Genomic DNA, 115343 nt, shown 5'->3' with positions numbered 1-115343 from the left:
CCGTTTCGGCTTTCATATTGTCTTCCTCCCCACATTGGAAGCGATTACAAAAGATCACTTCCTGAATTCATGTCTTCATTGTGGAGGATAAACGAATGACTGGCTATCATCTCGTTTTAGCCTTTTGTTTTTCCTTATGTAGCAAGGGTTTAGCTCATTCCCCCCATAGAATCTGACAATGCAATGAACTGCTTTCAACCTCCATATTCCTGTCTTAACTTCATGGATAAATGCGGTCTTCTCCCTGCATCTGGACATGAAAAAGCCTGCCTGCCATGGCAGGCAGAGCAGGTTTGTTTTATCGCTGCTGCTCCCGGTACTTGCCGGGGGTTGTTCCTGTGATTTTGCGAAACGTACGGATAAATGCGGTTGGATTGGTGTAGTTTAATTTCTCAGCAATCTCCGATATTTTAAGATTGGTTGTTTGCAGCCAGGTCTTCGCTTTTTCCATACGATACTCTGCGAGATACTCCGTAAAATTGACTCCCGCTTCCTTCTTGAATACCCGACTTAGGTAGACAGGGTGAAAATTAAGCTCAGCGGCACAGGCTTCCAGCGACAATTCACGATCATAACGTTCCTCGATCAAACGAATCATACGTCTCGCAATATTCATGTATTGGGATTCTTCCTGCTCTCGCCAGAAACGGATGACGGGCAGGAACAGCCGCTTGCGGAACCAATTGGTCATTTCGTCCAATGTGGACAACTTCAGCAAATGTGACATGGATGCTTTTTCACCCAGTACTTCGGCTACATCTCCGCCTTGCTCCTGCACAAGCTGATATACACGAGACAATAACTGAACCATAATGACGGGATATTCACTGAAATGAAGCTTCTTGTCTGCAAGCAGCCCCAAATATTGCTTAAAGTAGGTGTCCGTCTTCTCTTCATCTCCCTGCTTGAGCGCAGAAGCGAGCTGATCCTCGATCATACGTAACTGGGTATATAACGCGGCCTCCATCTGACCACGCGGCTGAATATCTTCGTAATGCAAAATAATACGGCTGCCCAGACTTACCCGGCCCTGCAGAGCCTCTCGGCTCTCTTGAACCGCTCTTGGCGTATCGCCGATACAAGCGTAGGAACGACTGATACCGATACTTACGGGCAGATTCAGATAAGTCACGACACGTTCGCGAATCCAGTCTGCCTGGGTATGCATCCATTCCTTCAGCTTCACCTCATCCGTGAGTTCGGAGGCAAGTACGGTGACCTGAGCATCATCCAGCATGACCGGGGTGAACCGAACTGCCGAAGGAAGGAGCTCACCTACCATATTGTTCACAGCAAACAGCAGCAGATCGCGATCCTGTTCCTCATATCGTGTCCCTTCCAACGTATCGATCTGGAGCATGAGTACACCAAGACTTGCCCATCCTGTCGGGAAATCGTACATTTCTCCCTGATATCTGAAATCTTCTTCCGAGATTTTGCCTGTCAGCAGTTTGGTCATAAAAAACTCCTGGAGGTGCACATGCTGCCCCTTCATCTGCTCACGCATCGTTTTCTCCGAGCTGAACAAGGTTGACAATTGCTCCTCAATATAGATAAATTCATCCTGTCGGCGTCCTGACGGAGCAACTGGGGAATCCAACCCCTTCGTAAATTGCAGCAGTCTGGAGATCGGTGAATACATCCGCCGACTGCCGTATATGGCGACCAATCCCGTTACACATAACATGACCAGTGTAGCAACACCGGTAACCAATGCAATTTTCTGTGACTGGGCCGTGATCTGTCCAAGAGATACAACGGACACGTATAACCAGCCATTGAGTGGAGATTGCCTATAGCTAACCGCCACTTGGTTACCTTCCACCTCTGCATTGAAGAAACCTTCTGGCTCCCCCGCCGTTTGCACCATTTCATGAATTTCCTTATTCAGCACGTCATATTTCTCGCCTTGCTGCATATCGTTCAGAAAATACTTCTGCTCCCGATCCAGAACGTACATATCTCCAGAATTCGTATTTCGGCTCAAAAACGTACTCAGTTCCGTATCGGCGATATCAATCACAAGAAATCCCTTTGGTTTCACATTGGTTGGTATCATCGGAATTTTGAATACCATACTGACCACATTATCCGATGATATAAGGGCAGGTGCCTGTTCGGGTGTCAGTTCACCCATGCCAGCTGAAACGGGTACACTTTCTTTGGCTGAACTGGCATTCTGAGTAACCCAGAACAGGCTGTTAGTGTAGGTCAGATAAGAACCAATCCGGTCCCGAATGCTGAAATCATCCAATTTGCCAAAAGAACGCATCGAAACAACCCAATCTTCGTCCAGATTAACCAGATAGGCTTGGTCAATGTTCGTAACCGCTTGCAAGTTGTTAAAGCCTGACGTCAGGTCACGAATCTCTTGAAATTCGCTGCTGTCCAGCGGTTTCTTCATCGCTTGAAGTACCAAGGGCGAATTGACATACTGGATGGATGATAATTGCAGGCTGCGCAGAACTTGTTCTACCCGCATTTGGGTCTGATGCAATATCTGAAGGTTGCTTTCACGTACTTTCTGTTCAATGTCACGTGATGCAATCGTATACGAGACCGAACCAATAACAATGACTGGAAGGGCTCCGAGGATCAGGGTAAAGCAGAGCAAACGCAGTAAATACTTAGGCAAGAAGAGCATCCTCCTTTATACGTATGTTTATTAAATTAAATCGCTTTCATTGGATTATTTTACTATTGTTATTTTAAAACCCATTCTTATTCAAGTCCACTCATTTATTCTAAAGGTTGACTTCAAACCAATTTCCAGTTTATATTGGTTGCATATTCCTCAATCAAAGGAGAGATTTTTAATGTCGGTGAATGTTCTTAACTAACCAAGTTTCATATTCAGGAGTTTGGCCTTTCATTGCGCTTGTGCCCATATGGCATACGTGTATTTCATGATGCGCCAGATCCCTGTACTTAGTTAAGAACAGCGGATATCATAAATCGCCTCCGGGATTGTAATTGTCCGGGTCTATTTCCGCGCTGAGTTCAGCGCGGATTTTTTATTATAGACCTGTAAGTGGACTTTGCTTTCCCATATGTTTAGGGCGGAGAATGACGTTTGTTCATTCTCCGCCCTTTTTGCGTTTTCCAGGAATATGTTTCGCATGCCAACTGCAATCCCAATTCAAATTCAAGGAGAGATTACGCATGAATGAGAACACATTAAACAGTCTGGGTTATCCACAAATTCAAAAAAACGTTGCAGACTGCGCCCTGTCTTATCTGGGCAAACGTTATGCCAGAGAACTGAAACCGATGGTAGATGCTCACCTGATCCAGATTCGCCTGGAAGAAACAGCAGAAGCTGCTGCATTGATTCGTTTTGGCGCCAGTATCCCCCTCCCTTCACTGGACGGAATGGAGACCATTATGGATCTGCTTGGCACCGGTTATCTATTCAGTGAGCGTGACTTCAGTCATCTCGCTCAGTTCCTGCGGAGCTGTGCACAGCTTATGAAATACATGGAGGGCAAATCCGGGGCCGCTCCCACCGTCAGTCGTTATGCAGCATCCATGATTCTGATCGAACCTTTGCTGAGTGAGATCGAGCGTTGCATCCATAGTGGACGCATTCAGGATCAAGCAAGCAAGGAGCTAACTCGTATTCGCAAAAAAATGACCGTGAATGAGGAACGTATGAAACGAAAGCTTGATTCTCTGGTGAGTAAACATCGTTCCATTATGCAGGAGCATGTCATCAGCCAACGTGGAGGAAGAACCGTTCTGCCCATTAAGAAAGAGTTCCGTAAACAGGTGAAAGGCAATGTACTGGATGAATCCGGGAGCGGGCAAACCGTATATATCGAACCTGTTGAATTAGTAAGTTTACAGATGGAATTGGCCGCTCTACAAGCGGAGGAGTCTAGAGAGGAGATGAGAATTCTCGGTGATTTAACCTCCCTGGCCGAATCGTATAACCGTGAAATCGCCCTGAACACCGAAACGGTAGGTGTATTGGACTTCCTCTTTGCCAAAGCCAAATATGCGGCCACCATGGATGGACGTACCGTTCGAGTCAATACTCAGGGCCACATCAGCCTTCAACGTGCACGTCATCCGTTCATGGGTTCTTCCATGGTTCCCCTTGATTTTGCAATCGGCAGAACGTACTCGTCGCTCATTATTACTGGCCCGAATACCGGAGGGAAAACAGTCGCACTCAAAACACTTGGTTTACTAACCCTGATGATGCAATCCGGTTTGCTTATTCCGGTAGAGGAAGGTGGCGAGATGGCTGTTTATACCGAGGTAGCGGTTGATATTGGTGACGGGCAGAGTTTGGAACAAGCGCTCAGTACATTCTCAGCACATATTCGCAATATGATTGGCATACTGGAACAGGCCAATACATCAACTCTGGTGCTCATTGATGAGATGGCCTCCGGCACAGATCCCGGTGAAGGTGTTGGACTATCTATCGCCATGCTGGAGGAGCTGCACAGCCGCGGAGCAACCGTTGTGGCGACAACGCATTTTGGTGAAATCAAACATTTTGCTGCGGCCACGCCAGGATTCGAAAATGCTCGTATGGAATTTGACACTGTTTCTCTCCAGCCGCTGTATCGATTGCGTATCGGAGAAGCTGGTGAGAGCTATGCTTATTCCATCGCATTAAAGCTGGGCATGCCACAGCGAATTATCGAGCGATCCAAGTCCCTGTCGGATCAAAGTATTTCGAGAGATCGTACATTGGTGTTCACGTCACCTCCTTTGGAAACTCCGACCATGACGCCTGATCGTTCCGTTACAGAATCAGACGACCCAGCAGAGTTGACCAGGCGGAATACGTCTAAGCAATCAAAGGATTCCGTCAGTCTCCACAAAAGGACAACAACCAGAGCGTCTGATTCTCCAGCTCCTCCCAAACCTTTTTGCAAAGGAGATCGGGTATATGCAGCCTATCTTAATCAGTCGGGCATCGTCTGTGATGTGGAGGATAGCCGTGGAAATATCGGGGTCATGTTACGTGGACGCAAAGTAAAAATCCATAAGAAACGCCTGACCCTGCATATATCTGCCAATGAGCTTTATCCGGGTGACGATTATGACTTGGACATTGTGCTGGAAACAAAGGAAAATCGAAAGAAACGTAAGTTGATGGGACGCAAACATGTGGAAGGCCTACAGATCGAATTACCGCCTGAAGAATAGTCGATGGGAGAAACAGCTGTGGTGAACTGGAAGTCATATATACAGAGTGAAATCCATAATCACCGGCACATTTCTGTTATACTGGGACCAGTATGTTTAACTTCAGCTCGTAGCTATTCCACAGGGAGGGAAGAACTGTATGTCTGCAGAACAAGACGATCAAGAGCACAACCATATCGATGTTCTTGTCTGCCCATTATGCGGGGAAGCTAATCGCTGTTCCTATGCCGCAGGACATCCTCATTCGGAATGCTGGTGTAACCGGGCTACTTTCCCCGAAGGTATATTTGACCGCATTCCGCCAGAGCAGCGCCGAAAATCGTGCATATGTCAACGCTGTTTGGATGACTATGCCGATAAACTCCAACCAAAAGAAGAGCCACACAGTTAACAACTGTATGGCTCTTCTTCTATTATGCCTCATCTATAATGTTAGCTGGCTACCACTGTTCTTACATTTGGTTATACTGGGCAACAGCCTGTTCAAGCACCGGATGATGCTCATCCATGGACGTATACTGGTGGAGGGTTGCTGTAATTCCCTTCTCGCGGATCATGTTCTGCAGTTCAACTGCTTCCGGATCATCGGAGACATCGAACTTGCAGGCTGCTGCCATACCCATAGCCAGATAGGTCGTTTCAGTTCCATCCTTATAGGCCTGAAGGGCCGGGCGAACCAGACGATCATTCGGAGACAACTTGCGCAGCGGGGAACGACCAACACGAGTAACCTCATCGGTAAGATACGGGTTGACAAACCGTCCCAATATTTTGACAATATACTGCTCATGCTCGTCAGGATTAAATCCAAAGCGCTTCACCAGAACTTTTCCAGTTTCCTGCAAAGCACCGTAGACAATCGATTTCACCTTCTCGTCGGCAATAGCCGTCTGAATCGTGTCATACCCGTGCACATTACCGATATATGCTGCAACGCAGTGTCCTGTATTAACCGTGAACAGCTTCCGTTCAATATACGGCTCCAGATCATCGACATATACAATGCCCTCAACCGGTTTGAATGCAGGAGCCATCTGGGAACGATCCACCACCCACTCGTAAAAAGGCTCCACCTGTACATGCAACGGGTCTTCATGATGCTGAATAGGCACAATCCGGTCTACGGCCGAGTCTGGAAAATAGACATACTGATCTGCAAGGGAACGTACCTTTTCATCAAGCAGAGCATATACATGCTCTTTCAATTGTGTACTGGCTCCAATGGCGTTCTCGCAAGCGATAATGTGAAGCGGGTTTTGAGCAGGACCGGAATTCAGTCTTTTCTCAAGTCCCTTTGCAATCCCTGGGGCAATATGTTTCAGCACACCCACACCCACTGCGGTTGTAATCAGATCAGCTTCCACAACGGTTTGGGCTACCGTCTCCAGTTGGGTTCCATCGATTGCATTTACGCCTGTGACGGTCTCCTGATCCTTGCTCTCGTTAGCCAGTTCCACCGTATATTGCCCCCGTTGCTGAAGAGCGGTTACCAGGGTCTGATTCACGTCGGAGAAAACCACCTCATACCCTGCGCGGGACAGAATCAAGCCGATAAATCCGCGACCAATGTTACCTGCGCCAAAGTGTAGGGCCTTCATAGCTCCATTTCACTTTCCAGAATAGCGATTACTTCTTCGGCTGTTTTCGCCAGACGCAGGGCCTCCATATTCTCATCCTCAGCACAGATCACCGCAATGCTAGTCAAGATCTCCATATGTTCCCCGCCTTGAGCTGCGATACCAATGACCATATAAGCCTTTTCTTCGCCAAAATCAACACCCTGTGGATACTGAATGACAGAGATACCTGTGGATAAAATGAAAGCTTTGGATTCCTTCGTACCGTGCGGGATCGCAAGTCCGTTCCCTACATAGGTCGAGACAATCTCTTCTCGTTCAATCATCTTCTCAATGTAATCAGCGGTAATATGTCCCGCATCCTTCAGAATCTGCCCTGCCATACGAATCGCTTCGTATTTGTCCTGAGCCGTCGCATTCATGATGACTTTATCTGTTGTTAACATACTCATAATGGTTGACCTCCAATTTCGGTTTTACTGCGATAAAATCCAACAAGTTCCTGGGACAGGTAATGAATGAGTTCATCCCTGATTCCCTTTTCCAGTAATGTAATCATTTCTTCCTGTAATAACAGTGCGCTGATCTCACTGAGAACCTCCAGGCTTTCCTTGGATAATTCTCTGGGACCGAGCATCAAGAGGACATGGGTAACTCCTGCCGGATCATCCGGCGTACGAAGGAGTGGCTCAGTGAGCTGAAACAAGCTGATGGACGGCCTGTAGATCCCCTCACTGCGTGTATGAAACAGCGCAAGTCTTGTACCGGGAATCTTCTGACTCCCCACTGCCTCACGTGCCTCCAACCGTTTCGCGACCTCCTCCGGTTCCTTCAACACACCAGATCCATGGAGTACATTACACATCGCGTATACGGTCTTATAGAATCCGATATCCTGATTATCCAGCGGATACACCTGAAACTTGCCAATGATTCGGACGATTTCAACTAAAATAGCTTCCATTCCATCAGGGTCCGAGTAACGACTTGTCGTCTGAACCTCTGTTTCATGCGGCTTGTTATGCTGTCGTTGTAACGTTGTTGTCCGGATAAAATGACGCAGACGTTCACTCTCTTCTGCCGTAAGCAGTGGACTCACTTTGTAATACTGGTGCTCCTCCATCGGCAGATCGACAGTGGATAAGACCAGATCATATTGATCTGTAGGTATCCGGGCAGCTTCATACCAGGACACACTATCCATGATCCGAATCTCGGGAATCTCCTTGGACAATCGGCTGGAAAGCATGCGTGATGATCCAATTCCGCTTGTACACACGATGATCGCCCGGATCTCCCGTTTCAATGCACGTAACCTCTCGATGGAAGCCCCAAAATGCATGACCAGGAAACCAATTTCCTCATCCGGAACGTCTGTACCTGGCCAAGCTTGATGCACGGATTGTTTGACCTCTTCGAAGAGGGAGTCATAATCCTTGCGAATCTGCTGCAGTAACGGATTACGAATCATCTGTTGCCCTTCAATTCGCTCCATAACAGGTTGCATATGACCAAGCAGACCTTCACGAAGCAAACGATCCTCATGAAAGACATAATGCGTTCTAGCTTGCATCTGATCAATCAGAGAATGTACCCTGTCCAGTAAAATCAAGTCGTCTATTGGCAACAGCCTCGAAGAGTGAATTCGCTGCTCTGTCTCAAGTAATAGTCTATGAAAATAAGCTTGTTCATCTTGGGAGAATGTCAGCCCCAGCTGGGTGGATAACACACCACACAAGCGGGAAGCCATATAAGGTGGAACCTTCATCTCATCCTGCTCTGCGACTTCATCTCCCTTGTTCTCCAGGGGAGGTATGCGGCCAATGCCAATGCCTTTACGAATACGTACTACCGCGACGGATAATTGAATCAGCAGCTTCATGTATTGCCGTTCCGGGATGTTCTCCAGCCATTCGATGTCTGGTTGCCATAACGCATTTTCGATCGTAAGCACATCACCATGTCCGATCATATCCAGCAATTTTTGGTTTACGATGGAGCCGCCTTGTTCAGGTTGTCTTCCGAACAGGTCGGACTCATCCAGAAATTCCAGAGCAAGTGCAGCTATGGCTGTGCGATGAATCGTCTCACTCCCGTTAATCTTGACGCCATATCCACGTCTACGAACCAGCTTTAGTCCCGCCTGACGAATCCGTGACTCCAGATCGTCCAGATCAGTGGTTACGGTGGATACGGTCACTTTAAGATCCGAAGCCAAGGCGAGTAACTTTACAGGCTCTGGTTCATCCAGCAGGATGCAAAGCATGAAGAGCTTACGCTCTTCTGGCGTAAACTCTACATATTCTTTACCCTCTAGTTGCTGGCGCAATACAGCCAGATCATCGGAACTGGCATCGATTCGAATACCGGTTCCCGATTTTTTTTCCAGCCTCATGCCCAAAGGTTCAAGCCATTGTTCAATCATTTGCAGCTCCCGGTGAACTGTTCGGGTACTGACCTTTACTTCAACGGCGATTTCGCCGGCAGTGACTTCATGTGGATGCTCCAGCAGAAACTCCACGATTTCACGTTGTCTTTTGGTAATACTCATATCTCAGCCTCCGGCTCAGGGAAAACGAATGCGTGCAATTACTTTAGACGTTCAACGAGCGCATCGTATTCCGGGCTTTTTAGGAAGTTGTCGATGGATATATGTTCTGCGTTCGGAGCAACAGAGCGGGCACGATCGGTTAATATTTGTTGTGTGATGACCACATCTGCATCCGGCGGGATATCACTGATAGCCGTATTGGTTACCGTAACGTCAATCCCCTCTGCCTTCATCTTCTTGCGTAGAATGGAAGCGCCCATGGCACTCGAACCCATGCCTGCATCACAGGAGAAGACAATTTTCTTCACGTCTGTTTTGACTGTAGAAGAAGCCATATCTGCGGCTCTGTCTGCTTCACGCTGATTAGCCGTAATGCCAGCGTTTGGCACGGTTCCTTGACTCTTCATGTCTTTCATCCGACTGGATGCGGACTCCAGATCTTCGTCCTTTTGTTTACCTGTTTTCAGCAACACTGCTGCAACCAGGAAGGAAACGACTGCTGCTACAAGCACCCCTGCAAGCATCGGCAGGTATCCACCTTTTGGTGTTAAGAGGAAATACGCGATAATACTACCCGGTGATGGTGCTGAAACAAGTCCTGCTCCAGTGAGCATGAATGTTAATGTACCTGCGACGCCACCCGCAATTGCGGCAAGAATCAGAATCAGTCTCATCAGAATGTAAGGGAAGTAGATCTCATGAATTCCCCCGAAGAAATGAATGATAACGGCACCCGGCGCAGAAGATTTGGCCATTCCGCGTCCGAAGAAACAGTAAGCAAGCAAGATACCAAGTCCCGGACCCGGGTTCGATTCAAGCATGTATAGAACAGATTGTCCTAATTCTCTTGCCTGATCGGTTGCAATCGGGGTCAGAATACCGTGGTTGATTGCATTGTTCAGGAACAATACTTTACCTGGTTCGATAATCAGGTTGACCAGCGGTAGCAAGCCCAGATTCATCAGACCTTGCACCCCGGCAGACAATACTTTGCTAATTGCTTCTACAGCTGGCCCAATACCCAGTAGAGCAAAAATCCCCAAGATCCCGCCAATAATACCGGCTGAGAAGTTATTAACCAACATTTCGAATCCGGCTCTAACTTTACCTTCAATGGATTTATCGAACTTTTTGATGATCCATGCTGCCAGTGGTCCGGCAATCATGGCACCGAGGAACATCGGAATATCACTACCCACGATGACCCCAATGGTCATAATGGCACCCACGACACCACCACGCTGACCATGCACCATCGTACCCCCGGTGTAACCAATCAACAGTGGCAGCAAATATTTGATCATCGGATCGACTAGCTGTTCAAGTGTCTCATTAGGGAACCAGCCTGTTTTAATAAACATAGCCGTAATTAATCCCCAGGCGATAAATGCACCCATATTCGGCATGACCATACCGCTCAGGAATCGGCCAAAACGCTGCACACCTACCCGTAGCCCACCTTTGGAATTGGACGATTGGTCCAAATTACTCATTGTATTATCCTCCTCGGATCAAGTGATTATGATTTATGAAAGGGGTATCATTTCTCCCCTGCTGTAATCCTAAGCGAGAATGCTCTCCTGTTCAATGAAATGAAAGCGTACTTTCGTCATGAACAATGATGACAACATTAGGTTATGTAATCGTTTCAATCGATGCATAATGGCTGAACTCATTGGTACACAAGGCTTTTCCTGCCTATGACTTTTGTCATTTCCAGAATCATTTTCTAACCTATAGCTTGGTCCAATCAGGTGATTTACATCCCCAATCTGCCTCGATCCCTATTCAAAACCATTCCTGGAAAGCACAAAAAACCTGTGCAAGCATCCGGCTCACACAGGTCGAAACAATATGAAGCTTATTTCATTTTGTTATAAAATATATGTTAATAAGTACAAGTTCGTTGTTGATACTAGTTTTCCGTATGCTTACGATACGCATCTGCATTCATCAATGTAGACAATGCTGCTGTCAGATCTCCTTCAACACGAATCTCAATCATCCAGCCTTCCTCGTAAGGAGAGCTGTTCACAAGTTCAGGTGAGTCCTGCAACGAATCATTGACTGCAATAATTGAACCTGTGACGGGAGAGAACAAGTCCGAAACCGTTTTGACCGATTCGATCGTTCCAATGCTGTCCTCTGCTTTTACATTGGTTTCAAGGTCAGGCAATTCCACAAACACAATGTCACCCAGCTGATGCTGCGCGAACTCGGTAATGCCAATACGTACAGTATCCTCCCCTACGGTTTGAACCCATTCGTGCTCTTCACTGTACAGGAAATCACTTTTCAATTCGCTCATCGATATCCGCCTCGCTTTTCATTAAATGAGTGCATGCGTTCTTTGACCTTAACCTTTTTCCCAGAACATAGCGTATGATATTTATGAATCAAATGTCAAGATACCTCACAATTTATTTGCTGATCACCTCTAAATCCTGTAACCGGATTACACTCTTTCTTCATATACTGGTGAATATTAGAATAGTAAGCGCACTCTTTATAAATACACGAACAATAACATTAAAATGATATTAAATATTCGGTTTTTATTCATTATCAATGATATCGTTCTTGACATCGGTAGTGGATTCACGTTTTAATGAGAGGAGTAAATGTGTTTATTGGACTATGTTATACCCGCGGATGAATGTAAAGGGAGAGATTACCCGTGACACCCGATTCGGGATGTACATGAGGTAACGCCGAAGGAGTAAACCACCGATAAGCGGGGGTGAATCTCTCAGGCAAAAGGACTTTTACAGGACGCAACTCTGGAGAGCATCTATTCGCCCTGTGCGGGCGTTATGATCACCCAAGGGGAAACCTGCTGCACAACTGCAGCGGGGTAACTCTCAGGTACAAGGGACAGAGCCTTAGAATACAGCGTGCTACTTGGCATGCCGATTCTTTGGCCTGTCCTTTTCCTTTTTCCCAAAAACGAAAAACAGGATGTCGAACGGCGCTGCCATAGCTGCCTTACCATACTTATGTGATGAAAATATCTAGCTGAAAAATTTAAAAACACCCTGCTTCATTGATCCACGATTATATTTCCGGCCGGTTGACGGTCCATGATGAGGTGATTTGATGTCCGATTTGCTTAGAACACCACTCTTCCCACTATATCAGCAATACGAAGGCGTACGGTGCATTGATTTTGGAGGCTGGGAGCTTCCGGTGCAATTTAGCGGAATTCAGAAAGAACATGAAGCGGTGCGTGAGCGTGCTGGACTATTCGATGTATCCCATATGGGCGAATTCACAGTACAGGGTGAGCAGGCTGAAGTTTTTTTGCAACAAATGACGACCAATGATGTGACCACGCTGGTTCCCGGTCAAGCCCAGTACACCCTGATGTGTTATCCAGATGGCGGTGTGGTGGACGATCTGCTCGTGTATAAGCTGGAAGATCAGCATTATATGCTCGTAGTTAACGCCTCCAACATCGACAAGGATTGGGCATGGCTGCAAGAGCACCTGATCCCCGGCGTAAGCATGACCAACGATTCGGAGCAGACGGCGCTGCTGGCCTTGCAAGGTCCACTGGCTGTAGACATTATCGGGAAAGTTACAGATACGGATGTAAGCTCGATTGAACCGTTTCGTTTTGTCCCGGATGCTGAAGTATGCGGAGTAAAATTACTGTTGTCCCGTACCGGTTATACAGGTGAAGATGGCTTTGAACTATATGTTCCTGCGGATCAGGCCGCTATGGTCTGGAATGGATTAATGCAGGCTGGAGAAGAGCACGGGCTGGTTCCGGCTGGACTTGGTGCAAGGGATACGCTGCGTTTTGAAGCCAAGCTGCCTCTGTATGGGCAGGAATTATCTGCAACGATCTCTCCGCTAGAAGCTGGCGTTGGTATGTTTGTGAAACTGAATGCTGGACCTTTTATCGGACACGAAGCCTTGTTACAGCAAAAAAATGACGGGCCCGCCCGTAAACTGGTCGGCATCGAAGTGCTGGAGCGCGGCATTCCTCGCCCCCACTATCCGATTTACGCCGAAGGCGTACAGATCGGTGAAGTGACAACAGGCACGCAATCACCTACATTGAAGCGTAATCTGGGGCTTGCCCTCATCGACAGCAAATACGCTGCGCTGGAAACCCCGCTTGAGATTGAGATCCGAGGGAAGAAACTGAAAGCCGAGGTCGTGAAGACCCCTTTTCATAAACGGACACGTACGTCAAAGACACTTACTCAAGGAGCTGATCAAGCATGAGCAAGCACCGTTATATTCCCATGACTGAGCAAGATCAGAATGCCATGCTCGCAACCATCGGTGTGGATACGCTGGAGGAACTGTTTCAGGACATTCCAAAAGAGATTCGTTATCAGGGCGAGCTGCCCGTATCCTCCAAACTTGATGAATATGCGCTGACACGTCATATGTCCAAACAAGCCGGCGCCAACGCCAATTTCGAAACACACGCCAGCTTTCTCGGCGCAGGTATATATGATCATCATGTTCCTTCCGTCATCAATCATGTCATTTCCCGTTCCGAGTTTTACACTGCCTACACACCTTATCAGCCTGAGATCAGCCAAGGTGAACTACAGGCCATTTTCGAATTTCAATCCTACATCTGTGAATTAACCGGTATGGCTGTAGCCAATGCCAGTATGTATGACGGTGCAACAGCTTTTGCGGAAGCAGGTAATCTGGCCGCAGCAGCAACACGTCGCAAACAACTTATCGTATCCCGTACTGTTCATCCGGAAGCCCGTCAGGTATTGCAGGCATATGCGCACGGACTCCGTCTGGAGATTGTCGAGATTGGTTATAAGGATGGCGTCACTGATTGGGATGCCTTGCAAGCAGCCATATCGGACGATACCGCTGCTGTCATGATCCAGAGTCCGAACTTCTTTGGTGCCGTGGAAAATGTGAAGCAGGCTGCCAACCTCGTGCATGCGCACAAGGGCCTACTCGTTGTAAGTGCCAACCCGCTATCGCTGGGTCTGCTGGAAGCCCCAGGCAAGCTGGGTGCCGACATCGTTGTAGGTGATGCGCAGCCCCTTGGCATCGCCGCTTCACTCGGCGGCCCGACATGCGGATATTTCGCCGTATCCCAGCCTCATATGCGCCGAATTCCTGGCCGAATTGTAGGCCAGACCAAGGATCGCAACGGAAAACGTGGATTTGTACTCACACTGCAAGCACGTGAACAGCATATCCGCCGCGAAAAGGCGACATCCAACATCTGTTCCAACCAAGCTTTGCTTGCACTCAGCGCATCTGTGTATATGTCCATCATGGGTAAACAGGGTATGATCGATGTCGCGGATCTGAATTTGCAAAAGAGTCATTACACCCTGAATACATTAACTGCAATTCCTGGAGTTAGCCTTACTTTTAATGCACCAACATTTAATGAGTTTGTTATTAAACTTCCTGAAGGAACCGACGTGGATGCCCTTCAGTTGAAATTGCTGGATGCAGGCTTTATTGGTGGTTACGGACTCGGACGTGATTATCCGGAGCTTGCCGGACATATGCTGATTGCTGTTACCGAACGGCGCACTAAGGAAGAGATTGACGAATTCGCACGAGCATTGGAGGGATCCCTGTGACTCAGGAAACGACGACGACAACGACAACATCGGTACAAGGACAATCGGAAACAGGTACCTCTGTTTCCAACTCGGTTCAACCTGAGACGGATACAACATTTAGTGCACAGACCTTATCTCCTGCTCCGGAACAATCATTGATTTTTGAACTCAGCAGCCCTGGACGTGTCGCTTATTCCCTGCCAGAATGTGACGTTCCTCGTCTCGCTGCCGATACGTTGATTCCCCGGGAAATGCTCCGTTCAGAAGTAGCGGCACTGCCGGAAGTGTTCGAGGTAGATGTTATTCGACACTATACTGCTTTGTCCCGCCGCAACTTCGGCGTAGATAACGGATTCTATCCACTGGGCTCTTGTACAATGAAATACAATCCCAAGATTAATGAGGATGTTGCACGTTATAATGGATTCGCCAAAATCCATCCGTACCAGCATGAATCCAGCATTCAAGGTGCTCTTGAACTGTTATATACGTTGCAAAACGACCTTGCAGGTCTGACAGGAATGGACGCTGTGACCCTGCAACCAGCCGCTGGTGCCCATGGCGAATGGACTGGACTTATGATGATTCGTGCCTACCACGAAGGTCGTGGCGAACAACGTACCAAAGTCATCGTGCCCGATTCTTCGCATGGTACCAACCCGGCAAGTGCAACCGTTGCAGGGTTTGAAACTGTAACGATTCCATCCCGTGCAGATGGACTGGTCGATCTGGATGCACTCCGTGCAGCCGTTGGTACGGATACAGCAGCATTGATGCTGACAAACCCGAATACACTTGGTTTGTTCGAGAAAGACATTCAGGAGATTGCATCCATCGTACACCAGGCTGGTGGTTTGCTATATTACGATGGCGCGAACTCCAATGCCATTATGGGCATTACTCGTCCGGGTGATATGGGCTTTGACGTAGTGCATCTGAACTTGCACAAAACGATGAGTACGCCTCATGGCGGTGGTGGACCTGGCGCCGGACCAGTCGGCGTGAAGAGCCGTTTAATCCCGTTCCTGCCTAAACCGATGGTGATCAAAAATGATGATGGCGTGTATGCACTGGACCGCGAAGGCGATCAATCCATTGGACGGGTTAAAGCGTATTATGGCAACTTCGGTATTCTGGTACGTGCCTATGCCTACATTCGCACCTATGGACCGGAAGGGTTGCGCCGTGTATCTGAGTGTGCGGTACTGAATGCCAACTATATGATGGCTCGTCTCGCACCTTACTACGAGATTCCGTATCCAGGGGTATGCAAACATGAATTCGTCATGTCTGGTCGGGGATTGAAGCAATATGGTGTGCGTACACTGGATGTTGCCAAACGATTACTTGATTTTGGATATCACCCGCCTACGGTATACTTCCCGCTCAACGTTGAAGAATGCATCATGATCGAGCCGACGGAAACCGAAAGCAAAGAAACACTGGATGGGTTTATTGATACGATGATTCGGATTGTCAAAGAAGCGGAAGAGACACCTGAATTGGTACTCAACGCACCTTATGGCACACCGGTGACTCGTCTGGATGAGACCACTGCTGCCCGCAAACCTGTACTGAACTGCGCTTGCAGTTAAACCAAGTAATAACCTGTATACTTAGTACTCCTACAATATCCCTTCCTGAACATACCATTCGTATCCGTACGGTATCCGCCTGGTGGGTGAAATGATTACGAAGTACAGGGAACATTTACATTAGCTATCCGTTTTTAAAAATAACAGCCACGCAGAAGCGCGGCTGTTATTTTTTCTTCTCCGATTAGTCCCCTATTACTGTCCTGTATTCTTTCAGTCTAAGACTTCCAATTGGCCCGTTCCTTCTTCCCCAAACGCGGACAAGTGTAACAATAGGATCGACCTTGCCGTAGATATTGAAGACAACATACATTTTTGATCGCAAGTCTCTTCGATGGTTCCAGGGGATGATTAATCATGCGAGTTCTGACACATAGCGGATTCTTTCCCAGCCCAAACACATTAGGAGTCAGCACATTTTGCATAACATGTTCAACAGCAGTTAACTTGCGCATGACAGCTTCTTCGTGCTGAAATGCTTCACAGATGTTCTCCCTGTAGTTTTCCAAAGCCGTTGGCAACTGCCCCCACAACATGCTGACATGCAACCCCGAAACGTAGGACAAACACTCTATTAAAGGACGTGCAGTCAGACTGTAGAAACGGTTGAATTCTGCTTCAATCCAGACGCTTCTTCCTTCCGAATCATTCGGAGCGAGGTCAACCTCCAGTTTTTCAAGTTGAAAAGTAATTCGCGTATATCCCATTTCCTGCATCAAATGTACATTGAGATTGGCAAGCGAAAGATTGGGAGCTGCATCATACACCGTGACGATATACTGCAGTGCAGCTGCTACACTTCCAAACCAACTGGTGAAATAGGCTGCGGCGACCGTTTGGTCATGCCCCTCGATTAACTGTTGGTAGGTGGACAAGAAGCTGCTCATTTCCTCCCAGTCCAGAATAGAATCTCCATATAAGGATGCCACGGGCACACCATGCAGTTTGTCTACAAGATTAAAGTGGACCCTCAGTTCCTCACGTATCCCCTCGCGCATCATTGACCGAACAAACGAGTCAGGTCATCCAGCATGGAAGTCGCCGCATTAGGTCCGTAACCACCAAACCATGAATCCGACGCCACCTGGAATACCTGATTATTCTTCACGGCCTTCATATTTTTCCAAATTCCAAGACTCTCCAGATTATTATAGATTTCGTCATTATCATTGATCAGGACGATGTAATCCGGATTAATCTCTGGCAGTTTTTCATTCGATAGCACCTCATACCGACTTTCTGCACTTGTCTCCGGGAAAACATCCGGTCTGGAGAAGCCAAAATCGTCGTAAAGCCATCTATAATCCATATCTCCGTAGTAACGAACATCATTTCTGATACGCAATACCATCAGTGTCTTACCTTCCGCTTTGGCGTGTACGTTCTGGATCGCCTCCGCTTTCTCTTTTTCATAGGCAGTGATTACTTCCTCAGCTTTATCGTTCAGACCAAACGAAGCAGCAGTTGCGCGAAATGCCGTCTGCCAGTCAGGTGCTACATACCCATTCTCCAGCATCGCCGTTGGAGCAATCTTGGCGTAACTCTCGTACTGCTCTTCGCTGTTCGTATCCGTCACAATTAGATCTGGCCCAAGAGATAGCAATTTCTCGGCACTAACTTTACCTTGTTCACCAATGATCTCCACATTATTCAAGAAAGGTTTCAAATATAACGGGAAATCTTCGTTTTGTGACTTCACCGTGGCTTTCGGTGTCATACCAAGCGCGATCAGGTGATCCGTCAAATATGTCACTGTTGAAGCGATATTCACCGGTTCTTGAGATAACGTCTGCTCTCCGGTTGTATCCTTAAATGTAAAAGTAGCATCTTTAGTATCATTAGATGCAGATTGTTCCTGTGGCGCTGGTTCCTCGGCAGACACACCTGGTTTGTTTTCGTTGCCACAGGCCACGATCAGAACTAGCATTGCAAGCAAAACTGCGGTTATAGTGAAATAGCGTTGATTCTGTCTTTTCATTTTCTACAAATCCCCTTATTCATTGGTTATTCTTTTCTTATTTTCATGACGCGTGTACTCGTAATCCAGCCCTTTTCATTTCTCATATTCACAAAGAACGAAACAGCATGCTTTGGAAGACGTATCATTGCTTTGTTGTTTATTGCATCCAACGATGCGGGGATCGTCTCCCATTTGGTAATCCTCCAATCCCTATCGTCCTTACACCAATACAACGTAGCTTCCAGAATCGGAACGGATGAGGCATAATGTACGCTGAACCAATCACCCTCGAACTGTTCTCCACGTATCTCAGTAAGTGCCGGCCCCCCCTTAGCGATACTATCAGCAAATGCATAGACCTCACTGCATGTCCATGCATCCTTGTATGAATGCCCAAGACCCGGATGAAGACTTAATCTGCTATGTCTGTTAATCGGGTAACAGTTGAGATGCTCTTCATAGGACTTGTTGAAAATGGATAGCGGAAAATGTGTATCATTACTCCCGTTAAGCCACAACATCGGTAGTCGACTCCCGGAGAGGTAAGTAGAGGGATCCCATAATAAACGAATACGTTCAGCATCTACCTCCGGCATAGAAGCAAAGCCCATTCCATAATAGGAACCTGGTTCATATAAATACCCACATCCATAAACAGGCATGGCAAAAGAAAGTCTAGTATCCAGTCCTGCTACCAAACTTGTGATGATCCCTCCCCAGGAAATTCCGGTTATGCCTACTCGATGTTTATCCACCCCTTTGAAGGAGCCGAGAAGTGAATGGGCCTTTATTACGGCAGCTACCGCATGATACATCCATTGGTCCTCTACAGGCTGCTCGTAATCGGCAAATACACCTTGCTTCACTGGTCCGCTCCATGGATGTGAAGGCCATTCCATTCGTTCTGTGTGTTCCTCATCCCCGTATGGAACATGTCCTTCCAGATCCATGGCAATCGCAGCATACCCCCTTGCCATCCATTCTTTCACCCAGCTCTTATATGCTGTGCCAGCTCCACCATGGACCAATATAAGAGCTGGCACTTCCTCGTCCGGAGAGATTGAGTCCGGGATTCCATAGTAGGCAAATATGCGAGTAGCACGTCCTTTGTATGAAACACCCTCATAGAATAAGGAATTAACTCCGGTATGTAGATCTTCGGAGAGTTGGAATCGTTCAGGTACTTCGTATAATTGCTCCAGATTCCAAGGCGGCTTTCCAGAAATGGAACAGTCACCTCCTTGAATTGATAATGATTTTCTTTCTCAATGATTATCATATCATTCAATGCTCCGTCCAAACATGGATATTTAAACGGATTGAACTGGACTTTGGTCAGCCAAATAACCGCATAAAGTAAGAAAGTGCCCGATCATGCGACCAAGCTGAATACTCGAATAATTTTTCGGTTCCCACCTCATACACATGCTCATGTCTCACCGCTGCCAAACGTTGCCACTGTTCACTGATCTGAAGTGCCCTCCATTCCTTGGCTGCCTGCTCTGTGGAATCCACCATGATAACGAGGATGTCTGCATCGTAGTTTTCCAGTGCTTCTTTCGTCACTGATTCAAAAACAGTGATCTCGTCGAGACGATGTGTAGCCGTCAGTCCAAAATCATTATAGAGGACCGCGCCAGCATTACGTTTTCCATAAATCCGGTACTCCGTATCAGTAATTCGCCATATATTTACGGTAGCTCCACCAATTTTACGTCTAACTTTGTGATAGACTGTCTCTGCTTTTCTGTCGTATTCTGCCAGCCATCCCTCAGCCTCTTCTCGTTGCTCCATCACTTCTGCAATGGTTCGCAGCTGTTGTCGCCAGTCCGCCGATAACCACGGGATGGGGACCGTAGGCGCAATATGCTCCAGCTCTTTTCGTGCCTGTTCTGCCAAACTGTCAGTGCAAAAAATAAGGTTAGGCTCCGCCACACGTAATCTTTCCACATTTTCTTGCCAAATTGCCCCCTCCCCAAGCTCATAAGAGTGCAGCCGGGTCATGCGATTGTATAACTCGTGATTGGGATAAAAAGCCGCCGCCTTTGGAAGCAGACCAAGCGCCAGTAAACTACCCGAGATCGGATCAGATACACTTGCGATGCTGTATCTACGGCTTTTGACAAAAGCGATTGGTGAAAGGCCCATCTTCTGTTTGAATCTCCTGCTAAAATAAAATTCATCTTCGTAGCCGACACGAACTGCGGTCTCTTTTACACCGTCACCTGATAAAAGCAGTTCTCTTGCACGTTTCATTCTGATGTCCATCAGATACGTTGTAGGCGTCTTTCCTATATAATGTTGAAATGCCCACGAAAAATATCCCGGGCTCAGTCCAGCCAGCTTGGCCAGTTCATTACGCTTCAGTTCATGCTCCAGATGCTCACTCATAAATTCGGATACGCGTGTAATGGCAGCAGCCGTAGTTTCTATGCTCTGTGATTTTACTTCGGCTTGAACAAGCGAAGACATCAGACCATATAATTCGGCCTGTCTGCTGAATTGATCCTCTTCGCCAGCAGCGTTAGATTGAATCAATCGACTGCATGAGATGGCGAGTTGTTGTTGGTCTTTGCACCAGAATAAGCCTCTCATACAATCTTTGCTTGTGATTACTTTTTGTTCCCCGACAATCTCGTATATTTCAAACCGGATCAAAAAGCCTGTTAACACTTGCTCATCAGCCATCAGCCTGAACCCATCCCCTGAAGGAAGTAAATAAACTTCTCCTTGGTTTAGTGGCGAAATGTGTTCATTGGTGAGTAGCGTTCCCGTGCCGCCCATACACAGGATAGCCGTGTGTTCACCTGCAACGGGATGAACAGATTCTCCATTCCGGGACACTTCAAACGTATCGATACTGCTATATTTAAGCAATTGAACTGCCTTCTTCTCATTGCCTTTCATCGCAACCCTACTTTCCCCACAGCATGATATGTATTTTAATTATGGTTATCTACCTTAATGATAATGATTTTCACTCAATATACAAACTGGAAAATCTAGCTTATCTGGAGAAAAGAAGAAACACTCAAAACAAAAAAAGCCAGTACCCGCTGTAACAGCGGATACCGGCAAAATCGCTGCATGAATGCAGCTCATTATCGGAAAAAGAAAAACCTCAAATCCGGAGGAAACCCCGGCAAAATTACGCTTGAATGCTTTGAACCAATTCAACGACTTGTTCAGCCGTTTGCATATCCAGAGCTTTAGCAGCCAGTTCCTGCATATCCGCACGGGACAGCTTGGTGATCTGACTACGGGCTGGCAGAATGGAGGTTGCGCTCATGCTGAACTCATCCAATCCAAGACCGAGCAGCAATGGAATTGCTGTTTCGTCTCCTGCCATCTCACCGCACATGCCAACCCATTTGCCTTCACGATGTGCTGCATCGATAACCATTTTAACCAAACGCAAAATGGCCGGGTTGTAAGGTTGGTACAGATACGATACGCGTTCGTTCATACGGTCTGCAGCCATAGTGTATTGAATCAGATCGTTCGTTCCGATACTGAAGAAATCCACTTCTTTGGCAAACTGATCCGCGAGAACTGCAGTCGAAGGAATTTCGACCATGATTCCGAGCTGAATGCTGTCAGAAACAGCAATACCTTCAGCAACCAGCTTCTCTTTCTCTTCGAGCAAGACAGCTTTTGCTTCACGGAATTCACCCAGTGTTGCGATCATTGGGAACATGACACGCAGGTTTCCATGTACACTTGCACGCAGCAATGCACGCAATTGTGTACGGAAGATATCCAGACGGTCCAGACACAGACGAACTGCGCGGAAGCCGAGGAATGGGTTCATTTCTTTTGGCAGATCCAGGTATGGAAGCTCTTTGTCTCCACCGATGTCGAGGGTACGAACAACGACAGGTTTGCCTTCCATTTTTTCCAGTACCGCTTTGTATGCATTGTACTGAATGTCTTCGGAAGGAAGCTTGTCTCTGCCCATGTACAAGAACTCGGTACGGTACAGGCCTACAGCCTCGCCGCCATTCTCCAGAACACCCGTTACATCATTTGGTGTACCGATATTGGCTGCAAGTTCAACATGAACGTTGTCCACGGTTACCGTTGGCTCATCACGCAGTTTTCTCCACTCTGCACGTTGTGCATCATACTGTTCCTGTTTGGCACGGTATTCAGCAATAACTTCATCAGTAGGGTTAACCAGTACGTGACCATCCAGACCGTCAACAATGATCATATCGCCTTGTTTCGCTTGAGCCAAGATGTCCTTGGTTCCAACAACAGCTGGAATTTCAAGAGAGCGAGCCATGATCGCTGAGTGAGAAGTACGTCCACCAATGTTGGTTGCGAAACCTTTAACAAATTGGCGATTCAATTGAGCCGTATCGGAAGGCGTCAGATCCTCCGCAAGCACGATCACTTCTTCATTGATCTCAGCCGGACTCATAAAGTCGATACCAAGCAAGTGATTTAGCACACGTTTGGTAACGTCACGCATATCTGCTGCACGTTCCTGCAGGTATGCACTCTTCATGTTCTCAAACATGGAGATAAATTGCGATGCCGTTTCGTTCAAAGCATATTCTGCATTGATCATGTCATCTGCAATTCTAGCTTTAACCGGATCAATCAATTCCGGGTCATTCAGAATGAGCAAATGCGAAGCAAAAATCTCAGCTTTTTTCTCGCCAAGCTCTTGTAAAGTACGCTCTTTGATCGCCTCAAGCTCAGCCTGGGACTTGCCCAGAGCTGAGTCGAGTTTTGCGATCTCTGCGTCAACGTCGTTAATTTGGCGTTTTTCTACAGAGTAGTCAGGATGCTCCAAGATAAACGCCTTGGCGATAGCAATACCCGCCGAAGCCGCGATCCCGGAGACATTAAGCATTAATTTCGCCCAACCCTTCGTTAACCATAACGTCAGTCAAAGCTTGAAGAGCTTCAGCTTCGCCTTCGCCTTCAACGATAATGCTGATTGTATCGCCTTGTTCCAATCCGAGGGAAAGAACACCCAGAATGGATTTCAATGTTACTTTTTTACCGTTAGCTTCTGCAAAGGATTCTGCACCTTTGAATTTGTTTGCTGTATTAACCAGGGCTGTCGCCGGACGTGCGTGGATACCATCTTCGTCTGTTATTCTGAATGTTTGTTGCATTACAATCATCTCACTTTCAGTAGTTTGGTTTAGGCATTGCATATATTTACACTTGCTTGCCATCGTCTTAACACTTCTTATTTTATCTCAATGATTGGCTGATCGCCAACTTTGAGCACTCCACTCTTCTTCAGGGTTACCGTGGAGCCCTCTGGCAGGTTGGTGAAAATAACTGGCGAAATGATGGATGGAGCGTTTGCTTTCACATACTCCAGATCCACTTCCATAATCGGCTGACCCGCCGATACCAGATCACCTTCCTGTACCAGTACGTTAAAGCCTTGACCCTTCAGCTTCACCGTATTGACACCTATATGAACAAGCACTTCCTTGCCTCCGTCGGACATGATGCCCACGGCATGTTTGCTTGGAAATACATTAAACACTTTACCATACACAGGAGAAGTTATTGTACCATCATGTGGCAAAATTGCGAATCCATCACCTGTCATTTTTTCAGCAAAGACTGGATCAGGTACATTCGTAATGTCCATCAACTCACCATTGACTGGCATGACGATGTCCTCAGCAACGATACGCTCGCCTTGCTCACCTTGTGCCTTCTCCTCTTCTGGAGTTGGTTTGGCTGCTACTGGCGTTGGTGCTGGTGTTCGTCCTGCAATAATATCCTGCATTTGAGATTTGATCGTGTCGGAACGTGTTCCGAAGATGGCTTGAACATTATTACCCACTTCAAGCACACCAGATGCACCCAATTGTTTCAAACGATCTTTTTTCACATTGGATTTCTCATTAACTTCAATCCGCAAACGAGTAATACAAGCGTCCAGATGTTTGATATTTTCCTTGCCACCGAAAGCTTCGAGAATATTATGGGGCAGATCATCCGTTGAACCGGAGCCTCCACCAGATTCGGTTTCAGGCGTTGCATCTTCACGTCCTGGTGTTTTGAGATTAAATTTGCGGATGATAAACCGGAAACCGAAGTAATAGATTACCGCAAGAATCAATCCGACAATAATAACGTCCCACCATGGTGTACGGTTTGGAATAATACCAAAGATCAGGAAGTCAATGAACCCACCGGAGAAGGTCATACCGATCTTTACACCCAGAATTTGCATGGTCATGAAAGACAAACCTGCAAAGATACAGTGTACCGCAAACAGGATTGGTGCTACAAACAGGAACGAGAATTCAAGTGGTTCTGTGATACCTGTCAGGAACGAGGTCAGCGCAGCTGAACCCATGATACCTGCAACATACTTTTTGTGTTCCGGTCTTGCTTCATGGTACATCGCAAGTGCGGCAGCTGGCAAACCAAACATCATGAACGGGAATTTACCAACTTGGAATGTTCCCGCTGTGAGGTTAACACCATCACGCAATTGATTGAAGAAGATTTGCTGGTCACCACGGATGACATCTCCAGCTTTGTTCACATACTCACCGAATTCAAACCAGAATGGGGAGTAGAAAATGTGGTGAAGACCAAACGGAATTAATGACCGTTCCACGACACCGAAGATAAATGCCGACAACGTCGGGCTTGTATCGACCATGAAGTGAGACACAGCATTCAACCCATTTTGAATTGGTGGCCAGATAACCACCAGAACTAACCCCAGCAAGAGGGAAACAACCGAAGTCACAATCGGAACAAAACGTTTACCTGCAAAGAAACCCAGATAGGACGGCAGTTCGATTTTGAAAAATCGATTGTAACAGAGCGCGGCGGCAATACCTATGATAATACCTCCGAATACGCCTGTACTCAATGTTGGGATACCCAGGATGCTGGCATAACCCGGTACTTCGCCGATCATTGCTGGTGTAACCCCTACGGCTGTACCCAGTGTGACGTTCATGACCAGATAACCGATGATGGCTGCAAGACCCGCAACCCCTTCGCCACCGGCCAATCCGACGGCTACACCGACGGCGAACAGCAATGCCAGATTGTCGAATACGATCTGCCCTGCGTTCATCATAATTGTTGCGATCGAGTTCACCCAAGGGGTGTCGAGCGCCGTTACATATTGCAAGAAATCTGGATTAACCAGCATGTTACCAATTCCGAGCAACAAACCTGCCGCAGGTAGAATGGCTACAGGCAGCATGAGAGCTTTACCTACTCTTTGCAATACACCAAAAAGCTTTTTGAACATCGCGTCGTTTCTCCCTTTCGTCTAAGTTATATGTTGTGATGCAAGCAAGGGAACACAAAAAAGGCATGAATTAATAAAGTAAACTGTGCCAACCTTGGGGTATAGCATACCCTGTACAAGGAAAGAACAATCACACTTTAAATAACTCATGCCTGATCGAGTCAGTAACACGTCGCTTATGTTTATTCAGTTGCTTGATTACGGAAACCATTGTAGCACCAGTTCTAATCTATTGCAAGCCTTTACACCAAAAAAATAAATTCCGCATTCCATCACTGGAATGATCTCACTTATTCTCTTCTTCCTTCCGCTGATTCAGCCTTTGCAGATGAATGGTCAGATAACCTACCTCCGCAGGATAAACCGGCAGTTTCAGTCTTTTCTCCATTACTTTGGTCAGTTTCCATGCAAGCGAGTACATTTCGGGATACTCCAACTTCAGCAGGGAATCCAACTTATGAAGCTCTTCCACTTTGTCTCCACGGCGAACACGCTCAAGGGCAAAACGAAGATGAGTCAGCAACCGAGAGTAATCAAGCGATTCCGTTTCAAACGAATAATCGAGTTGATCGGACACCAGGTTCACCAAATCAGTGATCAATTGTGAATGTTCACGTACCTGGGATATATTTTGATTGGTCATTGCACTATAGATATGGAGGGCAACAAAACCAATCTCGTCCATCCCCAAATCTACACCCATTTTCTCTTTGATCAGTCGAACAGCGTATTCTCCCATTCGATATTCTTCAGGATAAATCTCGCGGGTTTCATATAAAAATGGATTTTGTATGATAATGCCCTGCTCCTTGCGTTTTAACGCGAAAGAAATGTGATCGGTTAATGCAATATGGATATGTTCATTCAGAGGAACGTCCGTACGCTCTGCAATATACGTAATAACTTCGTTAATAATCTCGATCAGTGCTTCATCCACCTGTGGAAGAAGCTGTTTGTACTGCTCTTGCTCCTGCTGGTTTTTCAAAATGAACATTTTCTCCACAGCCATCAATGGAATGTGATCACTCGGTTTTCGGTTAAAGCCAATGCCTTTGCCAATAACAACGACTTCCCCGTGTTCAGGATGCTGTGCAATGATTACATTATTATTTAGCGCTTTATCTACATGCAGGCTGCTCATTGTTTGCACCTCTTTTTCACACCATCTTAGGTGTGATAAGTCACACCCTATTACGAACGAAAAGACACCCGGAGCGGGCAAACCGCGCCGGACGTCTCGCTTAAAAAGTAACAAAAATTCGTCTTAAGGTCAATAGAGCAACCATGCAAGATTCGAAGTGCTTCTTACTCGTCGACTCCAGCTCTTTCCACAATCTTGTCGATTATAGAAGGAGTTGTAACAGCCTCGCTCTGTTGAATGGCAACTGGCGCAGGTGTTTTGGACTTCGTAAGGCCTTTAATCAGCTGCTCTACATCGATGCCGGATACACTCTTGAGCATCTCTGGAGCGGTCGCCATAAGTTCGGTAACATAGTTACTCACTCGCGCTGCACCTTCACCTTTACCTGTATCTACCACCGTAAGTTTATCAATGGATGCAATTGGCTCTGCAATTTTGCCAGCCAGTTCAGGCAGCATTTTGACAATAATATCGAGTACAGCCGCTTCGCCAAACTTCTGGAACGCCTCGGCCAGTTTTTCCTTCGCTTCCGCTTCGGCAAGACCACGCAAACGAATAACTTCTGCATCTGCTGTACCTTTGGCAAGTTCCGCATCCGCCATGGCCTGACCTTCAAGTCGCTTCTGTTCAGCTGTTGCTTTGGCGTGTGTTTCAATGGAGTACTGTACTGCATCGGCTTCACGCATTCTTTTCGCTTTATCTGCTTCGGCAGCCTGCTCCACCGCATAACGATCCGCTTCTGCCTTTTTCTTCACTTCGGCATCATATTGCTTCTCACGTACGACGATTTCTTTTTCCTGAAGATCAATCTCACGTTCTTTACGAACGAGCTCAACCTTCATTTCTTCTTCCACCACGGTCTGTCTCGCGCGCGCTTCATGGATATGGTATGCCTGATCGGCTTCCGCTTTGGCTGTATCCTGATCTCTCTTAAACGTGGCTACTTTCAGTTCTTTCTCTTTGGCTGCCTCAGCGATATTGGTATCACGCAGCAACTCTGCTTTTTGACCCTGCTCTTCCGCATTGGCCTTCTGAATACGCGCATCACGCATTGCTTCCGCTTCAGCAATCTCGGCATCACGCTTCACTGCCGCAATTCTCGGTTTACCCAGAGCATCCAGGTAGCCCTGTTTGTCACGAACATCCTTGATGGTAAATGAAACAATTTGCAGACCCATTTTTTTCAGATCTCTAGCTGCTACTCCTTGAACCTCTTGGGCAAATCGATCCCGGTTCCGATATACTTCTTCCACCGTCATCGTACCGAGGATGGCCCGCAAATGCCCCTCCAGTACCTCCTGTGCTTCGCTTCTCAGCGCTTCTACAGGTTTACCGATGAATTGCTCAGCTGCCGTAGCAACGTCTTCTACAGCGCCTCCAACCTTGATAATAGCTACACCGTCAGCAATAACCGGAACCCCTTGCTCCGTGTACACTTCAGGTGTGGAGACATCCAGCTTGTGGGACAACAAAGAGATGAACTCCGATTGCTGGAACACTGGCAGGATAAATGCACCGCCACCACGAACAATTTTAATTTTTCGGCCAGAATCATCATCGGAGATGTTTTTGCTACCCAGAAATGATCCCGTAACGATCATCGCTTCATCCGGTCCAACCGTTTTGTATCTCGCCCAGAAAGCCAGACCTAAAATTAGAATGACACCGACCACAACTATGGGAATCAACAAAACATCCCAATCTAAATTTTCCATTCCACATCTCTCCCCTTATTCATTCATGATGAGTGCTTAAACTACTTAGGTGATAAGAATACTTTATAAATCTTTAAGTACATTTTCATCCCATTCCGACACACGCAGTACACCATCTACAACATCCACCACAACAACACGTGCTCCCGCCGCAATGGGAAGCTGTTCAAAGCTGGATGCTGTCTGAATCGTACTACCGGATGCAAAGCGGATCATCACTTCACCAAAACCTTTTTCCGGCACCGGAATGGTAATTTCCCCAATTTTCCCTGATAACTCTTTCATTGAAAATGCAATAGAGACATCGCTGTTACGCATCGGTTTGATATATGCGAAGAATACCAGCATGGCTGCAGCAATACCTATAAGCAGGGATAGTATTAGACCCGACATCGCACTTAATGAACTATAACGTGTCAGCATAATGCCTGCCCCACCGAAGGTTGTAATGGAACCAGCTAACACAACAGGTTTGAAAAAATCAAGACCTGGCATTTCGAAGGCTCCGTCCAACAAGCCATCAATCAAGTCACCCAGCACAAGGCTGACAACCGCAAATATTGCTCCTCCGATTAGACACCCCCAATAAATTGTCTCCATCCCCTGTTCCTCCTCTCTCTGCCGCATATTCATCCTAACTGAGCATTCCACATGTAAATAAATACGTAGCTGACATCAAAATGTTTCAAATTCTTTCCTGAAATGTATTCCGGAACCGATATTGGGTATTATCACGACATTCTGTTCTCCTTGCTTCAAGTTCCTCTATTATTCACGTGTACAGCCGAATACACGAAAAAACCGCAAGCCCCCATGAAGGAGACTTGCGGTTATTGGACAACAGAATGTGTCCTTTCACTTTGCAGTGATTATAGAATTACAGAGAAGCCTTGTAGATGGATACAACATCTTCCCGTTGCAGTTTCTTGAAGTTACCAAATGGGCCAAACAGCATAGCTTTATCAGCCATTACGTCGATCTGGCTGTCATCGATATCGTAATCTGCCAAACGGTTAGGTGCACCAATGGATGTCCAGAATTTGCTGAGCGCATCGATACCTTCTTCAGCAACCTGTCTGTCCGACTTGCCTTCAGGGTTCACTTCGAATACATTAATTGCCAGACGTTTGAACCGATCCACATTCACATCCAGGTTATGTTTCATCCAGTGTGGGAACAAGATTGCAAGTCCACCGCCGTGTGGGATATCATACACTGCGGATACCGCGTGTTCAATATTATGTGTTGCCCAGTCTCCTGCGAGGCCCATATTCAGCACACCATTCAATGCCATCGTTCCGCAATACAGAATCGTTTCGCGCAGTTCATAGTTCTCCAGATCCTCAACCAGACGAGGTGCTGCTTCCATTACGGTACGAAGAATTGTCTCACAGAAGCCGAGTTGAACCGGTGTGTTGGCATCCAGATGGAAGTAATGCTCCAATACGTGGGACATCATATCCACCATACCATATACCGTTTGGTCCAGTGGAACAGTGTATGTATTCACCGGATCCAGGATGGAGAATGCAGGGAATGAATATGCGCTACCCCAGCCCAATTTTTCTTGTGTATCCTGATTCGTAATTACCGAACCGGAGTTCATCTCCGAACCCGTTGCTGCCATCGTTAATACGGTACCAAGCGGAAGAGCGTCTTGTGCAACGGCTTTGCGCTGAGCAAAATCCCACATGTCGCCATCATATTTAGCACCTACAGCAATCGCTTTGGAGCAGTCCAATACACTACCGCCACCTACAGCCAGAATCAGGTCAATGTTATTCGTTTTGCAAAGGTCTACCCCTTTATGCACCGTAGAAAGACGTGGGTTAGGTTCAACGCCTGCCAGTTCAGTCACTTCTGCTCCAGCTTCCTTAAGCAATCCGATCACTTGATCATACAGCCCACTGCGTTTGATACTACCGCCACCATATACAAGCAGAACCCGTTTACCGTATTTCGGCACTTCTGTCTTTAATGCTTCCAGTTGTCCTTTACCGAATATCAGCCGGGTTGGATTATAGAATTGGAAAGATCTCATATCTATTGTCGCCTCCAAGGGAGTTTAGAATTTTTAGTGCAACTCCAATTATAGTACCCCGTTTATAGAAAAACAAATCGATAGTCACTCACTTTATAACAATCCGTTAATCTCCAAATGTGCTCTAAACATCTCGCTCGTTGAAGGCAAATCCTCAGCGTCCACCCATGTTTCATGGTCCCATAACCCAGCCTGTTTGAATGCCCGCGGACAATGGATAAAACACTCTTCCACATCTACAATGACAGCTGCACCTATGGTTTTACCACTCCAACCCATGCTGGCGATAAATTCTTCATCCTTGGTGATGGATGCTGTGCCATTGATACGCAGCACTTCATTCATTCCCGGAATCAAAAAGAGCATACCGATGCCAGGGGCAGACAAGATGTTCAACAACGAGTCTATCCGCCGATTGCCTGGGCGCTCAGGATAAACAAGTCGATATGTATCATACACTTTTACGAATCCTGCTCCATCGCCCCGTGGAGACACATCACTTTTTCCATCATGATCGGACGTGGAAAGGAAAAATAATGGTGACATGGATAAAAAGTTCTGAACATGTGAATCCACAAATGAGATTGCCTTGTTACGCACATGTTCATGCGGCTCACCCACCATACCTTGCAGTTCCCTTGCATCTGTAATCAACGGAATATCCAATGCCTGCTTTTCCAAGTTATTAACCCCATTTCCTCAATTCATTGTGGTACTCCAGGACTTCACTCCATTATAACTGGCTGGGAAGTTCATTCCAATGCACACAAATGTCAGGAAAGACAAGAACACCCGCTCATGAATGGGCGGGTGTTTTGGTTTGTTTACTGCTATTCCGTGTATCCCATGCTGCTTACAAAACGACGGAAAGCCTGGCGTCCTGCTTCATCATATTTGTAGACACCTGCATGTTCCAGAATCTCAGCAAATTTCAAGCCGACTTCCTGCTGTACAATGGCAACCGCTTGTTCTTTGTCCAGGTTAGGACCAAATCGTTCAACCAGCTCTTCGGCCCAGCCCAGATGTTTGTTCAACACATGATCAGAGGCTTTGGCGGCTTCAGCAAGTTTGGCATCTCCCGCGAGAATATCCGCGATACTGTCCAGCTCTTCCTTCAAACGGCCTGGCAGGATGGCAAGTCCCATCACTTCGATCAGACCAATGTTTTCTTTCTTCAGATGGTGCATTTCACGGTGAGGATGGAAAATCCCTTCAGGATGCACATCATTCGTGCGATTGTTACGCAATACGAGATCCATCTCGTAACCACCGTCTGCACTACGACGAACGATTGGTGTTACCGTATTGTGTGGTACCTGCTCCCCGTCTACTTCACTGAATGCTTCGATATCCACAGCCGAATCACTGTAAACCTTCCACGCCTCATAGACAGCGTTACCCGCTTCAAGCAGCTCTGCAGGATCGTGTGAGGCCAGACGCATGACGGACATCGGCCATTTCACAAGACTCAATGTAAGTCCAGGTGCATCCGCATGGCGGAAGACTGCCTCTGGCTGTGCATTTTGAATGGCAAACGTATGACGTCCGCCCTGGAAATGGTCATGTGTAAGGATAGAACCGCCTACGATCGGCAGATCCGCGTTAGATCCGATAAAGTAATGCGGGTACTCCCCGACAAAAGCAAGCAGTCTGCGCAGTGTATCTTTGGTCAGTTTCATCGGCACATGATCATGATGGAAAATGATGCAGTGCTCGTTGTAGTACACATATGGCGAGTATTGGAACAACCATGGCTCATTGTTAAGCTCCAACGGAATGACTCTCAGATTCTGGCGAGCCGGGTGATTCACCCGACCAGCGTATCCTACATTTTCACGACACAGCTGGCATTTTGGATATACCGGAGGCGGAAGCAATTTCGCCATGGCAATTTCCTTTGGGCTTTTCTCCGGCTTCGAGAGGTTAATGGTAATCTCCATCTCCCCATAAGCCGTATCCTGCGTCCAATAGACGTTCTTCGCGATCCGATCCATCCGAATGTAGTTGGAGTTAATGGACAAGTCATAGAATTGGGATGTGGCCGCCTCAATACCCTCCGTCTGCTCGGTGTGGCGGAAGGCACGTACCACTTCGGACGGGCGTGCCATCAAATGACCCATGATTTTGGCATCCAGCAAATCACGGAACGTATCACTATTTTCAGGAATGAGTCCAATGGTAAACCCATAATCGATCAACGTATCCAGCATTGCCTGTGGACCATCGGGCACAGTTGTGTCCAACTCGCCGGCATAAGGCTCCGAGAATCCGAATTGTTCCAGCAAGAGGTTGCGGCTGTAATCCCAATCCGCTTCCTCGATTAATTGTTTCTGCAAGGCAAATGCAACCAGACGTTCAATGGCATGCAGTGCTTCCTGCTGCTCCGGTGTCCGCTCTGTGGCACCTGCTGCAATATGAGTCTGTGACATAAGGTGTTCGCCTCCTAGTTTTTTCCGTAGCCGTCAGGACGTGATTGGTGCCAGCTCCAAGCGCTTTGAATGACATCTTCCAGATTGGTCCATTTTGGATTCCAACCCAGGACAGATCTCGCTTTTGCAGATGAAGCTACCAGCACAGCCGGGTCACCTGCACGACGTGGCTCCTGTACAACCGGGATATCAAGGCCAGTCACTTTTTTGGCTGTTTCGATCACTTGTTTTACCGAGAATCCTGTGCCGTTACCCAGGTTGAACACATTACTGTTCTCACCTTTGCGAAGATAATCTACTGCACGCAGATGTGCATCAGCCAAGTCGCTCACATGGATATAGTCACGGATACATGTTCCATCTTCTGTTGCATAGTCGTCACCAAACATGGCGATGTGCGGACGTTGTTTCAAAGCCGTTTGCAGCACCAGTGGAATCAAGTGACTCTCTGGTTGGTGATCTTCACCAATTTTGCCACTGTCATGAGCACCGGCTGCATTGAAGTAACGCAGGGAAACGTATTTGATATCCTGAACTTTATCGAACCATGACATCATGCGTTCCATCATCAGCTTTGTTTCGCCGTATACGTTGGTTGGCTCTGTACGATCACTCTCTTCGATTGGCACTTTCTCAGGCTCGCCGTAGGTAGCTGCTGTAGAGGAGAAGACGATGCGGCGTACGTTCGCTGCATTCATCGCTTCCAACAGACAGAGTGTACCAAACACGTTGTTGTCATAATATTTAACCGGGTCTTTCATACTTTCGCCTACGAGTGAGTTGGCTGCAAAGTGAATGACTGCATCGATTGAATTCTCAGCGAACAGCTTCGCCAGAATTTCTTTGTCACGCAGATCCCCTTCATACAACTTACCGCCGAGCAGCGCCTCACGATGCCCTGTCTGCAAGTTATCCAGTACAACAACTTCTTCTCCACGTTCCAACAAAGCCGCTACCGTATGAGATCCAATATACCCTGCTCCACCTGTCACCAAAATTGCCATTTTACTTCGCCTCCTTCAATTCTTTAACACCGTCGCCTACGCCGCACACATAAAAATCACCTTTGAGAGTGGTACGCGCTTCATAAGCAGCGCCCACTTCGCTTACAAAACGCTCGACATCATTTTCATGCACCAGCGCTACGGTACAACCGCCAAATCCTGCGCCAGTCATTCGGGCACCAAGTGTGCCAGGAATCCGCTGAGCTTCTTCAACCATAACATCCAGCTCATCACAGCTTACTTCGTATAAGTCGCGAAGCGATTCATGAGAAGCGTTCATCAATTTGCCGAAGGTTTCCAGATCATTACGCTGCAATGCTTCGACTGATGCGAGCACACGCGCGTTCTCTTCCACAACATGTTGCGCACGCTGTCTAACTTTCTCATCCTTGATCTGATCTTGTAGTGTTACGAACTGCTCTGGCGTCAATTGAGCCAGGTAATTCAGTGCAGGCAGCTGTTCCTTCAAGATGGCAAGTGCCTGCTCGCATTGGGAGCGACGTTCATTGTAAGCCGAATCCACCAAACCGCGGCGTTTGTTTGTGTTCCCAATGACCAATTTGTAAGAGCCTGTACGGAAAGGAACCTTTTCGTACTCCAGTGTGTCACACATCAGCAGGATTGCGTGATCCTGCGCACCGTTTGCGACAGCGAACTGATCCATGATTCCACAGTTGACGCCTACAAACTCATTTTCCGCTTTCTGGGACAAAAGCGCCAGTTGAACCGTATCAATATCCGATACACCCTCCAGAGACTGAATCGCAAATCCGGTGAGTACCTCCAGAGATGCAGATGATGAAAGTCCTGCCCCGTTTGGAATCTCCCCGTGGTACAGGAAGTCGTAGCCTTTTGTTACATTTACGCCTTTGCCTTGCAATTCAACCATGACACCAACAGGATAGTCGGTCCATTCACCCGTTTTCTCCTTACCAATAGTGGAAGTATCCAGTGCACCTTCATAAGACATGTTCGTGGAAGCCAGTTGCAACTTGTTGTCCTGACGCTCACGAATGATCAATGTTGTTCCGAATTCAAGTGCTGCCGGAAGCACGTATCCACCATTATAGTCAATGTGCTCACCGATCAGATTCACACGCCCAGGGGCATGAAATACACGGATGTCCGCTCCACTCTCTCCGTACTTCTCAATAAACTTTTGTTTCAATTCAGTTACGTTCACTGCTGCTGCACCTCGCCTCGTTGTTGTGGTTTTCTTAATGTTATTATATAAGAAAGCGGTGCCCCATGTAATGCAACCATGTGTGTTTCATATGGATAAATGTGACCTTAAGGCGTATAATGATCGGAGCATCCCGGAAAGAAGGAAACGACCATGTCAGACCAATTCAACGCCAAGAAAGAATCCCATGAATCTTCTAACGAAAAAATACAGGAATCACCTTCCGGAAAAAGCGGAGCACTCAGTTATTCGGTTGCCTCCAATCCGGTCTATTATGAACAAGGGGCACTGCATGTCCTGTTTGCCGGAGCAAGCCAGACCCTACCGGGTCACGCCCTCGGACCTAAATTGTTTGATTATTATCTGCTGCATTATGTAGAAAAAGGAGCGGGTACGTTCCGTACCGAACTGCACACCTACGAGTTATCCGCAGGTGATTGTTTCCTCATTCATCCCGGGCAGCTGGTGAGCTACCAGTCACATGCCCGTAACCCATGGCAATACCGCTGGATCGCCTTTACCGGCAGCCAGGCTGCCCAGCATGCCGAGGAAGCAGGATTCCGCCCGGAGAAGTCCGTTTTTCATGCCGGACCTTCCTGCGGAATATCCGACTGGTTATCCATGATGCAGGATGCTTTTGCCGAGCGCAAAGAAAGCTCCCATTTCACATCACTGGGTACGTTATATATGATTCTAGCCGAAGCACAGAATCACCTTTCGCAGGGCCAAACCTTAATTCCCGGTGAATCCTCCATCCGACGTACGGTGAAACAGATGATTCAATATATGTCTACCCAGTATGCCTATCCTGTCTCCATTGAACAAATGTCTGCGAGTCTTGGGTACAACCGGGCCTATCTATCCCGTATTTTCAAACAGGAGACCGGACTGTCGCCAGTCACGTATCTGCTAAAACTGCGGATCGACAAATCGCGCCAACTCCTAAGAGAACGCCCAGATCTGTCCATCGAACAGGTATCTGCATCGGTTGGACTGCCAGACGCGCTGTATTTCTCCAAACAGTTCAAACGATTTCACGGTGAAGCGCCCAGCTTGTATCGAGAGAAGATACTATCCCGTCCACTACATCAGGGGTTACAGAAGAATGCTCAGCAAAACAAACGGTGAGCAACATAACGGACGGAACCACGTACGACAAAAAAAGGTGCATTCCGCCATTATGGCTAAGATGCACCTTTTGCACTTTATTTATTTGTCATCAGGCTCCGGAGACAGGATGGATTCAATCCGTTCCAATTCCTCTGTAGAGAAATCCAGTTGGCTGAGTGCAGCCACATTCTCTTCAATCTGGGAAGGACGACTTGCGCCAATCAGCGCAGAAGTTACCCTGCCATTACGCAGCACCCATGAGAGTGAAAATTGGGCCAAACTCTGACCACGGGCTGCTGCAATCTGGTTCAGCGCACGCACTTTGCGGAGCGTCTCTGGAGAGATGTTGTTTTCATTCAGGAATACCGATGGCCCTTTGGCACGTGAGTCTTCCGGGATACCATTCAAGTATTTGTTCGTGAGCACACCTTGTGCCAATGGACAGAATGCAATACTGCCTGTTCCATACTCATCCAGCACGTCCTGCAAACCATCTTCAATCCAGCGGTCCAGCAGCGAGTATTTCGGTTGATGGATTAACAGGGGCGTACCCAGACCTTTTAGAATTTCGGCAGCCTGTCTCGTCTGCTCTGCGGGATAGTTGGAGATCCCTACATACAGGGCTTTGCCCGAGCGAACAATATGATCCAGTGCCATCATCGTTTCTTCCAAAGGTGTTTCGGGATCATAACGATGTGAATAGAAAATATCCACATAATCCAGGCCCATACGCTTCAAGCTCTGATTCAGACTGGATACCAGATTTTTGCGTGAACCCCACTCGCCATACGGCCCGGGCCACATATAATAACCCGCTTTGGTGGAGATCACCAGTTCATCACGATAAGGTTTCAGATCCTGGGCCAATACCTGTCCAAATAACTGCTCTGCCGAACCTGCCGGTGGACCATAATTGTTGGCAAGATCAAAATGTGTAATACCCAGATCAAATGATCGGGTAATCATATTACGGCCATTCTCAGCGTTATTGATACCGCCAAAATTATGCCACAGCCCCAGTGAAATCGCTGGCAGTTTCAAACCTGAACGTCCAACGCGGTTATATTTCATCGTTTCATAGCGAGTATCGCTTGCTACGTAGACCATTATGAATCCCTTCTTTCCCCAGGTTCCGCCTCTTGTATCCGGTCTTACCGGAGAAGGCGGTTATTCAGTCCATACGTTCAACCAAGAAGCTGGTCCACAATATTCATTACCTCACTAATCGGCTCTGTAATCAGCAAATCAGCCCTGCGGTCGTAAGCGGTAGGTGTAGCGTTGAGCAGAACGGTATGTTTTCCCTGAAAATACGTAATTAACTGGGCCGCCGGATATACCGTCAGTGACGTGCCTCCCACGAGTAACAGATCTGCAGAAGACAGTGCATCTATGGAACGATACAATGTCGTCTGATCCAGCTCCTCTTCGTACAGCACCACATCCGGTTTGATTACACCACCACATGTGGTACAGCGAGGCACGGTATCTTGGGACTGTATAATATCATTCAGCGTATAAAACTGCTTGCAATCCATGCAGGCATTACGATGAATCGAGCCGTGAAGCTCAAAAACATTGTTGCTGCCTGCCTTCTGATGTAGTCCGTCGATATTTTGCGTGATCACTGCCTGAAGTTTTCCTTCCTGCTCCAGACGGGCCAATAGTCGATGACACCCATTCGGTTCCGCATCTGGATGAAGCATTTTGCCACGATAAAAATCATAAAAAATATCAGCATGTTGATCAAAAAAATGTCGGCTTAACAACTCTTCCGGTGGATAAGGCGAATGCTGCTCCGTCTGATACAGACCCGCAGCCGAGCGGAAGTCGGGAATTCCGCTTTCCGTTGAAGTTCCGGCCCCTCCGAAAAAAACAATCCGGGAGCTTTCCTGAATCCAGGCAGCCAGTTGTTCTGTTGCGTTCATCCTCTCTCCTCCTTTTGGCCAGAGTGACTTATATAATTACACTAAGCTCATTATAATGACGAATAATAGCATGGGCATCAACCAGGTGAGACCCTTGATCTAACTGTGGACAGTAACCGAGCGTATAGGATACCTCTGCGTGACGCCCCATCTGCATATCCCCATTGCTGTCTCCAATTACAACGGTCTCCGCAGGATCGATATGTAATTCACGGCAAGCCAAGAGTGCTGCTTCTCCATCCGGTTTGCCCTGGGTCACCCGATCACAGCCCACAATGGAGGTGAAAAGGGAACGTATCCCCATCCAATCCAGATGTGTCTCTGCTGCCGCTGTACTGTCCGAAGTGACAACTGCCAATGGTATGTCCGCTGACCTGCAACTCTGTAAGAAAGCAAGTAATCCTGGCATCGGTTCAGCCGATTTCCTCTGCCTAACCTCTCGCATGGCTACACTTGAAAATTGGCGTATCGTTGTGATCGCTTCATTCCATGGTATGCCTGCTGCATATAACTGCCCGGCAAGCAATCCCGTGCACTCATCCACAGTCGCAATGGCAAGTGGACCTTGCGGATCATAGCCGACAATGTGACCTTCTGCATTATGAATGGTGCCCAGGACATGCTCCAGTTCAACCGTAAATGAAGCTCCAAGCTCATTCATACGTGATTGTAACTGACTCAGCAACGTCTCTGCCCACGGCCCCCATAGCTGGAGAAATTCCAGCAGTGTTCCATCTTTATCAAATAGGATACCTTTACATAGGATCTGCGCTCCATTCACTTGAAGCATAGCCATCCGTACCACCTCCATCAAGTTATGATATAAATGCATACAGCCCTTAATGCAGAATAATCAATACCTACTTGATGGTACTTAACCAAGCCAGTACCGTCTTGACGGTCTGATTCAGTTGTTCTTCTCCACTCACTTCTGGCTCGCCATCCCCTTTTTGATGACCATAATCACCAAACTGGGCGTGGTTACCACCTTCAATGGTGTAATATACCGTGTCTTCCGGAAGATACATCCGTCCACTCTGATACTTCGTGGCATTCACGACCTCATCTTTAGTACCCAGAATAGATAAAGCAGGTATTCCAAGTGACTTTACGCTTCCTTTTTCATCCGGGTAAGATGCCAAGAAGAAGATCCCGTGAAGTGCATCTGGATGTGCGGCTACATAACGTGCAGCCATGGACCCACCGAGAGAGTGTCCACCCATAACGAACTGTTCGTCCGGATATGCGGCCAGAATCTCATCTGCCAAGTTTGGCTTAAGCACTGCCAGGTTAACTGGCATCTTGGCAATGATGGTGTGATGACCCGCAGCAGCCAGCTCATGGGCAAGTGGTGCATAACTTTCCGGTTTTACCAATCCACCAGGATAGAAAAGTACACTTTTCCCCGTCGGTTTGTCTGGCACAAAATCAATCCAGTTCTCTTGTTCGCTCACGGTCACCTTATTGGCTGTTTCCATAGCTGTTTGAGCTGTCTCCTGTGGACCGTATGGTGTGAATAATTTCCACGCAACAAATCCACATCCAATGACAATGAGCGCCAGAAGTACGAGCAGGAATTTCCCGATGCCCCTCTTCTTGCGCCCTGTATTATACCGATTTCTCAACATTAATCACCTTTCTTCACTTCCGCAGGTGCCGCGGCTCACAGAATTGGGAGCCCTCGTTCATCAGGCTCCCCTTCTACGAATTAAAAAATATTATTCAGCCTTGGCCTTGCGGTAAGCATCCATATATTGTTCCGCTTTGCGACGGACATGACTCAGATCACCCGTCTTCACAGCTTCCGATGTCAAGTCGGAGCCGATACCTACAGCCACTGCTCCACCTTTGATCCAATCTCCCAGATTAGACAAGGATACCCCGCCAGTTGGCATAAAATTCGCCTGCGGCATAGGGCCCTTCATCGTTTTGATAATCGAAGGATCATACAGATTACCCGGGAACAACTTCACAATGTCCACGCCGAGTTCCAATGCGCGTTGAACATCAGCAATCGTCATCACACCAGGCAGAATCGGAATTCGATACAGGTTGCAGATCTGAACCGTATCCGGGTTCAGGGAAGGTCCAACGACAAACTCGGCACCCGACATGATAGCCGCTCTCGCCGTTTGCGGTTCAAGCACCGTTCCCGCACCAATAATCGCGAATTTCTCTGGATCTTGTGTGTTCCAATGGTATACACGGCTTAATTTTTCAATGGCTTTGAGTGCACTGGGTACTGTCATCGTAATCTCGATAACTTTAATGCCACCCGCAATCGCTTGCTCGGCCATGGCAATGACTTGATCAGCAGAATCTGCACGCAGAACTGCCACAACCCCATTGTCCGTAATCTTTTGCAACAGCTGAAGCTTCTTCATTTCATTCTCTCCCTTGTCAATGTGGTGGTTGTGTATACAAGCCTTACATTTAAGAACGAAGATGAGCCATATATGATTTCAGCAGCGACTAGCGCTCAACATGGGCAACATTGTTCAGCTTGGCCTCGACCTGCCCCCACGTCGGGAGCGCCTCCCAATCGCCAACAGCCTGTATAACCATGGAACCGGTCAAATTGCCGAGACGGGTTGCTTCCTGCGGGGAGTATCCTTTTAATATACCCGTTAAAAATCCCGCGCAGAATCCATCTCCTGCACCTACCGTATCCAGAACATGATCCGCCTTAAAGTACGGAACTTCAGTTAGGGTACCATTCGCCAATACGTAGGTCAAATCAGGGCCACCCTTCACAATGCACACAGCATTCATGGCAGATAAACGCTCAAGTACTTTTTGATCATTTTCTTCGTTATATAGAAGTTTCATCTCGTCCAGCCCCGGTAAAAAGTAGTCCGCCAGTTCAGCTATACGCAGTATAACCGGACGGGCCTCATCCGCAGACCATAGTTTGAGACGCAGATTCGGATCAAAGCTTACTTTCACCCCTGCCTGTTTGGCAATATGTATGGCAGCCTCTACCGTAGCAAGTCCCGACGGGCTTATCGCTGCCGTTATACCCGTAACGTGCAATATCTTCGCCCCGGCAATATAGTCGGGATCCAGATCATCAGGTGTGATCGCACTTGCAGCAGATAGTTTCCTATAATAATGCACCGAGGCTTTCCCGGAAGCGTTCTCACGAATCATCAAACCAGTGGGCTCGTGATCACTTAACCTTACCCGAGATACATCTACGCCTTCACCGCGAATGGCTTTCAGAATCATACTGCCGATCGGATCATTGCCCAAGCGTCCAAACCAACCACTGGTATGCCCCAGGCGGGATACGCCAATAGCCAGATTGCTCTCAGCACCTCCGAAAGACTTGTCCAATGTGGCTGCATATTCCAGCCCTCTTGTATCCTTGGCAGTCAGCAAACCCATACTCTCCCCAAACGTAATAATTTCCGGGCTTGGATAGGGACTCGTTGACATGATTTCTTCCCTCCTTATCGTTACATTCCCTCATCTTCTTTTTCTATTGTCATCCTCTATGCAACCGTTGTCAATCCCGTTGCGTTCATTTTGTTGTCACAGCTTTGAGAAAAGATAACGCTTACTAATGTGAATTAAATCACAATAGATAATGCACATCCATATTACCCTTATTACAGATGCAAATGACCTGGCAACCAGGGTCTATAAGGGGGCTACACCATGAAAAATCAGACACTGATCCGGGATGATCAGGAATCTTTCTTTTACAATCTGCGCTTTATGCTTATCGTCTGTGTCCTAGCTGGTAATGCACTTGAACCACTCATTACACGTTTTGCAGGAGCGGAAGCTCTGTTCCTGTGGATATATACGTTTCACATGCCACTCTTTGTGTGGGTAACCGGGTATTTTGCGACACACTCACTCCAAGGTGCATCTGGGCGAAACGTCCTGAAGCAGATTGCACTACAGTATGTACTGTTTCAGTCCTTATACGCACTAATGGACTTTACCGTATTCCACACACCCCATATGCGGCTATCCTTCTTTGCACCTTACTTGCTGTTATGGTTTCTCGCGAGTCATTTCTGTTGGCGACTGTTGCTTCGTCTGACGATTTCCTGGAAACCGATATATCGGCTGATTGGATCGATTGCGCTTGGTATAATTGCCGGGTATTTGCCCATCGACGGGTTCTGGCTCAGCTTCAGCCGTACGTTTGTATTTCTGCCGTTCTTTGTCATCGGTTATGACTATGGAGCAACCATCCGTTCACGTTTATTATCCGGTTGGGGGCGAAAAACCGCAGCCATCCTCTCTGCTGCACTGTTGGTATGGATCGGGTATGGGGGTTTGAATATTTCAACCGGATGGTTACTCGGCAGCATGACGTACGCCGAACTGGGTCACCACGAATGGTATGCCGGCATCTTCCGACTTGGAGTCTACCTATTGGAGATCGCATCGGCAGTACTGTTCTTGGCCTGGGTACCTTCCTTGACTTCCAGACTGACGGACCTTGGACGGCGCACACTCTATGTATTCCTGCTGCATGGGTTTCTCGTTCGTCTCGCGATCTGGTCCGGAGTCTACAGTTATATGGGAAGCTCGGCGTATATTCCAGTCATACTGGTCATTGCCATACTCTTCGCAGTCACACTGGCTCTGCCGGCTGTACGTCACACGTTCAAACCCTTAATTGAACCGGATATATCCCGATTTTCTTTCAATCGACATGAGGTGTTTAAACGATCGGCCTAACGCTCTGACGGATCTCTTCACCATCGATTCTATTCTAGTGTGTTGTTTCAGGCTGGAAATAAGGTGGTAAATTAGGGATACGCGCTACAAAAAACAACTTATCGTTGTAAGGAGTGATTTGTAATGGCACGTCAACCGACGTCAGAACGCAAGATGAGCCGTGAGGAAGCTGGCAGATTAGGTGGCAAAGCGACTTCCAAGAACCATGATCGAAGCTTCTACCAGATGATTGGAAAAAAGGGTGGAGAAGCGACTTCAGATGCCCATGACACTGACTTTTACAAGCAGATTGGACGCAAGGGCGGCGAAGCAACCTCCGAAACCCATAATAAGGAATTCTATCGTGAGATTGGACGCAAAGGTGGAAGCAACTAATGAATTCCGCTCGCCACATCGAAACATGATCATAGCTTTCCCGCAAATCAAGAAGTCTAATTCCATGAAAATGGTTTGAGGCTTCTTTCTATTGATTGTAGAAATATGACGACGGTTGTGATAGACTCAATAGAAAAACCGGGTGTTCACGGGTTTAAAGCAGCAAAGAATTTCACAAACTACGGGGAGCCAGACACCGGCAAACCGGTCCTTTTTTTTAGAGTACGGATGAAATTAAACGACAGATGCACTGCCATTTACTTTTCCATTCATGTTGCTCAATATTATATATTTGGGGGGAAACACACCATGTCAGCCAAGAAGATGCGTTCCGATATGATCAAAAAAGGTTTTGACCGTGCACCGCACCGGAGTTTGCTCCGCGCAGCGGGCGTTAAAGAAGAGGATTTCGGCAAGCCATTTATTGCCGTATGTAACTCTTACATCGATATCGTACCCGGCCACGTTCACCTGCAGGAATTCGGTAAAATTGTAAAGGATGCTATTCGTGAAGCCGGTGGCGTTCCATTCGAATTCAACACCATCGGAGTAGATGATGGTATTGCCATGGGACACATTGGTATGCGTTACTCGCTGCCAAGCCGTGACATTATCGCGGATTCCGTGGAAACGGTTGTATCTGCTCACTGGTTCGACGGCATGGTATGTATCCCGAACTGCGATAAAATTACACCAGGCATGATGATGGGTGCACTCCGCTGTAATATCCCTACCGTGTTTGTCAGCGGTGGACCGATGAAAGCCGGTCGTGACAGCAATGGTAAAGCTCTGTCCTTGACCTCTGTATTTGAAGGCGTAGGTGCTTACCAAGCAGGTAAAATCGATGATAAGAGCTTGCTTGAACTTGAACAGTTCGGCTGTCCAACATGTGGATCATGTTCCGGTATGTTTACTGCAAACTCCATGAACTGTCTGGCTGAAGCGATGGGACTGGCTATGCCAGGTAACGGAACTATCCTGGCTGTTGCTCCTGAGCGTCGTGAGTTTGTTAAACAATCTGCCAAACAACTGATGGAACTTATTAAAATGGATCTGAAACCACGTGATATCGTTACTGTAGAAGCGATCGATAACGCGTTTGCTCTGGATATGGCGATGGGTGGATCTACGAATACAGTACTGCACACGCTGGCACTGGCTCATGAAGCAGGCATTGAGTATCCAATCGAGCGTATCAATGAAGTAGCTAACCGCGTTCCTCATCTGGCGAAACTTGCACCTGCTTCCGATCTTCACATCGAAGACGTTCACAATGCAGGCGGCGTAAGCGCAGTGCTGAACGAATTGCTCAAGAAACCAGGCGCAATTCATGGGGACTGCATTACTGTAACGGGTAAAACGATCCGTGAGAACGTTGAAGGGAAAGAAATCCAGGATACAAATGTCATTCACCACTTGGATAACCCGCATTCCGAAAAAGGCGGCCTGGCTGTATTGTTTGGTAACCTTGCACCACAAGGCGCTATCATCAAAGTTGGTGCAGTTGATGCTTCGGTTGGCGGATACCACAAAGGTCCTGCCATCTGCTTTGACTCCCAGGAGCAAGCGCTCGAAGGCATTGCTAACGGCAAAGTAAAAGAAGGACATGTTGTTGTTATCCGTTATGAAGGACCGAAAGGCGGACCAGGTATGCCTGAGATGTTGGCTCCTACTTCCCAGATCGTAGGTATGGGGCTCGGTGCCAAAGTTGGTCTGATCACCGATGGACGCTTCTCAGGCGCATCCCGCGGAATCAGTATCGGACATATCTCTCCGGAAGCAGCTGAGGGTGGTCCAATCGCCTTTGTTGAAGAAGGAGACATCATCGAGCTGGATCTGAACAACCGTATCATCGAATTGCACATCAGTGACGAAGAGTTTGAACGTCGTCGCGCAGGTTGGAAAGGCTTTGAACCGAAAGTTAAAACCGGTTACCTTGCTCGTTATTCCAAACTGGTTACCAATGCAAGCAACGGTGGTGTACTGAGTATCTAATTTACGCTATCCTTTACTGGGCCTATTGGAAACAATCTAATAAATAAAGGGTTGCTCTTCTGCCAAATCTGGCGAAGGGCAACCCTTTTCTTTTGCTGGTTGGTATGATTAGTCCGTTTAGTTCCGCTCTGGCAGTATCTCTTGTTCAATCAACAACGATTCATCTCCGGATTCTTCTACCGATGCAGCCACCTGCATCGTATGTTGACCGTAACGTTCCAACAATATATCCAGCGGCATAGCAATCATCTTGGGTACCAATTGTTCTGTACGCTGTTTCAGACGTTTGGTTCCTGCAGGATGGATCACACTTAAGAGCAGTTTCAGGTATACTTTGGATGCAGCGCTGAACGGTCCAGGGGGCAATTCTTGTACGGTAAATCCAAATTTTTCCGGACCTCTGTTAATCATACTCACACCGTATATGGCTTTGGCAGAGCGTAACTCCGGTTCGAGTACCACCATGCGTGCCAGATCCGGCAATTGCTGTTCCATGGTCCGAATCATGCGAATAGCCAAATGCATACTGGAACGTGACGTCACTCCAAGTTCAAACAACTTCTGATTGTCAAAATGCAGTTCTATCACCGGATCTCCATTTAGAATGACATGGCCATCATTCATCTCCACCCGTGCTCCGTGATATACACGTAATCTGAAGTGCAGCATTGGGTCCTCTGGCGAAGCCGTCCGTAGATGATATAGCCAGTGGAACAACTTTTCCCAGCCCAACCATAAGGCAACAACGATTCGTTTCCATAGCTTCAATGGTGTTTGTAATTGCGTTTTGTTCTGGGATTCGCTCACTGTGATACCTCCCATCAACGTATCAACGCGTACACTTTGCAGCCCAAGCCGTTCAGCTTCCTGCAAGACGACTTCCAGCGCCTGAAGCATCTGCTCCGGCGCGTGTGCATCTGCACCAAGGGTCGTTCCTCGATCATGTAGCAGCATGACCTCTCCGCCTCTCAGTTCCTTCAGCATCCGTTCAGTCAATCTCTGGGCACCTACTCGGCTTCTCCAGTCTTCAAACATGGAAGACCACAGTACAATCTTTCGTTCTTTCTTGCTGAAAAAATCAAACAGATTCATAATCCCCCACGGTGGACGATAATAACAAGTCTTCACGCCGGTTACTTCATGGATAATCTGACCTGTTCGCTGAATCTGATCACGAACAGTACGCGGCCGCATAAGCCAGTTTGTCTTGTGAATATAATTATGAATGCCAATAAGATGACCCTCGTCATGTATGCGTTGTATGAGTTCAGGATGACTCGCAGCATGTTCTCCAACGACAAAAAATGTGGCTTTTGCTTGATGCTGACGAAGCAGATCGAGCAATCTTGGCGTATAATGTGGATCTGGCCCATCGTCAAACGTTAATGCAAATTGTGTATCACTTCTTCCCCGTCGAAATACACGAAATCCAAAAAGCCTGCTAATCAAACTTGGAATAAAGGCGTAAAAAGATGAAAGATACAATAACCACAGTAGAATACTCTGAAGTATCATTGTCATGTTGCAAGCTCCCCACTTCTCCTGCTGAATTGCGGTGCACTATGGCACTATCTAAAATAAACCGCCTTTAATTTTATCATAGTTTAGACTTTTCTTGAATCCTGTTTTCCCAAAAAGATAGCTATCGTGTACAATATATACATTATAATGAACTGCCTGCAAAGGAGCCATGTCCATGCTACCGCTTTACAAAAAATACGGGCGAACTGTCTTTGATATCGCTTTGCTCGTATTAACCGTGTACGTAATCATGTACAGTTTTAGCCAATTATACCATGTGGCTGCACCGGTCTTTCTATCATTCATTGTGTATTGGATGATTGAACCGCTGGCCAAATTTTTACATCGCAAAGGATTGCCCAAGACACTTGGAGCCGCCATCTCCGTCTTGTTGTTTCTTGCATTAATTGTCGCTGCCTTTTTTGGGGTAGGCTTGATTATCATTTCACAAATTTCCAATCTTCAAGATAATTTCCCCGTATACATTGAAATGATACAACGTGAATTCACCAATCTGGTGTTATTCATTCAGGACAAGTCAGACGCTCTCCCTGATGGAGTTATGGAAAAAGCGAATGATTATTTTGCAACACTGACCGGGTTCCTGTCCAAATGGGTAACGAGCGGAGCTCAATTCGTCGTAGGCTTCCTCAGTTCGTTCTCATCGTTTATTACGAACTTCGGAATTGCGATTATTCTAGCCTTCTTTCTCAGTATCGAGATTGAATCCTGGCGCAAGTTCGCCCGTGCGAAAACGCCCAAAACATTAAAGTTAGCTATTGAATTCATGCGTAATCACGTGTTCAAGACAATCCGCTCGTATTTGAAGGCACAGATGATCATGATGCTCATTACGTTTGTATTGATTTATGCTGGTTTGTTGATTTTGGGAACCTCTAACGCCTTTACGATTGCGGCAGTCTGTGCAGTTTTTGATCTGGTACCATTGCTTGGCGTTCCTGTTGTATTCATTCCATGGATCGTCTACTTGTTCATTATAGGCAATAGTAGCCTGGCGATCGGCCTGATTGTGATTCTGGCGGTGACGATGCTGACACGGCAGTTGTTGGAACCGAAGATATCGGGTAACTCGATTGGTGTATCTTCGGCGTACTTGATGCTTTCGTTTATGCTGATTTCCCTTTCGATCTTTGGCCTGGCTGGTGTAGTGTTATCTCCAGTGCTCCTGATCCTTCTGAAAGAACTGTTACAACAAGGGTATCTGCAAAAGTGGATTCACCTGCCAAAAGATGAATTTGAGTCCTCTCCATTAGTAATGGACCCACCCGTTAATAAGGCCTCATCGAATTCTGCCGAATCTACTGTACAACGTCCCGTTCCTGCGAAGAATCATGAGGACTCAGCCAAGTAGTCCATCACCTTCCTGAAGAGTGCCGTCGCCTGATGTTGGCTGTCAGGAGAGACATTTTGAACAAGAACAGCTACAGCATATCTGGGTTGTTCTACCGGTCCATAACCAATGAACCATTGATTGTTGCGCTTCTCTCCATGTTTCTGTACCTGAGCTGTACCTGATTTCCCTGCAACATGCCACCGTGCACGCTGCAGGGATTTTCCTGTTCCCTCACGAACTACCTTATTCATCCAGGATAACAGTTTATGCGCTGTTGCGGGAGCAATCTGTCCTGATGCTGAAGGTGAATCATGCAAGGGCATCTCCAGCATGGTGCCACCATCCGCATATCGGATGCGCTTAACGAGACGTGGGGCACTAACCTTTCCATCATGTAACAGTGTCACAATCAGATTGGCGGCTTGCAGCGGTGTGACCAAGACATCTCGCTGACCGATGGCTGTCTGTATTTTCGCACCTTCATCAGCATCAGTAACAGCCTCTGTTCTCACACGCCCTTGATCCTCATGATCAAAGTGTCGTAACACGGGCATTCCTGCCATCTGCTTCCCCTCCCAGCCAATCGGACGCGCGAGTCCCAGACGATCAGCCGCGTTCTCCAGTTGTTCCATACTAAGCCTGCGCGCCGTTTCAGCGAATACGATGTTGCAAGACTCAGCGAATCCTTGCTCCAGATTCAGGTCTCCATGGCCATGCTCCTTCCAGCAAGACAGCCCATATCTTCCGTACTCACCACCGCAATGGAATTCTTCTCCGTTAGAAACCGCATGATACTCCAAAGCAGCAGCGGCAGTGACAATTTTGAAAATGGAACCCGGTACGGCTCCCTGTACTGCACGATTCCCCCAGGCCGATTGCTTGGGGTCCACATGTTGTGGCTGATAGAAAGGGCGTGAGATCATGGCGCGAACATCTGCGTTAGCGGCATCTAACACAACAATGGCCCCTTCTTGTAATCCAGATTCTTGCGTCAACTCCTCCAACCTACGCTGTAACTCAGCATCCACTGTGGTTTCTACACGTAAAGGATAATGGCTATTGGTCGGTGCAATGACATGCGGCTGAATATCAGGGATAATCTCTCCACCACCCGAGACCATGCGTGATACAAGCGTAGGGCCAATTCCCCTTAACAGGGGTTCAAGTGTCCTCTCCAGTCCGGCTGCTCCTGATTTCATAGCAAATGGCTGTTTTACTTCATCCTGATGCCCAGTTAGAACTTTGGAGGACTCAGGCTGTTCAGCCAGATAACCCATCCACTGCATTCCTGTATGCCCCTGAAGATACCTTGTCATCATCGGATAGATGCCAGCTCCTTGCAGGTGCAAACTACGTAGGCGCTCCACCTGAGCAGCGGTCAAATGAACCGGCTGATGTGTACCTGCTGTCCAGAAATGAGGAATACTTTCCTGAATCCACTCCTTCTTCAATTGATCCAGATCGGTATGTAATATAGCTGCTAACTCTGTCATCTTGGGGCCTTCTAATGTCCCATGCTTGCGTAATTTCGCTAATGGATCTGCCCGTGGAAAAAGAACCAATCCCCATTGCAGCTTACCAGTCAACGCTTCACCCTTGTAATCCGTAAATTGTCCCCGCCCCGGGTCAAGCATCACCCCGCGTTCACGCTGCAATACAGACATTTCACGTACCGTTCGATGAAATCCAGGCATCGTCTGATTCACCTGAACAATCTGGACCCATCCCAATCGTAATATAAGCAATCCAAAGACTAGAGTTAGAAGAATACAAGTTATATAGATTCGCCGTTTCGCAAGGAGATGCATCCCAATCTCACCTTTTTTCATTTTGACCATATTATTGCTGATATGACTTGGAATTATCCGGTAAACCAAAAGAAAACCTGTCCCATGTGCGGGACAGGTTATCCTCATTTCAACCTTGGCTTGTTACACCGTAAAGCGTGACAAGGTTTCTTTCAGTTCAGTAGACACATTCTCCAGTTTGCCAGACAGATTGACCAGCTGGTTACTGATATTTTGCTGTTCACTGCTCAAGGAAGCTACTTCTTGAGACGTTGCAGAAGATTCTTCAGCTACAGCGCTGACATTGCTCATGGCTTCAGACAACGTACCTTGGGATTGGTTTAATTCTCCAATAGAACCTGTCACCATGCCCAGACGTTCCACAAATGCACCCATCTGTTCCTGTACGGAAGCAAAGATGACGTTGGTGTCTTTAACCGCATCCATCTGTTCCTTGAATAACGGATAGGCTGCAGACAGTGCATCCACGGTCTCATTCATTTCAGTCATGATTTTGTCTGTGATCTCTCCTACCATCTCAATCGATTGTCTGGATTGAGCCGCAAGCTGACGAACCTCATCTGCCACCACCATGAATCCACGTCCGGCTGCACCGGCACGTGCTGCTTCAATGGTCGCATTCAGGGAAAGGATATTCGTCTGTTTCGTTATGTTTTGCAGCACTTCAAGCACTTTCAGAACAGAGGACGTACTCTCTTTCAGCGAATCAACCTTATTCACCAGTGCACCAATCATTTCTTCTGTCTTCTGGGTCTTGGTCATCAACTGATTCAGATGTTGTGTTCCTGTCTGACTGGACTTCTCTACATGACGAGCGGAATCACCCATCTGTTCATTAGCAGCGATTACACTCTGCATCTGACGAGAGATATTGTCAGTTAATTCATTACCACGTTCCGCTTCGGTTGCCAAACTGCCTGCACCGCCTGCGATCTCTTCTGTAGCTACGGCGATCTCCGAAGCAGATACAGCCGTTTTCTTGGATGCACTGCTCAGCTCAGAGGCCGTATCCAATACTTCCTGCGCAGAACGATTCGTTTGTTCAACCAGCTTTGTGATCTGCTCCATCATCAGATTAAAGGCGGTAGAGAGCTGACCGATTTCATCTTGGGAGCTGTAAGGTGTACGAACTTTAAGATTACCTTTCGAACCTTCCTGCATCAGGTCTTTCAATTTACCAAGTGGACGAGCGATCATACGCACCATCCAGACCCCGATCAATACTGCAATCCCCGCATCAATCAGCGCCATCCACAAGGTCAGGGTCAGAATGCCTTTTGCATCCTGAACCAAAACAGAGGTAGGTATCATGCCAACCAGTTTCCAATTCGATGTATCCATCGTACTGTATACAGCCAGCATTTCCGTAGATTTGCCATCTACCATATAATCCGTATTCGTACTACCTGCTGGTTCGGTCAACTCTTTGACAAATGCAAGCTCTGTATCTTGACCCGTACCATCCGAGATGGAGGATGCCACCACTTTATTATCCGGAGCAATCAGTTGAAGAATAGCTCCTGGCCCCAGATCAAGCGATTTCAATTGTTGCTCCAGAACTTCCAGTTTCAGTTCAATAACCAGAACATACGACTGAGTAGTCCCTTGCAGGTTTTTCATGGAACGTGCAATGCTGAACGTTGGCGTTGAGCCATCTTCCTTGATCTCTGTTGGAAGCCAGCGATAACCGCCCGCCTCAATCAACTCACTGTACCATGCTTCCTGGCGAATGCTGCCCATGGATGAACTGTTGCTACCGGTACCCATAATGGACTTTGTATCGTCCGTAGGTACCAAATAAATCGCTTCCATGGATTTATTCGTAAATGCAATATTGGACAATTGTTTATTGATCGAACTTGAATTTATGAATGTATCATACGCAGTCAGATTTTGATCTGACATTTTTTGTAACAAGGACTGCATTTCCGGATCAAAGAAAATCTGTGTGGATGTATCCACAAATCTCTCCAAAATAATGTCCATTTTTTGTTTGGTCTGATCAATGGTCTCCTGATTGGCACGCGAGGCATTTTTCTCTATCGTACCCTTGGCTTTTGAATAGGATAATAGACCTAAACTCACTACAAAAATCATGATCCCCGCAAAAAAGATCAAGAACAGTTTAACCCCTACGGATTTAACCGGATTTGCCTTCCTAATTTGTTTGAAAGAAGACCCTCCAAGGTTTTTCCAATCCCGGTTTTTTAATTGTTTTTTTACCCAACCGGTCTTGATCCAGCCCAGCTTCAATTTACTACGATCAAACTTAAGTAATTTTTTCCCATTCCCTTTAATTTTACTTTTACCTACTTTTTCTTTCTTCACTTTCTGAACCTGCTCAGGATTAACCTGCTCGGCTTTTGTCACTTGCTCCCCACTGTCTTTCTGCTTCTTTTGAACCATTCCCATTCACCTGCCAGTTATTTACTTGTTGGATTTTTCTTTCTCTCCCCTATAAATATGTAGTATTCGACAGCTTTCTTCGTTCCCCTTTCATATCCCAGAAATATTTTACAACTTTATTCCTATTTTTCTATAAAAAAAAGACCCCCATATGCCGATAAGCGGAGGTCCTACATGTTGATTTCATAACATTATTTTGTTAAATCATAATACAATATTGCTACATTGTAGGTATTTGAACCTATTTCTTTTTTCTCATCATATCAAAATACGAAACCGGCTGATCCACCTTCATTTTAATCAGTTGCAACGGGTGACGAGCAGCATCGAGAACATTGCCCTCTTCATCCTGTATTTCACCGACGAGCTGTTTGAAAAAGTGACCTCCCGGACCGAAAAATTCGATTTCCTGTCCTGGTTTGAAGTGATTGCGCTGTTGAATGGTTGCCATTCCTGTTTCAGCATCATACCCCATGACCAATCCAGCGAAGTCAAAAGGCACGGCCTTTTCTTCTGGTTCATAGATATGATCTTCATGATCTGGTGTATCATAGAAAAATCCGGTATTCAACGGACGATTCGCCGCTTTGTTCATTTCTTCAACCCATTCAGGTTTCAGAACATAATTCTCCGGGTCGGCCATATAGGCATCAATAGCTTGACGGTACACGTTAACCACAGTTGCCACGTAGTGGATCGATTTCATACGTCCTTCGATCTTGAAACTGTCCACGCCCACATCAATCAACTCTGGGATATGACCAATCATGCACAGATCCTTAGATCCCATGGAGAATGAATTATCCTGTTCCTGGAACAGGGGAAGCTGATTCTCACCCAGTTTGAATGGGGCAGGCGCCTTCATCTGCATGTCCTCTTCGCTGACCCACACCGTATCTTCTCTCACATCCTCGAACAGATCATACTTCCAGCGACAAGACTGGCAACAGCCACCCCGGTTGGAGTCCCGATCCGTAAAATGGTTGGAGAGCACGCAACGTCCGGAATACGAGGAACACATTGCCCCGTGAATAAAGGCTTCAATTTCAATATCCACATTGGCCTTGATCTCTTCAATCTCTTCGAAGCTGGTCTCACGTCCGAGAACAACTCGCGGGAGTCCTTCATCTTTCCAGAACTTCACGGCTTGCCAGTTGAGTGTGGATTGTTGGGTACTCAGATGTACCTCAAGGCCCGGCACAGCACGAAGGGCTACCTCAATAATAGCTGGATCAGCTACGATGATCGCAGAAATTCCCGCATTATAGAGGTTTTGCAGGTATGTTTCGATCCCCTCAACATCCTCATTATGTGCATAGATGTTTGTCGCTACGAACACCTTAGCTCCATACTTTTTGGCAAACTCCACACCTTCACGCATCTCTTCAAAGCTAAAGTTATCCGCGTTGGAACGCAGTCCATAGGCCTGTCCACCGATATATACGGCATCTGCACCGTAATGGATCGCAAATTTCAGTTTTTCCAGATTACCCGCCGGAGCTAACAGCTCCGGTTTGTCCAGACGGTTACGTTTACCCGAGAACTTCCGCTGTACCGCCACTGTTTCCATTCTGTTCACCTCATCTATTAATACACTTGTTCTTTATAGAAAAATCCAAACGACAATTCACGTTCAGGGTCCTGTAACTCCCGCACCTCAGCGAGCCACTCTTCAGAGAACGCATAGGCATCAGCATCGGCTACATAACTGTCAATCGCTGTCCGATATGCACGTACAACAGCTTCATTGTAGGTAAGTGATTTTAACATACCTTCAATTTTGAAACTGTGCACACCCGCCTCCATCAACAGATGGAGATCTTCGAGGATACATATATCCTCTGAGCTCATAATGTGTGTACCGTTAATGTCCTCATAGATCGGGAATTTCTCATCCCTGCGTTCAGCTTCGATCAGGAACAATCCCCGTTCTTTGCCCAGATGTCCCTCTACCGGCCGTCCTTGATGAGCCATGTAACTTTGTACCAGACTGCGCTTGGAATGATAAATATTCGTCATGCCATGCACCTGAACCTGGGCCTCCACCTTCAAAAAAGGAACCATTTCCGTCAACTCGTCCATATTCAACTCACGGGCAAGCACAACACGACTCGCTCCCTTAGTTCCCCAATAGTTGGCTGTAGCATAGTTCGTTGAAGTCATCTCCGCATTCCAGTGCAGCTTCACATGTGGCGCGTATTCCTTCATGGTAGCCAGCACGGATGGATCATTAAATTCCACACCATCAATACCGATTCTGCCAAGTGCTTGAACATATTCAGGCAATTCTTTCAACAGCTCGTTGGACATCAGATTAGTCATGGATACATACACACGTGCCTGATGCTTGGCTGCAATGGCAACCACCTCTGCTGTCTCTTCCATGCTAAAGCTGCCTGGGAGACGCATGCCGAATCGATCGTCTCCAATGACCAGAGCATCTGCTCCTGCCTGGAGCAGCACTTCTGCCTCTTTCACATTCGCTGCTGTAACGAGCAGTTCATGTTTCTTACTCATATAATCCCCTCCGCTTATTGCGCAGCCTTACTTTTGGCTATATTTTGCTGGTGTTCCTTATACGTTTTTGCAAATAGATGTCCAGACGAGCCATCCTTTTTTGTCACATAGAACAGATACTCCGAAGCTTCCGGATTTAGCGCTGCCTCAATGGACGGAAGACTTGGACTGGCAATTGGACCTGGTGGCAAGCCTTTGTTCAGATACGTATTATAGGGGCTCTTCACCTTTAGATCCTTGAAAAACAATCGTTCCTTCGGTTTGTCGAGCAGATATTGCACGGTAGCATCAATCTCCAGCTTCATATCCTGATTGATCCGATTGTAGATTACACCTGCAACCAGAGCACGCTCCTCATCCACCACAACTTCTTTCTCCACGAGTGACGCAATCGTCAGCAGTTCATGCAGGGAAAGTTTCTTTTCCTGGAGCTTGGCTTCCAAATCAGGAATGGAATTAATCTTGGTCTGGAATTCTTCCAGCATCCGTTGCATCACATCATGCGTGGAACTTCCCTTTTTCAGCTCGTATGTCTCCGGGAATAGATAACCTTCCAATACGTAGCGAAGTTCTTCATCCATTGGAATATCTTTGATGATATCTACATCAAAGGCCGAAGGATCATTGGCCAGCTTGATGAATTCATCCCGATCTACAACATGCTCATAAGAAAGCTTACCCGCCATTTGCAGAACGTTATAACCCTCCGGAATCGTAAATTTCACCATTTCCTCCGGTACAACTTCACCACTACTCAGCTTGCTAACAATCTCATCATATGTCACGCCAGGATTCATAGAATATGTACCCGCCATGAAATTAGAACCTAGTTTCTTCCACTTTAAATACCCTTTAAAGGTTAACCCGCTTCGAATGAGGCCTTCTTCTTGAAGCTGATCCGCGATTTTCGAAGTTCCCGATCCGCTCTTAATCTCGAATACGACCGGTTCTGTAGAAGCTTTCACGGGACGCATCATACTCCATACATAACCGCCTGCGCCTCCGGCAAGAACTACAATGATAAGCAGTATGACTACGATTGCTTTCCCTTTCAAAAAAGAAACAACTCCTTTACACAACCAAAAAGAGCGGACTTCTCCGCCCTCCCGGTTTCTTCAATTTGAAGCTGATTAATCTTCGTCAATGGGGAGTGTACATTCATCATACAGTTCCGAGATGTTCTCCCACTCATCATCATCGTCGATCGTAACTAACTCTGGCATGATCTGGTCTTCACTTCCAGGTGATACCCGCAGAAGTTCAACCTCGTCATAAGGTCGCAACGAACTGCGGAGCACCGCGTATTGCTGACCGCCGACTTCGAACTCAGCCAACAAGTCATACGGTTGTGATTTACCGTTCTCTTCTTCGAGCTCAACATGAGCACCGAATGCCAGACGCAGTGAATCTGTCCATTTCAGGTCTTTGCGGCTATATTCCGTCATTTAGTTCGCTTCCTCTTCATCTTCAGCAAGAAATGTATTAAACGTCTCCTCGACGATATCCCATTCGGCATCATCTTGGATGACGAAAAGTTTAATATCGTCGCCCTCTTCTTCATAACGGAATGCATATACATCCGTTTCGCCATCTTCAGGTTCAACCGGAGCAACCATCATGTACTTGGCCTCCGATCCATCTACTTCAAACTTCATGATGACTTCGAATTCCTCTTCATTACCCTCGTCATCCGCAATGTAAATAATTTCCGCTTCTTCTTCCATACCCAGTTGATCTTCAGCCATTGTTGATCCCCCTCACCTTCTACTATTGGCATCCAAATAATTTTGCAAAATCAAGCTTGCGGCCATTTTGTCCACAACCTGCTTGCGTTTTTTCCGACTGACATCCGCTTCGATCAGCGTACGTTCTGCTGCCATGGTTGTCAGCCGTTCATCCCAAAGGTGAACAGGTAAATTCAGTTCATCCCGCAGGCGTTCGGCAAAAGCAATGCATATCTCACCGCGCGGTCCTACGGTGCCGTTCATGTTTTTGGGAAGTCCGACTACGATCTCACTAATCTCATGCTCACGCACAAGTTCGGCAATCCGAGCGAACTCGCCTTCATCACGGCGGCGTTCTAGCACTTCCAATCCCTGGGCAGTCCAACCGAAGGCGTCACTCGCGGCAACTCCGATTCTTCGGTCCCCATAGTCCAAACCTAATATTTTCATCCATGCTCTCCCATCCTGGGGCCTGCTCAGATCGATTACAAATAATCGCCTTCTCAAGCTTCAGGCTGTCTTCTGTCGGTTCATTTCCCGCTGTCTGCATGGCTGCAACACAGCGGAAGCGGCGTACATTACCGGTGATTGGCCAGATAGGAACGTACAAGCTCTTCAATCAGCTCATCGCGCTCCTTTTTACGGACCAGACTACGTGCGTTGTTGTGACGAGGAATGTATGCCGGGTCTCCAGAAATAAGATACCCAACAATCTGGTTGATCGGATTATACTCCTTATCGACCAATGCATCATATACCGTGAGAAGAATCTCTTTGGATGATGCTTCCTGTTCGTCACCTTTCACATTAAATTTAACCGTCTTATCCATGGAGTCCATTGATGACACCTCGCTCCTGCATGAACATGGGGACCATGTCCTGCCGAATTGATTTCTGTTTATATAATAACATATTCTGACTGCCACAAGTAAACAAAGGATAAGGCAATTGTGTTTTTTGCTTGTCCTTTACTGGCTTCAGCATATTGCATCAGTCGGATTCCACTCGCTCTCAGGTACAAAAGTTGGACGGGAAGAAGCATCCCGATCCAACCTCCGTATAAACGAACAGAACCTTTCGAACTATATTTTGGCCCTTTGAAAGCCCTAGTTCGATTTATGCAGTATGCCCGCTAACCAGCGAAACCGCCAGTTTCAGCGCTTCATCCAGCTTGGTCGCATCCTTACCTCCGGCTTGCGCCATATCTGGACGTCCACCGCCACCGCCGCCGCATACTGCTGCGACTTCTTTGACGATTTTGCCTGCGTGTAATCCTTGTTTTACTTGTTCAGCAGGTACAGCTACAACAAAATTCACTTTGCCGTCAGCTGGAGCACCCAATACGAGTACCGCGTTAGGCAATTTTACTTTCAACTCATCTGCCACTGTACGCAGCGCATCCATGTTCGGAGCATCTACGCGTGCTGCCAGTAACTGTGTATTTCCTGCTTGTACCACTTGATCCGTCAATTGACCCGCTTCCATGGCACTCAGCTTGCTTTGCAGGGATTCAGTCTCTCTGGCTGCTTCTTTCAGTTGTTGGTTCAGACCTTCAATCCGTTTAGGTACATCAGCCACATTTGCTTTGAGCAGTGCTGCTGTTTGTTTGAGCAGTTCCAACTGGCTTTCCACATACAGATATGCGCCGCGGCCAGTTACAGCTTCGATCCGGCGTACGCCGGAGCCAATTCCACTCTCGCTCACCAGTTTGAAGATTCCAATCTCTGAAGTATTATTTACGTGACAGCCGCCACAAAGTTCCAAACTGTAGTCTCCGACTTGAACAACACGTACAATATCTCCATATTTTTCGCCAAACAGGGCCATTGCACCCATTTCTTTAGCTTCATCAATAGCTTTCAGTTCGATGTTCACGTTCAGACGATTCCAGATCTGTTCGTTCACCTGGCGCTCAATTTCTGTCAACTCTTCCGGCGTAATGCTGCCGAAGTGAGAGAAGTCAAACCGCAGACGCTGTGGCTCTACGAGCGATCCTGCCTGGTTTACGTGTGTGCCGAGCACATCTTTGAGTGCCTTGTGCAGCAAGTGGGTTGCTGTATGGTTTTTGATAATGTCGCCACGTTTCGCTGAGTCTACTTCGGCGTTGATCACATCACCTACACGCAGTTCGCCAGACTCCACAGTCACCAGATGTACATGTTGTCCGAGTGGAGCTTTGAACAAGCCTTGTACTTTTGCTGTTACACCAGCACCTCGCAGCAAGCCCTGATCACTCACTTGACCGCCACTTTCCGCGTAGAACGGAGTCTTGTCCAGAACAACCTGACACGTTTGTCCTTCGCCTACAGATTCAACAAGGGCGTCACCAGCTACGATGGCTACCACTTTTGCTTCCGTCAACAGGTCAGTATAACCAACAAACTCGCTTTTAACCTCCAGGTCAGCAAGTGGTCCGCCTTGAACTTTCATGCTCTCGTTCTCTTGACGCCCAGCACGTCCAAGCTCACGTTGTTTCTGCATGGAAGCATCAAAACCTTCACGGTCCACAGTCAGACCATGCTCTGCAGCATAATCTTCTGTCAGGTCAAACGGGAAACCGTACGTATCATACAGTTTGAAAGCTTCAGGTCCGCTAATAACGGTGCGTCCTTCGGATTTGGCAGCGCCGCTGATATCAGCCAGAATAGCAAGACCATCTGTTAGTGTTTCGTGGAAACGCTCTTCCTCGGTTTTGATTACTTTGGCGATGAACTCTTGTTTGTCTACTACCTCAGGGTAGTACATGCCCATCACTTCACCAACGGTTGTTGTCAATTCATACAGGAATGGACGGTCAAGTCCAAGCACTTTTCCATAACGAACTGCACGGCGAAGCAAGCGGCGGATGACATATCCACGTCCTTCATTACTTGGCAGAACGCCATCACCTACTGCAAAGGCAACTGTACGGATATGATCGGCAATGACTTTCAATGCAACATCAATCTCTACGCTGTCGTTATATTTCACACCCGCAAGAGCGGCTGTTCTCTGAATCATCGGTTGGAACAGGTCTGTGTCAAAGTTGGAATCCACATTTTGCAGAATGGAAGCAAAGCGCTCCAAACCAGCACCTGTATCAATATTTTTGTTAGGAAGCGGTGTGTAGCTACCATCTTTGTTATGGTTGAACTGGGAGAATACCAGGTTCCACACTTCCAGATAACGTTCGTTTTCCCCACCTGGATACATTTCAGGATCACTCATGTCGTTTCCGTAAGCTTCGCCTCGGTCATAGAAGATCTCGGTACAAGGTCCACATGGGCCTTCGCCGATATCCCAGAAGTTTTCATCCAATTTAATGATACGCTCAGCAGGCAGTCCTACTTTTTCGTTCCACAGTTTGAAAGCTTCTTCATCTTCCGGATATACCGTTACGGAAAGACGTTCCGGATCGAATCCGATCCACTCTTTGCTGGTCAAAAATTCCCAAGCCCATGTTACGGTCTCTTCCTTAAAGTAATCTCCAATGGAGAAGTTGCCGAGCATTTCGAAGAACGTATGGTGACGACGCGTTTTACCAACATTCTCGATATCATTGGTACGTATACATTTTTGGGAGTTCGCAAGACGCGGGTTCTCCGGCTTTTCACGTCCGTCAAAATATGGTTTGAGCGGTGCCATACCTGCATTAATCCACAAAAGAGAAGGATCGTTGTGAGGTACGAGCGATGCGCTCGGCTCGATTTTGTGACCTTTACTTGCAAAAAACTCTATCCATTTGGACCGGATTTCACTGGCTTTCATACTGGATGCCCCCATTAAATTATAATAGTCCGTTGCGTATTCGCTCCGGTTGGTCAACATTGTTTTTGTAAAAATAAACACAAAAAACGCCCCTGAATAATCAGGGACGATGTTATCGCGGTACCACCCTGGTTATTGCTGTTCATCCCTTGCTGCCCGGACAAACAAACAATCTCCTCGTTCATGCGAAATAACGGTCGCTCCCGGCAGGGTTGTCCTGCACTCCGAAATTAGCTTTCCGCCGCTTCATCTTTCAAGACTCTTCCAGCCATCAGTTCAGGCTCACCCTGATCCAATGAAGTCTATTCTCTGAGGAAAGGAACCCTCGGCGTACTTTATTTCATCATCGATTTCATGTTCTAAACATACACACTCATTATATCGATAGCACAAGCGGGTGTCAACGCGGCCGCGTTGATGTTTTAACCCTGATATTTAGTCGGTCCTTCGTTTGATGTAATAGGCGAAAAAGTGCTGCACAATCACCTTCAGCACGGCAAAAACAGGTACTGCCAAAATTAAACCTACAATGCCTGCCAGTTCACCTCCGACGAGCAGTGCAAATATAATCGACAGTGGATGCAGATGCAACGTACGTCCCACCACCTGAGGAGAAATAACATTACTCTCCAACACTTGGCACAGTGTGTTCACTATGACAACAAGCAGTACCATTTTAAACGATACGGTTGATGCCATGACGACAGCAGGAGCAGCTCCAAGGAACGGCCCCAGGTAGGGCACAATGTTAAACACAGCTACAATGCTTGCAAGCAGCAGGGCATACGGCATATCAATGACGATATAACCAATGTAGGCAAAGATACCAACAATGACACAGACAATAAACTGTCCCCGAATGTAGTTCCCCAGTGCAGTATCGATCTCTTTCATCACCGAGACAATCGCTTTACGACGTGAACGCGGAAGATACGCCACAATGGTGCGCTCAAATACCTCAAAGTCTTTTAACATATAAAAGATCAGAAATGGCACGATAAACACATTAAATAACACATTAATGGTCGCCCCGATATTGTCCATTAACACGGTAATTCCCTGAGTTAGTCGATCCTCCATCTGAAAAAACCAACTGTTCATGCCTGTTCGCACACTTGGCGGCATTAATTTGTGATCCATATTGTTCATCAGGCTCTGTGCACGCATGGATAGTTCCGGCATATGCTCGTTAAGTTCCCCCAGCTGTTCAATCAATACCGGAATCACATTCATCAGAATGACACCGATGCAGGTCAGGAAAAAGGCATATATGAGTAGTACCGCAATCGTACGCGGCACTTTGCGCCCTCCCAGCATGCTGACAATCGGATTGAGTACATAAGATATGATAAGGGCTACGATAAAGGGAGCCAAAACTGTTTTCAGGAACGCATATATGTGAAGCAGTAAAGGCCGCAGCAGCCATATAAAATATAAAATAATCAATCCGAGCAGCAGCCAGATCGCGTAACGGAACAGCTTGTTTTTTGTTAATTGCTCCACTTGCATCTCTCCTTTTGGACTGGCTCTGAGAGTCAGTATATGTAGGAAAGGTAATATTTATTAACACAGCGCAGAAGTGGAAAGGAGCAATCCAACATTTTTTCTTAAACCAAAAAAACGCCTCCTTCATCAGAGAAGGAAGCGCATTTTGCAGCACGGGTTAGCATATAATCATTCATGTGCTACCCGAACCATTATGTAACCACATCTATATGCATCTGCCAACAATTAACGACAGCCCCCATGACAGACATTATCATGAAACCGCATATAGAGGAAGTTATCCTGCTTGTTAAGAAGAAGCGTGAAGATGAGGGAAGTCTTGTGGCAGCTCGTCCCCGAAAAACAAATCATCCAGGGAGCTCAGCGTACCGTCTTCTTCCACCTGATATACAGACATTTTCTCACCGTTCACCGTTAATTCGATAAAGCATCCCCAGCAATAAAACTGGTGGGAACCAATTTTCCCGATATCTTTGGAACTACAGTTTGGACATTTCATATTCATTCACCTATCCATTAACAGAATGAATGGCATTTTCCAAGCGTTGTTCACTCAGAGACGGCACCATAATGGCACTTTCCCCGATGGACATATCGCTTGTACATGGCAGCCATTTGCGGCCCTCGATCAGATCGGACACAAAACCGTCCGTAATTTCAATCCCTATTATTGTATTTCCCAACTCTTGGTCAAAATAAACATCGGAGACACGCCCAAGCAGCAAACCTTCTTCGGTGAGCACGGACATCTCCTTCAATTTAGACCGACCGAGGAGGTACGTGTATTTTATGTCGTCGGCTCCCGTCTTGCGGACAGCCTGTTGATTACGGATCATGACGGCATCTTCGCCGTAGGCAACGATATCTTGCCACTGCACGATTTTGACGTGATTGGTAAACAGACCTTTGTTCTCAAGCTCAATACCTTCGATCTCCCAATCATCATTCACAATGAAATCCTGGATTTTACCGACCTGCTTCCCGTCCTCAACATCAAAAACGGCAAGTCCGATCATTTCCTGAAGCTTCATCGCTGGGTCCCCCTCATCTTCTTATCATTAAATAGGCGCGGCGCTATTGCTAGGTATGCCCAATGTTGATGAGTGGCAATCAGACGCCGATCATCAAAACCGCTTCTATCCAACCGATGAAATGGAACTTCTTCCCTCCTTCTGTTCCATGTGTAAAGTTCCCCTTAGGGTCTATTACGCAGTCGTCCAAGAATGGTTCCAATTTTTTCGGCGGTTATCATGATTTCTTCCGTAGTATTACCCAATCCCCAGCTAAATCGAATCGCAGAGTGTAAAAATGTTTCAGGTAATTTCATCGCTTTCAGCACATGAGAGACTTCAAGTGACCCGGAGGTGCAGGCCGAACCGCTTGCAACAGCAATTCCTTCCATATCCAGATTCATTAACATCGTCTCAGTGGACACTTCCGGAAAGCTGATATTCAGGATGTTTGGCAGCGTATGTTCCGGGTGCCCATTCACATGAAAGTGCTCCGTCCCCACATGGATTTCAAGCTGTTCCAACAAAAGTTTGCGCAATTCCAAATCATGCTGACGATGCGTCTCCTTTTGTGCTGATGCAATCTTCAGAGCCTCTGCAAATCCGGTAATACCTGCGATATTTTCCGTACCAGCGCGCCGCTGACGCTCTTGCAACCCACCGTGAGCTCTTGCTTCCAGCACAATTCCTCTCCGTACATAGAGTACACCCACGCCCTGAGGTCCATTGATTTTATGCGCAGAGAAGCTGATCAGGTCCACAGGAAATTCCTTACAGGAAATATCCTGACTGCCCAGAGCCTGAACTGCATCGGTATGGAACAGAATATTGTGTTTACGTGCAATCTCACCGACCTCACGTATCGGCTGAATCGTGCCCACTTCATTGTTGGCATACATCATGGTAATCAGCACCGTATCCGGACGAATAGCCTCTCGCAACTCATCCAGATTTATTCGTCCGTATCGATCAACAGATACATAGGTTACTTCATAACCTTGCCGCTCCAGTTCCTGACACGTATGCAACACAGCATGATGCTCAATGGCCGTCGTAATGACGTGTTTCCCCTTATCCTGCCTTGCTGAGACTGCTCCAAAGATTGCCAGATTGTCGCTCTCCGTGCCACCTCCGGTAAATACCAATTCGTCCGGGAAACAGCCCAAAGACGCCGCAATGACATCCCTTGCTCCGCTGACTGTCCGTTTGGCTTCACGCCCAAAGGCATGAATACTTGATGCATTGCCAAATTGCCCTGTCATGACGTTCATCATCGCTTCTGCGACTTGTGGATGCATAGGTGTCGATGCGGCGTGATCCAAATAAATTCGTTTCATTTATCTTCACCCCGTTATATGTTAAATTATCTTATTCTGCTGTTACGATATCTGTTTCACAGCCTCATAATGCTAACCAACCTCAAGCCTTTGTATGAACATATGTTAAGGCATGGATAAAGCCCCCAAATGGGGGCTCAAGTAAGTTAGCATGTCATGCTAGCGCAGTCACTGTTAAATATAGAACATGTAGCTATCTTTTTTCTCTTGATCCTGGAATGTAATCAGGTCTTTCAGTGTTGTGGAATCCAACACTTCCGCAATCCCGTCACGAATACGCAACCACAGATCACGTTTCGCCGGATCATCTTCCTCCGTGAAGTCTACTGGAGAGATTGGCCCTTCCAGTACACGAATTACATCGCCTGCAGTTACGGTTGCAGGATCACCCGCAAGGATATAACCGCCGTATGCACCTCTAATGCTCTTCACCAGTCCTGCATTACGTAGTGGAGCAATCAGTTGCTCCAGGTAATGCTCCGAGAGTTGGTTGCGCTCGGCAATGCTTTTAAGTGATGTAGGGCCTTCGCCTGTTCTGGCAGCAAGCTCCATCATGATTGTGAGGCCGTAACGGCCTTTTGTCGATATTTTCAAAGGAGTCACCTCTTTCAATTTTCAGTAACGATTGGAAACTTTATATTTTATCCTGCAGTCCATGACCGTTTGTTTCACGATCTGTCCACAGCAGAGATTCATAGAACTCAATTTCTAACTTTCTAATTCTCCGTATTCCGATCATAACCCTCAGCTAATGTTAACATATCTGCATGCTTTATGGAAAAGAAAGATTGACGATATTCCAAAATGTGCGTCTGTGGTGGACACTATCCAAAATTGGCCGGGTGTATCGTATCTTGAGTCCGGTTATGCTAGAATAAGAAACGAAACACATTTATATATAGAAATGGTGATAACGATGTCCAAAACAATTGAAAATACACGGGTCGTCGTTGGCATGTCCGGAGGTGTCGATTCTTCCGTTACCGCGCTGTTGCTGAAAGAGCAAGGGTACGATGTCATCGGCATTTTCATGAAAAACTGGGATGACACCGACGAGTTCGGCCACTGTACCGCTGAAGAAGATTCAGAGGATGTACGCCGCGTATGTGAACAGATCGGCATTCCTTACTACACTGTCAACTTCGAGAAAGAATATTTTGATAAAGTATTTACCTATTTCCTTGATGAATATAAGTCGGGTCGCACGCCAAATCCGGATGTCATGTGTAATCGTGAGATCAAATTTGGTGAATTCCTGAACAAAGCTCTGGATCTCGGCGCAGATTATGTAGCTACAGGACACTATGCTCGTCTGATTGAAGAAGATGGCACATTCAAACTGCTGCGTGGTGTGGACAACAATAAGGATCAGACCTATTTCCTTAACGCACTCAATCAGAACCAGTTGTCCAAAGCCATGTTCCCGATTGGTCATCTGCCCAAACCGGAAGTACGCAAAATCGCAGAAGCGGCTGGCTTGTATACGGCCAAGAAAAAAGACAGCACAGGTGTCTGCTTCATCGGCGAGCGCAATTTCAAAGAGTTCCTGAGCAACTATCTGCCTGCCAAAGGTGGAGACATGGTTGATATCGTGACCGGTGAAGTCAAAGGCCGCCATGATGGTCTGATGTACTACACACTTGGACAGCGCCAAGGTCTTGGCATTGGTGGTTCAGGCAATGGTGAGCCCTGGTTCGTTGCAGACAAAAATCTGGAGAAAAATCAACTGCTTGTTGTTCAGGGCGATGCCCATGCAAGCCTGTACTCCACTGGTCTAACCGCAACGGGTGTGAACTGGATTGCTGGTACAGAGCACATGCCTAATGTGCCATACCGTTGTACTGCCAAATTCCGCTATCGTCAGCCGGATCAAGGTGTTACACTGACCTGGCAGGAAGATGGAAGTGTGGACGTACAATTTGATCAGCAGCAAAAAGCCATTACGCCAGGACAAGCCGTTGTTTTCTACGACGGAGAAATCTGTCTGGGTGGGGGTACGATCGATCAGGTGCAAAAGGTACCTGTACCCGCAATGCAATAATAGAGCTTGTCCATAAAATGCGGATTATACACAATACCGTGTATCCCTATTAAAAAAGCCGTCTTTCATGTATACCATGAAGGATGGCTTTTTTCCTGCTTTCTTTGCAAAAAAAATAAAAATAGTTCGTTATGCAGTCAACCAGACTCCTGCCAAGGAGGCCAACACCCCAACTACAACCGAACTGACAACGTAAAGCGCCGCGCTTGCGTATCGTTGTCGACCCATAAGTCCTAACGTTTCATAACCAAAAGTGGAGAATGTGGTGTACGCACCGCAGAATCCGGTTCCCCAGATCACCCAGATTGCATCTGAGATCATTACAGATTGATGCCACCCGTATAACAGTCCAAGCAGCAGTGAACCACTGATATTGATGATCCATGTCCCCCATGGAAAAGCCGTTCCCAGCAAGCCCGAGACCCATTTGCCCAGACTGAAACGCAGTACCGCACCCAGTACACCTGCCAAACCAATCCATAAGATCATGAAGCATCACCCTCTTGTCTTGGCACTCCCAACATACGCTGTCCAATGCTCATTCCCAACGCACAAAGCATTAATCCTGCCAACAGACTTACGATCATATAAAGGGCGGCATTGACCCACTCGCCCCCTTCAGATAAACGAACAATATCCAGTGTTAACGTGGAGAATGTTGTAAATGCGCCAGTAAAACCAGTGCCAATGGCCAGTCGAAGTTGTGGTGTTATTTTGCCTGGAACAGCTATGGTAAAGAACCACCCTAAAAAAAGACTGCCGATTGCATTAATTAGCAGCACTGCCCAAGGGAACCCCCCATGGACAGTTGGTATCGCTAACTGTATGGCATATCGGGTTAATGTCCCCAGAAATCCACCCGCCCCTATATACAAAAGCTCTTTCATGTTGTGTGCATCTCCCGAATAATCTGTCTGTTCTTAAAATTCCCTGCGCCGCTGTTGGTTCAGCCTGATCTTCGATTCGTTGCCTTGCTCCGTTGCCTCATAGAATATTCTACGTGAAAGCTGCTTTGGCAAATATTCTTGCTTCACAAAATGCCCTGGATAGTTGTGTGGATATTGATAGCCCTCATGTCCAAGTTTTACAGCACCCGAGTAATGCGTATCTCGCAAGTGAAGCGGAACTTCTGCCGATTTTACTTCATCAATCGCGTTCATAGCTTTGGAAATGGCGGTGTACACCGCATTGGATTTTGGACTTTCGACTGCAAACAGAATCGCTTGTGCAATGTTCAGCTTGGCTTCGGGCCAGCCGTTATTCCGGTACGCATCAAGTGCTCCAATGGCCTGTGTCATGGCTTGCGGGTTCGCAAGTCCAATATCTTCACTGCTCGCTGCAATCAGACGCCGAATGAAGGTCATCGGGTCCATGCCGAGCTTCTCCACCGCGTATAGAAACCAAAACAACGCCGCATCACTGGAACCCCGTATACTCTTGTGAAATGCAGACAGCACATCATACTGTGTCGATTCATCCGCCTTCACAATGGGGCGCCGAATAGACTCCTCAGCTACACCAAGCGTAATATGAATGGACCCATCCTTCTCCGGTGGCGTGGTTAACGCAGCCAGTTCAAGCGCGTTAAGTGCACGCCGAATATCCCCGTTAGCCATCGTAGCAATATGTTCAAGTGCCTCATCGTCCGCCTGTAGTTCCATGAACCCCAGACCTTTGTCCGCATCACTCAACGCTCTACGCATCGCAATCAGCGAATGCTCCTTGTTCAGTGATTCCAGCTGGAACAGGGTGGAACGGCTCATCAAGGCTCCATTGACATAATGAAAGGGATTCTCTGTCGTCGCGCCGATAAAAATAATCGTACCCTTCTCTACCGCTGGCAATAACGCATCCTGACGTGAACTGTTAAACCGATGTACCTCGTCGAGAAACAGAATGGTTTTGGTTCCATACAGCTGTTTGTTCGTTTGAGCCTGTTCGATGACTTCACGTACATCCTTGACGGAAGCTTCCACTGCATTCAGGCGAACGAACTGTCCCTGCGTTTGCTGAGAAATAATATGTGCCAAGGTAGTCTTGCCACATCCCGGAGGGCCATATAACAAGATGGACGAAATCTGATCCGCCTCGATGGCGCGCCGCAGTAATTTCCCTGGTCCAATAATATGTTCCTGTCCAATATATTCATCCAGATGCTCTGGCCGCATGCGGTCCGCGAGCAATCTGGCTTGTGGTTTTGAGTCCTGCTGAAACGAAAATAAATCCATTGCTCATCACTTCCTTAACGGATTGCCTTAACATGTGTACATTTACACTTCTGATGTATTACCACTCTCTATCATATCATACTCCCGTGGTAACATAGCTATAAATGCGCCAAGCGCACTGCTGACAAACGCATCCTTGCGTGTAATAAAATGAGTCATCATTCTACTTATGCCAGAAGGGAGCGAATGTTTGCGAAGATTTCCACTTGCGATTTGCTGCCGAATCACAATCTCTGGTAACAGAGAAATCCCCATTCCGGACGTCACTCCACTAATAATCGCCTCCAGCGTTCCAAACTCCATAATCACTGGACGATTTACCCCACTTGAGAGCAACCACTCCTCTAAAATCTGTCGGTAGGAGCATCCCATGCTGTAGACAAGGATCGGCTTACGGGTAAGCTCTTCTTCGGGCCCCACACCCGACGAGACCACAAATAACTCTTCATCAAATAAATCGATGGACTCTATATCGGGATGATCACAGGAACAACCAATGAAAGCCCCTTCCAATTCATACCCAATAACTTGATCAATAAGCATCTGCGAATTGCCCGTAGCCAGTGACAAGGACACTTCGGGATACTGTTGATAATATTTTGCAAAAAGCTCAGGTAAACGAACTGCTGCTGCCGTCTGAGTAGACCCTATTCGCAACGGACCCGATGGTGTACTTGTCGCCCGTAGTGCCTTGGAAGCATCATTCAGCAAACCAATAATTTTATCCGCATACGTCAGCAGCATTGCTCCGGCTGGAGATAACGTCATGCCTCGGTTATGACGAATGAACAATGTTGTACCTACTTCTGCTTCCAGATGCCGGATTCGTGCCGTTACGTTGGATTGCACATACCCCAGTTTAGAAGCAGCTTTGGTCAGATTCCCTTCCTGTGCAACACACTGAAATATTCTAAGATCCCCGCTCTCCATGTTCCCCCCACTCTGACATCATTCAAAATGATATCCGCTTCATTACCAATCATTATACTTCATGAGTAAACCGAACTACAATTCATGTAGATCCCAAACCAGTCATCTGACTGGATGATGATAAGGAGTGTTCAGCATGACATACTGGAAAAATAGAGTTGCTCTGATCACAGGTGGTGGAACAGGTATAGGCCGTGCTGTAAGTGAGATGCTCGCTGAACGCGGAGCCTTGGTCGCTGTCAACTATTCCCGCTCACAAGATGCAGCAAGAGAGACTGTTCAACACATTTTGGATACGGGAGGCCATGCATTCGCCGTTCAAGCTAATGTTGTCAATGATCTTGATGTCCAGCGCATGGTCAATACAATAACTGAAACCTATGGCCCGATTACTGCACTTGTAAATAACGCCGGAATCACCCATCATATCCCTCTGCACGATCTGGAATCTGTTACAGATGACGTTTGGAACGAGCTGATTGATGTCAATGTGAAAGGCATGTTTCATTGCGTGCGTGCAGTGGCGGAAGGCATGAGACAGGCTGGTGGGGGTTCCATCGTGAATCTGGGCAGCATTGCAGGCAGTACGGGTTCTGGCTCATCCCTCCCTTACGCCGTCTCCAAAGCGGCAGTTCACGGCCTGACCTTATCCCTTGCGCATGCTCTCTCACCACACATTCGGGTGAATGCTATCGTCCCCGGCGCAGTTGCTACAAGGTGGTGGGCTGGAAACGAGGAGCGAATGTATCGTCTCGGCGGAGAAGTGTTATTACAGCATATTGCCTCACCTGAAGATATCGCACACATGATCTGTGCTGCGCTGGAACAGCAATCCATGACCGGGCAGCTAATTACTGTAGATAGCGGACAGACGTTATGAACTCCAGCCATGACACAGGTACCCGTACTATCCAACCCTTGAAGTATACAATTTTGATCATTTTGACAACGCTAATCATGGGTACTTCTTTTCCAGTCGGCAAGATCGGTATGTTATATGCTCCACCTTTCCTGCTCATGGGTCTACGTTATGTACTGGCAGGCAGCTTGATGGCCTGGTATCTTCGCAAACGTCCATTACCTACCCAGTGGCAGTCATGGTTGAAAATAATCCTCATTGGCCTGTTCCAATCCGCAGGAGTAATGGGCTGCGCCTACTACAGCATGAACTGGATTACCTCTGGCGAATCGGCCATTATTACATTTACCAATCCGTTACTGGTCATTATCCTCAGTGCACTCTTGTATAGCGTGACCTACCGCTTCAGTCAGTGGATCGGTGTTATGCTCGGTTTCATGGGGATTATGTTAACCTTTGGATGGCAGATGAGTTTTAGCCCTGGAACCTGGATTGGTTTCGCTGGTGCGATCTCCTTTGCCGTGTCCACATTGCTCATCAAACGCTGGGGCGATGACTACGATACTTTTGTCTTAACAGCCTATCAGATGCTCGCTGGAGGTGCTGCGTTGCTTCTGCTGAGCGTATGGACTGAACAGCCTCACTTTATGGTCAATACCACCTCGGTTATGGCGCTGCTCTGGTTAACGCTTGTTTGCTCCATCATTCAGTTTTCACTCTGGTTTTACCTGCTTCAGAATAGTGACCCAGCCCAAACCAGTTCGTATCTGTTTCTGGCGCCGTTCTTTGGTGTACTATCGAGTTGGATTTTACTGGGGGAGCATGTACAGTGGTTTGCATTGGCAGGCGGTTTATTCATTGGTGTTGGCATATTCCTGGTGAACCGTCGCTCGTCCAGAATGGGAAATAGGGTAACATAAACCTGAACTTCCTCCGTCGTTTTTTCTCGGAAAATTACGCGATTCTCGCACAAAAGCAGAAAAAGGCATGCGCTTATGGGATTTCCCATGAACGTCATGCCTTTCTTTGGTTAAGCAAACTTTATTTACCCAATCTCAGGCCAACCCTGAATGGTTACTGGCTCGCCGTCGGGACTATGTGTAGCAGCCGCGTATTCTGGCAAATCACCTTCATGGAAGAGCCACAATTCGTGCAAGGCCCGTGTACAACCAACGTACAACAGCTTTGCATCACCGGCATTTGGCAAATAATGCTTCTGGTCTACGTCTGCCACAATAACGGAATCAAACTCCAACCCTTTAGACAGATAAACTGGTAAAACGGAGTGTCCACCCGTGTACTGCTTTTTGCCACCATCGATCAGGTTTAGATCCCAGCCTGCGTCCTGAAGTTCACGATGAAGTTCCTCTGCTTCATGCAGTGTACGGGTCAGGATGGAGACCGTTCGGTAGTCTTTGACGGTTAACACCTTCAAAGCCTGCTCCAGACTTGCCGTCCGCCCTTCGCCTCCATAAGCCAATGTCCGAACCGGATCACCACTACGGAAAACAGGAATCGCCGTAATTCCGCTCTTGACGCCCCGTTCCAGAATCGTATTGGCATAATCGATAATTTCCATCGTCGAACGATAACTTCGGGTCAATGCAAAGTATGCATTCTGTTCCTCAGGAAATAGAGAACTCATCTCTTCCCACGCATGAACACCACGGTACTCATGAATCCCTTGGGACAAGTCACCAAGTATGGTGAAGGAATGCCCTTTGACGAAACGATCCAATAACGCCACATGGAAAGGTGAAAAGTCCTGGGCTTCATCGATCACAATATGGTCAAACCGCTCCGAGCCCTCAATATCATGGACCAATGTATGAATGTATACCAATGCAGGCAAATCCTCTTCACGGACGATATCCTGCTTCAGATCCGCTGCCGTTTGTTTCATGACCAATTTTGGAATAAGCCCGCTGAGCGAGGCTGGCACTGAACCACCCTTTGCAGCTTTAAATAGCTGTTTATATAACGTAAGCGGCTCGTATTGAGGCCACTTTTTGGCATAAGCTTTCTCACGAGTAGATGCTTTTTTCTTGCGTTCTTTGCGCACAGCTTCTGGCATCGGTTTCTTAAGTTCCATCTCAATCCAGCGGTGAACCCGCGCCATGACCCGTTCTTTGCGTTTGGCCAGCGGATAATGTTTGTACTCCTCACCGAACCAGTTCTCGATCTCCGTCTTGCTGAGCACCTTACCATCCCATGGACTGAAGTCCATATCCGGTACGGAATCCGCTTCCATCCCCGAGAGCCACTCTCGAATAAGCTCCATGAAACGGATCGATCCTTTGTAACGTCCAGGTACATCATCATTCAATTCAGGCCGTGCATCAGGTGTTTCGAACCAGGTGTTCAATGTATCCGACGTATTCGCCAAAGGCATCTCCAGCCCCAGCAGGTTCATCGCCCAATCCGGAAATGTCCGCTGTTGAATGTCCCCTACTCCAAGTTCCGGAAGCACATCCGAGATGTAATCCAGGAACATATGGTTGGGTGCAAAAATAACCATTTTCTCCGCAGATACCTGCTCCTTATACTGATATAGCAAAAAGGCAAGCCGATGCAGGGCAACCGTTGTTTTCCCGGATCCAGCTACACCCTGAATGATCAATGCGGTATTTCGCGCCGCACGAATAATCAGATCCTGCTCCGCCTGAATTGTAGATACGATGTCACGGAGTTTGTTATCCTTGTTCTCTCCCAGACGATAAACGAGAAATTCATCAGATACCGCTGGCTGGTCGCTGTCACGGTTATATGTATCCGCCACACGTTCCAATATCCGCTGCCGAATGACAACGTTTCGTTTCAGATATACGAGACCTTCAATAAGCCCTTCCGGGGCTTCATACGTAGCGGAGGCTTCTCCTCCGGTAAATGAGTAAAACAGGCTCGCGACAGGAGCACGCCAGTCGATGACGAGCGGATGCTCTCCCACCTCTTCGCGGTCTACGCCGATTTTGCCAATATACAGCGGTTTCCGTGCACCACTGCCCTGTTCTTCGAAATCCAAGCGTCCGAAATAGGGTTGCTGCGCGCTCTTGGACAAGGCGGTGCGGCGCTCTTCGCGTCCAGCTTCCAGCACTTGTTCTGTGAAGTCGTGGCCGGTATATACCGGAATATTTTGCAGTCGTTCCAACTGACTGTCCACTTCCTCCATCGTTCGCTCTAACCTGTACTCTTCTTCTTGATAGGCACTTTGAAAGCTGTCTGACATGTTTCAGTTACCTCCTAAGAATATGTTTTGCTCTGCATCGCCTAGATCTGGCAATACAAAAGGATACTTACTATATCACATAGGGCAATTGAAAGCCATATCCGATTTGTAGGCTTACTTTTGTAAGGCATGAAGCTTATCTGAATTGATAATTAATGATGGCACTGACAAGCGCACAACAACCGAACAAAATAAACCACCAGGCCCACCTGTTTCTGACCTGCCTGCGTCTGCTGTTCAATTCGCCGTAAATCCCGATTAGCATTACAATGGTGGAAAAACTGATTCCCACGATCCAACCAGCCATAATATCTGCCCCTTTGTTTTCAGTACACACGATTAGTCTCTTATTTCCTGTGTTTTAAATGAAAAGCTCCTCCTCGAATATCCACTTGGAATTCACTTTTTCCACTTTTGTGTATTAGATCTTTGCTGTTCCCATGAAGGGGAATCAAATCAAATTCACTTTTTAACGCTCCTGATCTTCTTTTAAGTAAAATTCGGAAACCTTCGTTATCTGGAATGGAAACCACTGCCTTTGCCCCTGTGGATACGGAATGCAATCTCTCTGGCATCTTGAGACAGTCCATATTTATTCCTCTGCCTGTTGTGATAATTTGCAAGTGGCGAAACTCCCCCGAAATGTCGATCTTGGCTGAACTGGATTGAAGATTGAATTTATTTGCACTAAGGTGCTGCCCTTTCACTACGGATGCCAATGCGCACAGTTCGAGCTCATCCATCCTCCCTGATAGGTCTACACTACCTGAGGTGATCTTACATTGACAGCGAGTAGCCAAAAGCCGATTCAACCGGAGTTGTCCTCCTGTGGAGTTTAGTAAAATACGATCAAAAACCCGAGCAGGAAGCTGAATCTCCAATGCTGTTCTACCGATATTTATTCCAACGAGGCCTCTCCTTTTTCTCCCGTCCGCAATGCTTAAGGTATCCCCTTGAATGTTAACTTGCATCAGCCTACGCTTGGAAAAGCACGCATCCGCATATTGCATAACGTGAATCAGTTCATCCACACTCGGAAGAACGCTGATATCTCCTGACAACCAATTTAGCTGTATATCTTGAATGGATTGATCAATGTCTATGCTCTTGCATAAGGCAAGCTCGCTACTTTTCAACATCTTCTCCCTCTCCATTTCAAACAATCAGGTGTATGTTTAATCCGCCTCCGCATAGCCTCCCGTGCTGGCATGCCGATTGGTAATACGCTGAATAAGTTGTTCGCTAACGATATCGGCGCCCAAGAGCTTCATCATGTGCTGTAGAAACTTGAGTCTCTCCAATGTCTGTTCCTGATCTCTACCAAAAAGAAGGGGGTTGATCCAAATGTTGACGAGCAACATGAATATTTCGGCACACTCCAAAGGAAATTCAACTGAAATGGACCCATCCTCCTTTCCCTGTTCCATAATGTCGGCAATAATTCGAGCATCCTTCAGAACACCTTTTCTGATCCCGCCAAGAACAAACTGTGGATTCTTGATCTGTGTGCTAAGAACCTGATCAATTGAATTGGACTGAATTCCAGGATCAATGATGATATTTTCCAAAATACTGATGAGCTTCTGTCTAGCATCTGGAGCATGCGTGTTCTGAATCAGTTCCATAAACATGCCTTCTGCCCGCCCAAGCTCTTTCTCCATCACTGCACTGAGAATATCCTCCTTGGATTTGAAATGATGATATATCGCACCTTTGGACATACCTAATTCATCTATAATGTCCTGAATACTGGTCTTTTCATATCCCTTTTCGGTAAACATTTGAGTTGAGACTGCCAGAATCAGATCCAGTGTCTGCTCGGGGTATTTATTTCTAGCCATAAAATCCTCCTTATACATACCAACGGTCGGTATCTATAATATAGAGTATGTTGGTCTTACTGTAAATATGAGGAACTGAAAGGATAAGAAAAAGGATCTCCGTTGAAATACCTCTTGGGTATAACGGAGACCCTTTTAACAATGGAGACTACTCTTCGTTTTGCACTCTAGCTGCATTGCCTTCCTGTGCGACAAACTGCTTCTGCGCTAATTCACGATACACCGAATGACTGCTGATCAATTCCGCATGAGTTCCTGTTCCGGTAACATGTCCATGCTCCAATACAACAATCTGATCGGAATCCACAACCGTGGACAATCGGTGCGCGATCACGATCGTGGTTCTGCCTTCCATCAGGTTGGACAAAGCCTGTTGTACTTCATACTCAGAGGTGCTGTCCAGACTGGATGTCGCTTCATCCAACATGAGAATATCCGGACTGCGCAGTAAGGCACGAGCAATAGCAATCCGCTGACGTTGGCCCCCGGATAACTTGATTCCTCTCTCGCCCACTTCCGTGTCATAACCCTGTGGCAGCTTGTCGATAAAATCGGCAGAATAGGCCATCTCAGCAGCTCGCCGGATCTCATCCATCGTGGCCTCACGACCTAATCCGTACGTGATGTTGTCTTTGATCGTACCCGCCATAAGTGGACTTTCCTGAGATACATACCCAATCTTGCTACGCCAGGAGGCCAAAGAATAATCCGTTATGGCTTGTCCCCCATATGAAATATGGCCTGAATCGGGCATATAGAACTGCTCCATCAAGGAGAACAGTGTTGATTTGCCACTACCGCTTGGGCCGACAATCGCTGTCACTTTTTGTGTAGGTACCGTCAGATTGATTCCGTGCAGCACTTCCTCACCTGTGACATAGGAAAAGTGTACATCATGGAATGCAATCGTCTCATTTCCTTTTGGAGCTACCTTGGTGCTGTGATGTGGCTCTTCCTCGTCTGCAAGTATGGCCTGTATACGCTCCGTTGCACCTACTACTTTTTGCAAACGGGAATATAGCGTTGTGAATTGTCCCATTGGCATAATCACCTGGAACAACAGCAAAATGAACGCAACCAGTTCACCCGGTGATAGCATACCAGACGCTACACGCATTCCCCCCACACCCAGAATAACGACCAACACCGCAGTCATGACAAATGTAAACAAGGGACCGATCAGCGCGAGGATACGTGCCTCCTGCAAGCCAAAAGCAAACATTTTACGAATCCGGGAATCTCCTGCTTCTGATTCCTGTTTCTCCGTTCCATAGGCTTTCACCAAGCGGATCTCACCAATAACCTGACTAAGTACAGACGTAAGACCTGCCATCTCGTCCTGTTGTTTCTTGGAGATCTTGTACATTTTCTTACCCACCGGCAACAGAATCAACAACGTAAGTGGCACCAGACTCAGGATAATGAGCGACATCACCCAATCCAAGTAAAATAGTAACGCCACGCCACCTACAACAGCAACAATGTTGGATACAAAAGAAACCAAATAATCTGCGATCAACGTCATGATCTGGCTTGTATCATTGGTAATCCGGCTCATCGTATCGCCTGTCCGATTTCGGTCGAAATACGGCATTCTCAGCGACAAGACCTTGTTCCACAGCTTAGTGCGAAGCGTTGCGACCACGCGTTGTCCTGCGTAATTTAACATATAAATGCTAATACCTGAGGCAATCGCCTGAATCACAAATGCCCCAAGCAATAACAAAATCACAGATTTGTTCAATGCCGAAGTGGTAAGTCCATCAATCAGACCTTTGGTCATCAATGGCACGATCAGTCCGGCTGTTGTTTGAATCAGGGTTAAGATGAGGGCAAGAATCAAAATCAGTTTTGGCGGATTCGTGGAAGCGATAAGCTTGACGAAATCCTTAAATCCCTTTTTTCCTACCTTCGGTTCATTCTGCCCTGCTTGTTGCTGCTCTTCCATTCCCGTTCCTCCCGTTCTCCATCTGCTCACCAGAGATCATACGTATGAACTTACATGACGTTGCCTTTTGTTGTTTAACACAGCTTTACAAGATACCATGTAACACAAAATTGGCTAAAAAGAGGATGGAAATGCCATACATGACCACAGGTACCTGTTTACCTTGACCTGCTGCCAACTTCGCTAATGGATAGGCAATAAATCCAAACGCCATACCGTCCACGATGCTATATGTAAATGGAATCATGACCATGATCAGAAATGCTGGGAACGCCTCTGTAAAGTCACCAAAATCCATATCTTTCACACCTTGCACCATCAGGCCACCAATAATGATCAAAATGGGTGCAATTGCACTGTCCGGAATGTAACCGAGTAGCGGGATGAAGAAAAAAGTAGCCCCGAATAACACGGCTGTAACGAGTGGAGTCAAACCTGTGCGACCACCTGCGGCAATACCAGCTGTCGTCTCGGCGGCGGCAACTGGAGGACTGCTTCCGAATATGCCTGCCAGCACGGTACTAATCGATAGTGCCCGCAGACTTCCCTTGAATCGCTCCGGACGACCAATCATCTGTGTCTGAGCGGTAATTAAACCGATATTTTCGAACACCACAATTAGCAGTAGCAAAAATACCGCGATCCAGAATGCTACATCAGCCAGCTTCATCAAGGACAATTCACCAAACAAACCGCCATATTGACGCAGCGCATCCATCGCAGATACGGATTCACCCGGGTTCACTGCTCCAAGTACATAGGCAAGACCTGTCCCGACCAAAATACTAATTAGAAGTCCGCCTTGCACATTACGGATAAATAAAATCAAGGCCAGCACCAGCGTAACGCAGGCTGTAATGACATTCGGATCATTAAAGTGACCAATCGCGACAAACGTCGTCTGATGCGCGATAACGATTCCACTTTTTTGCAAACCGATAAATGTCAGAAACAAACCAATCCCGACCGTAATGCCATGCTGCAGATTTTTCGGGATCGCTTCGCTGATCATTTTGTATAGTGACGTAAATGCAACAATGGCAAACAGTATACCTGTAACGGTTACTACAGCCAGCGCTTCTTGCCAGCTTAATTTCATGGAATGTACAAGTGTATACGTAAAAAATGCATTAATCCCCATTCCGGGTACCACGATAATCGGTGATTTTCCGCCAAATGCCATGAGCAAACAGCCTGCAATGGATGTCAGCAGGGTTCCAACCATGGCTGCCTGCAAAGGCATCCCGGCATCGGAAAGAATTGTAGCATTGACCATAACGATATAGACCACGGCAAAATAGGAAATGGCTCCCGCCACAACTTCCTTCTTCCACTGGTCTCCTGGCTCCATGCCAAGACGTCTGGTCATCCATCCGTGTTTCATTTCGTTCTATTCCCCTCTCTGTAGCCGCAAAATCTTTATGTATGTATCATCATTTCGCGCAGCAGTGAATATCATACACGGTTTTGACTTTGAAGTACATGACGTAACTCTGACATTTATCTAGGGATACAGTTCGGCTATCATAGACGAGTGAAGGCCCATCCGCTCCGGTCTTGCGAAGTCTGATTACACAAAAAAGCGCAGATGCCTTATGAGCATCCACGCTTCTTCAGTTGGCAGCAAGTTACTGCTGCTTGTCCTCTGCAATCTCTAACAAATCCTTAATCGCAACACTGACCATAATCAGTCCGGCTACCGGAGGCACAAATGAGTTACTCGCAGGTGGCTGTTTAGCCTTACGAATTTCCGGAGCATTCTCGGGAACGATTTTTTGTGTTACGTCCTCACGAGGTTTCATCGGCTTTTCAGTCGAGAAGACCACTTTCACACCTTTTTTGATGCCGTCTTTGCGAAGTGTCGTACGTACAACACGGGCAATCGGGTCCATGGTCGTTTTCGAAATATCCGCAACCTGGAATTTCGTTGGGTCCATTTTATTCGCCGCACCCATGCTGGAGATCATCGGAATTTTACGTTTCAGGCACTCTTTAATGAGATGGATTTTGTAGATAATCGTGTCGGATGCATCCAGCACATAATCCAGTTCATATTTGAACAATTCCTCATACGTCTCTTCCGTGTAAAACATATTCAGGGCAATCGCATCACATTCCGGATTGATCAGTTTCACACGTTCCACCATCAGGTCGGCTTTTTTCTGCCCTACTGTCGTGGTCAGCGCATGAATCTGGCGGTTAATATTGGTGATGTCCACTACGTCTTTATCAATCAGGATGATTCGCCCAACGCCGCTACGGGCAAGAGCTTCTACAGCAATTCCACCTACCCCGCCAATACCGAGTACAGCGACTGTACTATTCTTCAATGCGTCCAGACCTTCAGGTCCGATCGCAAGTTCTGTTCTTGAAAATTGATGGAGCATTGAGAATCGATGCCTCCTTTATTTCTTTTCCGCTACCGGTTTACGGGCTACGCGGATATGAAGTTGTTCCAATTGCGAGTCATCCACTTCAGAAGGTGCATTCATGAGCAGATCCGTTGCACTTGCCGTTTTCGGGAAGGCAATCGTTTCACGCAGATTTGTGCGACCCGCCAGCAACATCACCAAACGGTCCAGACCAAAGGCAATACCACCATGCGGTGGAGTTCCATATTCGAATGCTTCCAACAGATAGCCGAATTTCTCATTCGCTACTTCTGGTGAGAGTCCAAGGGCAGCAAACATTTTCTCCTGAACATCACGTTTATAGATACGCATCGAACCGCCACCTACTTCATAACCATTGAGAACAAGGTCATAGGCTTGAGCGCGGATTGCACCCGGATCAGTGTCGAAGAGATGTACATCTTCATCTTTTGGACGTGTGAACGGATGGTGTTCTGCCACATAACGTTTCGCATCTTCATCATATCCAAGGAGTGGGAAGTCCACAACCCAAGCAAATTTGAATTTGCTATCATCAATCAATCCAAGTTGACGGCCGATTTTCAGACGCAATGCGCCCAGAACGTCAGCAACCACTTTTTTGGTGTCTGCGGAGAAGAGCAGCAAGTCGCCATCTTCAGCACCAGTACGTTCTTTGACAGCTTCGATTTCTTCAGGCGTGAAGAACTTCACGATTGGCCCTTTGAACTCGCCGTCTTTCACTTGAATCCAAGCCAGACCTTTTGCACCGTAACGTGCAGCAAATGGTCCGAGATCATCGATCTCTTTACGGCTCCATGTGCCACAGCCTTTAGCGTTCAGCACTTTCACTTCTCCACCTTTTTCGATGACAGAAGCAAATACTTTTACACCACTGTTTGCTACAATATCGTTCATTTCAACCAGTTCCATACCAAAGCGCAAATCTGGTTTGTCTGAACCGTATTTACCCATTGCATCTGCATACGTAATCCGTTGGAAAGGCAGTTCCAGCTCAATACCTTTGGTTTCACGCAGTAATTTGGCCATCAGTTCTTCCATCATTGGCAACAGGTCATCCTGTTGCAGGAAAGAAGTCTCGATGTCGACTTGAGTGAATTCTGGTTGACGGTCTGCACGCAGATCCTCATCCCGGAAACAACGAGCGATCTGATAGTAACGCTCAAGTCCGCCGACCATCAGCAATTGTTTGTAAATTTGCGGTGATTGCGGCAAGGCGAAGAATTCACCTTCATGCACACGACTCGGTACGAGATAATCACGCGCACCTTCCGGGGAGCTCTTCGTCAAAATCGGTGTTTCCACTTCAACGAACTCTTCTCCATCCAGGTAGTCACGGAACACTTTGGATGCTTTGGAACGCAATTTCAGTGTTTCGAACATTTCCGGACGACGCAGGTCCAGGTAACGATATTTCAAACGAAGGGATTCATCAACTTCGACACCATCTTCAATGAAGAATGGAGGTGTTTTTGCTGCATTCAGCACTTCGATTTCTGTGATTTGAACTTCAATTTCGCCTGTAGGCAGGTTTTTGTTAACTGTTTCTGCATCACGTTTAACAACTTTACCCGTTACAGCGATAACATACTCGCTACGTACGCGATCTGCGATTTGCAGAGCTTCACCGGAATAAGCCGGGTTAAAGACAACTTGTACAATCCCGCTGCGGTCACGCAGATCGATAAAGAGTACGCCCCCCAGGTCACGGCGGGTTTGAACCCAACCGTTCAATGTTACTGTTTCACCGATGTGTGCGGGTGTTAATGCGCCGCAATGATGACTTCTTTTCATAACCAAACTCCTCATTATGTGAATTTCCGTTCTGTATGGGCAGTTAGTACCTGCTCTTCAACAGCCCGGTTACGTGTAGACCATGTATTCGAAAAGGCATGTTACCTCTGGCTCGCCAACTTCCAATTCGTTGGAATCGTCGGTGAACCTCAGTAATTTTGCCGGATCAATTGTGTTACTCGAAAGTTTAAATCTTCATGTCACACTTCGAGCTTATTTACCTTCGCGAATTGCCGCTACCAGATCATCAAGCTTCACGGTTTGTTGCTCACCCGTATCCATCGACTTGAGGGCGATCTCACCACGCTCTAGCTCGTCATCACCAAGGATGGCGGTATAGCGGGATTTGAAACGGTCAGCTGATTTCATCTGCGCTTTCATCTTGCGGCCCAGATAATCACGTTCACCAGACAGTCCAGACTGACGAAGTTTGAACAACAGACGGTTCACTTCACGATCAGCAGCCTCTCCCAGAGCAACAAAGTACACATCCAGTGGAGCGAGCGTAGTAACCTCAATATTTTGGTGCTCCAGAATCAGTTGAATACGTTCCAGACCAATACCGAAGCCGATGCCCGGCTGATCAGGTCCACCGATATCTCCAACCAGTCCATTGTATCGACCACCGCCACCAACGGTATCAATCGCTCCAATACCTTGGGCTTTTAATTCAAACGCAGTCAGGGTGTAATAATCCAAGCCCCGTACCAGACGATTGTTCACAGCATAATCCACTTCGAAATCATCCAGGTATGCCTGCAGCTTGGCAAAGTGATTCAAAGACTCTTCATCCAGGCTATCCAGTATGGACGGTGCCCCTACGAATTTGTCCTGATCGACTTTGCAGTCGAGTACACGCAGCGGATTACGCTCCATGCGGGACTGACAATCCTTGCACAGGCTGTCTTTCATCGGTCTGAGGAACCCAAGTAACGTCTCACGGTATTCTGCACGGCTGGTCGAATTACCAACGGAGTTGATCTCCACTTTAACATCCTTCAAACCGAGCTCTACACACAACTGGTAGCCCAGTGCGATGACTTCGGCATCAATCGCCGGGTCCAGCGCACCGATGGCTTCTACACCAAACTGGTGGAACTGACGCTGACGGCCTGCCTGCGGACGCTCATACCTGAACATTGGACCGATGTAATAGAGCTTGCTCACATCCGGTTCGCCGTAGATTTTATTTTCTACATACGCACGGACAACACCCGCTGTTCCCTCCGGACGAAGAGTCATGCTGCGATTGCCTTTGTCATCAAAGGTATACATTTCTTTTTCAACGATATCGGTAGTCTCTCCTACACCGCGTACAAATAAAGAAGTCTGTTCGAAGATCGGTGTACGAATCTCGCGGTAATTAAACCGTCGACACAGATCTCGTGCTTTTTCTTCTACGTACTGCCATTTCTCGACAACTCCAGGCAGTAAGTCCTGCGTTCCAGTCGGTTTTTGAAAAGCCATCTTGATCCCTCCAGCATTGATTTTTTCTCTACAGTTAATCCAAAAATGTTACACCTGGTCACTCCGACTGTAGTACCATCTTTCGATCGCTGTTATCCCCAGATTCTTTGATTTAGTTTTCTATGTGAAAATCCGGGGATAGCATATGCTTCCGATGCAGCTTTCTATCAGAAAGCTTTCAGGCGAACGCTTCGCTTCTACAGATTGGTTCTACAATCTCCGTTATGGTATAGGTGTTAAAATCAACTTATATAACAAAAAAATCCCTCGCCCTGTCGCTGTGTATACAGCAAACAAAGGGACGAGAGATTGTGTAATATACATTCACCCGTGGTACCACCCACATTTCGGAAACCTGACACTATAGCCGTTCAGGTGATCTCTGGTGATTCAGGATTGCCTAGTGCATCCTGATCAAGCAGATATTCCGCTCTACGTGTAACGCACGTCCTGCGCAGGCCGGCTACTGGTCAACAGATCATGTCTGTTATGTTCGCCGTCTGTTCTCGGGGAAGTCATTCGTCCGCTCATCAAGAGAATCCTTACAGCCTGGGGATTCCTCTCTGGTCATGTGGGCACGGAGTACTTGGTCCCGTCATCAAATCAGTAATATAGTTCAAAAAACGACTTGTATTGACTACAGTCAACGTATTATTTTCTGATTGTAATGAACCGCAGTGCTAAAGTCAAGGGTTAACATGAAAAGATAGCACAAAAAATTTAATCACACTGACGAAAAAAGAATGGGCCAAAGCTCAACAACTGATAAATGCCAAACGGGCGGCCGCCTGCGCACGCAAAAATGGGCCAAAGTATTTCCTAAGATGAAAGGTGCCAGCGAGCATTAGGTGCTGCAAGTGGCCGTACCCATAACAGGGGGCAGGGGGAAGACTTCTCCCTGCCGGCCACTCTGATACCGCTCCTTGGTGCATAAAAAGTGAGGGTTGTTCCATCCAGCGCCTCACTTTTAATACGATTAAATTCAGGGTTTGATCGGTAAGGTGTAGTAATCAAAAGCTTTATCAAGCAGGGCGCTAGCTTCTTGGCGAATCAACGTTTGTGTGGACCGGAAATCAACAGTCTGGTTCGAATTAATCTTCGTATCCGGGTCTACAATGCCTTGAGAAACAAGCGCAGCGATAGCATCAACCGCCCATGAATCTGTTTTGCCGATCAGTTTAACATTCGTTCCAGGCGCTGCATGCTTCAGATTTTGAATCATAACTGCCGCCATTTGTCTTGTAATCAAGGACTTTGGTTGATAATGGGGGATTCCGGCTATCATCCGTTTCTTATTTTCACGGAATTCATCCGGAAACGTATGCATGCCATGGGCGCGCAGCAATACGTCCGCAAATTCTCCCTGTGTCATCTTTCCTTTAGGATCAAAGCGATTACCTGATTTGGCTCCCATAATGTCTAAGCTGTTTAGATTATCAATATACGATTTATATACACTGCCATTGGGCACATCGGAGAATCCTGTTTTCATCTTTACTTTTTGGGCATGCGCAACGAAATCCATTCCTTGGGGATTCGTATAATAGAAATAGGTGATATCACCGGATTTATCTTTCTTGAATGCCATTTTATTACCGGCTTCATCTTCAAATAGAAGCGGATGAACCATTCTCAGCGTATGTTTGCCGGTAGTCCCCGTTTCCATCAACAAATTCCCATCCGCATAAGAAATTTTAGTCCTTACTCCATATAAACGCGTGTTTCTGTATAATCCAACGTAAGCTTGGGCGGTTTGTTTGCTTATTTTTGAATAGGTGGATGGCTGTGTTTTTACAGTCTTAGGAAAATAGTGATTCATAAATGCCTCGTACACACCTAAACTCATCATTGAATCGTTATTATAAGACAAGTAAAAGGCAGTATTCTTCTCTGGCAAGATGGCAATTAACGAGGAATGACCCGGAACATTTCCTCCCTTGAGTATTACATGCTGACCGTTCATGACATTGTTGAAATACCCTTCGAATCCAACGGTTGTGATAGGAATTGTAGGATCAGCGTAAAATTGATAGGTTTGCATCAAATCTACGCTTTGTTTGCTGACGATTTCCTTGCCTTCAAATTCTCCTTTGTTTAAATGCATAATCAAGTACTTAGCCATGTCTTCACCTGTTGAAGTCATACTTCCCTCAGGCTTCACGGAAGGCGCAGTTCCCATTGTCGGCTGAAGCTCACCGCTCGGTCCATAGTGTGCAGCCATATTGGATAGTACCTCAGGAGTTAATCTAACACTGGTCTTGTCCATTCCTAATGGTTTGAATATATTTTTCTCCATATATTGAGAATAAGGCATGCCGCTCACGTTCTCTACTGCATATCCCGCCAACATAAAGCCAAAATTGTCATACGTATAAACTTCTCCCGGAGGTCTTACCACAGTAGGCATATTCTTATGGAGATACCCCTTCATTGAAATGTCCTTATTCAAATACTCCACCGAATAATCAGTGACGATATCCGGCAAGTCAACCCCGCTCGTATAGGTAAGCAGATCAAACATCGTCAGCGGTTTTCCGGTTTTGTTTGGTACCTTCATTCCACCGAGATATTCTTGGATGTCATGCTTAAGATCAATTTTCCCTTGATCGACAAGCTGCATAGCCGCCAATGCTGTAAAAGACTTGGTAACAGATCCAATTTGGAAAACAGTATCTTTATCAACGGGTATCTTCTTTTCTCTATCTGCATAACCGTACCCTTTACTTAAAAGCACTTTCCCGTCCTTAACGACTACAAAATTGGAGCCCACGGTATTGAATTCCTTCATCTTATCCGCAAATACAGCGTTAGCGAACGCCTCTACTTCCTTTGAATCTTTTGGCCCTTCCAAGCTGACTTTCTCTATTGATTTCTGATTTGATGCAGCTACACCATTAGCAGCTGTACATGCTGTTACGATACTTGCAGATAATAGTAGAACTGCAAGACTGGCATTGCGAATTGCTTTTTTCATGGTTCCTCTCCCTTTATCATATTTGCCTATGACCACTAGGCCTACCCGAGTATTGCAAATTTCCTGTCATACGAACAAGTTGCATTTCGTCACCATCTTCTCTGGGTTCTCTAATCATGTCACATGACATTTTCACACTGGATGAAGTGACACGAGAATCGGTATGATACGTCTATTACATTGAAGGGACGATGGAACATTCATGAATAAAACGATCCGTTGCTTTTTCCAAAATGGGTACTTCTTACTGCTCACTTTTGCTACAGGATTATTTTACTTTTGCTTTTACTTGGTTACTCTGACATTAGGCATAGGCCTTTCTTTTACAGTCGCAGGCATTCCCCTGCTCACACAAGTATTGCGAACCACGCTAACCTTCGTGCAATTCGAACGTATACAAACGAAGATTTATACCGATATCACCACTCAGCCTTACGAACGGAGTATAAGAACAGACCAACCTTTATGGGCGCAAGCTAAAGAGGAACTTATGGATACACGTAACTGGGTCGCGATCTGTTGGTTGATGTTGAAGTTATGGATTGGTCTTCTATGTCTCCTATGTGCTTCTTTGCTCTGCGTAATGCCTCTTTTGTTAGTGCTAACTCCGCTGTTTTTTCCTATCTTTGATATCCATCTTTTCGGGATACAGATAGATACCTTCATGAAATCACTTCTTATTATGGCTATGGGAGTTGTTTTTGCTTTTATTAGTTCTGGGCTATTAAACGTTCTGGTTCGTCTAATTGGCGGCTATACGCGTCAAATGACAAAAAGGTTAAACCGATAGTTTCTGTGTTACAATTTACACTTGTCAAAACGTACTTGAGAAATTATCGTTTAATCGATTCATAATTGTAAGTAAAAAGATATAGAAGACTTTAGTAAGGAGAGAGTAACTTGTTTGAAACGGTAAAACAGTGGTTCTGGTATGACTGGATCATGTTCATATTTCGGCTTATTTTAAGTATTTCTCTCATGTTCACAACCGTACAGTTTCATGCTCAGATCTCCCTGCCGCTTTGGGCTTTGATTGTTTGGCAGATTTTCGCTTTTTCCGTTCCCTGGCTTTGTTTACAGCTCAGCTATAAATATTATCTGCTTACAGAAATTATTTTTTCGGGCGGACTATGCTTGTATTTAACATATTTTTTTCCGGAAGCTTATCTCGCGTTTCTGACCTATGCTTTTCTGATTGCGGTGAATAGCGCTCATAAATCCTATCGTTGGACAGGGCCCGTAACAATCCTGCTCTTGCCGATTTTGATTAATGTATTATCCAATCAGAGCAATTATTGGGTCATGATGATCCATATCGGACTCGCTTATGCCATTGGGTTTGCCTTTCATTTGCTGGTGGTCAATCATCGACAGAGTGAACTCATCCGGGAACAGAATACGGTTCTACAACAGTATTTTTCCCAAATTGAACGTATCACGCTAGCCGAAGAACGTGACCGGCTGTCCAAGGATCTCCACGATACTGTCGGACATTCCTATACTTCTATCATCATGGGGTTAGAAACATTGCGTCCTGAACTTTCTACAGAGGCAGGGAAACAGAATGTCAGTTCTTTGTTGAATCTAGCCCGCAGAAGTCTAAAAGAAATTAGAGGATACTTGCATCAGGTAGAGTCCCCGCAGGAGATCCAGCCGATGCTTCAATCATTGCAGCAATTAGTTGAAGATTTTCAAGCACAAACAAAAGTAAACGTTCATTTCCGATCTTTTGGAGAAGAATACCCATTACCCAAAATGGCCAAGATGGTCTTCTATCGTTGTTTGCAGGAATCGTTAACTAACGCCGTACGACATGGGGAGTCCACGGAAATCACCGCTACGCTAAAATTTGAGCAGCGTCAAGCTAGACTGGAAATACAGGACAATGGTAAAGGAATGGAAGAATGGCAGGATGGCTTTGGCTTGAACGCGATGAAAGAACGCGCCATGAATCTACAAGGGCAAGTGTCCGTTTATTCCGAGCCTGGGGAAGGAACGCTCGTGACTTGCACATTGCCAAGACAAGTGGAATTATCGGATGAGATTATTCGCTTACTGATCGTGGATGACCAAGCCTTCATTCGGGAAAGCCTACGGACCATTCTGGAGGGGCACAAGGATCTGAACGTGGTCGGATTGTCTGAGGATGGCTTACAAGCCATTGAAAGCTGTGAGCAGGATCAGCCCCAGGTGATACTCTTGGATTTGGACATGCCCAATATGGATGGAATTTCAGCTACCAAAATCATTAAACAAAAATGGCCGCACATTCGAATTCTAATTCTAACCACGTTTCAGGATACTGAACAGGCCCTAGAAGTTCTGCGAAGTGGAGCAGATGGCTACTTATTGAAATCTATTGAACCCCGTGAACTTGCTGAAACGATTCGTCTTGTCTATCGCGGGGGTACACTGATTGATCAAGAGATGTCGCATAAATTGTTTGAGAAGCTCGAAATGGACAACACTGGAACCGGAGTATTGAAACCAAAAAAAACGGAGAACTTCGGCCTGACTTCAAGGGAAATGGAAATATTACAGCTTGTTTGCAAAGGTCTACGCTATAAAACCATTGCCGCCAAATTATATTTATCTGATGGCACAGTGAGGAATTATGCCTCCACTGTCTATATGAAATTGGGCGTTCGTAACCGGGAAGAAGCTGTACAAAAGGCAATAGAAGCTGGATTCCTCGAATGAATTCCAACTTCTATTGCCTTCTTATATCTCTATTGTTTCAGCATCCACTTCAGCAGATCAGGCATGCTCGCCCATAGACGGGAGTGCATAATGACATATTCAATCGCTTCGTTGGAGTCGCCCATTCCAACAAAGTCAGGGAGGTTATGCGGCAGCCGTTGCAAACCCAGCAGGTAATCCGGCACATGCTTGTTCATCCCCCGAGCCACACTGTACAGCTTGTCGAGCTGGGAGGTGATCCCATTCTTCTTATACTCCAGAATGATCTGGTCATAGGCAAAGGCAGTTGATGCGCCACCTTTTCCATACTTAGTCATCAATTGTTCTGCCTGCTCCAATTGGTTGCTGTACAAATACACAGCAGCGAGCAGGTAACGTGCTCCGGTATTGTCTTCCGTATTAAGTTCCAGCATATGCTCCAGGGTTTGTGCCGCTTCTTGGGTATTTCCACCAAACCAGCAAGATTCCGCGTAGCTTTTGCATATCCGGATATATGGGCGAGTCTCTTGAAGCCCCCAGAAGTCTCCTTTGTTCTTCTCAAAAAACTGCTCACCCAGTTCGCGTTCACCAGCAGCGATTCCAGCCTTGAGGTACGCCCGTGCATCTGACTCATTGTCCGATTCCTCAGCCAGAATAAGATATGCATCCGAGATGTCGGGATACACCTCCAGCACCGTTTTCGCCAGTTGTACTCTGCGTTTGGCAGAACTGGCTTCCCTCGCCTTATGTAGCAGAGCCTCCGCTTTGTCCTTCGGTGTGCCTGGACCGTTCAGCACCATTAGCTCGTCCGTTTCGCCGCCCATTCCGTATTCTTCAATGTAACTGAACATCTCATTGACCTTCCGGGAGATCGTACCTGTCGTTACCTCATATTTACTGGCCATTTCAGCTTTTGAGACATTGAAGCCGTACTCCTCGGACAGCAAATACTCAATTGCAGCACAGAAGGAGCCTGTCTTCTTCACAGTGGGGCGGGTCTGGCGTGAATAACCGTTCCATAACATCAGAGCTTCCAAAATGAGCTCTCCCTCGTATTGGTTCCGCATGTTCTCAATCAGCTCCAGGGCCAGCTGTTCGTGAGCCTGATGTTCCCATTTCAGTTCTTGCGTTACCATCCTATTCAGTTTGGTCAGAGTCAGCTTGCGCTCAGGCTGAACTGTAACTTCTTGGACAGGCTGCTCCGTTGATATCAGGCGCAGTATAGATTCTGCGGGTGAGGACTCCTTATTCAGACAACATTTCTTATATTTTTTCCCACTTCCGCATGGGCATGACTCATTTCTTCCAACCTTACTCAAAACTAATTCCCCCTTAAATCTGTCACTAGCCAGTTGTATGAGAACACAGTTGCATTAACATTTAGGTGCCATTTCTCGTACCAGGCATTCTATATAACTTACAATTTCCAGCGAGCAGAACGGGTACCCCGCCCTTGTATAAGGACGGGGGGCGTTTCTGCGAGTATTAGAAGGAATAAAGACTGACCTGAAACTCCTTTTATACTGTTCCTGTGGAATAAGACGGATTTCTCTGGCGTTGTGTTCCTCATGCACACTGTCGTTGATTTGCATTCGCCTGAGCCCAAACGTTAAATGCTTGATGTACCATCCAATGAAGCTTAACTATGAAACAACTGGCTTTAATATATTCGAATCCATTCCTCTATTCTAGCATATTTATATAAAGGGGTAAGCTTTACACAAAACATATACATTTTCATCCAAAAAAATAGCCTGCACACGGTGTGCAGGCTCAAAAGATATATAAAAAAAGGGGGTCATGTGTGTTATTATAAGCCCACTATGTTAAAGGCTTATGTAACTAATATTACAGTAATATTACAAAAATGATAGCGCTTTATATTCTAATTTTTTTAGAATATTTATAATTAAAAGCCCTTGCACATTACTCGACTCTGTAGTCAAGCAGTGCAAGGGCAAAGAGGTATCTACACGTTAATTCAAATCTTCCACATAGGCATGGTTGGAACGAAGCTTATGAACAATTTCGTCATAATCCTCATCCCTTACTTTGGCAGACAGAACATAGTGCAGATCATCATAATCGGCCGAAGACACATCCGCCGCTTGCAGCAGGTCTCCATCCTCATTCACTCTGTCACGAGTATCCCGTTCTGCATCACGGTCCACATTGGCTACCACAGGGATCACATTTTCGCTGGCTGGAACACCAGGGGCTGCACCTACACCCATTGCTCCGTTGGTACCTACGCCACCTGCTGTATTATATGGCACCAGTGGTACCATAACACGCGTGTCTCTACCTATCGCACTATCGAGTTGACCTACTTCCAAATGCTCTGTACGGAACGTCTGAAGTGAAGTTCTTGCTCCCTCCGCCTCGTCTTCGGTTCGAAAATACGCCTGAATATGTTTTGTCATGTCAAACCCTCCTTTTTCGAAATGAAATGCAACGTGAAGTTTCGTAACCCCACGATGTAACGTAGTTAAGATACATCAATATATGTCAGTTGCACTAGCTGTAGTTATATAACTTTTAGCAGTTCACGTACAAACGCTGGCTCATCTTCAGGCGTACGGGATGTAATATAGTTTCCATCCACAACTGCCTCATGATCCTTGAACTCTGCTCCTGCGTTTACCATGTCATCCTTAAGTGGTGGATAGGATGTAATGGTGCGGCCTTTCAACAGACCGGCACTAGCCAAAATTTGCGGACCATGACAGATCGCAGCAATTGGTTTCTTCGCACTGTTGATCTCAGTGACAAACTTCAAGATGTGCGCATCAGTTCGCAAATTCTCAGGGGATGATCCACCAGGAATCACAACTGCATCATAATCTGAAGCGGATGCATCACCAATCGCCTTATCTGTCGTATAGGAGGCCTTTCCTCCTTTACCTTTAAGGGTCTCACCGGCTTTTAATCCGATAATCTCCACTTCATGTCCAGCTTTCTTTACTTCGTCATACGGGACCTGCATCTCCGAATCTTCAAAGTCATTCGCCAATAAAAAAGCAACTTTACTCATAATGTATGTTCTCCTTTCCGTGTTCGAACTTTCTTTATAAAATCGGGTCTTGCAGTACATTGGCACTTCGTTGTGCCTCGTTTTGTTATTACCCTCACCAGAGCAATTTATAACAATTCAATGTAATTTCATTTTGTAACGAAGTCATCAAACGAACACTTAAAAAGATCATCTCATGACAAAAAGTCCTGATTCGGTAAGGAATCAGGACTTTTTCAGAATCTGTATAATCCAAATATCGAATAATTATATACCTGTGTAAACATTCAAGATCGCGGAAGATGACTTTGCTTCCCTTTGTCCGAATCCTGAAGTGCCCAGATCGTTGCAACATACTCAGCAGCCGAACGGGCAAGGTGCAATGATTCATACAGGTTGCCAGGGAGTAACAGAGGTTCTGAACGGGTACGTGTTTCTTTCGCAGATTGGCGCATAATTGGATGGATGCTCCTTTGATCATGAAATAGTCATCAACGAATTATCCCTCATTATGGCCTGAACCCTATGAAATTATGCACGTGGTTCCTGACGAACCGGACTTTCAAGCATCAAAGTCACGGGTCCCCAGTTGGTAAATGTTACATCCATCATCGCTCCGAAACGCCCGGTTTCCACCTGAATACCTTTATCCCGTAGCAGTTGATTAAACGTTTCATATAACAGTTCTGCCGCTTCAGGTCGGGCCGCAGCCGCAAAGCTCGGGCGCTTTCCTTTGCGACAATCTCCGTACAGGGTAAACTGGGAAACAGACAATACAGCACCGCCTACATCAAGCAGGCTGAGATTCATCTTCTCCTGATCATCCTCAAATATCCGCAACCCACTAACTTTGTCAGCCAGATACTGGGCATCCTTCTCGGTGTCCTCATGGGTAATGCCTACGAGCAGCATTAATCCGGATTCGATCTTACCTGTCAGCTCGTCTCCCACAGTCACCTGAGCCTCTTTACAGCGTTGTACAAGCACCCTCATCTTACAGGCTCCTTACTGCATAATCCGATGCACTGAATAGACATCTTTCACACGTTTGATCCGTTCTACAACGGATTGCAGATGATCCGTATTACGAATCAGAATTGTGACGTGCACCAATGCTAATTTATTTTTATCTGTCCGTCCTGTAACGGCAGATATATTGGTTTTACTTTCAGATACAGCCTGAAGCACCTCATTGAGCAAGCCATTCCGATCATGGCCTGTAATCTCAATATCCACACTGTAACTTGCTTCGATATTCTCTTCCCACTCGACCTCTATAACACGTGCTGCTTCTTCACCGTCTGCACTTGTAGGAATATTCGGACAGTCACTACGGTGCACGGAAACGCCGCGTCCGCGTGTAACGTATCCGATAATGTCATCTCCAGGTACAGGATTACAGCATCGTGCGAATCGAACAAGCAGATTATCGATGCCTTTGACACGAATACCGTTGGTTGGTCGATTTCTGCGCTCAGGCGCAGGTTTCAGCTCGCGCATCTCGGAATTTAATTCCAGCAAACTGGATTCTTCCTGCTCTTTACGCAGTTTTTCGGTTGCTTTGGTTACAATCTGTGCAGCAGTAATCCCACCGAATCCAACAGCCGCAAGCATGTCCTCAATATCATTAAACGCATATTTTTTGGCAGCTTCCATCAACTTGTCATCCGTCATCCACGCAGAAGGATCAAGCCCCATGCGTTTCAGTTCACGCTCACAGCTCTCCCGACCTTTTTCAACGTTTTCTTCACGGCGTTCCTTCTTGAACCATTGCTTGATCTTCGCTCGTGCATGAGAAGATTTCGCAATTTTCATCCAGTCCTGGCTCGGTCCGTAAGAGTGTTTGGACGTCAATATTTCGATGATATCACCTGTCTTCAGATGATAATCAAGCGGAACAATCCGACCGTTTACTTTGGCACCAATGGTCCGATTACCAACCTCCGTATGAATTCGATAAGCAAAATCCAAAGGAACAGAGCCGATCGGCAATTCGATGACTTCTCCTTTTGGTGTAAATACAAATACCAGATCCGAGAAGAAATCCATTTTGAGTGACTCTACGAATTCTGAAGCATCCTGTGCTTCGTTTTGAAGTTCAAGAATTTCACGGAAGAACGTAATCTTATCTTCGAATTGCGGACCTGCTGCTGCGCCTTCCTTATATGCCCAGTGAGCAGCAATACCAAATTCAGCAGTCCGGTGCATATCCCATGTCCGAATCTGTACTTCCGTTGGTTCGCCATTGGGACCAACTACCGTTGTATGCAGCGATTGATACATGTTCGCCTTCGGCATCGCAATGTAGTCTTTGAAGCGTCCAGGCATCGGTTTCCATAGCGTGTGTATAATTCCCAGGGTAGCATAACAATCCTTGATATTATCCACAATAATACGAATGGCAAGCAGATCATAAATTTCGTTAAACTGCTTGTTTTTGGTGGTCATTTTCTTGAACACGCTGTAGATATGTTTCGGGCGGCCCGAAAGGTCTGCCTGAATGCCCATCTCATCGAGTTTGTTCGTAATTCCGTCCATAACCGTATCAATATATTGCTCACGTTCGGCACGCTTTTTGTGCATCAGGTTTGCAATACGGTAATATTGCTGCGGATTCAAATAACGGAGGGCGATGTCCTCCATTTCCCATTTGATCGCAGAGATACCCAGACGGTTCGCAATCGGACAGAAAATTTCCAGCGTCTCATATGAAATTCGGCGCTGGCTTTCTTCCGACTGAAACTTGAGTGTCCGCATATTATGCAGACGGTCAGCTAATTTGATCACGATGACACGGATGTCCTGCGCCATGGCGATGAACATTTTGCGGTAGTTCTCGTTCTGCTGTTCTTCCTTGGAGCGGAACTGAATACGTTCCAGCTTCGTCAAGCCGTCAACAAGCATGGCACACGTATTGCCGAAATGATTGCGGATCTCTTCAAGTGAGACCGTAGTATCCTCTACTACATCATGAAGAAGCGCTGCTATTATGGAGATGGTGTCCATCTGCATGTTCACAACAATGTCGGCAACCGCAAGCGGATGCAGAATATACGGTTCTCCCGATTTTCGCGTCTGTCCATGGTGGGCCTGATCAGCAAATTCGTAAGCTTCTCGTATGCGCACCAGATCGGGTTCTTTGATATATGCCCCGGCCTTCTCGAGTAATTGCTCTATGCCCATTCTGATCTGTTCCGTGTCCTTTCTATACCAAATGGAACCCGTGACAGTGCTGCAACACAGGTTCCCCGTAAAAGTAATTTCCTATAATTATGACGCTTCGCCCGTTTCCCGTCAACTGCTGACGAATAAGAGCGCTTATCCAATTTTTATATTGGTGATCTGAATTACTTCTAACCCATTTCCCTATGACTCACAGGGGATTGGATGTGTTTCTTATTTCTTATGTATTATTGCCGTTATTTGCTGAAATAGAAGGAAAATTCATGAAATTATAAATTCCATCGCTCTGCTACGTCAAAAATGTTATTGCTTAATTAAGAGAAACTCTGTAATCTATTGAAAGTTTGTGTTTCGAAAAAGGAGATGAAATTCATTGCAACGCGAAATTCAGGTTAATCAAAAGATGCCACTTGGCTCAGGTTCACTGCTTAGCCTTCAGCATTTGTTCGCCATGTTTGGCAGTACGGTGCTTGTACCAAACCTGTTCGGTGTTGATCCAAGTATGATCCTGCTGATGAATGGGATTGGAACACTGTTGTACATACTCATGTGTAAAGGAAAGATCCCAGCATATCTTGGTTCCAGTTTTGCCTTTATTGCTCCTGTCACTTCGGTATTGAAAACACATCCAGAGAACGGTTATTCCATGGCACTTGGAGCTTTTATTATAACTGGACTTGTTTTCTGCCTGGTGGCTTTAATTATTAAATATGCCGGGACAGGATGGATCAACGTTGTATTCCCACCAGCAGTTATGGGTGCCATCGTTGCTCTGATCGGTCTGGAGCTTGTACCTGTTGCAGCTGGTATGGCAGGATTGATTAACTCTGATCCTGTTGCTAACCCGAACTGGGTGCCTCAGGCCAAACCCATTATTTTATCCATGGCCACGCTTGGTATCACCGTCATTGGAGCCGTAACGTTCCGTGGATTCCCCAAAATCATTCATATTCTAATCGGTATCGTAGTTGGTTATATCCTTGGCTATTCTATGGGTCTGGTTGATAAACAAGCTATTGGAAACGCAGATTTAATCTCACTGCCTACCGTAACCACACCTACTTTTGACTGGTCCGTTATTTTCACCATTTTACCTGTAGCGCTTGTCGTTATCGTAGAACATATTGGACATTTACTTGTAACGAGCAGCATTGTAGGCAAAGATCTTTCGAAAGACCCTGGGCTTCATCGTTCCCTGCTTGGTAATGGGGTCTCCACCATTTTGTCCGGGTTTGTAGGATCTACTCCTAATACAACCTATGGTGAGAACATCGGTGTTATGGCACTGACTCGTGTATACTCCACATATGTCATTGGTGGCGCAGCAGTCATTGCAATCGTACTCTCCTTCTCAGGAACATTCTCGGCGCTTGTAGCTAACATTCCTGTGCCTGTTATGGGTGGAGTATCCCTGCTTCTGTTCGGAGTTATTGCAGCATCCGGTCTGCGTATTCTGGTTGAACAGAAAGTCGACTTTGCCAAGCCAACCAATCTGCTGCTTACCACACTTGTACTGGTCATTGGACTGAGTGGTACTGAGGTTGTCTTCTACGGCGTTCATCTAAAAGGGATGGCACTGGCAACCATCGTCGGAATCCTGATGAGCTTGTTGTTCAAACTGTTTGAAGTAATGGGTTGGTTGAATGACGATTCGCAGAAACAGCCTATCACTGAAAAAACGCCTGATTAATTTCACCGTATCGTATATAAATCAAAAAAGCCTGTTCTATCCAACCTCAACGGTTGGATAGAACAGGCTTTTTTATAATCATTAATGCTGTATATTATTTCCCGGGAAACGGAAAAGCAATTCATGTTTCATCACAGCGGTACATGTGGAGATTGCAGCTTAATAGTTCATCAATGTGAATACATCGATTTCAGGCAATTTAGCACGACCATTCAGATCAGACAGCTCGATCAAGAAGGCAGCACCGACAACTATCCCACCCAATTGTTCAATCAAGTTGATGGAAGTTGCAATCGTTCCACCCGTTGCGAGCAGATCATCAGCGATCAGGACATTTTGACCTTTTTCAATCGCATCTGTGTGCATCGCAAGTGTATCCTTGCCATACTCGAGATCATAACCGACTTCAATCGTCTCTCCAGGCAGTTTTCCACTTTTGCGAATCGGAGCAAAACCGACACCAAGAGCGTACGCCAGAGGGGCGCCCACAACGAAACCACGTGCTTCAGGTCCAGCAATGACGTCAATTTTGAGATCAGAAACCATCACTTTCAGTTCATTGATCGCATTGCGGTACATTTCTCCATCCTTCAACAATGTTGTAATGTCCTTAAAGCTGATTCCCGGTTGTGGAAAGTCAGGAATGACACGAATATAATCTTTAAAATCCAAAATAATCTCCTCCTAAAATAAATACACAAACTTCCATCTAAGATACGCCCTTCATCCGGGATATCATCCATTGTGTCAGTTGCGGTGTGGCTGCATCCAGCATCACCTGTTCTATCTCGGCCATGTTTTCGAGCGCCTGATAGTGACGTGAAGCGGTTAGTTCACGCTTAGGCGGGTTATCCACAAACGCAATTTTGCCGTTATCACGGGTAATGAAGGATAACTCTTCGAATACATCCAACATCATCGTAATCATGCGCGGCGAACAACCACACTGACGACTGAGCACAGGAGTAATCTCTTGTTCCTCCACGGGTTCAGCTTTCCATTTCAACACCTGCATATAAATACGCTTAAAGAGATCTCTGGAAGGCATCTGAAGGCGATCTCGGCGGTTGCCTGATCCGTGCAGAAGGATGATATTCTCAGCTCCACTGAACAAAGCCAGCATGGCATCAAGTTGTTCCGGGGTTTCCGGCGTATCAAACACAAATAACGTCCGGACTTGTTCCTGTCCATAATGCTGTGCAGCAGCATTACACGGAAATAACCCGACCTTTCTATCATATACCCAAAGGCAAGGTTCATACAATGAATTTCCCTCGGAAACATCTGTTTCTTTCCGAACAATGGCACCCACAGAACCAGATTTATATCGCAAATGCACCTCAAGGGAGCTCAAGAAATGTTTCATCGCATTCAATGGCTCGGCATGACCACGCATATCAAACACTTGTACCTGAGGAACATGAATGTCCTGAAGCATCAATTGAGGTTTTCTCATCCCATTCCATTCATTGATGGACAGTTCTCCCATCACATCAATAACGGAACCCGGGAGAAGGAACTCCGCTAACGCTCCCTTGCCAAAAGCCACCGTTTCCAGTTGCTGACCATCTTGCTCCAGAACCAGTTTCAGATGGCGTTTCTCTCGTCCCATCGTTCTGGTTTCCTTCACAGTCACACTTCTCAATACAAACCGTGGCGAAGGATTGCTCATCCCGAAGGGCTGCAATCTGTCAATCTCCTGGATCACCTTCAGCGGAACATCACTGATTCTGCATTCATCATCTGCTAGACGCTGTGGTACAAAGTCAGCTTCGGTCAACACGGTTGCGGCAAACTCATTCAAGCCAGCCTCAAGTTCTTCCAGTTGATCCCGATGCAGAGTCATACCTGCTGCAGCCGGGTGGCCCCCGTAATGGTCCATGGTGTGTTTATTGACTGTGAGTGCCTCATAGATATCCAAGCCCTCAATAGAGCGCGCAGAGCCTTTGCAGACACCACTCTCTGGATCAATTCCGAGAATAAGTGTAGGTCGGTAATAGCGGTCCAGCAATTTGGAAGCCACAATACCCACTACTCCAACATTCCAGCCCTCACCAGCCAATACAATTACATCTGGAACAGATCCTGAACGAAGCTCTATCTTTTGTTCCAACTGTGTCGTTGCTTCTTGTAATATGCCTTCTACGACTTGTTGGCGCTCCCGATTCAATAGATCTAGCTGGCCCGCAAGCGTGTGGGCTTCATCCAGATTCTCGGTGGTGAGAAGTGATACCGCTCTTCCAGCATGATCCAAACGTCCACTGGCATTAATACGCGGTGCCATAGCAAAGGCAATATTAATTGAAGTCACCTGACTCTGGTCCACTCCACTGATTTCCAGCAATGCACTTACACCGGGAAGACGAGAACCACGCATCGATTCTATTCCATAACTGACGATAACCCGGTTCTCCCCTTCCAAAGGCATCAGATCGGCCACGGTACCGATGGCCGCGATCTCCATCCATTCACCAGGCACTTCCCCGATTAATGCCTGAGCGAGCTTCAAGGCTACTCCCGCTCCTGCCAAACCTTTAAAAGGGTACGGACAGCCTGGAAGTTTTGGATTAATAAGAGTAAAGGCTTCGGGCAAAATTTCAGGCGGCTCGTGGTGATCTGTTACAATGACTTCGATGCCCAGCGTTGCCGCATAGGCAATCTGTTCAACAGCACTGATTCCGGTGTCTACGGTAATAATCAATGAAACGCCTTGTTGATGCGCCCAATCCAACGCATGGTTGTGTAATCCATACCCTTCATTCGAGCGATGAGGGATATAAATATCGTACGAAGCCCCAAGATGACGCATCAAATGGATCATGAGCGATGTGCTGGATACACCATCAGCGTCATAATCCCCGTAGATCAAAATATGTTCTTCCCGCTCCAATGCCAGCTTGATTCGTGGCACAGCTTCATTCATGCCGAGTAACAGATAAGGATCATGCATCTGATTCAGATCCGGATGCAAAAAACGCTCTGCCTCCTTTTCATTGTGCACTCCTCGGCTCACAAGCAAACGTCCAACAAGGGGTGAAACGGAAAGCGCCTGCGAGAGTCCCGCAGCCGCCTCCAAATCGATATTCGGTGTATTCCACCGGTATTGCGAATAAAGCAATGATAACGCTCCTTTCCTGATCTACTGGACCCGCGCTTCACTACTGAATTAATGTCGCTTCGTGATCGGGCAGTTCATGATTGGATTTATAGGGATAGCCTGGATCATAAGGTACCGCTTGAATCTGTACCTCTTTCACATGACTGAAACGGGTTAGTAGTAGTGTCTTGGCCCTGTTTGCAATTTCCTGTGCTTCCAGTATGGAGATTCTCGGATTCACGCTAATGACCAACTCAATCGTAACGTCATGTTCCTGTTCACGAGCAACCAAATGCTCAATGGTAATGATGCCGTATACTCGCTGTACAGTCTCTTTGAAATCTGATGCGTCCTCCTGCTCCAGTTCCTGAACAAGTGAACCATATACTGTGTCCACAATCATTCGGTAACCCTTGTGAAGCACAAAACAGGAAGCAATCAACGCAGCCGTAGGGTCCAGGTAGAGCAGCATGCTCAGTCCCGTCTCTTCACCAGCCATCGATCCTATAATGCCGATTAACACGGTGAGCGAGCAATAGAGCGCACGACGATGTTGCTGTGCATAGGCTAGCGCCTGAGACTGGTTTCGTTTACGAAAATATCTGTACTGAAATTGAAAAATCGCTTCTTTCACAGCCAGAGCTGCAACAGCCACCAAAAGTACCGACTTGCCAGGTGCTTCCGGTTCACTTCCGGAGAGACTACCCAATGCGGAGATGGCAAGCTGTAATCCACCCATGAGGATCAGCACAGATAACAATACTGAGATCCCGGGTCTGGCAACACGTGAATGTTCTTTAAACCGTTCCCTGTGAGCCTTGCTCTTATCACGTACAGACTTGGAGGGAAAGAGACCTGCCAGGGCAGAACCAGCTTCAGAAGCAGAATACAAGCCGTCAGCGAGCAATGATTTGCTATTTGCCATATAACCGACTCCCGCTTTGATTACCGCAAGTCCCATATTACCAGCAATACCACTCCATGTGGCAGCCTGAGCAGATGGGATATGTTCTCTGGTCATGTATATTCCCCCTTATTTCTGTACATAAAGTTGCAAAACCGCGCCTGGCAGACGCGGCTTCACAATAAGATGTTTAGTTAGATTCTTTGGCTACTGTTGTTTTTGGCTTGTTAACTTGTTTACCTTTGAGCGTGAGCCATAATGGTGCCGCAATAAAGATTGAAGAGTAAGCGCCGAACAGTGTTCCGATCACCATTGCAAGTGAGAACATGCGGATGGATTCTCCGCCAAAAATAAACAAACAAAGTGAAGCAACAAAAACCGTAAATGTTGTATTTAGTGAACGAGTCATTGTTTGTGACAAACTGTGATTAACTACTTCACGCAAGTCTGCTTTAGAAGACTTTTTAGCAAATCGCAAATTCTCACGAATACGGTCAAAGATAACGATGGTATCGTTAATTGAGAATCCGACAATGGTCAATACTGCGGTAATAAAGGTCAGATCCACTTCCAAGCGGAAGATCGAAAATACGCTTATGACGACAAATGCATCATGGAACAATGAAACCACTGCTGCCACAGCAAAGCGCCACTCGAATCGGATTGCAACATAGATCATGATCCCGATACTTGCAATGAGTACCGCGTAGATCGCATTGCGCTCCAATTCTTTGGCCATCTCCGGATCAACCGTATTTACTTCATAGGAAGCCGATGCATCCAGTTTGGTAAATTCCTGTTTAAATTTACTCTCTTGGGTCTCATCCAATTCATTGGAGAAACGAACATTTACACGGTCAGCCCCCGGTGTAATGGTAACATCACCCTCATCAACACCGATGTCCTTAACGATAGGTTTAATCTGCTCCGCTGTGATTGCTTTGGATACCGAGATATCCACATTCGATCCAGCACGGAAATCAACCGCATAATTCAAACCCAGAGCCAGAATGCTGATGATCCCCGTAATCGTCAGAATAATCGAGAAAATATAGGCAATCTTACTACCTTTAACATAATCAAAATTCCAATTAAAGCGCACGAATTTCACTCTCCTTCACTCCGAAGTACTTAGGCTTCTTCAACACGTTACCCCGTACAAGCAGGGTCAACAGGAAGCGGGAGAAGAAAATATTCGTGATAATACTGGTGACAATATCAAAAATCAGCACGAGTGCAAAACCTTTAACCGCACCTGTTCCCAAGAAGAACATAACAGCCGCAGCAATAATGGTTGTAATATTGGAGTCAATGATTGTTCGGAAGGAATGTTTACCACCCGCTTTAACCGAAGACAAGATCGACTTACCACTGCGCATCTCCTCTTTAATCCGTTCGTACGTGATGATATTGGCATCCACCGCCATCCCTATACCCAGGATAAACGCCGCAATACCTGGAAGGGTAAGCACGAATTCTCCTAAATAGAAGATTGCAAGTACCAGCCACGTATGTGTGATCAAGGCAAAACTCGCAATAATACCAGGAATGCGATAAAGCCCAATCATGAACACTAGAATAATAACGGAACCAATCAATCCCGCTTTAATAGTCTGATCCAGAGAAAGCTTACCAAGTGTTGCACCAACACTTTGTGAATACTTCTCTGTAAGTTTCAGTGGCAATGCCCCAAGGTTAATGGTGTCACGAAGCTGGTTTGCTTCATCACGAGTGTAGGCACCCGAAATCTGAGCGGAACCATCTGTCAACTGTTGTCTAACGGTTGGAGCAGAGAGCAGCTCATCGTCCAAATAAATGGCGAGAGGTTGTCCGATCAAACGTTTGGTAATCTCGGAAAATTTGGCTTTGTCTTTCACTTGAATGTCAATCATCGGCTCATTCAATTGAGTGAACACAACTTTGGCTGCATTCTCAACAAATTCATTTCCGCGAAGCTCAATTTTGGTGTATTCGCCTTCCTTGTCGTTCTCTGCTTTACTACGGAAGGTCAAAACAGCAGGTTCTTTCATTTTGGCTCTAACTTCAGCCTCATCCGTAACCCCTGCCAACTTCAATCGAATCCGGTTGCTTCCTTCAGTGGTTACCTCCGGTTCGCTTGTTCCGAGCGCATTGGCGCGGCTTTCAAGGCTTTTAGCCGTTTGCACCAAAGATGCTTTCGTTACTTGTTGACCTGCTTCGAGCGGCTCTGCTTCATATAAGATCTCGTAGCCTCCCTTTAAATCAAGGCCCAAGCGTATATTTTTGAGCAGTTCCGGGCTTGTTCCCACCATTACCCCTGTGGTGACAAGCACGACCAGAATGAAACTGATAATTCTTTTCATGCCGTTCCTAGATCCCCTTTCGTTCTCAATATTCCTATTATAGCGATGCCGTAAAAAGCAGTCAATTTTCAACAAAAAAGATCCCTTTCGTCTAGAAAGAGGACCCCCGGTATGCAGACACGGTCATAAAGTTCATAAAGCTTGTTGCTTTCAGTGACAAAATGTCGTTCACCAGCTGGTGAAGCGGTGGAATGCCCTGTTTTTCATATTTATGACTGACGCAATTCCAGACATCTTTGCTGGTGACATATTCGTAACCGACAAGCCTTAATTCCTCTGCTTTGCTACGGCAGAGCATCTCTATTGACTGTTCCAACTCCACATCATTCATTTCTTCCAACGGGGAGCCTCCCTTCGTACATCCAAGCCTTTATGCGGCATCAATATTACATGATTCGACTTCACCTGATCATATTCCTTCTTGCTGATTATGGTTCTTTTTGTTAATCGTGTCCAAGTAGTCATGAGAAGATAAAGGACTGGCATAGGATGAAGAACAACGGCTTTGTCCCGTTTATGTTGATAGCCTGTACTTTCAACCGGGAAAGAGGGGTAGTCTTGAAGAAACAGACATTTATCCAGGGGGCCATGATCCTGCTCGCGGCAGGTATAATTAATCGAATACTTGGTTTCATTCCGCGCATTGCGCTGCCACGAGTCATTGGTGCAGAAGGTGTTGGCATCTACCAATTGAGCTATCCCTTTTTTATCGTACTGGTGACATTAATTACGGGTGGTATTCCGCTCGCCGTAGCCAAGCTCGTAGCCGAAGCTGATACCGGTGCCAATCGTTATTCCCCTCAGCGAATCCTGCAAGTAAGCTTAAGCTTTACGTTGACCCTGGGTGTTGTATTCATGTTTTTGTGCATTCTATTTGCACCCTGGGTTACCAAGTACGTGCTCACAGATGAGCGGGTGTACCATACGTTCGTTAGTATGAGTCCCATGATTACCATTATCGCCGTATCTGCTGTCTACAGAGGGTATTTCCAAGGTAAGCAAAACATGATGCCTACTGCCATTTCATCCATTGTTGAAACCATCATTCGTATCGTCTGTGTCATTTGGTTTGCCTGGCTTCTCCTCCCCCACGGTATTGCACAAGCTGCTGCTGGTGCCATGCTGGGAGCGCTCGTTGGAGAATTCGGCGGTATGCTTGTACTCTTGTGGAAGTATAACAGGCAGAAGAAAGAGTTACCGCTCGCTAAGCAACAGAACATGTCCAATCTCACAACCAAACCTTCAGTTCTGAAAGAAACGGGTACTCCACAGCCCGGATTAATCCGGCGTTTGCTTGCAATCTCTATTCCTGTTACAGCGGGCCGATTGGTTGGCTCCTTATCCTATCTGGCCGAAACCATCGTTACTGCCCAGAGTCTGGCTCTGGCAGGCATATCCAAAGGACTTGCTACAGCACAATATGGTGCATTACAAGGTATGATTATTCCTTTGCTGCTGCTGCCGGGGGCACTAACCTCATCGCTCGCGACATCACTTGTGCCTTCACTGTCCGAAGCTTCTGCTCAGGGAGATCGCGCACTGATTCACAAAAGAATGCATCAGGCCTTACGTTTGGCACTTGTGACAGGTGCTCCGTTTTCTGTGTTTATGTATGTGCTTGCCGAACCGATGTGTCTTGTTCTGTATAATGATGCATCGATCGGAAGCATGCTGAAACTAATGGCTCCTTTTGCTTTGTTCATTTATATTCAAGCTCCTCTTCAAGCTGCATTACAAGCTCTTGACCGTCCGGGTAAAGCATTGCTGAATACGTTTATCGGTGCTGTTATCAAAATCACGTTGATTTTAACGCTTGCTTCCCGGCCTGAATATGGCATCTTCGGTGCAGTCATCGCCATCTGTGTGAATTCTACGGTAGTTACGCTGTTACATGCCCAAAGTGTACGTAGCCTGCTACAGTTCCGCTTCAAAATGATGGATTGGGTCAAGACGGGTGCAGGTATGTTTATCATGGGTGCAGCGACCCTACTCGTATACGAAGAGACTGCCATGATATTGCCTTTTTGGGTGAGGATGCTTCTCGCTCCTTTTGCCGGACTTATCGTGTATTTCATCGTCATGGGCTGGACCAAAATGATTGACTTTCATGATCTGTCCCGTGCTCCTTTGATTGGTTCATGGTTCAAGCGCCGTTCAGGCAAATGATTTTCATTTTTTATCATCTTTTGGACTGACATATATCTTCCCATTGTGGTCAATGGAGCAAATAAATACATCCTTGAAATCCAAAATACCATTATGTTGAATTTGATTTTTCAGCCAAAATCTCGTTTTCTGAATAATCTCCAGATTCTGATCCTGGACCTTTCCGTCCATAATTAAGGGTAGAGGCAGACCTTCATATTTAATATTTGGAAATTTGATATTTGGAGATCCGTCAATCTGGTTTTTTCCCGTTTTGGATTTACTGGAAGAAAAATCTTCTGAGTCAGAACCGGAAGAATTGCTGTCGTTAGAAGTATTCTCATCCTTGGGAAACACGGTCAGCTTGCCTGTGGTCTCCAAAATAGCGAAATCAACCTCACCGATACTGTCTACATTCTGTTCACGGAGTTGTTGCAATAGATCATCCAGATTATAGCGTTGCTTCCGCATCTCATCTCGGTGAAGAACGCCTTTGGAGATCAAAACAGTAGGTTTACCATCAATTATCAGGCGAAGACGCCGACTTTTAAGACCTATAAAGGCCATTCCGATCTGTACAATGATCAAGGTAAGCATGGGAGCAATCCCATAAGAGAGCGGTTTATCAATATCTTCAATGACAAAAGCAGCCATTTCAGCGAGCATAATGGACACGACAAGATCAAACATGGATAGCTTACCAATCTCACGTTTACCCATAACCCTCATTGCACAGTACACCAGAAAGTACATGAGAATGGTTCGAAAGATATGTGATCCGACATCTGGGAAGTTCACAACAGGGGTCCTCCTTCGAAACTGAGTTTTTAACAGTTAGCTTGGGTAGTGCAATCCCTATTTTGACCTGAACCTTACATGCTCATGCAGAAATAATCCGTTCATTTAATGGAAAACAGTTCATAAGTCCGAAGGCTTGACCATACACTGTATTAACTTATAACTTGTACAAGGGGGTTGCTTCATGCAATTGATCCGCCGCTTGGTTTCGTTTCGAGTGTCCAATCCGATTCTGTCAGGCCTCTGTCAGGCTTTTGTATGGATGTTTATCGGGGCATTAATTCTCTCCTTGTTTCTCTGGATGAGCGGAATGCGGGAACAGGACCTCTCGTTGTATACCTATGTTGTTCATGGCTTGTCATTATTGGTTGGTGGTTTTGTGGCAGGAAAACGCTCTGGTGAAAAAGGATGGTACTACGGAGGAATCACCGGAATCGTATATGGACTCCTTGTGCTGTTGATCGGATTTCTCGCGCTGGATGCTTCGTTTAATTGGAAAGATAGTTTACAACTGCTTAGCGCTTTCTTCATTTCAGCTCTCGGTGGCATGTTCGGCGTTAATACGCATCGTTCCTAGCTGACTGCTAATGAACATCAACCCTCCTTCATAAAACAAAAAAGAGAACCGGGTCTCCAAGGAGATCCGGTTCTCTACTAGGGAATACGCCACAAACGCACCCTCGTTATTCTATGTTACAGTAACTATTCAACAGCCGTATCACGAGCTACAGCCGTACTGATTGCATTACGGTCAAATGTAAGCTTAGTTACATCGTTTACACGCAATACAACCACATCGTCCGTAATCTCAGCGATCGTACCGTGAAGGCCACCAATTGTTACAATTTTATCGCCCTTTTTCAATTGGCTCAGCATCGAATTCCGTTGCTTTTGCTTTTTGTTCTGTGGACGAATCATCAAGAAGTAGAAAATTGCAACCATGAGTACCAACGGTACGATCAAAGATACAATGCCTCCGCCCGCTTGTGTTCCTGCTAGAGTCATTCCCTGAAACATTCAAACTCCCCCTTATCGACTATACATACAGATATTGCTTGTTACGCCGGTTTCCTCAAAAACTCAATCAGAAACCTTTGTCATTGTCATGAAGACCATATTGATCGAAAAATTCATCCCGGAAATCAAGCAAACGATCTTCCATAATGGCTTTACGTACATTACGCATCAAATTCTGCAAGAAATGAAGATTATGGATCGTTGTCAAACGCAGGCCAAATGTTTCATCTGCTTTGATCAAATGACGCAGATAAGCTCTGGAATAGTTACGACAAGTGTAGCAATCACACTCTGGGTCAAGTGGCCCAAAATCAGTTGCAAACTTGGCATTACGAACTACCAGACGTCCTTGGCTGGTCATCGTTGTTCCGTTACGGGCAATCCGAGTAGGCAGAACACAATCGAACATGTCCACTCCACGAATGGATCCCTCAATCAACGCATCAGGCGAACCTACCCCCATCAAATAACGTGGTTTATTGGTTGGCAACAAAGGTAACGTATAATCCAATACTCCATACATCAAATGTTTCGGTTCTCCAACACTCAGTCCACCAATAGCATACCCCGGGAAATCCATGGAAGTCAAATCTGCGGCGCTCTGACGGCGAAGATCTTCATGCATGCCTCCCTGTACGATGGCAAACAGACCTTGATCATGCGGACGAGCGTGACTTTCCAGACAACGTTCTGCCCAGCGGCTCGTTCTTTCGAGTGATTTTTTGACATATTCATATTCGGCCGGATATGGCGGACATTCATCAAACGCCATCATAATATCGGAGCCAAGTGCATTCTGGATTTCCATCGCCACTTCAGGAGAAAGGAACTTCTTGTCTCCATTCAGATGAGAACGGAAGTTAACGCCTTCTTCCGTAATTTTGCGCATTTCGCTAAGAGAAAACACTTGGAATCCTCCGCTGTCCGTCAGAATTGGACGATCCCAGTTCATGAACTTGTGCAACCCGCCAGCTTCACGAATGATTTCATGTCCTGGTCTCAGAAACAGGTGATAGGTATTACTCAAAATAATCTGAGCATCCATTTCTTTCAATTCTTCAGGGCTCATTGTTTTGACAGTCGCCTGTGTACCTACAGGCATAAAGGTTGGTGTTTCAATAATACCGTGAGGTGTATGTACACGTCCCAGACGTGCACCGGATTGTTTGCAAGTTTTGATATGTTCATACGTAATTGCTGCCATTGGTTTTAATCATCCTCTAAAAGTTAATCGTTATACCGTTATACTAATATATCAACATGGCATCGCCGAAGCTGAAGAACCGGTATTTCTCTTGAATGGCTTCCTCATATGCCTGCATAATATGTTCCCTGCCTGCTAGTGCACTAACCAACATAACCAACGTGGATTTCGGGAGATGGAAATTCGTAAGCATCCCATCGATCACTTTGAAGGAATAACCGGGATAGATGAAAATGCTGGTCCATCCGCTGCTCGCTTGCAGTATTCCATTTTCAAATTTGCTGCCTACCGTTTCCAAAGTCCGGCAGCTCGTTGTCCCAACCGCAAAAACACGGTGTCCATTCTCTTTGGTCTGGTTAATCAGGTCAGCTGTTTCTTGTGACAAGGAGTAATACTCCTCATGCATGACATGATCTTCAACAACGTCAACCGACATCGGTCTGAATGTTCCCAGTCCTACATGAAGCGTGATGAAGGCGACATTAACGCCCTTGGCACGAATCTGATCCAACAACTCATCCGTAAAATGTAATCCTGCTGTAGGTGCAGCCGCCGATCCTTCATGCTTGGCATACACGGTCTGATACCGTTCACGGTCATCCAATGTCTCCTTGATATAAGGTGGCAACGGCATCTCACCCAGACGGTCCAGAATCTCCTGAAAGATTCCATCATACGTAAACGTAAGTGTACGTGCCCCCATCTCGCCCTCTTCTTCAATGATTGCCTTGAGTTCATCACCAAATACGATGACTGAACCGGCTTTCAGCTTTTTACCAGGCTTAACAAGTGCTTCCCACTTGTCGCCTTCCACATTTTTGAGCAATAACACTTCCGCTTTTGCTCCGGTATCTTCTTTTGTACCGAACAGACGGGCTGGTAGAACACGTGTATCATTCAGAATCAATGTATCGCCGGGATTCAGAAAATCGATAATATCGGGAAACGTTTGATGATTAATCTCACCACTATCTTTGTTCAAGGTAAGCAAACGGGATGCCGTGCGATCAAGCAACGGCGTCTGTGCTATCAATTGCTCTGGTAATTCAAAATCATATAAGTTCACATTCATTTAGTTTCATTCCTTAACAATAGTCGCATTTTGATAATAGTGTTTCAATATTGCCTGGTAATCATACCCTTCATCTGCCATGCCTTTGGCTCCCCATTGGGACAAGCCCAATCCGTGGCCATTGCCCTGACCGATGAACATGAAGGTCTGACCCTGCGTTACCGCTCTCGCTTGACCATCACCACTCATAACGACAAGTGCATTACCGGATGATGTTCCTGCGCCAGAAGAAGACAATACAGAGGCACCATTTGAGCCGGTTTTACTGGCTGTTTTGCCGTCAGCGCCTAATACAGTATAACTTCCGGTTCCTGCAATATCAAATAAAGTGCTCGGTAATCCACCGAGTGCAGAGCGGTATGTATCGGCATATTTCACCGTCATAGCCTGTCCGTTGGCAGTGACTTCAAGTGCTCTTCCGGAAGGTCCACGCTTGGTCACTTCCAAGGTTGAGATTGAAGCAGGAACAGACGCTGTTGTTTTACCCTGAAGGGATTTAACCAACTGAGCAGACGTGAAAGGTCCTCTCACCCAAGCATAATCATTGGATTGAGCTACTTTTGCCAGTACAACAGCTTCGTTACCTGGATTCATTTTGGCTACAGGTTCAACGGTGGATTGAATTAACGGAATGGCACGCACATTGGTATTCTGAGCCGTTACCGTCACTTTGGCCAACCCCGCATTGGTCTTGGTTGTTAATTCTTTGATGTTATCCTCACGAATGTACCCGCTAACGCCTGAACTGAGCAGCACATGGTACCACGTATGTAATCCTGCCTGGGCCGATGTATCCCCCGAACTGACAACATTGGTAAACACACCAGCTCCGCCGTTCCATACTTCAGAAGGATGAGCCGTCTGGCCGCCCGCATTGGAGGAGAACACAGCTTCGATGATTTTCCCACCGCTCTTGACCACTTCTCCAGCAGTTGCATCCACTGCACTGGTTACTTTATCGTTCTCCGAACCAATCCCGTTATAAGCTTGGCTGAGCGTTGTATCCACAACATTCGCAATTTTGAAACGTTCACCCTGTTGAAGCGCGTAGGATCGAGCAGCAACGGCTTGAACTTTCAAAGCTTCAGCAGGCCAGGAGGAATACACCTCTGCTCCTACGACAGAGTACAAGTATTGCTCCAGTGGAACGACGTTGACCAACGCCAGATCCCCGCTCACGATGCTGATTTCCATATCTCCACGATATGTTCGCTGGGAACGTTCCACTACTTTGATGCCATTCCCATTCCCTTGTACCAATGCTTTGGATTCAGTACCTGCAATGGTGTAATGCGGAGCGGTTTTGAGTGCGTCCGTACTTAATCCTGCATCCTGGCGGATGATGAGCCCGGCACTATTGTTGACAGGTGAAAGACTTACCCCCGGAGCTTTGGCTTCCACACTGGTCTTCAATGCAGTTAATTCCGCATCCGTTGAAGCTTCACCCACCCATACCGCATATGCTTGGCTTCCCCCACTCAGTTGAAGGACTGGATAGACACTACTAACTCCTGTTGATAAAAGGTTGGCTTGTGCTGCCTCTGCTTCCTGAATCGAACCATAGGTTCCAGCAGACAGGCGTTTACTTCCCGTTACAGCTGGCTTTTGACCAGCCAATTGAGCCGCAGCTACCTTTTGTACTCGTGTAACAGCTTGTCCAGCCAGTGCCTCCGTTGCATAGTTACCTGTGTAGAGCTGGTAAATGACATTTCCATTCACAGCCGTTGTGAACAGCAACGGTTTATCTGCGGTTGCCTGCAACAATTTTGCTGCTGCAGATGCTGCCTTGAAATCCGCTGTTTCCAACACTTTCACTCGGAATCCATCTGCACTGAAACGGATCTGCCCTGCCGGAAGGCTTACATTTGCGCCACTCTCCGATTGGATGCTCCATTGTCCGGTCGATTCAAGCGTAATGAGTGGTGTAGTTGATTTATACGTACTGCCCAGATTTGCAAACATGGCTACCCGGATCGTCTGTCCATCATTTCCTGCTGCATATGCAGGCACTTGCAGACAACTCACTGTCAAAAGAGCTGCCGCCAGTACCTTCAATCGACGACTCCACTTCTTCGTTCGTATTGCTTTTCCCACAATCAGACTCCTCTCCATGCTTTTCTTTCACTTTATATCGGGTTAACGTGATTATTTCAATGTTTATGATGAATATTCAACAGATTCAATTATTTCCCGTCTCTTGGTGGAACAGGCAGACCCAAGTGATGATAAGCGAGATCTGTTACGATCCTGCCCCTTGGTGTACGCTGAATCATACCAATCTGAAGCAGATACGGTTCATAGACATCCTCTATCGTCTGACTTTCTTCACCAATCGTAGCAGCAATGGTATCCAGCCCTACCGGGCCTCCCCGGAAGCTATTGATCATCGATTTGAGCATCTTGTGATCAATCTCATCCAGGCCACGCGGATCAATCTGGAGACGTTGCAGCGCTTCTTCAGCCAGTGTCTGTGTTATAATCCCGTCACCACGCACCTGTGCAAAGTCACGTACTCGTTTTAACAAACGGTTCGCGATCCTCGGTGTCCCACGTGAGCGCAATGCAATCTCTTGCGCAGCATCCCCCACAATTTCCACACCCAAAATTTCGGTAGAGCGTGAGACGATATAAGCCAGCTCATCAACTGTGTAGAATTCCAATCGACTGATAACACCAAATCGGTCTCGAAGTGGAGCAGACAGCAAGCCAGCACGCGTTGTAGCCCCAATCAGAGTGAATGGCGGCAGATCCAGCCGAACGGAACGTGCACTTGGACCTTTACCAATCATAATATCCAATGCGGAATCTTCCATAGCGGGGTACATGACTTCTTCAACTGTACGATGCAAACGATGAATCTCATCAATAAACAGGACATCGCCTTCCTGCAGATTGGTTAACAATGCTGCAAGATCACCCGGGCGTTCAATGGCCGGGCCTGACGTAGTTCGTAAATTAACACCCAATTCGTTGGCAATAATGTTGGCAAGTGTTGTTTTACCTAGTCCAGGTGGTCCATATAACAAAACGTGATCCAATGCCTCATTACGGAATTTGGCAGCTTCAATATATATCTTTAAATTTTCCTTCACCTGATTCTGCCCGATATATTCATTCAGATACCGGGGACGAAGACTCAACTCAACATTTTGGTCCTCCATCATCAGGTTCGCGGAAATAATCCGATCATCCATATTCATCCCTACCTTTTTTTGCAGGCTACAGCTATATTATAATATGCAATTTGTATTATCCCGTAAACAGCATTTGCAGCGCCTTTTTCATCAACACATCAACGGAATCTGCTGTAGTAACATCCTTTTTCAATTTGAGCCACACTTTATCAAGCTCACTATCAGTATACCCAAGTGCCTTGAGACCTTCACGTGCCTCATCCCAGGCTGAACCACTTCCTGACTCTTCCGATGGAGGAGCGAACAACCCTGTTGCATACGCTGCCGCTCCAAAGCTATCCAGCTTATCCTTGAGATCCAGAATCATGCGTTGTGCAGTCTTCTTGCCGATCCCGGGCAATTTGGTCAAGAACGTAAGATTCTCTTGGTAAATCGCCGTAACCACATGTTCTGGTGTACCCCCAGCGAGTATGCCCAGAGCTACTTTTGGACCGATACCGGATACTTCAATCAGTTTACGGAACAAACGCTGTTCATCCCGTGTAACAAATCCAAACAGCAACATCGCATCCTCACGCACATGATGGTGAGTGTACACGGTAATTTCGCCTTCTTGCTTCGCAAACGCAAAGGGATTTGGACAGAATACGCGATACCCTACACCATGAACATCCAGCACAATATAATCATTCTCTACATGAATGAACTGTCCTCTTAGAAAATCAATCATTTTCGCAATACCTCATTCAACTTGGAATTTAATGTATAAGAGTGTGCGTGGCACACGGCTACAGCCAATGCATCAGCTACGTCATCCGGCTTAGGAACGACCTGGAGACGCAAGAACATTTTGACCATCTCCTGTACTTGCTTCTTCTCCGCTTTACCGTACCCCACAACGGCCTGCTTGATCTGCATTGGCGTATACTCTGCAATAGGCAAACCCTTCTGTGCGGCAGCGAGTACCATGACCCCTCTAGCCTGACTGACAGACATCGCTGTTGTAACGTTCCGATTGAAAAAAAGTTTCTCCAGCGCTACTGCGTCCGGTTTGTATTTATCAATCAATTGCACCATACCTTCATATACGTGAAGCAACCGTTCCTCTTCAGGAGTATGAGCTTCCGTCTGAATACATCCATATTGTACGGGTACCACCTTACTGCCGATTTTATCCACAAAACCAAAACCAACAATCGCAATCCCCGGGTCAATTCCCAAAAAACGCAAAACCATCTCTCCCTCACAAAAGCGAACATATGTATCGTTCATTTCATTATAACAAAAGATAGACCCTGCGGCAGGAAAAACTTTGTCTAACTGATTTCTCGTCTTTATTCGCGAATTTTTTACATGTTTATTCGTATTTTCAACTATTTTAGTATAAACGACAAAAAGGACATCCCTTCGATGTCCTTCATCATATTTCACATATTTTTGGGTCTATCGCTTGGTTACCTAAACCACCCATGTTATCGCTATTGCCATCATCGTTTCAGTTACGTAACAATCTTATACAGTAGGTGATACGTTTGGATTACCCGCCATTACGGATTAAATGATGGTCTTCATCCACGGCATAGTCACTGAACGTAGAGATTACGCTATCATACTCATCCTTGTCCTGAATCCGAATCCCCTGCTGCAATTGCTCCAGTACGCCTTCAGGCAAAGAACTCTCCAACGTCCCAACATCCAACTGAAAGAACGTACGAATAACCTTCTCATCTGTAGGCTTACCCTCGTACAAATTAAGGTTCCCTACAGCATCTATGCTGATATAAGCCTGCTGTTTACAAAGCGATGAAAGGTCATCTACACGTTGCTTCAAATGCAACTCATCTGATGTTTCAACGGTAGCATCCCATTCCGGATGTTGAGCTAGTAACATCTTCAACTGCGGTCTAGCCATCTTCCCTAACTGCTCTGTCTCCACTCCGCAGATGTACTGTGTTTCCAAAACCACACTTGTTAAATGATCCGGATCAGAATCAAGTTGCTCTACTAACGCCTGAATCTCCTGTTCAGATCTTGTTTCCTGCGTAACAGGCCCCAACACACTGGTTGCCTCACTAAAATTAGTTGTCAGCAAACGCTCAATTGCCGATGAGATGGACAACCCGCTGTAAGCCAATATCGTAACTGCAAGCAAAGCCGCCGTCATCCATACTGTTCGTTTCCACCGTCGCCAGCGTCTCTTGAATTGTTTTCTGAAGTTAAACGTGTTCACATGAACCCCTTCTATCACTTTTTAAACCTATTGTGACCTAAAGACTGAGGCTTTATGCACAACTAACTTATCGTCTGAAGAAGGAACACACATGTGTTAGGTTAGAGAACTTGTCATAGTGAATACCGGAACCTGCATTTATAGAATCTTATATAGATAAATATAAAAAAACACTATCTATAATTAGATAGTGTTTTTAGAGATCGGGATGACACGATTTGAACATGCGACCCCCTGGTCCCAAACCAGGTGCTCTACCAAGCTGAGCTACATCCCGTTATATATACCGGCGAGAGGACTCGAACCTCCACGGTTTCCCACTCGATTTTGAGTCGAGCGCGTCTGCCATTCCGCCACGCCGGCAAATTTGAAGTTATAATGGCGCGCCCTGAGAGATTCGAACTCCCGGCCTTTTGATTCGTAGTCAAACGCTCTATCCAGCTGAGCTAAGGGCGCAAAATATTGGAGCGGAAGACGGGAATCGAACCCGCGACCCTCGCCTTGGCAAGGCGATGCTCTACCGCTGAGCCACTTCCGCACACGGTATTATTAATATAAAAATGGCGGAACCGACGGGATTCGAACCCGCGATCTCCTGCGTGACAGGCAGGCATGTTAGGCCAACTACACCACGGTTCCAGATCACTTTCTCAAAGGAAAGTATAATTGCGGGGGCAGGATTTGAACCTGCGGCCTTCGGGTTATGAGCCCGACGAGCTACCGGGCTGCTCCACCCCGCGTCGTTATAAAGTTTATATGGTGGAGGCTGAGGGGATCGAACCCCCGACCCTCTGCTTGTAAGGCAGATGCTCTCCCAGCTGAGCTAAGCCTCCATATTATGACCCGTAGGGGATTCGAACCCCTGTTACCTCCGTGAAAGGGAGGTGTCTTAACCCCTTGACCAACGGGCCTTA

Annotated in this window: 96 protein-coding genes, 8 tRNA genes, 1 pseudogene and 2 riboswitches (1 of these 107 running past the window's edge); of the genes and pseudogenes, 18 read left to right on the top strand and 87 right to left on the bottom strand. The window is 46.6% G+C overall.

The annotated features are described in order from the left end of the window. Both FE296_RS07520 and FE296_RS07515 read right to left on the bottom strand, forming a co-directional pair. Positions 1 to 16, bottom strand: partial view of an ABC transporter permease gene (locus tag FE296_RS07520; protein WP_017686861.1) — the 5' end (the start) only. Its footprint begins 938 nt before the window's first position; the window shows 16 of its 954 coding nt (coding positions 1-16); its start codon is at positions 14 to 16; its stop codon lies off the left edge, out of view. Between the two features lie 282 nt (positions 17 to 298). After that, entirely contained in the window at positions 299 to 2635 is a 2337-nt protein-coding gene (locus tag FE296_RS07515) for an AraC family transcriptional regulator (RefSeq protein WP_190945075.1), read from the bottom strand. Positions 2636 to 3162: 527 nt separating this feature from the next. Between FE296_RS07515 and FE296_RS07510 the strand changes: the two genes are divergently transcribed. Next, positions 3163 to 5166, top strand: coding sequence for an endonuclease MutS2 (locus FE296_RS07510; protein WP_150364625.1), 2004 nt, complete (start codon positions 3163 to 3165; stop codon positions 5164 to 5166). Between the two features lie 139 nt (positions 5167 to 5305). After that, positions 5306 to 5557 (top strand): cysteine-rich CWC family protein, encoded by a 252-nt coding sequence (locus tag FE296_RS07505; protein WP_150364624.1) that lies wholly within the window; start codon positions 5306 to 5308, stop codon positions 5555 to 5557. 61 nt (positions 5558 to 5618) lie between these two features. Here FE296_RS07505 and FE296_RS07500 read toward each other — a convergent pair whose 3' ends face one another. The 5 genes from FE296_RS07500 to gcvH all read right to left on the bottom strand — a co-directional run bounded on the left by FE296_RS07500 (position 5619) and on the right by gcvH (position 11602). Beyond that, positions 5619 to 6764, bottom strand: a complete 1146-nt coding sequence (locus FE296_RS07500) for a mannitol-1-phosphate 5-dehydrogenase (RefSeq protein ID WP_150364623.1) — start codon at positions 6762 to 6764, stop codon at positions 5619 to 5621. Then, positions 6761 to 7195, bottom strand: coding sequence for a PTS mannitol transporter subunit IIA (locus FE296_RS07495; protein ID WP_017686856.1), 435 nt, complete (start codon positions 7193 to 7195; stop codon positions 6761 to 6763). Before FE296_RS07495 ends, FE296_RS07500 begins: the two co-directional genes overlap by 4 nt. Next, positions 7192 to 9294, bottom strand: coding sequence for a BglG family transcription antiterminator (locus FE296_RS07490; RefSeq protein WP_124115646.1), 2103 nt, complete (start codon positions 9292 to 9294; stop codon positions 7192 to 7194). The genes FE296_RS07495 and FE296_RS07490 overlap by 4 nt, the downstream gene beginning before the upstream one ends. 38 nt (positions 9295 to 9332) lie before the next feature. Next, a complete protein-coding gene (locus FE296_RS07485) occupies positions 9333 to 10787 on the bottom strand; it encodes a PTS mannitol transporter subunit IIBC (RefSeq protein WP_150364622.1) in 1455 nt (484 codons plus the stop codon). A 422-nt stretch (positions 10788 to 11209) separates the two neighbouring features. Next, the gene (gcvH, locus tag FE296_RS07480; RefSeq protein ID WP_124115644.1) at positions 11210 to 11602 is read right to left on the bottom strand and encodes a glycine cleavage system protein GcvH; all 393 of its coding nucleotides are present in this window, start codon (positions 11600 to 11602) and stop codon (positions 11210 to 11212) included. Positions 11603 to 11946: 344 nt separating this feature from the next. Continuing rightward, positions 11947 to 12069, top strand: a riboswitch (glycine riboswitch). A 3-nt stretch (positions 12070 to 12072) separates the two neighbouring features. Further along, a riboswitch (glycine riboswitch) is annotated at positions 12073 to 12174 on the top strand. A gap of 216 nt (positions 12175 to 12390) precedes the next feature. Here gcvH and gcvT point away from each other — a divergent pair. From gcvT to gcvPB, 3 genes are all read left to right on the top strand, one after another. Further along, a complete protein-coding gene (gene gcvT / locus FE296_RS07475; RefSeq protein ID WP_150364621.1) occupies positions 12391 to 13527 on the top strand; it encodes a glycine cleavage system aminomethyltransferase GcvT in 1137 nt (378 codons plus the stop codon). Further along, a complete protein-coding gene (gene gcvPA, locus FE296_RS07470; protein ID WP_150364620.1) occupies positions 13524 to 14879 on the top strand; it encodes an aminomethyl-transferring glycine dehydrogenase subunit GcvPA in 1356 nt (451 codons plus the stop codon). Before gcvT ends, gcvPA begins: the two co-directional genes overlap by 4 nt. A gap of 137 nt (positions 14880 to 15016) precedes the next feature. After that, positions 15017 to 16456 (top strand): aminomethyl-transferring glycine dehydrogenase subunit GcvPB, encoded by a 1440-nt coding sequence (gene gcvPB / locus FE296_RS07465; protein WP_124116408.1) that lies wholly within the window; start codon positions 15017 to 15019, stop codon positions 16454 to 16456. A 218-nt stretch (positions 16457 to 16674) separates the two neighbouring features. Here the strand turns inward: gcvPB and FE296_RS07460 are convergent, their stop codons facing one another. The 15 genes from FE296_RS07460 to FE296_RS07390 all read right to left on the bottom strand — a co-directional run bounded on the left by FE296_RS07460 (position 16675) and on the right by FE296_RS07390 (position 35187). Continuing rightward, positions 16675 to 17457, bottom strand: coding sequence for a hypothetical protein (locus tag FE296_RS07460; protein ID WP_124115641.1), 783 nt, complete (start codon positions 17455 to 17457; stop codon positions 16675 to 16677). Beyond that, positions 17454 to 18434, bottom strand: a complete 981-nt coding sequence (locus FE296_RS07455) for an ABC transporter substrate-binding protein (protein ID WP_150364618.1) — start codon at positions 18432 to 18434, stop codon at positions 17454 to 17456. The genes FE296_RS07460 and FE296_RS07455 overlap by 4 nt, the downstream gene beginning before the upstream one ends. A gap of 26 nt (positions 18435 to 18460) precedes the next feature. Next, the gene (locus FE296_RS07450; protein WP_223868805.1) at positions 18461 to 19618 is read right to left on the bottom strand and encodes an alpha/beta hydrolase family protein; all 1158 of its coding nucleotides are present in this window, start codon (positions 19616 to 19618) and stop codon (positions 18461 to 18463) included. Between the two features lie 133 nt (positions 19619 to 19751). After that, complete coding sequence (locus FE296_RS07445; protein ID WP_150364616.1) at positions 19752 to 21323, bottom strand: helix-turn-helix domain-containing protein; 1572 nt, start codon at positions 21321 to 21323, stop codon at positions 19752 to 19754. A 241-nt stretch (positions 21324 to 21564) separates the two neighbouring features. After that, the gene (gene ptsP, locus FE296_RS07440) at positions 21565 to 23277 is read right to left on the bottom strand and encodes a phosphoenolpyruvate--protein phosphotransferase (protein ID WP_150364615.1); all 1713 of its coding nucleotides are present in this window, start codon (positions 23275 to 23277) and stop codon (positions 21565 to 21567) included. Beyond that, positions 23270 to 23545, bottom strand: coding sequence for an HPr family phosphocarrier protein (locus FE296_RS07435; protein WP_036617010.1), 276 nt, complete (start codon positions 23543 to 23545; stop codon positions 23270 to 23272). The genes ptsP and FE296_RS07435 overlap by 8 nt, the downstream gene beginning before the upstream one ends. A 77-nt stretch (positions 23546 to 23622) precedes the next feature. Then, a complete protein-coding gene (ptsG, locus tag FE296_RS07430; RefSeq protein ID WP_124115636.1) occupies positions 23623 to 25674 on the bottom strand; it encodes a glucose-specific PTS transporter subunit IIBC in 2052 nt (683 codons plus the stop codon). Between the two features lie 286 nt (positions 25675 to 25960). Next, positions 25961 to 26815 carry a glucose PTS transporter transcription antiterminator GlcT gene (glcT, locus tag FE296_RS07425; RefSeq protein WP_047844046.1) on the bottom strand — a complete coding sequence of 285 codons (855 nt, stop codon included), beginning with the start codon at positions 26813 to 26815 and terminating at the stop codon, positions 25961 to 25963. A 164-nt stretch (positions 26816 to 26979) separates the two neighbouring features. Next, positions 26980 to 28530 (bottom strand): flotillin lipid rafts scaffold protein FloT, encoded by a 1551-nt coding sequence (gene floT, locus FE296_RS07420; RefSeq protein ID WP_124115635.1) that lies wholly within the window; start codon positions 28528 to 28530, stop codon positions 26980 to 26982. Between the two features lie 63 nt (positions 28531 to 28593). Continuing rightward, entirely contained in the window at positions 28594 to 29130 is a 537-nt protein-coding gene (locus tag FE296_RS07415) for an NfeD family membrane protein (RefSeq protein WP_124115634.1), read from the bottom strand. Between the two features lie 277 nt (positions 29131 to 29407). Then, the gene (locus FE296_RS07410) at positions 29408 to 30571 is read right to left on the bottom strand and encodes an iron-containing alcohol dehydrogenase (protein ID WP_124115633.1); all 1164 of its coding nucleotides are present in this window, start codon (positions 30569 to 30571) and stop codon (positions 29408 to 29410) included. Between the two features lie 93 nt (positions 30572 to 30664). Beyond that, positions 30665 to 31252 carry an MSMEG_1061 family FMN-dependent PPOX-type flavoprotein gene (locus FE296_RS07405; protein ID WP_223868799.1) on the bottom strand — a complete coding sequence of 196 codons (588 nt, stop codon included), beginning with the start codon at positions 31250 to 31252 and terminating at the stop codon, positions 30665 to 30667. Between the two features lie 149 nt (positions 31253 to 31401). Next, positions 31402 to 33000: a UDP-glucose--hexose-1-phosphate uridylyltransferase gene (locus FE296_RS07400; protein WP_150364614.1), complete on the bottom strand. Its 1599-nt coding sequence runs from the start codon at positions 32998 to 33000 to the stop codon at positions 31402 to 31404. Positions 33001 to 33014: 14 nt separating this feature from the next. Then, complete coding sequence (galE, locus tag FE296_RS07395; protein WP_150364613.1) at positions 33015 to 34004, bottom strand: UDP-glucose 4-epimerase GalE; 990 nt, start codon at positions 34002 to 34004, stop codon at positions 33015 to 33017. Position 34005: 1 nt separating this feature from the next. Beyond that, positions 34006 to 35187 (bottom strand): galactokinase, encoded by a 1182-nt coding sequence (locus tag FE296_RS07390; protein WP_150364612.1) that lies wholly within the window; start codon positions 35185 to 35187, stop codon positions 34006 to 34008. Positions 35188 to 35340: 153 nt separating this feature from the next. On the opposite strand from FE296_RS07390, the gene FE296_RS07385 reads away from it, so the two are divergent. Then, on the top strand, positions 35341 to 36315 hold the full coding sequence (locus FE296_RS07385) for an AraC family transcriptional regulator (protein WP_223868798.1): 975 nt from the start codon (positions 35341 to 35343) through the stop codon (positions 36313 to 36315). Positions 36316 to 36396: 81 nt separating this feature from the next. Here the strand turns inward: FE296_RS07385 and mgrA are convergent, their stop codons facing one another. The 6 genes from mgrA to FE296_RS07355 all read right to left on the bottom strand — a co-directional run bounded on the left by mgrA (position 36397) and on the right by FE296_RS07355 (position 41660). Next, a complete protein-coding gene (gene mgrA / locus FE296_RS07380; protein WP_036616991.1) occupies positions 36397 to 37404 on the bottom strand; it encodes an L-glyceraldehyde 3-phosphate reductase in 1008 nt (335 codons plus the stop codon). A 77-nt stretch (positions 37405 to 37481) separates the two neighbouring features. Continuing rightward, positions 37482 to 38222, bottom strand: a complete 741-nt coding sequence (locus tag FE296_RS07375) for an NAD-dependent protein deacylase (RefSeq protein ID WP_150364611.1) — start codon at positions 38220 to 38222, stop codon at positions 37482 to 37484. Between the two features lie 28 nt (positions 38223 to 38250). Next, positions 38251 to 39018: an HAD family hydrolase gene (locus FE296_RS07370; protein WP_150364610.1), complete on the bottom strand. Its 768-nt coding sequence runs from the start codon at positions 39016 to 39018 to the stop codon at positions 38251 to 38253. Positions 39019 to 39082: 64 nt separating this feature from the next. Next, positions 39083 to 39850: an alpha/beta fold hydrolase gene (locus FE296_RS07365; RefSeq protein ID WP_124115628.1), complete on the bottom strand. Its 768-nt coding sequence runs from the start codon at positions 39848 to 39850 to the stop codon at positions 39083 to 39085. A gap of 90 nt (positions 39851 to 39940) precedes the next feature. Next, positions 39941 to 40606 (bottom strand): bifunctional 2-keto-4-hydroxyglutarate aldolase/2-keto-3-deoxy-6-phosphogluconate aldolase, encoded by a 666-nt coding sequence (locus FE296_RS07360; protein WP_017686833.1) that lies wholly within the window; start codon positions 40604 to 40606, stop codon positions 39941 to 39943. An 88-nt stretch (positions 40607 to 40694) separates the two neighbouring features. Beyond that, positions 40695 to 41660, bottom strand: coding sequence for a sugar kinase (locus tag FE296_RS07355; RefSeq protein ID WP_150364609.1), 966 nt, complete (start codon positions 41658 to 41660; stop codon positions 40695 to 40697). A gap of 222 nt (positions 41661 to 41882) precedes the next feature. Here FE296_RS07355 and FE296_RS07350 point away from each other — a divergent pair, with 222 nt between their 5' ends. From FE296_RS07350 to ilvD, 3 genes and pseudogenes are all read left to right on the top strand, one after another. Beyond that, positions 41883 to 42923, top strand: coding sequence for an acyltransferase family protein (locus tag FE296_RS07350; protein WP_150364608.1), 1041 nt, complete (start codon positions 41883 to 41885; stop codon positions 42921 to 42923). Between the two features lie 123 nt (positions 42924 to 43046). Beyond that, positions 43047 to 43289: pseudogene (locus FE296_RS07345) on the top strand (KGG domain-containing protein); the annotation flags it as partial. A gap of 318 nt (positions 43290 to 43607) precedes the next feature. Further along, a complete protein-coding gene (gene ilvD, locus FE296_RS07340; protein WP_074096200.1) occupies positions 43608 to 45293 on the top strand; it encodes a dihydroxy-acid dehydratase in 1686 nt (561 codons plus the stop codon). A 117-nt stretch (positions 45294 to 45410) separates the two neighbouring features. Here the strand turns inward: ilvD and FE296_RS07335 are convergent, their stop codons facing one another. After that, a complete protein-coding gene (locus FE296_RS07335) occupies positions 45411 to 46814 on the bottom strand; it encodes a polysaccharide deacetylase family protein (RefSeq protein WP_150364607.1) in 1404 nt (467 codons plus the stop codon). 175 nt (positions 46815 to 46989) lie between these two features. On the opposite strand from FE296_RS07335, the gene FE296_RS07330 reads away from it, so the two are divergent. Further along, complete coding sequence (locus FE296_RS07330) at positions 46990 to 48186, top strand: AI-2E family transporter (protein WP_124115624.1); 1197 nt, start codon at positions 46990 to 46992, stop codon at positions 48184 to 48186. Here the strand turns inward: FE296_RS07330 and FE296_RS07325 are convergent. The 15 genes from FE296_RS07325 to cymR form a co-directional block, all read right to left on the bottom strand. After that, a complete protein-coding gene (locus FE296_RS07325; RefSeq protein WP_317889403.1) occupies positions 48165 to 50006 on the bottom strand; it encodes a peptidoglycan D,D-transpeptidase FtsI family protein in 1842 nt (613 codons plus the stop codon). The two genes, FE296_RS07330 and FE296_RS07325, sit on opposite strands and share 22 nt — an antisense overlap. A 93-nt stretch (positions 50007 to 50099) precedes the next feature. Further along, positions 50100 to 52388, bottom strand: a complete 2289-nt coding sequence (locus FE296_RS07320) for a methyl-accepting chemotaxis protein (RefSeq protein ID WP_411860566.1) — start codon at positions 52386 to 52388, stop codon at positions 50100 to 50102. A gap of 235 nt (positions 52389 to 52623) precedes the next feature. After that, positions 52624 to 53952, bottom strand: coding sequence for a peptidase U32 family protein (locus FE296_RS07315; protein WP_124115622.1), 1329 nt, complete (start codon positions 53950 to 53952; stop codon positions 52624 to 52626). 17 nt (positions 53953 to 53969) lie between these two features. Further along, positions 53970 to 54899: a peptidase U32 family protein gene (locus FE296_RS07310; protein WP_150364605.1), complete on the bottom strand. Its 930-nt coding sequence runs from the start codon at positions 54897 to 54899 to the stop codon at positions 53970 to 53972. A gap of 14 nt (positions 54900 to 54913) precedes the next feature. Continuing rightward, a complete protein-coding gene (mltG, locus tag FE296_RS07305) occupies positions 54914 to 55954 on the bottom strand; it encodes an endolytic transglycosylase MltG (protein ID WP_223868797.1) in 1041 nt (346 codons plus the stop codon). A gap of 75 nt (positions 55955 to 56029) precedes the next feature. Beyond that, positions 56030 to 56344 carry a DUF1292 domain-containing protein gene (locus FE296_RS07300; RefSeq protein ID WP_062835870.1) on the bottom strand — a complete coding sequence of 105 codons (315 nt, stop codon included), beginning with the start codon at positions 56342 to 56344 and terminating at the stop codon, positions 56030 to 56032. After that, entirely contained in the window at positions 56345 to 56644 is a 300-nt protein-coding gene (locus tag FE296_RS07295) for a DUF1292 domain-containing protein (RefSeq protein WP_017686820.1), read from the bottom strand. A 12-nt stretch (positions 56645 to 56656) separates the two neighbouring features. Then, positions 56657 to 57073, bottom strand: a complete 417-nt coding sequence (gene ruvX, locus FE296_RS07290) for a Holliday junction resolvase RuvX (protein WP_062835871.1) — start codon at positions 57071 to 57073, stop codon at positions 56657 to 56659. 128 nt (positions 57074 to 57201) lie between these two features. Continuing rightward, positions 57202 to 57462, bottom strand: a complete 261-nt coding sequence (locus FE296_RS07285; protein ID WP_036616950.1) for an IreB family regulatory phosphoprotein — start codon at positions 57460 to 57462, stop codon at positions 57202 to 57204. Positions 57463 to 57739: 277 nt separating this feature from the next. Beyond that, the gene (gene alaS / locus FE296_RS07280) at positions 57740 to 60370 is read right to left on the bottom strand and encodes an alanine--tRNA ligase (RefSeq protein ID WP_150364604.1); all 2631 of its coding nucleotides are present in this window, start codon (positions 60368 to 60370) and stop codon (positions 57740 to 57742) included. Between the two features lie 435 nt (positions 60371 to 60805). Beyond that, positions 60806 to 61873, bottom strand: coding sequence for an AI-2E family transporter (locus FE296_RS07275; protein WP_124115619.1), 1068 nt, complete (start codon positions 61871 to 61873; stop codon positions 60806 to 60808). 292 nt (positions 61874 to 62165) lie between these two features. Beyond that, entirely contained in the window at positions 62166 to 62375 is a 210-nt protein-coding gene (locus FE296_RS07270; protein WP_017686815.1) for a hypothetical protein, read from the bottom strand. Between the two features lie 10 nt (positions 62376 to 62385). Beyond that, on the bottom strand, positions 62386 to 62907 hold the full coding sequence (locus tag FE296_RS07265) for a PRC-barrel domain-containing protein (protein ID WP_017686814.1): 522 nt from the start codon (positions 62905 to 62907) through the stop codon (positions 62386 to 62388). A 164-nt stretch (positions 62908 to 63071) separates the two neighbouring features. Continuing rightward, positions 63072 to 64223, bottom strand: coding sequence for a cysteine desulfurase family protein (locus FE296_RS07260; RefSeq protein ID WP_150364603.1), 1152 nt, complete (start codon positions 64221 to 64223; stop codon positions 63072 to 63074). Positions 64224 to 64397: 174 nt separating this feature from the next. Then, a complete protein-coding gene (gene cymR / locus FE296_RS07255; RefSeq protein ID WP_062835876.1) occupies positions 64398 to 64817 on the bottom strand; it encodes a cysteine metabolism transcriptional regulator CymR in 420 nt (139 codons plus the stop codon). 322 nt (positions 64818 to 65139) lie between these two features. Here cymR and mnmA point away from each other — a divergent pair, with 322 nt between their 5' ends. Further along, on the top strand, positions 65140 to 66264 hold the full coding sequence (gene mnmA / locus FE296_RS07250; protein WP_150364602.1) for a tRNA 2-thiouridine(34) synthase MnmA: 1125 nt from the start codon (positions 65140 to 65142) through the stop codon (positions 66262 to 66264). A 129-nt stretch (positions 66265 to 66393) separates the two neighbouring features. Here the strand turns inward: mnmA and crcB are convergent, their stop codons facing one another. Genes crcB through FE296_RS07230 form a run of 4 tightly spaced genes read right to left on the bottom strand, consistent with a single transcriptional unit; the run spans position 66394 to position 69422 of the window. Then, complete coding sequence (gene crcB / locus FE296_RS07245; protein WP_124115617.1) at positions 66394 to 66753, bottom strand: fluoride efflux transporter CrcB; 360 nt, start codon at positions 66751 to 66753, stop codon at positions 66394 to 66396. Then, positions 66750 to 67151, bottom strand: coding sequence for a fluoride efflux transporter FluC (locus FE296_RS07240; protein WP_124115616.1), 402 nt, complete (start codon positions 67149 to 67151; stop codon positions 66750 to 66752). Before FE296_RS07240 ends, crcB begins: the two co-directional genes overlap by 4 nt. A 33-nt stretch (positions 67152 to 67184) precedes the next feature. Next, on the bottom strand, positions 67185 to 68492 hold the full coding sequence (locus tag FE296_RS07235; RefSeq protein ID WP_150364601.1) for a replication-associated recombination protein A: 1308 nt from the start codon (positions 68490 to 68492) through the stop codon (positions 67185 to 67187). 42 nt (positions 68493 to 68534) lie between these two features. Continuing rightward, complete coding sequence (locus FE296_RS07230) at positions 68535 to 69422, bottom strand: LysR family transcriptional regulator (RefSeq protein WP_150364600.1); 888 nt, start codon at positions 69420 to 69422, stop codon at positions 68535 to 68537. A gap of 136 nt (positions 69423 to 69558) precedes the next feature. Here FE296_RS07230 and FE296_RS07225 point away from each other — a divergent pair, with 136 nt between their 5' ends. Together FE296_RS07225 and FE296_RS07220 are read left to right on the top strand one after the other, a co-directional pair. Continuing rightward, complete coding sequence (locus tag FE296_RS07225; protein WP_150364599.1) at positions 69559 to 70302, top strand: SDR family NAD(P)-dependent oxidoreductase; 744 nt, start codon at positions 69559 to 69561, stop codon at positions 70300 to 70302. Further along, positions 70299 to 71201, top strand: coding sequence for a DMT family transporter (locus tag FE296_RS07220; protein WP_150364598.1), 903 nt, complete (start codon positions 70299 to 70301; stop codon positions 71199 to 71201). The genes FE296_RS07225 and FE296_RS07220 overlap by 4 nt, the downstream gene beginning before the upstream one ends. Positions 71202 to 71326: 125 nt before the next feature. Here FE296_RS07220 and FE296_RS07215 read toward each other — a convergent pair whose 3' ends face one another. The 10 genes from FE296_RS07215 to FE296_RS07175 form a co-directional block, all read right to left on the bottom strand. Continuing rightward, positions 71327 to 73507 carry a HelD family protein gene (locus FE296_RS07215; RefSeq protein WP_150364597.1) on the bottom strand — a complete coding sequence of 727 codons (2181 nt, stop codon included), beginning with the start codon at positions 73505 to 73507 and terminating at the stop codon, positions 71327 to 71329. A 136-nt stretch (positions 73508 to 73643) separates the two neighbouring features. Next, on the bottom strand, positions 73644 to 73814 hold the full coding sequence (locus tag FE296_RS32670) for a hypothetical protein (RefSeq protein WP_190945071.1): 171 nt from the start codon (positions 73812 to 73814) through the stop codon (positions 73644 to 73646). Between the two features lie 40 nt (positions 73815 to 73854). Next, the gene (locus FE296_RS07210; RefSeq protein WP_190945070.1) at positions 73855 to 74646 is read right to left on the bottom strand and encodes a DUF4097 family beta strand repeat-containing protein; all 792 of its coding nucleotides are present in this window, start codon (positions 74644 to 74646) and stop codon (positions 73855 to 73857) included. A gap of 36 nt (positions 74647 to 74682) precedes the next feature. Further along, entirely contained in the window at positions 74683 to 75348 is a 666-nt protein-coding gene (locus FE296_RS07205; protein WP_150364595.1) for a TetR/AcrR family transcriptional regulator, read from the bottom strand. A gap of 148 nt (positions 75349 to 75496) precedes the next feature. Then, positions 75497 to 77296, bottom strand: coding sequence for an ABC transporter ATP-binding protein (locus tag FE296_RS07200; RefSeq protein ID WP_150364594.1), 1800 nt, complete (start codon positions 77294 to 77296; stop codon positions 75497 to 75499). Positions 77297 to 77381: 85 nt separating this feature from the next. Continuing rightward, entirely contained in the window at positions 77382 to 78680 is a 1299-nt protein-coding gene (locus FE296_RS07195) for an NCS2 family permease (protein WP_124115609.1), read from the bottom strand. A gap of 244 nt (positions 78681 to 78924) precedes the next feature. Beyond that, positions 78925 to 79683, bottom strand: coding sequence for a tRNA threonylcarbamoyladenosine dehydratase (locus FE296_RS07190; RefSeq protein WP_150364593.1), 759 nt, complete (start codon positions 79681 to 79683; stop codon positions 78925 to 78927). A gap of 18 nt (positions 79684 to 79701) precedes the next feature. After that, positions 79702 to 81480 carry an aspartate--tRNA ligase gene (gene aspS, locus FE296_RS07185; RefSeq protein ID WP_091027644.1) on the bottom strand — a complete coding sequence of 593 codons (1779 nt, stop codon included), beginning with the start codon at positions 81478 to 81480 and terminating at the stop codon, positions 79702 to 79704. A 213-nt stretch (positions 81481 to 81693) separates the two neighbouring features. Beyond that, positions 81694 to 82947: a histidine--tRNA ligase gene (gene hisS / locus FE296_RS07180; protein ID WP_150364592.1), complete on the bottom strand. Its 1254-nt coding sequence runs from the start codon at positions 82945 to 82947 to the stop codon at positions 81694 to 81696. A gap of 982 nt (positions 82948 to 83929) precedes the next feature. Further along, positions 83930 to 85921: a serine hydrolase domain-containing protein gene (locus tag FE296_RS07175; protein ID WP_150364591.1), complete on the bottom strand. Its 1992-nt coding sequence runs from the start codon at positions 85919 to 85921 to the stop codon at positions 83930 to 83932. A 202-nt stretch (positions 85922 to 86123) separates the two neighbouring features. Between FE296_RS07175 and FE296_RS07170 the strand changes: the two genes are divergently transcribed. Then, a complete protein-coding gene (locus tag FE296_RS07170; RefSeq protein ID WP_124115606.1) occupies positions 86124 to 86711 on the top strand; it encodes a sensor domain-containing protein in 588 nt (195 codons plus the stop codon). Between the two features lie 110 nt (positions 86712 to 86821). Beyond that, entirely contained in the window at positions 86822 to 88621 is a 1800-nt protein-coding gene (locus FE296_RS07165) for a helix-turn-helix transcriptional regulator (protein ID WP_190945069.1), read from the top strand. Positions 88622 to 88650: 29 nt separating this feature from the next. On the opposite strand, the gene FE296_RS07160 is transcribed toward FE296_RS07165, so the two are convergent. The 6 genes from FE296_RS07160 to FE296_RS07140 form a co-directional block, all read right to left on the bottom strand. After that, positions 88651 to 89919: a tetratricopeptide repeat protein gene (locus FE296_RS07160; RefSeq protein WP_150364590.1), complete on the bottom strand. Its 1269-nt coding sequence runs from the start codon at positions 89917 to 89919 to the stop codon at positions 88651 to 88653. Positions 89920 to 90576: 657 nt separating this feature from the next. Further along, positions 90577 to 91023: a hypothetical protein gene (locus FE296_RS07155; RefSeq protein WP_091020461.1), complete on the bottom strand. Its 447-nt coding sequence runs from the start codon at positions 91021 to 91023 to the stop codon at positions 90577 to 90579. Between the two features lie 104 nt (positions 91024 to 91127). Continuing rightward, complete coding sequence (locus FE296_RS07150) at positions 91128 to 91634, bottom strand: type 1 glutamine amidotransferase domain-containing protein (protein ID WP_105601829.1); 507 nt, start codon at positions 91632 to 91634, stop codon at positions 91128 to 91130. A gap of 266 nt (positions 91635 to 91900) precedes the next feature. Further along, the gene (locus tag FE296_RS32665; protein ID WP_017686784.1) at positions 91901 to 92068 is read right to left on the bottom strand and encodes a hypothetical protein; all 168 of its coding nucleotides are present in this window, start codon (positions 92066 to 92068) and stop codon (positions 91901 to 91903) included. 76 nt (positions 92069 to 92144) lie between these two features. Beyond that, a complete protein-coding gene (gene dtd / locus FE296_RS07145) occupies positions 92145 to 92606 on the bottom strand; it encodes a D-aminoacyl-tRNA deacylase (protein WP_127551050.1) in 462 nt (153 codons plus the stop codon). 12 nt (positions 92607 to 92618) lie between these two features. Next, the gene (locus FE296_RS07140) at positions 92619 to 94796 is read right to left on the bottom strand and encodes a RelA/SpoT family protein (protein ID WP_150364589.1); all 2178 of its coding nucleotides are present in this window, start codon (positions 94794 to 94796) and stop codon (positions 92619 to 92621) included. A 373-nt stretch (positions 94797 to 95169) separates the two neighbouring features. On the opposite strand from FE296_RS07140, the gene uraA reads away from it, so the two are divergent. Then, positions 95170 to 96486 (top strand): uracil permease, encoded by a 1317-nt coding sequence (gene uraA, locus FE296_RS07135; protein WP_124115602.1) that lies wholly within the window; start codon positions 95170 to 95172, stop codon positions 96484 to 96486. Between the two features lie 159 nt (positions 96487 to 96645). On the opposite strand, the gene FE296_RS07130 is transcribed toward uraA, so the two are convergent. The 6 genes from FE296_RS07130 to FE296_RS07105 form a co-directional block, all read right to left on the bottom strand. Continuing rightward, entirely contained in the window at positions 96646 to 97158 is a 513-nt protein-coding gene (locus tag FE296_RS07130) for an adenine phosphoribosyltransferase (RefSeq protein ID WP_150364588.1), read from the bottom strand. 37 nt (positions 97159 to 97195) lie between these two features. Next, positions 97196 to 99604, bottom strand: coding sequence for a single-stranded-DNA-specific exonuclease RecJ (gene recJ / locus FE296_RS07125; RefSeq protein WP_150364587.1), 2409 nt, complete (start codon positions 99602 to 99604; stop codon positions 97196 to 97198). Between the two features lie 40 nt (positions 99605 to 99644). After that, a complete protein-coding gene (locus FE296_RS07120) occupies positions 99645 to 100604 on the bottom strand; it encodes a cation diffusion facilitator family transporter (protein WP_150364586.1) in 960 nt (319 codons plus the stop codon). Positions 100605 to 100677: 73 nt separating this feature from the next. Continuing rightward, the gene (secF, locus tag FE296_RS07115; protein WP_150364585.1) at positions 100678 to 101589 is read right to left on the bottom strand and encodes a protein translocase subunit SecF; all 912 of its coding nucleotides are present in this window, start codon (positions 101587 to 101589) and stop codon (positions 100678 to 100680) included. Continuing rightward, positions 101579 to 102829 carry a protein translocase subunit SecD gene (secD, locus tag FE296_RS07110; protein ID WP_051447453.1) on the bottom strand — a complete coding sequence of 417 codons (1251 nt, stop codon included), beginning with the start codon at positions 102827 to 102829 and terminating at the stop codon, positions 101579 to 101581. The genes secF and secD overlap by 11 nt, the downstream gene beginning before the upstream one ends. Before the next feature lie 91 nt (positions 102830 to 102920). Continuing rightward, positions 102921 to 103160 carry a post-transcriptional regulator gene (locus FE296_RS07105; protein WP_036617497.1) on the bottom strand — a complete coding sequence of 80 codons (240 nt, stop codon included), beginning with the start codon at positions 103158 to 103160 and terminating at the stop codon, positions 102921 to 102923. A 227-nt stretch (positions 103161 to 103387) separates the two neighbouring features. On the opposite strand from FE296_RS07105, the gene spoVB reads away from it, so the two are divergent. Then, positions 103388 to 104995: a stage V sporulation protein B gene (gene spoVB, locus FE296_RS07100; protein ID WP_150364584.1), complete on the top strand. Its 1608-nt coding sequence runs from the start codon at positions 103388 to 103390 to the stop codon at positions 104993 to 104995. A 3-nt stretch (positions 104996 to 104998) separates the two neighbouring features. Here the strand turns inward: spoVB and FE296_RS07095 are convergent, their stop codons facing one another. Continuing rightward, a complete protein-coding gene (locus tag FE296_RS07095) occupies positions 104999 to 105727 on the bottom strand; it encodes a YetF domain-containing protein (protein WP_124116400.1) in 729 nt (242 codons plus the stop codon). A 229-nt stretch (positions 105728 to 105956) separates the two neighbouring features. Here FE296_RS07095 and FE296_RS07090 point away from each other — a divergent pair, with 229 nt between their 5' ends. Then, complete coding sequence (locus tag FE296_RS07090; RefSeq protein ID WP_017686772.1) at positions 105957 to 106349, top strand: TIGR04086 family membrane protein; 393 nt, start codon at positions 105957 to 105959, stop codon at positions 106347 to 106349. Positions 106350 to 106474: 125 nt separating this feature from the next. Here FE296_RS07090 and yajC read toward each other — a convergent pair whose 3' ends face one another. The 16 genes from yajC to FE296_RS07010 form a co-directional block, all read right to left on the bottom strand. Next, complete coding sequence (gene yajC / locus FE296_RS07085) at positions 106475 to 106789, bottom strand: preprotein translocase subunit YajC (RefSeq protein WP_091027608.1); 315 nt, start codon at positions 106787 to 106789, stop codon at positions 106475 to 106477. Between the two features lie 67 nt (positions 106790 to 106856). Further along, positions 106857 to 107993: a tRNA guanosine(34) transglycosylase Tgt gene (gene tgt, locus FE296_RS07080; protein WP_150364583.1), complete on the bottom strand. Its 1137-nt coding sequence runs from the start codon at positions 107991 to 107993 to the stop codon at positions 106857 to 106859. A 43-nt stretch (positions 107994 to 108036) separates the two neighbouring features. Beyond that, on the bottom strand, positions 108037 to 109065 hold the full coding sequence (queA, locus tag FE296_RS07075) for a tRNA preQ1(34) S-adenosylmethionine ribosyltransferase-isomerase QueA (protein ID WP_047844089.1): 1029 nt from the start codon (positions 109063 to 109065) through the stop codon (positions 108037 to 108039). Between the two features lie 6 nt (positions 109066 to 109071). Beyond that, positions 109072 to 111177 carry a SpoIID/LytB domain-containing protein gene (locus FE296_RS07070; protein ID WP_411860565.1) on the bottom strand — a complete coding sequence of 702 codons (2106 nt, stop codon included), beginning with the start codon at positions 111175 to 111177 and terminating at the stop codon, positions 109072 to 109074. 71 nt (positions 111178 to 111248) lie between these two features. Next, positions 111249 to 112259, bottom strand: a complete 1011-nt coding sequence (gene ruvB / locus FE296_RS07065) for a Holliday junction branch migration DNA helicase RuvB (protein ID WP_091020485.1) — start codon at positions 112257 to 112259, stop codon at positions 111249 to 111251. Positions 112260 to 112314: 55 nt separating this feature from the next. Next, entirely contained in the window at positions 112315 to 112929 is a 615-nt protein-coding gene (gene ruvA, locus FE296_RS07060; protein ID WP_036616866.1) for a Holliday junction branch migration protein RuvA, read from the bottom strand. Beyond that, entirely contained in the window at positions 112926 to 113429 is a 504-nt protein-coding gene (gene ruvC, locus FE296_RS07055) for a crossover junction endodeoxyribonuclease RuvC (protein ID WP_017686765.1), read from the bottom strand. Before ruvC ends, ruvA begins: the two co-directional genes overlap by 4 nt. Positions 113430 to 113736: 307 nt before the next feature. After that, positions 113737 to 114429, bottom strand: a complete 693-nt coding sequence (locus FE296_RS07050; RefSeq protein ID WP_150364581.1) for a BofC C-terminal domain-containing protein — start codon at positions 114427 to 114429, stop codon at positions 113737 to 113739. A 203-nt stretch (positions 114430 to 114632) separates the two neighbouring features. Then, positions 114633 to 114706, bottom strand: a tRNA-Pro gene (locus tag FE296_RS07045). Between the two features lie 7 nt (positions 114707 to 114713). After that, a tRNA-Leu gene (locus FE296_RS07040) sits at positions 114714 to 114792 on the bottom strand. A gap of 16 nt (positions 114793 to 114808) precedes the next feature. Then, positions 114809 to 114885, bottom strand: a tRNA-Arg gene (locus FE296_RS07035). A gap of 7 nt (positions 114886 to 114892) precedes the next feature. After that, positions 114893 to 114967 (bottom strand) — tRNA-Gly (locus FE296_RS07030). A 23-nt stretch (positions 114968 to 114990) separates the two neighbouring features. Continuing rightward, a tRNA-Asp gene (locus FE296_RS07025) sits at positions 114991 to 115068 on the bottom strand. Between the two features lie 27 nt (positions 115069 to 115095). Continuing rightward, positions 115096 to 115169, bottom strand: a tRNA-Met gene (locus tag FE296_RS07020). Positions 115170 to 115186: 17 nt separating this feature from the next. After that, positions 115187 to 115262, bottom strand: a tRNA-Val gene (locus FE296_RS07015). A 6-nt stretch (positions 115263 to 115268) separates the two neighbouring features. Continuing rightward, positions 115269 to 115340, bottom strand: a tRNA-Glu gene (locus tag FE296_RS07010). Positions 115341 to 115343: the final 3 nt, after the last annotated feature.

Source organism: Paenibacillus sp. UASWS1643 (assembly GCF_008693195.1).
In the GTDB taxonomy this organism is placed as follows: Bacteria; Bacillota; Bacilli; order Paenibacillales; family Paenibacillaceae; genus Paenibacillus; species Paenibacillus amylolyticus_B.
Note: the sequence above shows the minus strand (reverse complement) of the source record. Positions and strands in the feature narration are given on the sequence as shown.

Excerpts from the sequence above, each read along its gene's own strand:
- FE296_RS07510 (WP_150364625.1), top strand. The coding sequence starts at position 3,163 with ATGAATGAGAACACATTAAACAGTCTGGGTTATCCACAAATTCAAAAA.
- FE296_RS07505 (WP_150364624.1), top strand. The coding sequence starts at position 5,306 with ATGTCTGCAGAACAAGACGATCAAGAGCACAACCATATCGATGTTCTT.
- FE296_RS07500 (WP_150364623.1), bottom strand. The coding sequence starts at position 6,764 with ATGAAGGCCCTACACTTTGGCGCAGGTAACATTGGTCGCGGATTTATC.
- FE296_RS07495 (WP_017686856.1), bottom strand. The coding sequence starts at position 7,195 with ATGAGTATGTTAACAACAGATAAAGTCATCATGAATGCGACGGCTCAG.
- FE296_RS07490 (WP_124115646.1), bottom strand. The coding sequence starts at position 9,294 with ATGAGTATTACCAAAAGACAACGTGAAATCGTGGAGTTTCTGCTGGAG.
- FE296_RS07485 (WP_150364622.1), bottom strand. The coding sequence starts at position 10,787 with ATGAGTAATTTGGACCAATCGTCCAATTCCAAAGGTGGGCTACGGGTA.
- gcvH (WP_124115644.1), bottom strand. The coding sequence starts at position 11,602 with ATGAGCGAATTGAAAAGTGATTTCCTGTACAGTGAAGAGCACGAATGG.
- gcvT (WP_150364621.1), top strand. The coding sequence starts at position 12,391 with ATGTCCGATTTGCTTAGAACACCACTCTTCCCACTATATCAGCAATAC.
- gcvPA (WP_150364620.1), top strand. The coding sequence starts at position 13,524 with ATGAGCAAGCACCGTTATATTCCCATGACTGAGCAAGATCAGAATGCC.
- FE296_RS07460 (WP_124115641.1), bottom strand. The coding sequence starts at position 17,457 with ATGATGCGCGAGGGGATACGTGAGGAACTGAGGGTCCACTTTAATCTT.
- FE296_RS07455 (WP_150364618.1), bottom strand. The coding sequence starts at position 18,434 with ATGAAAAGACAGAATCAACGCTATTTCACTATAACCGCAGTTTTGCTT.
- FE296_RS07445 (WP_150364616.1), bottom strand. The coding sequence starts at position 21,323 with ATGAAAGGCAATGAGAAGAAGGCAGTTCAATTGCTTAAATATAGCAGT.
- ptsP (WP_150364615.1), bottom strand. The coding sequence starts at position 23,277 with ATGCTTAATGTCTCCGGGATCGCGGCTTCGGCGGGTATTGCTATCGCC.
- FE296_RS07435 (WP_036617010.1), bottom strand. The coding sequence starts at position 23,545 with ATGCAACAAACATTCAGAATAACAGACGAAGATGGTATCCACGCACGT.
- ptsG (WP_124115636.1), bottom strand. The coding sequence starts at position 25,674 with ATGTTCAAAAAGCTTTTTGGTGTATTGCAAAGAGTAGGTAAAGCTCTC.
- glcT (WP_047844046.1), bottom strand. The coding sequence starts at position 26,815 with ATGAGCAGCCTGCATGTAGATAAAGCGCTAAATAATAATGTAATCATT.
- floT (WP_124115635.1), bottom strand. The coding sequence starts at position 28,530 with ATGGAAAATTTAGATTGGGATGTTTTGTTGATTCCCATAGTTGTGGTC.
- FE296_RS07415 (WP_124115634.1), bottom strand. The coding sequence starts at position 29,130 with ATGGAGACAATTTATTGGGGGTGTCTAATCGGAGGAGCAATATTTGCG.
- FE296_RS07410 (WP_124115633.1), bottom strand. The coding sequence starts at position 30,571 with ATGAGATCTTTCCAATTCTATAATCCAACCCGGCTGATATTCGGTAAA.
- FE296_RS07400 (WP_150364614.1), bottom strand. The coding sequence starts at position 33,000 with ATGTCACAGACTCATATTGCAGCAGGTGCCACAGAGCGGACACCGGAG.
- galE (WP_150364613.1), bottom strand. The coding sequence starts at position 34,004 with ATGGCAATTTTGGTGACAGGTGGAGCAGGGTATATTGGATCTCATACG.
- FE296_RS07385 (WP_223868798.1), top strand. The coding sequence starts at position 35,341 with ATGTCAGACCAATTCAACGCCAAGAAAGAATCCCATGAATCTTCTAAC.
- mgrA (WP_036616991.1), bottom strand. The coding sequence starts at position 37,404 with ATGGTCTACGTAGCAAGCGATACTCGCTATGAAACGATGAAATATAAC.
- FE296_RS07375 (WP_150364611.1), bottom strand. The coding sequence starts at position 38,222 with ATGAACGCAACAGAACAACTGGCTGCCTGGATTCAGGAAAGCTCCCGG.
- FE296_RS07370 (WP_150364610.1), bottom strand. The coding sequence starts at position 39,018 with ATGGCTATGCTTCAAGTGAATGGAGCGCAGATCCTATGTAAAGGTATC.
- FE296_RS07365 (WP_124115628.1), bottom strand. The coding sequence starts at position 39,850 with ATGTTGAGAAATCGGTATAATACAGGGCGCAAGAAGAGGGGCATCGGG.
- FE296_RS07360 (WP_017686833.1), bottom strand. The coding sequence starts at position 40,606 with ATGAAGAAGCTTCAGCTGTTGCAAAAGATTACGGACAATGGGGTTGTG.
- FE296_RS07355 (WP_150364609.1), bottom strand. The coding sequence starts at position 41,660 with ATGTCAACGAGTCCCTATCCAAGCCCGGAAATTATTACGTTTGGGGAG.
- FE296_RS07350 (WP_150364608.1), top strand. The coding sequence starts at position 41,883 with ATGAAAAATCAGACACTGATCCGGGATGATCAGGAATCTTTCTTTTAC.
- ilvD (WP_074096200.1), top strand. The coding sequence starts at position 43,608 with ATGTCAGCCAAGAAGATGCGTTCCGATATGATCAAAAAAGGTTTTGAC.
- FE296_RS07335 (WP_150364607.1), bottom strand. The coding sequence starts at position 46,814 with ATGACAATGATACTTCAGAGTATTCTACTGTGGTTATTGTATCTTTCA.
- FE296_RS07330 (WP_124115624.1), top strand. The coding sequence starts at position 46,990 with ATGCTACCGCTTTACAAAAAATACGGGCGAACTGTCTTTGATATCGCT.
- FE296_RS07325 (WP_317889403.1), bottom strand. The coding sequence starts at position 50,006 with ATGGTCAAAATGAAAAAAGGTGAGATTGGGATGCATCTCCTTGCGAAA.
- FE296_RS07320 (WP_411860566.1), bottom strand. The coding sequence starts at position 52,388 with ATGGGAATGGTTCAAAAGAAGCAGAAAGACAGTGGGGAGCAAGTGACA.
- FE296_RS07315 (WP_124115622.1), bottom strand. The coding sequence starts at position 53,952 with ATGGAAACAGTGGCGGTACAGCGGAAGTTCTCGGGTAAACGTAACCGT.
- FE296_RS07310 (WP_150364605.1), bottom strand. The coding sequence starts at position 54,899 with ATGAGTAAGAAACATGAACTGCTCGTTACAGCAGCGAATGTGAAAGAG.
- FE296_RS07300 (WP_062835870.1), bottom strand. The coding sequence starts at position 56,344 with ATGACGGAATATAGCCGCAAAGACCTGAAATGGACAGATTCACTGCGT.
- FE296_RS07295 (WP_017686820.1), bottom strand. The coding sequence starts at position 56,644 with ATGGCTGAAGATCAACTGGGTATGGAAGAAGAAGCGGAAATTATTTAC.
- ruvX (WP_062835871.1), bottom strand. The coding sequence starts at position 57,073 with ATGAAAATATTAGGTTTGGACTATGGGGACCGAAGAATCGGAGTTGCC.
- FE296_RS07285 (WP_036616950.1), bottom strand. The coding sequence starts at position 57,462 with ATGGACTCCATGGATAAGACGGTTAAATTTAATGTGAAAGGTGACGAA.
- alaS (WP_150364604.1), bottom strand. The coding sequence starts at position 60,370 with ATGAAAGCCAGTGAAATCCGGTCCAAATGGATAGAGTTTTTTGCAAGT.
- FE296_RS07270 (WP_017686815.1), bottom strand. The coding sequence starts at position 62,375 with ATGAAATGTCCAAACTGTAGTTCCAAAGATATCGGGAAAATTGGTTCC.
- FE296_RS07265 (WP_017686814.1), bottom strand. The coding sequence starts at position 62,907 with ATGAAGCTTCAGGAAATGATCGGACTTGCCGTTTTTGATGTTGAGGAC.
- FE296_RS07260 (WP_150364603.1), bottom strand. The coding sequence starts at position 64,223 with ATGAAACGAATTTATTTGGATCACGCCGCATCGACACCTATGCATCCA.
- mnmA (WP_150364602.1), top strand. The coding sequence starts at position 65,140 with ATGTCCAAAACAATTGAAAATACACGGGTCGTCGTTGGCATGTCCGGA.
- crcB (WP_124115617.1), bottom strand. The coding sequence starts at position 66,753 with ATGATCTTATGGATTGGTTTGGCAGGTGTACTGGGTGCGGTACTGCGT.
- FE296_RS07240 (WP_124115616.1), bottom strand. The coding sequence starts at position 67,151 with ATGAAAGAGCTTTTGTATATAGGGGCGGGTGGATTTCTGGGGACATTA.
- FE296_RS07235 (WP_150364601.1), bottom strand. The coding sequence starts at position 68,492 with ATGGATTTATTTTCGTTTCAGCAGGACTCAAAACCACAAGCCAGATTG.
- FE296_RS07230 (WP_150364600.1), bottom strand. The coding sequence starts at position 69,422 with ATGGAGAGCGGGGATCTTAGAATATTTCAGTGTGTTGCACAGGAAGGG.
- FE296_RS07225 (WP_150364599.1), top strand. The coding sequence starts at position 69,559 with ATGACATACTGGAAAAATAGAGTTGCTCTGATCACAGGTGGTGGAACA.
- FE296_RS07220 (WP_150364598.1), top strand. The coding sequence starts at position 70,299 with ATGAACTCCAGCCATGACACAGGTACCCGTACTATCCAACCCTTGAAG.
- FE296_RS07215 (WP_150364597.1), bottom strand. The coding sequence starts at position 73,507 with ATGTCAGACAGCTTTCAAAGTGCCTATCAAGAAGAAGAGTACAGGTTA.
- FE296_RS32670 (WP_190945071.1), bottom strand. The coding sequence starts at position 73,814 with ATGGCTGGTTGGATCGTGGGAATCAGTTTTTCCACCATTGTAATGCTA.
- FE296_RS07210 (WP_190945070.1), bottom strand. The coding sequence starts at position 74,646 with ATGTTGAAAAGTAGCGAGCTTGCCTTATGCAAGAGCATAGACATTGAT.
- FE296_RS07205 (WP_150364595.1), bottom strand. The coding sequence starts at position 75,348 with ATGGCTAGAAATAAATACCCCGAGCAGACACTGGATCTGATTCTGGCA.
- FE296_RS07200 (WP_150364594.1), bottom strand. The coding sequence starts at position 77,296 with ATGGAAGAGCAGCAACAAGCAGGGCAGAATGAACCGAAGGTAGGAAAA.
- FE296_RS07195 (WP_124115609.1), bottom strand. The coding sequence starts at position 78,680 with ATGAAACACGGATGGATGACCAGACGTCTTGGCATGGAGCCAGGAGAC.
- FE296_RS07190 (WP_150364593.1), bottom strand. The coding sequence starts at position 79,683 with ATGCTCCATCAATTTTCAAGAACAGAACTTGCGATCGGACCTGAAGGT.
- aspS (WP_091027644.1), bottom strand. The coding sequence starts at position 81,480 with ATGAAAAGAAGTCATCATTGCGGCGCATTAACACCCGCACACATCGGT.
- hisS (WP_150364592.1), bottom strand. The coding sequence starts at position 82,947 with ATGGCTTTTCAAAAACCGACTGGAACGCAGGACTTACTGCCTGGAGTT.
- FE296_RS07175 (WP_150364591.1), bottom strand. The coding sequence starts at position 85,921 with ATGAAAAAAGCAATTCGCAATGCCAGTCTTGCAGTTCTACTATTATCT.
- FE296_RS07170 (WP_124115606.1), top strand. The coding sequence starts at position 86,124 with ATGAATAAAACGATCCGTTGCTTTTTCCAAAATGGGTACTTCTTACTG.
- FE296_RS07155 (WP_091020461.1), bottom strand. The coding sequence starts at position 91,023 with ATGACAAAACATATTCAGGCGTATTTTCGAACCGAAGACGAGGCGGAG.
- FE296_RS07150 (WP_105601829.1), bottom strand. The coding sequence starts at position 91,634 with ATGAGTAAAGTTGCTTTTTTATTGGCGAATGACTTTGAAGATTCGGAG.
- FE296_RS32665 (WP_017686784.1), bottom strand. The coding sequence starts at position 92,068 with ATGCGCCAATCTGCGAAAGAAACACGTACCCGTTCAGAACCTCTGTTA.
- dtd (WP_127551050.1), bottom strand. The coding sequence starts at position 92,606 with ATGAGGGTGCTTGTACAACGCTGTAAAGAGGCTCAGGTGACTGTGGGA.
- FE296_RS07140 (WP_150364589.1), bottom strand. The coding sequence starts at position 94,796 with ATGGGCATAGAGCAATTACTCGAGAAGGCCGGGGCATATATCAAAGAA.
- FE296_RS07120 (WP_150364586.1), bottom strand. The coding sequence starts at position 100,604 with ATGACCAGAGAACATATCCCATCTGCTCAGGCTGCCACATGGAGTGGT.
- secD (WP_051447453.1), bottom strand. The coding sequence starts at position 102,829 with ATGAAAAGAATTATCAGTTTCATTCTGGTCGTGCTTGTCACCACAGGG.
- FE296_RS07105 (WP_036617497.1), bottom strand. The coding sequence starts at position 103,160 with ATGAATGATGTGGAGTTGGAACAGTCAATAGAGATGCTCTGCCGTAGC.
- FE296_RS07095 (WP_124116400.1), bottom strand. The coding sequence starts at position 105,727 with ATGTACTTTCTGGTGTACTGTGCAATGAGGGTTATGGGTAAACGTGAG.
- FE296_RS07090 (WP_017686772.1), top strand. The coding sequence starts at position 105,957 with ATGCAATTGATCCGCCGCTTGGTTTCGTTTCGAGTGTCCAATCCGATT.
- yajC (WP_091027608.1), bottom strand. The coding sequence starts at position 106,789 with ATGTTTCAGGGAATGACTCTAGCAGGAACACAAGCGGGCGGAGGCATT.
- tgt (WP_150364583.1), bottom strand. The coding sequence starts at position 107,993 with ATGGCAGCAATTACGTATGAACATATCAAAACTTGCAAACAATCCGGT.
- queA (WP_047844089.1), bottom strand. The coding sequence starts at position 109,065 with ATGAATGTGAACTTATATGATTTTGAATTACCAGAGCAATTGATAGCA.
- FE296_RS07070 (WP_411860565.1), bottom strand. The coding sequence starts at position 111,177 with ATGGAGAGGAGTCTGATTGTGGGAAAAGCAATACGAACGAAGAAGTGG.
- ruvB (WP_091020485.1), bottom strand. The coding sequence starts at position 112,259 with ATGGATGATCGGATTATTTCCGCGAACCTGATGATGGAGGACCAAAAT.
- ruvA (WP_036616866.1), bottom strand. The coding sequence starts at position 112,929 with ATGATTGATTTTCTAAGAGGACAGTTCATTCATGTAGAGAATGATTAT.